Annotated in this window: 115 protein-coding genes and 2 tRNA genes (1 of these 117 cut by a window edge); 68 read left to right on the top strand and 49 right to left on the bottom strand. The window is 58.9% G+C overall.

Annotated features, from left to right (window positions below; all coding sequences use genetic code 11):
• Positions 1-840: 840 nt before the first annotated feature.
• The 3 genes from CAL20_RS09170 to CAL20_RS09180 form a co-directional block, all read right to left on the bottom strand.
• The gene (locus tag CAL20_RS09170) at positions 841-1,797 is read right to left on the bottom strand and encodes a tripartite tricarboxylate transporter substrate binding protein (RefSeq protein WP_094820504.1); all 957 of its coding nucleotides are present in this window, start codon (positions 1,795-1,797) and stop codon (positions 841-843) included.
• A 102-nt stretch (positions 1,798-1,899) separates the two neighbouring features.
• A complete protein-coding gene (locus CAL20_RS09175; protein WP_094820505.1) occupies positions 1,900-2,496 on the bottom strand; it encodes a thiamine pyrophosphate-dependent enzyme in 597 nt (198 codons plus the stop codon).
• Complete coding sequence (locus tag CAL20_RS09180) at positions 2,496-3,032, bottom strand: thiamine pyrophosphate-binding protein (protein ID WP_094820506.1); 537 nt, start codon at positions 3,030-3,032, stop codon at positions 2,496-2,498. Before CAL20_RS09180 ends, CAL20_RS09175 begins: the two co-directional genes overlap by 1 nt.
• Before the next feature lie 113 nt (positions 3,033-3,145).
• Between CAL20_RS09180 and CAL20_RS09185 the strand changes: the two genes are divergently transcribed.
• The 3 genes from CAL20_RS09185 (at position 3,146) to CAL20_RS09195 (ending at position 5,401) form a co-directional block, all read left to right on the top strand.
• Entirely contained in the window at positions 3,146-4,075 is a 930-nt protein-coding gene (locus tag CAL20_RS09185; protein WP_094820507.1) for a LysR family transcriptional regulator, read from the top strand.
• A gap of 160 nt (positions 4,076-4,235) precedes the next feature.
• The gene (locus tag CAL20_RS09190) at positions 4,236-5,138 is read left to right on the top strand and encodes a DnaJ C-terminal domain-containing protein (protein WP_094820508.1); all 903 of its coding nucleotides are present in this window, start codon (positions 4,236-4,238) and stop codon (positions 5,136-5,138) included.
• The gene (locus CAL20_RS09195) at positions 5,135-5,401 is read left to right on the top strand and encodes a chaperone modulator CbpM (RefSeq protein WP_217903908.1); all 267 of its coding nucleotides are present in this window, start codon (positions 5,135-5,137) and stop codon (positions 5,399-5,401) included. Before CAL20_RS09190 ends, CAL20_RS09195 begins: the two co-directional genes overlap by 4 nt.
• Here CAL20_RS09195 and CAL20_RS09200 read toward each other — a convergent pair.
• Positions 5,398-6,168, bottom strand: coding sequence for a ChbG/HpnK family deacetylase (locus tag CAL20_RS09200; RefSeq protein WP_373558287.1), 771 nt, complete (start codon positions 6,166-6,168; stop codon positions 5,398-5,400). The two genes, CAL20_RS09195 and CAL20_RS09200, sit on opposite strands and share 4 nt — an antisense overlap.
• Positions 6,169-6,246: 78 nt before the next feature.
• Here CAL20_RS09200 and CAL20_RS09205 point away from each other — a divergent pair, with 78 nt between their 5' ends.
• Positions 6,247-6,642: a GtrA family protein gene (locus tag CAL20_RS09205; RefSeq protein WP_094820511.1), complete on the top strand. Its 396-nt coding sequence runs from the start codon at positions 6,247-6,249 to the stop codon at positions 6,640-6,642.
• Here CAL20_RS09205 and CAL20_RS09210 read toward each other — a convergent pair.
• From CAL20_RS09210 to CAL20_RS09225, 4 genes are all read right to left on the bottom strand, one after another.
• Entirely contained in the window at positions 6,590-8,185 is a 1,596-nt protein-coding gene (locus tag CAL20_RS09210) for an ArnT family glycosyltransferase (protein ID WP_094820512.1), read from the bottom strand. The two genes, CAL20_RS09205 and CAL20_RS09210, sit on opposite strands and share 53 nt — an antisense overlap.
• Positions 8,182-9,240, bottom strand: a complete 1,059-nt coding sequence (locus tag CAL20_RS09215) for a glycosyltransferase family 2 protein (protein ID WP_094820513.1) — start codon at positions 9,238-9,240, stop codon at positions 8,182-8,184. Before CAL20_RS09215 ends, CAL20_RS09210 begins: the two co-directional genes overlap by 4 nt.
• A 107-nt stretch (positions 9,241-9,347) precedes the next feature.
• Complete coding sequence (locus tag CAL20_RS09220; protein ID WP_094820514.1) at positions 9,348-10,649, bottom strand: sensor histidine kinase; 1,302 nt, start codon at positions 10,647-10,649, stop codon at positions 9,348-9,350.
• A complete protein-coding gene (locus CAL20_RS09225) occupies positions 10,646-11,356 on the bottom strand; it encodes a response regulator transcription factor (RefSeq protein ID WP_094820515.1) in 711 nt (236 codons plus the stop codon). The genes CAL20_RS09220 and CAL20_RS09225 overlap by 4 nt, the downstream gene beginning before the upstream one ends.
• A 278-nt stretch (positions 11,357-11,634) precedes the next feature.
• Between CAL20_RS09225 and alaS the strand changes: the two genes are divergently transcribed.
• The 5 genes from alaS to trmD all read left to right on the top strand — a co-directional run bounded on the left by alaS (position 11,635) and on the right by trmD (position 16,307).
• Positions 11,635-14,256: an alanine--tRNA ligase gene (gene alaS, locus CAL20_RS09230; protein ID WP_094837666.1), complete on the top strand. Its 2,622-nt coding sequence runs from the start codon at positions 11,635-11,637 to the stop codon at positions 14,254-14,256.
• On the top strand, positions 14,243-14,536 hold the full coding sequence (locus CAL20_RS09235; protein WP_094820517.1) for a sulfurtransferase TusA family protein: 294 nt from the start codon (positions 14,243-14,245) through the stop codon (positions 14,534-14,536). Before alaS ends, CAL20_RS09235 begins: the two co-directional genes overlap by 14 nt.
• 73 nt (positions 14,537-14,609) lie before the next feature.
• Positions 14,610-14,870: a 30S ribosomal protein S16 gene (gene rpsP, locus CAL20_RS09240; RefSeq protein WP_094820518.1), complete on the top strand. Its 261-nt coding sequence runs from the start codon at positions 14,610-14,612 to the stop codon at positions 14,868-14,870.
• Between the two features lie 43 nt (positions 14,871-14,913).
• Complete coding sequence (gene rimM, locus CAL20_RS09245; protein WP_094820519.1) at positions 14,914-15,540, top strand: ribosome maturation factor RimM; 627 nt, start codon at positions 14,914-14,916, stop codon at positions 15,538-15,540.
• Positions 15,540-16,307: a tRNA (guanosine(37)-N1)-methyltransferase TrmD gene (gene trmD, locus CAL20_RS09250; protein ID WP_094820520.1), complete on the top strand. Its 768-nt coding sequence runs from the start codon at positions 15,540-15,542 to the stop codon at positions 16,305-16,307. Before rimM ends, trmD begins: the two co-directional genes overlap by 1 nt.
• 1,037 nt (positions 16,308-17,344) lie before the next feature.
• Here the strand turns inward: trmD and CAL20_RS09255 are convergent.
• Complete coding sequence (locus CAL20_RS09255; protein WP_094837667.1) at positions 17,345-20,230, bottom strand: valine--tRNA ligase; 2,886 nt, start codon at positions 20,228-20,230, stop codon at positions 17,345-17,347.
• 154 nt (positions 20,231-20,384) lie between these two features.
• On the opposite strand from CAL20_RS09255, the gene ndk reads away from it, so the two are divergent.
• The 21 genes from ndk to CAL20_RS09360 all read left to right on the top strand — a co-directional run bounded on the left by ndk (position 20,385) and on the right by CAL20_RS09360 (position 43,681).
• Positions 20,385-20,810: a nucleoside-diphosphate kinase gene (gene ndk, locus CAL20_RS09260; RefSeq protein WP_094820522.1), complete on the top strand. Its 426-nt coding sequence runs from the start codon at positions 20,385-20,387 to the stop codon at positions 20,808-20,810.
• 27 nt (positions 20,811-20,837) lie between these two features.
• The gene (rlmN, locus tag CAL20_RS09265; protein WP_094820523.1) at positions 20,838-21,983 is read left to right on the top strand and encodes a 23S rRNA (adenine(2503)-C(2))-methyltransferase RlmN; all 1,146 of its coding nucleotides are present in this window, start codon (positions 20,838-20,840) and stop codon (positions 21,981-21,983) included.
• Positions 21,980-22,492, top strand: a complete 513-nt coding sequence (locus tag CAL20_RS09270; protein ID WP_094820524.1) for a helix-turn-helix domain-containing protein — start codon at positions 21,980-21,982, stop codon at positions 22,490-22,492. The genes rlmN and CAL20_RS09270 overlap by 4 nt, the downstream gene beginning before the upstream one ends.
• Before the next feature lie 12 nt (positions 22,493-22,504).
• Positions 22,505-23,791 carry a flavodoxin-dependent (E)-4-hydroxy-3-methylbut-2-enyl-diphosphate synthase gene (gene ispG / locus CAL20_RS09275; RefSeq protein ID WP_373558288.1) on the top strand — a complete coding sequence of 429 codons (1,287 nt, stop codon included), beginning with the start codon at positions 22,505-22,507 and terminating at the stop codon, positions 23,789-23,791.
• A 59-nt stretch (positions 23,792-23,850) separates the two neighbouring features.
• Positions 23,851-25,131 (top strand): histidine--tRNA ligase, encoded by a 1,281-nt coding sequence (gene hisS / locus CAL20_RS09280; RefSeq protein WP_094820757.1) that lies wholly within the window; start codon positions 23,851-23,853, stop codon positions 25,129-25,131.
• A 7-nt stretch (positions 25,132-25,138) separates the two neighbouring features.
• The gene (locus CAL20_RS09285; RefSeq protein WP_094820526.1) at positions 25,139-25,777 is read left to right on the top strand and encodes a YfgM family protein; all 639 of its coding nucleotides are present in this window, start codon (positions 25,139-25,141) and stop codon (positions 25,775-25,777) included.
• Between the two features lie 4 nt (positions 25,778-25,781).
• Positions 25,782-26,930 (top strand): outer membrane protein assembly factor BamB, encoded by a 1,149-nt coding sequence (gene bamB / locus CAL20_RS09290; protein ID WP_094820527.1) that lies wholly within the window; start codon positions 25,782-25,784, stop codon positions 26,928-26,930.
• A gap of 21 nt (positions 26,931-26,951) precedes the next feature.
• Positions 26,952-28,307 (top strand): ribosome biogenesis GTPase Der, encoded by a 1,356-nt coding sequence (gene der, locus CAL20_RS09295; RefSeq protein ID WP_094820528.1) that lies wholly within the window; start codon positions 26,952-26,954, stop codon positions 28,305-28,307.
• A gap of 2 nt (positions 28,308-28,309) precedes the next feature.
• Positions 28,310-29,380, top strand: a complete 1,071-nt coding sequence (gene hisC / locus CAL20_RS09300; RefSeq protein WP_094820529.1) for a histidinol-phosphate transaminase — start codon at positions 28,310-28,312, stop codon at positions 29,378-29,380.
• A 155-nt stretch (positions 29,381-29,535) separates the two neighbouring features.
• Positions 29,536-29,772, top strand: a complete 237-nt coding sequence (hfq, locus tag CAL20_RS09305) for an RNA chaperone Hfq (protein WP_012248943.1) — start codon at positions 29,536-29,538, stop codon at positions 29,770-29,772.
• A gap of 216 nt (positions 29,773-29,988) precedes the next feature.
• Positions 29,989-31,095, top strand: coding sequence for a GTPase HflX (gene hflX, locus CAL20_RS09310; protein ID WP_094820530.1), 1,107 nt, complete (start codon positions 29,989-29,991; stop codon positions 31,093-31,095).
• The gene (gene hflK, locus CAL20_RS09315; protein ID WP_094837668.1) at positions 31,061-32,371 is read left to right on the top strand and encodes an FtsH protease activity modulator HflK; all 1,311 of its coding nucleotides are present in this window, start codon (positions 31,061-31,063) and stop codon (positions 32,369-32,371) included. Before hflX ends, hflK begins: the two co-directional genes overlap by 35 nt.
• Before the next feature lie 19 nt (positions 32,372-32,390).
• Positions 32,391-33,278, top strand: a complete 888-nt coding sequence (gene hflC / locus CAL20_RS09320; protein WP_094820532.1) for a protease modulator HflC — start codon at positions 32,391-32,393, stop codon at positions 33,276-33,278.
• Positions 33,279-33,492: 214 nt separating this feature from the next.
• A complete protein-coding gene (locus tag CAL20_RS09325; protein WP_094837669.1) occupies positions 33,493-34,650 on the top strand; it encodes an ATP phosphoribosyltransferase regulatory subunit in 1,158 nt (385 codons plus the stop codon).
• A 78-nt stretch (positions 34,651-34,728) separates the two neighbouring features.
• Positions 34,729-36,024 (top strand): adenylosuccinate synthase, encoded by a 1,296-nt coding sequence (locus CAL20_RS09330; RefSeq protein ID WP_094837670.1) that lies wholly within the window; start codon positions 34,729-34,731, stop codon positions 36,022-36,024.
• Positions 36,025-36,167: 143 nt separating this feature from the next.
• The gene (locus tag CAL20_RS09335; protein ID WP_094820535.1) at positions 36,168-36,713 is read left to right on the top strand and encodes a phosphoribosyltransferase; all 546 of its coding nucleotides are present in this window, start codon (positions 36,168-36,170) and stop codon (positions 36,711-36,713) included.
• Positions 36,714-37,034: 321 nt separating this feature from the next.
• Positions 37,035-37,247, top strand: coding sequence for a 30S ribosomal protein S21 (gene rpsU, locus CAL20_RS09340; protein WP_012417992.1), 213 nt, complete (start codon positions 37,035-37,037; stop codon positions 37,245-37,247).
• A gap of 19 nt (positions 37,248-37,266) precedes the next feature.
• Complete coding sequence (gene dnaG, locus CAL20_RS09345) at positions 37,267-39,375, top strand: DNA primase (RefSeq protein ID WP_094820536.1); 2,109 nt, start codon at positions 37,267-37,269, stop codon at positions 39,373-39,375.
• 482 nt (positions 39,376-39,857) lie between these two features.
• A complete protein-coding gene (rpoD, locus tag CAL20_RS09350) occupies positions 39,858-42,116 on the top strand; it encodes an RNA polymerase sigma factor RpoD (RefSeq protein ID WP_094837671.1) in 2,259 nt (752 codons plus the stop codon).
• A 15-nt stretch (positions 42,117-42,131) separates the two neighbouring features.
• Positions 42,132-42,210, top strand: a tRNA-Ile gene (locus CAL20_RS09355).
• A 250-nt stretch (positions 42,211-42,460) separates the two neighbouring features.
• Positions 42,461-43,681 (top strand): CaiB/BaiF CoA transferase family protein, encoded by a 1,221-nt coding sequence (locus tag CAL20_RS09360; protein WP_094820538.1) that lies wholly within the window; start codon positions 42,461-42,463, stop codon positions 43,679-43,681.
• A 10-nt stretch (positions 43,682-43,691) separates the two neighbouring features.
• Here CAL20_RS09360 and gcvA read toward each other — a convergent pair whose 3' ends face one another.
• Entirely contained in the window at positions 43,692-44,594 is a 903-nt protein-coding gene (gene gcvA / locus CAL20_RS09365) for a transcriptional regulator GcvA (protein ID WP_094820539.1), read from the bottom strand.
• 146 nt (positions 44,595-44,740) lie between these two features.
• Here gcvA and CAL20_RS09370 point away from each other — a divergent pair, with 146 nt between their 5' ends.
• The 3 genes from CAL20_RS09370 to CAL20_RS09380 are packed head-to-tail and all read left to right on the top strand — an operon-like array spanning position 44,741 to position 48,568.
• A complete protein-coding gene (locus tag CAL20_RS09370; protein ID WP_094837807.1) occupies positions 44,741-46,405 on the top strand; it encodes an FAD-binding protein in 1,665 nt (554 codons plus the stop codon).
• 21 nt (positions 46,406-46,426) lie between these two features.
• Positions 46,427-47,572 carry an acyl-CoA dehydrogenase family protein gene (locus tag CAL20_RS09375; protein WP_094820541.1) on the top strand — a complete coding sequence of 382 codons (1,146 nt, stop codon included), beginning with the start codon at positions 46,427-46,429 and terminating at the stop codon, positions 47,570-47,572.
• 36 nt (positions 47,573-47,608) lie between these two features.
• Positions 47,609-48,568 carry a Bug family tripartite tricarboxylate transporter substrate binding protein gene (locus tag CAL20_RS09380; RefSeq protein ID WP_094837672.1) on the top strand — a complete coding sequence of 320 codons (960 nt, stop codon included), beginning with the start codon at positions 47,609-47,611 and terminating at the stop codon, positions 48,566-48,568.
• A 122-nt stretch (positions 48,569-48,690) separates the two neighbouring features.
• Here the strand turns inward: CAL20_RS09380 and CAL20_RS09385 are convergent, their stop codons facing one another.
• Positions 48,691-49,590 (bottom strand): LysR family transcriptional regulator, encoded by a 900-nt coding sequence (locus tag CAL20_RS09385; RefSeq protein ID WP_094837673.1) that lies wholly within the window; start codon positions 49,588-49,590, stop codon positions 48,691-48,693.
• 109 nt (positions 49,591-49,699) lie between these two features.
• Positions 49,700-50,491: a helix-turn-helix domain-containing protein gene (locus tag CAL20_RS09390; protein WP_143277054.1), complete on the bottom strand. Its 792-nt coding sequence runs from the start codon at positions 50,489-50,491 to the stop codon at positions 49,700-49,702.
• A gap of 375 nt (positions 50,492-50,866) precedes the next feature.
• On the opposite strand from CAL20_RS09390, the gene CAL20_RS09395 reads away from it, so the two are divergent.
• A complete protein-coding gene (locus CAL20_RS09395; protein ID WP_094837674.1) occupies positions 50,867-52,438 on the top strand; it encodes an EAL domain-containing protein in 1,572 nt (523 codons plus the stop codon).
• A 2-nt stretch (positions 52,439-52,440) separates the two neighbouring features.
• On the opposite strand, the gene CAL20_RS09400 is transcribed toward CAL20_RS09395, so the two are convergent.
• The 4 genes from CAL20_RS09400 to CAL20_RS09415 form a co-directional block, all read right to left on the bottom strand.
• Positions 52,441-53,160, bottom strand: coding sequence for an SDR family NAD(P)-dependent oxidoreductase (locus CAL20_RS09400; protein WP_094837675.1), 720 nt, complete (start codon positions 53,158-53,160; stop codon positions 52,441-52,443).
• Between the two features lie 107 nt (positions 53,161-53,267).
• Positions 53,268-54,026, bottom strand: coding sequence for an SDR family NAD(P)-dependent oxidoreductase (locus CAL20_RS09405; protein ID WP_094837676.1), 759 nt, complete (start codon positions 54,024-54,026; stop codon positions 53,268-53,270).
• On the bottom strand, positions 54,004-54,531 hold the full coding sequence (locus tag CAL20_RS09410) for a 2,4'-dihydroxyacetophenone dioxygenase family protein (RefSeq protein WP_094837677.1): 528 nt from the start codon (positions 54,529-54,531) through the stop codon (positions 54,004-54,006). Before CAL20_RS09410 ends, CAL20_RS09405 begins: the two co-directional genes overlap by 23 nt.
• A 124-nt stretch (positions 54,532-54,655) precedes the next feature.
• The gene (locus CAL20_RS09415) at positions 54,656-55,861 is read right to left on the bottom strand and encodes an MFS transporter (RefSeq protein WP_217903909.1); all 1,206 of its coding nucleotides are present in this window, start codon (positions 55,859-55,861) and stop codon (positions 54,656-54,658) included.
• A gap of 247 nt (positions 55,862-56,108) precedes the next feature.
• Between CAL20_RS09415 and CAL20_RS09420 the strand changes: the two genes are divergently transcribed.
• On the top strand, positions 56,109-56,702 hold the full coding sequence (locus tag CAL20_RS09420) for a BPSL1445 family SYLF domain-containing lipoprotein (protein ID WP_094820549.1): 594 nt from the start codon (positions 56,109-56,111) through the stop codon (positions 56,700-56,702).
• A gap of 300 nt (positions 56,703-57,002) precedes the next feature.
• Positions 57,003-58,283 (top strand): glycosyltransferase, encoded by a 1,281-nt coding sequence (locus CAL20_RS09425; protein WP_094837678.1) that lies wholly within the window; start codon positions 57,003-57,005, stop codon positions 58,281-58,283.
• Positions 58,284-58,331: 48 nt separating this feature from the next.
• Here CAL20_RS09425 and CAL20_RS09430 read toward each other — a convergent pair whose 3' ends face one another.
• Positions 58,332-58,592 carry a hypothetical protein gene (locus tag CAL20_RS09430; RefSeq protein ID WP_256981399.1) on the bottom strand — a complete coding sequence of 87 codons (261 nt, stop codon included), beginning with the start codon at positions 58,590-58,592 and terminating at the stop codon, positions 58,332-58,334.
• A 182-nt stretch (positions 58,593-58,774) separates the two neighbouring features.
• Here CAL20_RS09430 and CAL20_RS09435 point away from each other — a divergent pair, with 182 nt between their 5' ends.
• A complete protein-coding gene (locus tag CAL20_RS09435) occupies positions 58,775-59,020 on the top strand; it encodes a hypothetical protein (RefSeq protein WP_094837680.1) in 246 nt (81 codons plus the stop codon).
• A gap of 168 nt (positions 59,021-59,188) precedes the next feature.
• On the opposite strand, the gene CAL20_RS09440 is transcribed toward CAL20_RS09435, so the two are convergent.
• Complete coding sequence (locus CAL20_RS09440) at positions 59,189-60,649, bottom strand: aminotransferase-like domain-containing protein (protein ID WP_094837808.1); 1,461 nt, start codon at positions 60,647-60,649, stop codon at positions 59,189-59,191.
• A 614-nt stretch (positions 60,650-61,263) separates the two neighbouring features.
• Between CAL20_RS09440 and CAL20_RS09450 the strand changes: the two genes are divergently transcribed.
• From CAL20_RS09450 to CAL20_RS09460, 3 genes are all read left to right on the top strand, one after another.
• Positions 61,264-61,340: transfer RNA gene (locus CAL20_RS09450), tRNA-Met, on the top strand.
• Positions 61,341-61,533: 193 nt separating this feature from the next.
• Positions 61,534-63,543, top strand: a complete 2,010-nt coding sequence (locus tag CAL20_RS09455) for a DUF4139 domain-containing protein (protein WP_094837682.1) — start codon at positions 61,534-61,536, stop codon at positions 63,541-63,543.
• 110 nt (positions 63,544-63,653) lie between these two features.
• On the top strand, positions 63,654-63,995 hold the full coding sequence (locus CAL20_RS09460; RefSeq protein ID WP_094820554.1) for a hypothetical protein: 342 nt from the start codon (positions 63,654-63,656) through the stop codon (positions 63,993-63,995).
• Between the two features lie 80 nt (positions 63,996-64,075).
• On the opposite strand, the gene CAL20_RS09465 is transcribed toward CAL20_RS09460, so the two are convergent.
• The gene (locus CAL20_RS09465; protein ID WP_094820555.1) at positions 64,076-64,435 is read right to left on the bottom strand and encodes a hypothetical protein; all 360 of its coding nucleotides are present in this window, start codon (positions 64,433-64,435) and stop codon (positions 64,076-64,078) included.
• Between the two features lie 176 nt (positions 64,436-64,611).
• Between CAL20_RS09465 and CAL20_RS09470 the strand changes: the two genes are divergently transcribed.
• From CAL20_RS09470 to CAL20_RS09480, 3 genes are all read left to right on the top strand, one after another.
• On the top strand, positions 64,612-64,740 hold the full coding sequence (locus CAL20_RS09470; RefSeq protein WP_094820556.1) for an entericidin A/B family lipoprotein: 129 nt from the start codon (positions 64,612-64,614) through the stop codon (positions 64,738-64,740).
• Between the two features lie 103 nt (positions 64,741-64,843).
• Positions 64,844-65,278: a BPTD_2524 family lipoprotein gene (locus CAL20_RS09475; RefSeq protein ID WP_094837683.1), complete on the top strand. Its 435-nt coding sequence runs from the start codon at positions 64,844-64,846 to the stop codon at positions 65,276-65,278.
• A 92-nt stretch (positions 65,279-65,370) separates the two neighbouring features.
• On the top strand, positions 65,371-66,663 hold the full coding sequence (locus CAL20_RS09480) for an aspartate carbamoyltransferase (protein WP_094820558.1): 1,293 nt from the start codon (positions 65,371-65,373) through the stop codon (positions 66,661-66,663).
• A 178-nt stretch (positions 66,664-66,841) separates the two neighbouring features.
• Here the strand turns inward: CAL20_RS09480 and CAL20_RS09485 are convergent, their stop codons facing one another.
• From CAL20_RS09485 to CAL20_RS09500, 4 genes are all read right to left on the bottom strand, one after another.
• Positions 66,842-67,741, bottom strand: coding sequence for a recombination-associated protein RdgC (locus CAL20_RS09485; protein ID WP_094820760.1), 900 nt, complete (start codon positions 67,739-67,741; stop codon positions 66,842-66,844).
• A gap of 162 nt (positions 67,742-67,903) precedes the next feature.
• On the bottom strand, positions 67,904-68,863 hold the full coding sequence (locus CAL20_RS09490) for a Bug family tripartite tricarboxylate transporter substrate binding protein (RefSeq protein ID WP_094820559.1): 960 nt from the start codon (positions 68,861-68,863) through the stop codon (positions 67,904-67,906).
• Between the two features lie 32 nt (positions 68,864-68,895).
• Positions 68,896-69,663: an alpha/beta fold hydrolase gene (locus CAL20_RS09495; RefSeq protein WP_094820560.1), complete on the bottom strand. Its 768-nt coding sequence runs from the start codon at positions 69,661-69,663 to the stop codon at positions 68,896-68,898.
• Positions 69,660-70,253, bottom strand: coding sequence for an amino acid synthesis family protein (locus CAL20_RS09500; RefSeq protein ID WP_094837809.1), 594 nt, complete (start codon positions 70,251-70,253; stop codon positions 69,660-69,662). Before CAL20_RS09500 ends, CAL20_RS09495 begins: the two co-directional genes overlap by 4 nt.
• Before the next feature lie 113 nt (positions 70,254-70,366).
• Here CAL20_RS09500 and CAL20_RS09505 point away from each other — a divergent pair, with 113 nt between their 5' ends.
• Complete coding sequence (locus CAL20_RS09505; RefSeq protein WP_094820561.1) at positions 70,367-71,272, top strand: LysR substrate-binding domain-containing protein; 906 nt, start codon at positions 70,367-70,369, stop codon at positions 71,270-71,272.
• Positions 71,273-71,410: 138 nt separating this feature from the next.
• Positions 71,411-71,629 (top strand): hypothetical protein, encoded by a 219-nt coding sequence (locus tag CAL20_RS09510; RefSeq protein WP_094820562.1) that lies wholly within the window; start codon positions 71,411-71,413, stop codon positions 71,627-71,629.
• A 439-nt stretch (positions 71,630-72,068) separates the two neighbouring features.
• Here the strand turns inward: CAL20_RS09510 and CAL20_RS09515 are convergent, their stop codons facing one another.
• The 3 genes from CAL20_RS09515 to CAL20_RS09525 form a co-directional block, all read right to left on the bottom strand.
• On the bottom strand, positions 72,069-73,745 hold the full coding sequence (locus CAL20_RS09515) for an MFS transporter (protein ID WP_094820563.1): 1,677 nt from the start codon (positions 73,743-73,745) through the stop codon (positions 72,069-72,071).
• Between the two features lie 211 nt (positions 73,746-73,956).
• Positions 73,957-75,333 carry a sensor histidine kinase gene (locus CAL20_RS09520; RefSeq protein WP_094837810.1) on the bottom strand — a complete coding sequence of 459 codons (1,377 nt, stop codon included), beginning with the start codon at positions 75,331-75,333 and terminating at the stop codon, positions 73,957-73,959.
• A gap of 115 nt (positions 75,334-75,448) precedes the next feature.
• On the bottom strand, positions 75,449-76,141 hold the full coding sequence (locus CAL20_RS09525; RefSeq protein ID WP_094820762.1) for a response regulator transcription factor: 693 nt from the start codon (positions 76,139-76,141) through the stop codon (positions 75,449-75,451).
• Between the two features lie 234 nt (positions 76,142-76,375).
• On the opposite strand from CAL20_RS09525, the gene recA reads away from it, so the two are divergent.
• Positions 76,376-77,443, top strand: coding sequence for a recombinase RecA (recA, locus tag CAL20_RS09530; protein WP_094820564.1), 1,068 nt, complete (start codon positions 76,376-76,378; stop codon positions 77,441-77,443).
• A 74-nt stretch (positions 77,444-77,517) separates the two neighbouring features.
• Entirely contained in the window at positions 77,518-78,132 is a 615-nt protein-coding gene (recX, locus tag CAL20_RS09535) for a recombination regulator RecX (protein WP_094837684.1), read from the top strand.
• An 11-nt stretch (positions 78,133-78,143) separates the two neighbouring features.
• Here recX and CAL20_RS09540 read toward each other — a convergent pair whose 3' ends face one another.
• Positions 78,144-79,064: a LysR family transcriptional regulator gene (locus CAL20_RS09540; RefSeq protein WP_094820566.1), complete on the bottom strand. Its 921-nt coding sequence runs from the start codon at positions 79,062-79,064 to the stop codon at positions 78,144-78,146.
• 197 nt (positions 79,065-79,261) lie between these two features.
• Between CAL20_RS09540 and metE the strand changes: the two genes are divergently transcribed.
• The 13 genes from metE (at position 79,262) to CAL20_RS09605 (ending at position 92,889) form a co-directional block, all read left to right on the top strand.
• Positions 79,262-81,556 (top strand): 5-methyltetrahydropteroyltriglutamate--homocysteine S-methyltransferase, encoded by a 2,295-nt coding sequence (metE, locus tag CAL20_RS09545; RefSeq protein WP_094837685.1) that lies wholly within the window; start codon positions 79,262-79,264, stop codon positions 81,554-81,556.
• Between the two features lie 153 nt (positions 81,557-81,709).
• The gene (locus tag CAL20_RS09550) at positions 81,710-82,312 is read left to right on the top strand and encodes a DUF2889 domain-containing protein (protein WP_094820568.1); all 603 of its coding nucleotides are present in this window, start codon (positions 81,710-81,712) and stop codon (positions 82,310-82,312) included.
• Between the two features lie 10 nt (positions 82,313-82,322).
• The gene (gene sucC, locus CAL20_RS09555; RefSeq protein ID WP_094820569.1) at positions 82,323-83,483 is read left to right on the top strand and encodes an ADP-forming succinate--CoA ligase subunit beta; all 1,161 of its coding nucleotides are present in this window, start codon (positions 82,323-82,325) and stop codon (positions 83,481-83,483) included.
• A gap of 18 nt (positions 83,484-83,501) precedes the next feature.
• Positions 83,502-84,383, top strand: a complete 882-nt coding sequence (gene sucD, locus CAL20_RS09560) for a succinate--CoA ligase subunit alpha (RefSeq protein ID WP_094837686.1) — start codon at positions 83,502-83,504, stop codon at positions 84,381-84,383.
• Positions 84,384-84,660: 277 nt separating this feature from the next.
• Positions 84,661-85,368 carry a TerC family protein gene (locus tag CAL20_RS09565; RefSeq protein ID WP_094820571.1) on the top strand — a complete coding sequence of 236 codons (708 nt, stop codon included), beginning with the start codon at positions 84,661-84,663 and terminating at the stop codon, positions 85,366-85,368.
• 269 nt (positions 85,369-85,637) lie between these two features.
• Complete coding sequence (locus tag CAL20_RS09570) at positions 85,638-86,357, top strand: TerC family protein (RefSeq protein WP_094820764.1); 720 nt, start codon at positions 85,638-85,640, stop codon at positions 86,355-86,357.
• Between the two features lie 111 nt (positions 86,358-86,468).
• Positions 86,469-87,410 (top strand): hydroxymethylbilane synthase, encoded by a 942-nt coding sequence (hemC, locus tag CAL20_RS09575; RefSeq protein WP_094820572.1) that lies wholly within the window; start codon positions 86,469-86,471, stop codon positions 87,408-87,410.
• Between the two features lie 110 nt (positions 87,411-87,520).
• Complete coding sequence (locus tag CAL20_RS09580) at positions 87,521-88,312, top strand: uroporphyrinogen-III synthase (RefSeq protein ID WP_094820573.1); 792 nt, start codon at positions 87,521-87,523, stop codon at positions 88,310-88,312.
• A 37-nt stretch (positions 88,313-88,349) separates the two neighbouring features.
• Positions 88,350-89,546, top strand: coding sequence for a uroporphyrinogen-III C-methyltransferase (locus CAL20_RS09585; RefSeq protein WP_094820765.1), 1,197 nt, complete (start codon positions 88,350-88,352; stop codon positions 89,544-89,546).
• Positions 89,547-89,549: 3 nt separating this feature from the next.
• Complete coding sequence (locus CAL20_RS09590) at positions 89,550-91,166, top strand: heme biosynthesis HemY N-terminal domain-containing protein (RefSeq protein WP_094820574.1); 1,617 nt, start codon at positions 89,550-89,552, stop codon at positions 91,164-91,166.
• A 3-nt stretch (positions 91,167-91,169) separates the two neighbouring features.
• The gene (gene ppa / locus CAL20_RS09595) at positions 91,170-91,700 is read left to right on the top strand and encodes an inorganic diphosphatase (protein WP_094820575.1); all 531 of its coding nucleotides are present in this window, start codon (positions 91,170-91,172) and stop codon (positions 91,698-91,700) included.
• Positions 91,701-91,959: 259 nt separating this feature from the next.
• A complete protein-coding gene (locus tag CAL20_RS09600; RefSeq protein WP_094820766.1) occupies positions 91,960-92,655 on the top strand; it encodes a fumarylacetoacetate hydrolase family protein in 696 nt (231 codons plus the stop codon).
• A gap of 102 nt (positions 92,656-92,757) precedes the next feature.
• Positions 92,758-92,889, top strand: a complete 132-nt coding sequence (locus CAL20_RS09605; RefSeq protein WP_094820576.1) for an entericidin A/B family lipoprotein — start codon at positions 92,758-92,760, stop codon at positions 92,887-92,889.
• A 322-nt stretch (positions 92,890-93,211) separates the two neighbouring features.
• On the opposite strand, the gene CAL20_RS09610 is transcribed toward CAL20_RS09605, so the two are convergent.
• The 14 genes from CAL20_RS09610 to CAL20_RS09685 form a co-directional block, all read right to left on the bottom strand.
• On the bottom strand, positions 93,212-94,168 hold the full coding sequence (locus CAL20_RS09610; protein WP_256981401.1) for a tyrosine-type recombinase/integrase: 957 nt from the start codon (positions 94,166-94,168) through the stop codon (positions 93,212-93,214).
• Positions 94,098-94,337, bottom strand: coding sequence for a DUF4224 domain-containing protein (locus CAL20_RS25850; RefSeq protein ID WP_094837688.1), 240 nt, complete (start codon positions 94,335-94,337; stop codon positions 94,098-94,100). The genes CAL20_RS09610 and CAL20_RS25850 overlap by 71 nt, the downstream gene beginning before the upstream one ends.
• 341 nt (positions 94,338-94,678) lie before the next feature.
• Positions 94,679-95,200 carry a class I SAM-dependent methyltransferase gene (locus CAL20_RS09625; RefSeq protein ID WP_094837690.1) on the bottom strand — a complete coding sequence of 174 codons (522 nt, stop codon included), beginning with the start codon at positions 95,198-95,200 and terminating at the stop codon, positions 94,679-94,681.
• Positions 95,201-95,432: 232 nt separating this feature from the next.
• The gene (locus CAL20_RS09635; RefSeq protein ID WP_094837692.1) at positions 95,433-96,140 is read right to left on the bottom strand and encodes a hypothetical protein; all 708 of its coding nucleotides are present in this window, start codon (positions 96,138-96,140) and stop codon (positions 95,433-95,435) included.
• 112 nt (positions 96,141-96,252) lie between these two features.
• Positions 96,253-96,600 (bottom strand): hypothetical protein, encoded by a 348-nt coding sequence (locus CAL20_RS09640; protein WP_094837693.1) that lies wholly within the window; start codon positions 96,598-96,600, stop codon positions 96,253-96,255.
• Positions 96,601-96,776: 176 nt separating this feature from the next.
• Positions 96,777-97,067, bottom strand: a complete 291-nt coding sequence (locus tag CAL20_RS09650; protein WP_256981402.1) for a hypothetical protein — start codon at positions 97,065-97,067, stop codon at positions 96,777-96,779.
• Positions 97,064-97,216, bottom strand: a complete 153-nt coding sequence (locus tag CAL20_RS25560; RefSeq protein WP_179266638.1) for a hypothetical protein — start codon at positions 97,214-97,216, stop codon at positions 97,064-97,066. Before CAL20_RS25560 ends, CAL20_RS09650 begins: the two co-directional genes overlap by 4 nt.
• Positions 97,217-97,524: 308 nt before the next feature.
• Positions 97,525-98,613 carry an RNA-directed DNA polymerase gene (locus tag CAL20_RS09655; protein WP_094837695.1) on the bottom strand — a complete coding sequence of 363 codons (1,089 nt, stop codon included), beginning with the start codon at positions 98,611-98,613 and terminating at the stop codon, positions 97,525-97,527.
• Positions 98,614-98,870: 257 nt separating this feature from the next.
• Entirely contained in the window at positions 98,871-99,257 is a 387-nt protein-coding gene (locus tag CAL20_RS09660; protein ID WP_094837696.1) for a four helix bundle protein, read from the bottom strand.
• A gap of 36 nt (positions 99,258-99,293) precedes the next feature.
• The gene (locus CAL20_RS09665) at positions 99,294-99,863 is read right to left on the bottom strand and encodes an Lcl domain-containing protein (protein ID WP_094837697.1); all 570 of its coding nucleotides are present in this window, start codon (positions 99,861-99,863) and stop codon (positions 99,294-99,296) included.
• 39 nt (positions 99,864-99,902) lie between these two features.
• Entirely contained in the window at positions 99,903-100,349 is a 447-nt protein-coding gene (locus CAL20_RS09670) for a single-stranded DNA-binding protein (protein ID WP_094837698.1), read from the bottom strand.
• A 2-nt stretch (positions 100,350-100,351) separates the two neighbouring features.
• Positions 100,352-100,987, bottom strand: coding sequence for a lambda exonuclease family protein (locus CAL20_RS09675; protein ID WP_094837699.1), 636 nt, complete (start codon positions 100,985-100,987; stop codon positions 100,352-100,354).
• Complete coding sequence (locus tag CAL20_RS09680; protein ID WP_094837700.1) at positions 100,987-101,736, bottom strand: ERF family protein; 750 nt, start codon at positions 101,734-101,736, stop codon at positions 100,987-100,989. The genes CAL20_RS09675 and CAL20_RS09680 overlap by 1 nt, the downstream gene beginning before the upstream one ends.
• 7 nt (positions 101,737-101,743) lie before the next feature.
• Positions 101,744-102,814 carry a hypothetical protein gene (locus CAL20_RS09685; protein ID WP_094837701.1) on the bottom strand — a complete coding sequence of 357 codons (1,071 nt, stop codon included), beginning with the start codon at positions 102,812-102,814 and terminating at the stop codon, positions 101,744-101,746.
• Between the two features lie 76 nt (positions 102,815-102,890).
• Here CAL20_RS09685 and CAL20_RS25565 point away from each other — a divergent pair, with 76 nt between their 5' ends.
• The gene (locus tag CAL20_RS25565; RefSeq protein ID WP_179266639.1) at positions 102,891-103,253 is read left to right on the top strand and encodes a hypothetical protein; all 363 of its coding nucleotides are present in this window, start codon (positions 102,891-102,893) and stop codon (positions 103,251-103,253) included.
• 492 nt (positions 103,254-103,745) lie between these two features.
• Here CAL20_RS25565 and CAL20_RS09700 read toward each other — a convergent pair whose 3' ends face one another.
• Complete coding sequence (locus CAL20_RS09700) at positions 103,746-104,192, bottom strand: DUF1566 domain-containing protein (RefSeq protein WP_094837704.1); 447 nt, start codon at positions 104,190-104,192, stop codon at positions 103,746-103,748.
• Between the two features lie 295 nt (positions 104,193-104,487).
• A complete protein-coding gene (locus tag CAL20_RS09705) occupies positions 104,488-104,994 on the bottom strand; it encodes an HNH endonuclease (protein ID WP_179266640.1) in 507 nt (168 codons plus the stop codon).
• A 177-nt stretch (positions 104,995-105,171) separates the two neighbouring features.
• Here CAL20_RS09705 and CAL20_RS09710 point away from each other — a divergent pair, with 177 nt between their 5' ends.
• Together CAL20_RS09710 and CAL20_RS25570 are read left to right on the top strand one after the other, a co-directional pair.
• Complete coding sequence (locus tag CAL20_RS09710; protein ID WP_094837706.1) at positions 105,172-105,489, top strand: hypothetical protein; 318 nt, start codon at positions 105,172-105,174, stop codon at positions 105,487-105,489.
• Positions 105,490-105,811: 322 nt separating this feature from the next.
• Positions 105,812-105,970, top strand: coding sequence for a hypothetical protein (locus CAL20_RS25570; RefSeq protein WP_179266641.1), 159 nt, complete (start codon positions 105,812-105,814; stop codon positions 105,968-105,970).
• Positions 105,971-106,011: 41 nt separating this feature from the next.
• On the opposite strand, the gene CAL20_RS09715 is transcribed toward CAL20_RS25570, so the two are convergent.
• The 6 genes from CAL20_RS09715 to CAL20_RS25580 form a co-directional block, all read right to left on the bottom strand.
• Complete coding sequence (locus CAL20_RS09715; RefSeq protein ID WP_094837707.1) at positions 106,012-106,458, bottom strand: hypothetical protein; 447 nt, start codon at positions 106,456-106,458, stop codon at positions 106,012-106,014.
• Positions 106,455-106,769 carry a hypothetical protein gene (locus CAL20_RS09720; RefSeq protein ID WP_094837708.1) on the bottom strand — a complete coding sequence of 105 codons (315 nt, stop codon included), beginning with the start codon at positions 106,767-106,769 and terminating at the stop codon, positions 106,455-106,457. Before CAL20_RS09720 ends, CAL20_RS09715 begins: the two co-directional genes overlap by 4 nt.
• A gap of 21 nt (positions 106,770-106,790) precedes the next feature.
• Entirely contained in the window at positions 106,791-107,192 is a 402-nt protein-coding gene (locus CAL20_RS25855) for a Rap1a/Tai family immunity protein (protein ID WP_094837709.1), read from the bottom strand.
• Between the two features lie 58 nt (positions 107,193-107,250).
• Positions 107,251-108,189, bottom strand: coding sequence for an XRE family transcriptional regulator (locus tag CAL20_RS09730; protein ID WP_143277055.1), 939 nt, complete (start codon positions 108,187-108,189; stop codon positions 107,251-107,253).
• 296 nt (positions 108,190-108,485) lie between these two features.
• Positions 108,486-108,653, bottom strand: coding sequence for a hypothetical protein (locus CAL20_RS25575; RefSeq protein WP_094837711.1), 168 nt, complete (start codon positions 108,651-108,653; stop codon positions 108,486-108,488).
• Entirely contained in the window at positions 108,650-108,802 is a 153-nt protein-coding gene (locus CAL20_RS25580; RefSeq protein WP_179266642.1) for a hypothetical protein, read from the bottom strand. The genes CAL20_RS25575 and CAL20_RS25580 overlap by 4 nt, the downstream gene beginning before the upstream one ends.
• A 67-nt stretch (positions 108,803-108,869) precedes the next feature.
• Between CAL20_RS25580 and CAL20_RS09740 the strand changes: the two genes are divergently transcribed.
• The 5 genes in view from CAL20_RS09740 to CAL20_RS09755 are tightly spaced (at most 32 nt apart) and all read left to right on the top strand, a layout consistent with a single transcriptional unit that may run on beyond the window.
• Complete coding sequence (locus CAL20_RS09740; protein ID WP_094837712.1) at positions 108,870-109,400, top strand: hypothetical protein; 531 nt, start codon at positions 108,870-108,872, stop codon at positions 109,398-109,400.
• Positions 109,400-109,921: a DUF1367 family protein gene (locus CAL20_RS09745; protein WP_094837713.1), complete on the top strand. Its 522-nt coding sequence runs from the start codon at positions 109,400-109,402 to the stop codon at positions 109,919-109,921. The genes CAL20_RS09740 and CAL20_RS09745 overlap by 1 nt, the downstream gene beginning before the upstream one ends.
• 32 nt (positions 109,922-109,953) lie before the next feature.
• Positions 109,954-110,403 (top strand): hypothetical protein, encoded by a 450-nt coding sequence (locus CAL20_RS09750; RefSeq protein WP_094837714.1) that lies wholly within the window; start codon positions 109,954-109,956, stop codon positions 110,401-110,403.
• The gene (locus CAL20_RS25585; RefSeq protein ID WP_179266643.1) at positions 110,400-110,546 is read left to right on the top strand and encodes a hypothetical protein; all 147 of its coding nucleotides are present in this window, start codon (positions 110,400-110,402) and stop codon (positions 110,544-110,546) included. The genes CAL20_RS09750 and CAL20_RS25585 overlap by 4 nt, the downstream gene beginning before the upstream one ends.
• Positions 110,539-111,139 carry the 5' portion of a hypothetical protein gene (locus CAL20_RS09755; protein ID WP_094837715.1) on the top strand. 266 nt of this gene lie beyond the right edge of the window, so 601 of the gene's 867 nt are visible here — the first part of the coding sequence; its start codon is at positions 110,539-110,541; its stop codon lies off the right edge, out of view. Before CAL20_RS25585 ends, CAL20_RS09755 begins: the two co-directional genes overlap by 8 nt.

Raw genomic sequence — 111,139 nt, forward strand, 5'->3', positions numbered from 1 at the left:
CGCCGGACACCGTGTTCGCTCACCTCGTCCGCGCCTTCGCGCTTCCTTCGGTGTCCGCTCCACTCGGCTTTGAGGCGCCCTCACGGCCCGATTGCCTCGGCTCGACTCGCAGTCACTCAAGCTCATCACATCGCTGGCACGGTTGTCTTGCTTGGCGTTTTTCTGCTGCCCTGTTGGCAAAGAGGAAGATCTTGCAGTGCTGCTATTCGCGCGTGCCCTGCACACGCGCGAATAGCGATCAGTCCGGGCATGCGGCGGGGTGGCGTGTTGCCAGTTTGGAAGATCTGCTTGGCCAGAGTTGATGCATGCGACGATGATACGTAGAACGTACGACGACATGTAGACATGAAGCATGTGGCGCATCCAACGATGCGTAGTAGGTCTCTATGTGTCACGACGCCCTAACTCGAGAGATCTTCCGTTTATCTCCGATGCCAAGGCCCTCGCATGCGGATCCCGAACGCTATTCATGGCCGCGCCCGTAGGCGGCCATGAATAGCAGCCCTGCAAGATCTTCTTCCTTGCAGACGCCAGTTCCTACGAAGCCTACGTAGACCAGTCATGCCAGCGACGAGAGAATCAGAGATGCTGCGAGTCGAAGCGGGGCAGTGACCGTGTTGGCGCGCCTCGGAGTCGCGCGAGCGGACGTCGAAGGTAGGCCCGAAGGGGCCGGACGAGACAAGCGACGCGGCAGTCGGACGCGCAGGCGGCCGACCGACTCCGTGAAGCGCCAACACGGTCACTGCCCCGCTTCGACGTCCAACAGAACTCATGTCCCCGTTCCGCCCGAGCCCGTCAAGAACAAACCTATCCAAGACAAACCATCCACATGACAAAGACCTAGTTCGCCTTCCCCATCAACCCCACCAGCGTCTTCATCCGCTGCCCCAGTTGCTGCAGCTCTTGACCCCATTGTTTGCCAGGCAAAAACGCCAACACCGGCGCATCAGCCTTGCCCGCCTCCAGAAATCCCGGATCCTTCATGGTGGCCTCTACGGCATCCTGTACGCGTTGAGCGATGTCATCAGGCAAGCCGAGCGGCCCCGCAATCCCGCGCTCGGACGATATTTTCAGATCGTAGCCTTGCTCGGCCAACGTAGGGACATTGTTGGCAGCGCGTTTGTCGGCCCAGATTGCCACCCCTGTCAGTGGAATGCCCGGTTGTCCGAGCTCCAATACCTCGCCTGTGGTCATCATGACGTAATCGACATGTTTGCCCAGCAGCGCGGTCTTGGCTTCGCCGTTGCCTTTAAACGGAATGGACATGAACTGGAATCCCGCATCCCGTCCTAACTCCAGCATCCCCAGATGCCCTGTTGTACCTTCACCGGAATGTCCGATCGAGAAGGGCGTTTTCTTGGATTGTGCGATGAACTCTTTCAGCGTGACAGGTTTGCCCGCCTCTCGATTGGCCACCAGCATGATCGGATCGTCGACTATGCGGGCGATGAGTCGGATCTGATCCGGGTGATAAGAAGTCTTGCGATACATCGGCTGAAAAATAAAGCCCGGTATATTGACCATGCCCAAGGTGTATCCATCCGGTTTGGCATGTTGAATATAGTTGGCAGAGATCTCGCCGCCTGAGCCCGGCTTGTTGACCACGACGATCCGGGCCGATTCTCCCAGGCGTTTTTCCATAAAACGCGCCAGATTGCGCGCCATGACATCAGTGCCGCCGCCTGGGGCAAAACCCACCACCAGTTCGATGGGTTTATCGTTGGGCCAAGCCGCCATGACCGTCTGTGACAGCATGCCAGCGCTTACCAACAGGATACTGCCGAGCATCTTTCCCATGGATTTGTCTCCGTATATAGGTATATGGGATGAGAGGGCAATGTATTCGCCCGTGTTGTGATACGGGTTATCACCGTCCACGTCGCCGGGCCGGGACAACAATCAGAACGGTTGTAATCCCAGTGCAGCGCGAAACCGATTTTTGATAAACGGTCCATCTCTGGGCGGCAACACACGTGGAGGCTCGTTCGCCTCGATAAACACTTGTACGAACGTGACCTCGTCGCGAGCTTGAACATGGCGGATGACCTCATCGCAGCCCTCCAGGCTGTCGGTAGAGAACGCATCTCTGATACCAAAACCCTTGGCGACGGCGACCAGATCCGTACCGAGGCTGGAATGACTGCGCTGCATGCCGGTTTCGCCGAAATGGCCGTTGTCCAGTACCACGATGGTGAGGTTGCGCGGTTGTTTTGCTGCGATCGTGGCCAGGCTGCCTATGCCCATGAGCTGCTCGCCATCGCCCGTGATGACAACGACTGATTTGTCAGGTTGTGCCAGCGCCAAGCCTAATCCTAAAGGCGCCGCGCCACCCATGGCGCCCCACAGATAATAGTTGCTGTCGCGATCGCCAGCAGCGTAGACGTCGTATGAGGCCGACCCCAGGCCCGTTACCACCAATGCATCGGGAACGCCCGCCAGCACTCGTGCTACGAACTCCCGGCGTTGGACACCCGGTTCTTTTTGAGTCTGATTCATCAGTTGCGCTCCCACTTTTTCCGTCCGATCAGGTTCTGCCCCAACAACACAGCGACTTTATCGCCCGCCCCAAAGGCGGCGTCGAATCCCGCACTGACAATCTCCTCGGCCTCTTCGGGGCGAGAGACACGCAGCACATGTATGCCCATCAATTCCAGCGCAGCCTGTGTGGCTCTGCCCATCGGACCTTGCCAGGGATTGAACTCTGCATATTCGCCGCGCATGGTGACCAGCGTGAAAAACGGAAAATCGGCCGCCTGCAGCAACGAAAACATATTGACGCAGTTACCTACGCCGCTGCTTTGCATCAGCAACACCGCGCGCTGGCCGCCTAGCCAGGCGCCGCTGGCGAGCGCCACGCCTTCCTCTTCGGTCGTCAGCACGATGTCCTGGATATCCGGATCCGCGATGGCGCTGCGTATGACATGGGAATGGCCGGCATCCGGCACGTAGGCGATCTGCCGTACGCCGCCCCTCTTTAATACATTGAAAACGGCTTCCTGCCAGGAAGGCGCCGTAATGGATGGTTGGTTCATTGGGGGAGATCCCTAGAGTTGAACGACGTAGAAATCATAAAATGTGATGGATATGTAAATAAAATAGAAAATTGGCATGATCCAATCACGATTCCTGATCGAGGCATAGCAAGATGGATTTGAAACAACTGCGCGCTTTCCTGACCGTTGTCGAGACCGGCAACGTGACGCGGGCGGCCGACGTCCTCAATCTGGTACAGCCCGCCGTCTCGCGTCAGATCCGTTTGCTCGAGGAGGACATCGGCACACCATTGTTCGAGCGAGAGCGCCGCGGCATGGTCCTGACGGAGGCAGGCGAGGTACTGGTCGGTTATGCGCGCCGGGCATTGCTGGAGCTGGACCGGGCGAGGGTGGAAATCAACGGCGTGGGGCAGGGCATCAGTGGCCTGGTGACGCTGGGGCTTTTGCCTAGCAGTATCGACATGCTCTCCAGTCCGCTGGCATCGGCTGTCGCGGCCGCCTACCCCGGCATACGTGTACGTATCGCCATGGGCTACGCGGGGACGTTACAGCGCTGGCTGGCATCGGGCGAGGTGGATGCGGCCTTGCTATATGGGGTGGAACGGTCGCCCGATATCGAGTCCACGCCACTGATCGAGGAGCCGCTCTGGGTCATCGGGCCGAAGCACAGCGCATTGCGTCCGGACCGCCCGGTCGCGTTGGCGGATCTGGTCGGCCAGCGGCTGGTGTTGCCCAGCGCGCCTCACGGCATACGCACGTTGATGGAGCATGCATGTGCGGTTGCGCACGTGACGCTGGATGTATCGGTCGAAACCAATGCCTTGAGCGTACAACGCAGCCTGGTGTTGGGCGGGCATGGGTGGACGATTCTGCCGCCCATCGCAGTCGCGGAGGACTTGCGCAGAAATCACCTGAGAGGCGCGCCGCTGGCCGAGCCGGACATCACGCGCACGATAGTGTTGGGATTGCCGACTAATCGACCCATTTCCCGTGCGGTTCAATGCACGGTCGATGTACTGATAGACGAGGCCCGCAACGCGGTGGTTTCCGGCGCATGGGTAGAGGGGCGATGGTTAGGGTGACGTGGTTCCCGTGTTCTTCAGGTCAGGACGCATGTACACTTATTCCAGGTAAGGACGGATGAGGTAGTGGCTGCCGGGCATGATTGACGCACGGCAGAAAATTGGAACATCCGACGGCAAGCGTCGTGATAGTGTCAATGGATAGCGCCTGGAGTGAACCTTGACTAACCCCTACGAAGTTCTCGGCGTCGCCTCGACGGCATCGCTTTCCGAGATCAAGCATGCGTATCGCAGGCTGGCAAAGAAATACCACCCTGATCTGAATCCAGGCGATAAACCCGCCGAGGAAAAGTTCAAGGCCATCGCGAGCGCCTACGCGTTGCTGAGCGACGACGAAAAACGCAAGCGTTATGACGCGGGCGAGATCGATGAAAGCGGTCAAGAACGTCCGCAGCATCACTATTACCGCGATTTCGCGTCATCGGATCAAGCTCACCCATATGCAGATGCGTCAGGCTTTGCGGACTTTATGCATGATGATGCCTTTGCCGAGATACTCAGACGCAGCCAGGAAGCGCAGCGCAATCGGCGTGGGCAGGATATGCATTATCGTCTGGAGATTCATTTCGCCGAGTCGATTACGGGTGCGAGCAAACGATTGACCTTGCCCGGTGGCGAAGTGCTGGACGTGACGATTCCGCCGGGTCTCGTGAGCGGGCAGGTGCTGCGTTTGAAAGGTAAAGGTGAGCCCGGTGCCGGTAGAGGCGGCCCAGGGGATGCGCTCATCGAGGTCGAGGTGTTGCCCGATGCGCGCTTTACGCGCAAGGGCGATGATATTTCGCTGGAGTTGCCCGTGTCCCTGTCCGAGGCCGTACTAGGCGGCAGCGTGACCGTGCCTACCGCTACAGGCGAAGTCGTGATGACGGTGCCCAAAGGCTCGAACACCGGGACCACCCTACGCCTGAAGGGCAAGGGCGCGCCCCGCCGTGGTGGCGGATTCGGCGATCAGTTCGTCAAACTGAAAATCGTGTTGCCGAAATCTTCTGATCCGGATCTAGAAAATTTCGTGTCCAATTGGACCCGGGGCAAGGACTTCAACCCGCGGGAGGAAGACAAATCATGAGGATGACCAAACAGGAGTTTCTGATTTCTTGCGAACTGCCTGCGCCGACCTTAGAGCTATATCTCGAGCAGCAATGGATCATTCCGGAGCAGACCTCCACAGGTGTCACGTTTTGCGAAATGGACATCGCACGCGTGCATCTGATTCAAGATCTGAAAGTCAATATCGGCGCCAACGACGAGGGCATCGATATCATTCTGCATCTCATCGATCAGGTGCATGGGCTGCGTTATGCGCTCGCCCAGGTGCAGAAAAAGCCCTAGTGCCACGACGGCCGATCGATGTGTACGCCATTTTGGCGCAACCACTGGCCGAGCTCAGGCCGGGCGAGTACGTGGAATTCCGCGGCACGCTGGGCGGCCAACTTATCCCCGGCTCCGGCCACCGCGGGATGGCACATCAAGAGATCGCCATCTCGCGCGTTGCTCAGCCATTGATGTAGCAATCCGGCGTAGTGGCGCGCGCCACCGTTAAGCCCATATACCCCCAACAAGCGGCGGTTCGTGCGCCAGCCTTCATGCCGCGCAACACGCGCGACCGCGTTAGCGCCCAGGGCGGCGATGACATGCGCTTTGGCGGATTGCTGGATGGGAATGCCTGTTTGCATACCGGGCGCGGTATACCGTAGCCAAGGTCGGCAGTTGCCATACCGCTTTTGCAGCAGTTGAATCAAGCGTGGCAGAACATTGGGCAACTGATGTACATGCTGATGTCCATCAACATAATCCGGCGCGCGACCCAAGACCTGTTCAAAAGCATCAAACTGGCGAGTCAACTGCGCGTCGATCAGCGCATCGTTCAGATGGCCCGCATAGGCACGGGTAATCAGCGCAGGCAGCGGCATGACCGCCAATTGGTGTCGATGCCCAAATGCTTCCGTCAGATTCAGATGCAGGCCGACCTCGACGTTGAGGTCGCGCAACTGTCGTGCGTTGGCAGCGAAGGTGGGCCCTTGCGTGAGACAGCTGATGGCGCTGAGCCGGCCCCATTGCGCGAGTTGAAACATGCCAGCATCAACGCTCGAATTCATGCCAAAATCGTCGCCACACACGATGATATGTTTCCAGCATCGTTCGCCGTAATTTCGACTGTTCTCGTTCAGCCCTTCATGCGTGCCTTGATTAAACAGATTGCCTGGTTTGTCGTCGTGGGCTGTGCCGCGGCCGCTACGCATTGGGCCGTCGCAGTAGCCTGCGTCGAAGGCTTGCATATGCCGCCACTCGCTGCCAATGCGGTGGGCTGGCTGATAGCATTCGTTGTATCGTTCTCGGGTCATTATCGACTTACCTTTCGCCACTTGGCCTCACACTGGATGACAGCCGCGCGGCGATTTTTTCTCATTTCTGCATGCGGATTTCTGTTGAACGAGGCCTCGTATGCCTGGTTGCTGCATGCCACGTCATTGCGTTATGACGTATTACTTGCATTGATCTTGATCGGGTTGGCCGTGCTTACTTTCCTGGCGAGCCGGCTATGGGCGTTTCGCCGCAAAGCCGAGCATTGAAATCGCGATCGATGTCGATCCGCCATACCATGTAGTGACGGTCAGAAAATTTCGGTGCCAGCCCTCGCAAAGCGGGATAATGTTGTGCGTCTTCGGGCTCGCCCCATATCCAGAACCGATTGCCCGGCGCTGCGGTACACAGACGAGACAGAAACGTCTCGGGCGATATCAGCACATGTGCGGCGGTCTGCGGCGCAAACAGTCCAGCGTCATACAGCTCTTTGCGCCAGTTATCCCGCAAGGGTATCTGTGGGTTGGTCCAATCGTCGATCACCCAGGCCGGTTTCATCGAGCCCGTATAGATGCCCAGATCGAACGGATAGGAATGCAACGTTACCAAGGTGTCGCTAGTCTGTATTTCCGCGGCGATCTGGCGGCCTAATGGTTCTGCGCTGCGGCGCGGATTGGCGACGAACACGCCGACCAGCACGACGCACAATAAGACAGAGCCCGCGGCGCATCGGTAGGCCCAGAGACGGGCTTGCCCTGTCATACTGTGGCGGATCGCGCGTTGTATCACTTCAGCCAGGGCGACGGCCAGTGGCGGCAATGCGGGCACGACGTAGCCAATGAGCTTTGAACTGGGAATGGAAAAAAAGCCCAGCACCACGACGATCCAGATGGCCATCAAACTGCGTAATCCAGCGGGATCCGGGCTCTGCCAAAAATCTTTTCGCAGCACACCGCCACCCCACAGTGACCAAGGCAGTATCAGACCGACAGTGACAGGCAGGTAAAACCAGAACGGTTGCGCGTTATTGAATCCCGATTGCGCGAATCGTTCGAAATGCTGGTAAACGAAGAAATAGTGAAAAAAGCCCGGAAATCGCGCCTGCATCATCCAGAACCAGGGGATGGCCACGAGTCCAAACATCAACAGTGCAGGTGGCCACAGCAACACTCGAAAACCATGCCATCGCCGGCTCAGAATCAGCCAAAAGAATATCGTGGCGCCAGGTAGTACCAGTCCGATCAGCCCCTTAGCCAACACCGCCAAACCGGCGAGCGTTGCGGCTGCCAATGACATCAGACGAAACGGACGCTGTGTTTCGGCACGCAACACGCTGTCTGCCGCTGCCAGGACCGCCAACGTAATCAACCCGGCAACCAGCATGTCTGTATTGGCAAACTGCGCGCCGCCGTAAAAGAATGGAGTAGTGGCCAGGATCACGACGGCAATCGTCGCTGTCGCCGCATCGCGATAACGCCGCACAAACGCGTAAAGGCCAGCTAGCGCAGCCCAGGCGGCCAGCCACGACGGCATGCGCGCCGCCCATTCGTTCAACCCGAAAAGCTTGAATCCGATTTCCGTCAGCCAGTAGTAAAGCGGCGGCTTATGGAAATAGGGCATACCATCCAATAATGGCACCGCATGTGAGCCGCTGCGCAGCATTTCCCATGCCACGCCGGCGTAACGCCCTTCATCTGGCAGGGTGAGTACCCGCGCCCACGACAGGCAGGCCAGCCATATGCCCAAGCCCGCAAGCAACCACGCCGCAGGCGGCACCCACAAATGGGGGCCGGCGTTATTGCGGGTGCTCAAGGCTGCACCCGGGCGGAACTGGCGCGCCGGGCGCGTCCGCGGCGCTGACGTACGACAAAGAGCGGGCGGCCTTTGACCTCGTCAAAGATACGAGCCACATACTCTCCGACGACCCCGAGGGAAATCAGATTCACCCCTGCGAAAAACAACAGCGCAGTGACGATGGTCGTCCAGCCCGAGATATGGTTGCCGTTGATCAGATAGTCCAGGACCAGATACCCACCATAGGCAAACGACAGCAGCGCAAAAACACACCCCAGCAAACTGACCATGCGTAATGGCCAGGTCGTAAACGCAGTCAGTCCGGTCAAGGCCAGACGGACCAGACGCCAGGTGTTGTAGCGGCTCGCGCCATTGGCGCGTACGTCGGGCGTATACGGCAGGGCTTCGCTACGGAAACCGACCCAGGCATACAAGCCCTTCATAAAGCGGGTGCGTTCCGGCAGCGCCATCAGGGCCTCGATGACCCGCCGGTCCATGAGCCTAAAATCTCCGGCGTGGGCGGGCACTTGTACGCCATGGGTGCCGCTCATCAGACGATAGAACCATTGGCTGCCTGTGCGTTTGATCCATGATTCGTCATCGCGATGTTCGCGTACGGCATATACCATGTCGGCGCCCGATCTCCAACGCTCGAGCATGGGCCCGATCAGCGCGGTAGGGTGCTGTAGATCTGCATCCAGGCAGATGACGACGTCGCCGTCTGCCGCTTCGAATCCTGCAGACAGCGCTGCCTCTTTGCCGAAATTGCGCGATAGCTGCAGATAGCGCATGCCGTCATGTACCGTCCATTCCGTCATCAGGTCCTCGGTGCCGTCGGTACTGCCATCGTCTATGACAATGATCTCCCATTGTGTGGACAGAGACTTCAGCTCTTGGCGCAATGCCGGCAGCAGCAGGTGCAGGTTGTCGCACTCATTCAGGCAGGGAATGACGCAGCTGATGCGCGCGTCGGAAAATTTGTCGGACCTGGATGAGGTGGTGACCAAGGGCGCCGCGATGGACGGCGTAGGCAAGGCATGGGCTTGCGTGTCTAAACGAAATTCGAGGGCCATACGTGGGTACCCTGGCAGTGCAAGAGCGCCCAGTATGCGTGGCGGCTCGTCGAATTTTCGTTAAATGGAATGCGGAAAACGCAAATGGGACAGTGGGATAGCGATGTTCAACCAAATCTCAGCGTGAAGCTCGTACCCGATTGCGGACCGCCGCGCTGTGATCTGACCTCCAGTTTCCAGCCCTGCATGTCACAGACTCGTTTCGCAATGGCCAGGCCGAGTCCATGCCGCAAACCGCCATGATCCGTAGCTGATGTAGACGCATCGGCCAGTCGCCCGCTGTAATACCGTTCAAATAGAAACGGTAGTTCCGAGGCCTCTATTCCCTTGCCTGTATCGCGCAGCTCGATTGCACCGTCGACCGTCAGCAGCGCCGTCAGGGTGGCGGGCGCTGCATGATCTATGGCGTTACGCACCAGATTACGCAGCACGGTCAATAAAGCGTACTTGTCGAGCATGCGTACCGTTTCGGGCGGAATGTGGTTGCGGAACACGAGATCGCAGGCTTCGGCGATCGCTTCCAGCCCGCGCCATGCATCGTCCATGCAACCATTCAGATCGACGGGCTCGGACGGGCGAGGCTGGTCGCGAGCCATGGAATGCGCGCTTTCCAACGACGCTGCAATATGGTCGACGTTAGCCACAATACGGGTCAGGCGTTCTTTTGGATCGGCGGGCAGTGCGCTATTGAGCAGCATGATTTCGCTATCTGAGCGAATCGCGGCCAGAGGCGTTCGGACTTCGTGGCTGAGGTTGGCAGCAAACTCGCGCTCGCGTGCGATCGAATGATCGACTTGGTTCTGAACGCGATTGAACGCCTCGATGAGACGGCCTGCTTCATCATCGCGAGTGATGGCAAGGTCTGGGGACCCTGGCGCCCAGTCTGATAATCGTGTCGTCAAGTCCAGCAGCGGGCTCACGGCAACACCCGCAATCCGGCGCGATAGTGCATAGGCGGCAATGATGCACAGCACGCCCACGCCCAGCACGATCAAGCCGAACTCACGTACGCGGGCTTCGTGCGCGGTGGCGTCATACAACACGTACAGCCGCCCGCGCGCAGTGTCTTCGACCATGACGTGCCATGTTTCGTCATCGGGTTCCAGTTCATGCAGGCCAGGGGTCAAGTCGCGCAGCGGCGTCGGCATGCTTTGGGGAACATCATTTTGTTGCAGCCATGCGCGAATCGAGCCAGTCAGTTCCGATGACTCCTGAGGAACCGCATAATTCGTATCGGATTCCAGGTGCTGGATAATGCGATTGCCTTCGGAGGTCAGAATCTGCTCAACCAGGCCGTCCTCCATTTGATCGAATGCCAGATAGGCCAGCAGCGCCAGCACGGCGACAAAAATAGAAACCACGCCCGTCAGCGCCCAAATGACGCGCTGGGTTAGGGTGCCGCTTTTCATGAGCCTGCCCCAGGCTCGACCATCCGCCACCCTACGCCGTGTATCGTTTCGATGCCATCAAAGCCTACGTCGGAAAGCGCTCGCCTCAACAAATGCACTTGACTGCGCAAGGCATCGCTCGAGGGTGGGATGTCGTTCCAGAGGATGGCTTCGAGTTCCTCTCTCGATACCACTTGGCCTGGCGTGCGTATCAGGGTTTCGACGATGAGGACCGATTTGGGAGTGAGGTGCAATGCCTGGCCTGAAACGGATACCTCTCTGGTGCGCCCGTCGAATTGCAGCGGGCCGCAGGTTTGCACGGCGTCGACCACTTTGCCTTTGGCACGGTGTATCAGTGCCAGCAGGCGCGCCTGAACCTCGGCCAGCGCAAAAGGCTTGGTCAAATAATCGTCCGCGCCATGGCCGAAACCGGCCAGCTTGTCTTCCAGTGCATCCCGAGCCGTCAGGATCAGCACGGGAATCGCCTTGCGCCATTCGCTGCGCAGAGTGTGCAGAATCTGGTAGCCGTCCTTGCCGGGCAGGCCGATGTCCAGCACGACGGCGTCAAAATGCTGGCTCTGGAGCATTCGCAGTGCGGTCGTACCGTCGTAGGCGACGTCTGGCACAAATCCGCTGAGCTCGAGGAATTGGTACAGATTTCCCGCGATGGTCAGATCGTCTTCGACAATCAGTACTTGGTAGTGCACATTGGCCGAAACGGTTTTCATGTGGGCGGGCGCTGGCGGTGACTCGTGCGGTGACACGTGAGCATCACTGTCAGATGCGGCAGTGACAATTTGATGGATTATTGAGCATGCAGGGGCTGCCGTCGAATTTTCGTTGAATTCGCCAGGGGAAGGGTGATCTCGCATTCATGGCGGCCTCGGGCCTGGGCGCCACGCCGGGAGCGGCCAAGTGCGCCTCGGGCCAGTCAGGGGGCTGCGGTGGCATTGGGCGGACTAGCCTCTATAATTAAAGATTCGCCTTATTTCCGGTTCGTGCACGCATGAAATCCTCAGAGATTCGCCAGAAGTTCCTGCAATTTTTCCAGTCCAAGGGGCACACGATCGTGCCTTCGGCGTCGCTCGTGCCGGGCAATGACCCCACGCTGCTCTTTACCAACTCCGGGATGGTGCAGTTCAAGGACGTCTTTACCGGCAAGGAAACCCGTTCCTATTCGCGCGCGACCTCGTCGCAGCGCAGCGTGCGTGCTGGCGGCAAGCACAACGATCTGGAAAACGTCGGCTACACCGCCCGGCACCACACGTTCTTTGAAATGCTGGGCAATTTCAGCTTTGGCGACTACTTCAAGCGTGATGCGATCCAGTACGCCTGGGAATTGCTGACTACGGTATACAAGCTGCCGGCCGAAAAGCTCTGGGTCACCGTCTACCAAGAAGACGACGAGGCCTACGACATATGGGCCAAAGAGATCGGCGTGCCGACCGAGCGCATCATCCGCATCGGTGACAACAAGGGCGCCCGTTACGCGTCGGACAATTTCTGGCAAATGGCCGATACCGGTCCGTGTGGCCCGTGTTCCGAGATTTTCTACGACCACGGCCCGGAGATCTGGGGCGGCCCTCCGGGCTCACCCGAAGAAGACGGCGACCGTTACATCGAGATCTGGAACCTCGTGTTCATGCAGTTCGAGCGCGACGCTGCCGGCAACATGAACCCGCTGCCCAAGCCGTGTGTCGATACGGGGATGGGCCTGGAGCGTATCGCCGCGGTGTTGCAGCACGTCCATTCCAACTACGAAATCGATTTATTCCGTCACCTGATCCAGGCTGCGGCGCGTGAAACCGGGGTCAGCGACCTCGCAGAGAACTCGCTCAAGGTGATCGCCGATCACATCCGGGCGTGTTCCTTCTTGATCGTCGATGGCGTCATTCCCAGCAACGAGGGCCGCGGCTATGTGCTGCGCCGTATCGTGCGCCGCGCCTTGCGTCACGGTTACAAATTGGGTCAGACCAAGCCGTTCTTCTACAAATTGGTGCCGGATCTGGTCGCCGAAATGGGCGAGGCCTATCCCGAGCTGGCTCAGGCAGACGATCGCGTGGCGCAGGTGCTCAAGCAAGAAGAAGAGCGCTTTGGCGAAACCCTCGAACACGGCATGAAGATCCTGGACGGCGCCTTGGCGGGCGTGCCTGCTGGCGGCCAGTTGGACGGCATGACGCTGTTCACGCTGTACGACACGTACGGCTTCCCGGTGGATTTGACGGCTGACATTTGCCGCGAACGCAATGTCGAAGTCGATATGGCCGGTTTCGAGGCAGCGATGACGCGTCAGCGCGACCAAGCCCGCGCCGCCGGGAAATTCAAAATGGCCGAGGGTCTGAGCTACGAGGGCGCCGAGACCCGTTTCGAGGGCTACGAAAAGCTCGAGCTGGACAACGTGAAAGTCACGGCGCTCTATGTGGACGGCACTCAGGTCGACCGCGTCCAGGCCGGCCAAAAGGCCGTCGTGGTGCTGGACGCCACGCCCTTTTACGCCGAGTCGGGCGGTCAGGTCGGTGATACCGGTCTGCTCGAAGGAGGTGGCGCCCGTTTTGCCGTGGCGGATACGCTCAAGATCCAGGCCGGCGTCTTTGGGCATCATGGCGAACTGGAGTCCGGCGCGTTGGCCGTTGGCGACACGCTCTTGGCTCGTGTGGACGCCGTGCGCCGTGCTCGCACCGTGCGCAACCACTCGGCGACGCACTTGATGCACAAGGCGCTCCGTCAGGTGCTTGGCGGACATGTGCAGCAGCGTGGCTCGCTGGTTGATCCCGATAAGACCCGTTTTGACTTCGCGCACGACGCCCCGATGACCGCCGAGCAAATTGCTCAGGTCGAGGCCATCGTCAATGCCGAGGTGTTGGCCAACGAGCCCACTCAGGCGCAAGTGATGGCGTATGACGATGCCGTCAAAGGTGGCGCGATGGCACTGTTCGGCGAAAAATATGGCGATACGGTGCGTGTGCTGGACATTGGTTTTTCGCGCGAATTGTGCGGCGGCACGCACGTGACTCGTACAGGCGATATTGGCCTGTTCAAGATCGTGGCCGAAGGCGGCGTCGCCGCGGGCGTTCGCCGGGTCGAGGCGATCACGGGCGACAATGCGTTGGTGTGGGTACAGAATCAACAAGCCTTGCTGCTGCGTGCGGCGGGCGTGTTGCGCAGCACGCCGGCGGATCTGCCCGAGCGTATTGCTCAGGTGCAGGATCAGGTCCGCGCGCTGGAAAAAGACCTCGAGCAGGCGCGCGGCAAGCTGGCCGCCAGCGCGGGCAACGATCTGGCTGCCAAGGCCGTCGACATCAAGGGGGCCAAAGTACTGGCCGCTAACGTTGGTGATGTGGACCCCAAAGCCTTGCGCGGAATGGTCGACAACCTCAAGGACCGCCTGAAATCGGCCGTCGTGTTGCTGGCCAGCGCTGGCGCCGATGGGAAAATCAGCGTGGTGGGCGGTGTGACCGCCGATTTGACGGGCCGCGTCAAGGCCGGCGAACTGGTGGGCTTTGTGGCCAGCCAGGTCGGCGGCAAGGGCGGTGGCCGTCCTGATATGGCGATGGGTGGCGGCACCGATGCTCAGGCATTGCCGGCCGCGATCGCCAGTGTGGCAGGGTGGATCGATGAGCGCCTCTGAACTACCGAATGGCGCTGGGACGGCAGGAGCTCCCGCGTCGTCGGAGAATCTGCCTGAGTTCCAGCACGACGTCGACGCCAGCGGGCTGACGTGCCCGCTGCCCATCTTGCGCGCCAAGAAAGCCCTGGCCCAGATGGAGAGCGGGCAGGTGCTGCGCGTCACGACAACAGATCCCAAGGCCGTGCGCGATTTTCAGGCGTTTGCCAAACAAAGCGGCAACGGTCTGGTGGCGCAGCACGAGACTCAGGATTCGGTGTTGCATTATTTGCGGCGCCGTTGAGGGAAGGCTTGCTATAGCCTTCGATTTAATGCTAGAATCTTCCGTTTTTCACAACTAATTCAAGGGATTACCTATGGTGGTGATTCGCATGGCCCGCGGTGGCTCCAAGAAGCGTCCGTTCTACAACCTGGTTGCTACCGATTCGCGCAACCGTCGCGATGGCCGCTTCATCGAGCGCGTGGGTTTTTACAACCCCGTCGCCAGCGAAGGCTCGGAGCAACTGCGCATTGCGCTGGATCGCGTCCAATACTGGACCAACAGCGGTGCACAACTGTCGCCCGCCGTTGAGCGTCTGGTCAAAGACTACTCGGCCAAGGTTTCCGCTGCAGCCTAAGGGCTAGCAGGGAATCTGTGCGTCGTTTTCGGCTGTTGGCCTGATGCCGTCTGATGCCATTACCCCCAACGCAGCGCCTGACGACTTAGTCGAGTTGGGCCGCATTACCGGGGCATATGGCGTCAAGGGTTGGGTCAAGGTACAGCCGCATTCCGCACAGGCTGATGGTTTACGCCGGGCAAAGACCTGGTGGCTGACTCGCCTCGCCCCTGAAACGGCGCGAGGCGTTGTCACGTCTGTACCGACCGCCCATCGGGTGCTGCAGGCTCGGCCTCAGGGCACGGCCGTTGTAGCGCAGCTCGATGGCGTTGCCGATCGTGATCAGGCCGAGGCCATGCGTGGCTACACCGTACAGGTGCCGCGCAGCGAGTTTCCGGCAACCGCCGACGACGAATATTACTGGGTCGATTTGATCGGCTGCGCCTTCTATTCGGATGCGGAGGGCGAGCCCGCTCGCGTCGGTATCGTCGAGGATGTCATGGACAACGGCGCACACGCGATCTTGCGTGTGGTGTTGCAACGCGCGCCTGCGCCTGGCGCAGAGCCCGAGCCCAGGCTCGATCCCAAGGGTCGGCCGATGGAAATGCTGGTGCCTTTTGTTGCTGCGCATATCCTGGCGGTGGACTTGTCCGCGCGCCGTATCGATAGCAACTGGCCCACGGAAATCTGATGCGCTTTGATGTCGTCACGCTATTTCCGGATATGTTCGGAACCGTGCGCGACTTGGGCGTTACCGGCAGGGCGCATTCCCAGGGACTATGGGCGTTACGCGCCTGGAATCCTCGCGACTATACCCATGATGTGCATCGCACTGTCGATGATCGCCCTTATGGAGGTGGTCCGGGCATGGTGATGATGGCGGCCCCGCTAGAGGCCGCTGTTGCTGCTGCGCAATCGGATCGTGCCGAGCAGGGTCTAGGGGTCGCGCCGGTGGTGCTGCTGTCACCGACAGGCCGTCGCTATGATCAGCAGGGCGCTCAGTCGCTGGCTAATGGCGAGGGCGCCATCATGATCTGTGGTCGCTACGAGGGTATTGATCAGCGGTTTATTGATCGCTGTGTTACCGATGAAATCTCGCTCGGCGATTTTGTGCTGTCTGGTGGGGAAATCGCCGCGCTCGCGGTGATTGATGCTGCGGTGCGTCTGGTGCCAGGTGTGTTGAATGACGGTGATTCGGCGCTTCAAGACTCTTTCAATGACACGTTGTCGGGGTTGCTGGATAGCCCGCATTACACGCGGCCTGAAGTGTATGACGGGGAGGCCGTGCCTGCAGAGTTGCTGAGCGGGCATCATGCCAATATTGCGCGGTGGCGGCGGGAGCAGTCTTTGCGATTGACCGCGCAGCGTCGTCCTGATTTGCTTGAGCGGGCGCGGGCTAATGGGTGGCTGACGCGTGCGGATGAGAAGTTTCTGGCGGCGTTGAAGGCTGTGGGGTAGGTGTTTTTATCGAGCGGGTCTTTGATTTTTTGGGGGCTCGTGTTTGTGGTCTTTGCGGAAGTCGGATTTTCTATTGGTCGTCGAGCCGAGGCAATCGGCCCGGCCGAGCTTCACAAAGTCGGTCCGGCGCGCGGGCGCCGGACACCGTGTTCGCTCACCTCGTCCGGCCCGTTCGGGCCTACCTACGGTGTCCGCTCCACTCGACTTTGAGGCGCCCGGCCGGGCCGATTGCCTCGGCTCGACTGGCAGCAACTAGAATTCTCTGCATCGCTGGCACGACTTTCTTGCTTGGCGTTTTTCTGCAGCCGCGTTGGTAGAGAGAAAGATCTTGCGGTGCTGCTTTCGGCGGCCGCCCTGCGCGGCCACCTCAAGCGATCGGTCCGGGCATGCGACGGGGTGGCGTGGTGCTTGGTTGGAAGATCTGCTTGGCCGCGAGTGAGGCTTGCGGCGATGATGCGCAGGGCAGTTTTTCCGGCGGCGTATCTAGCATGCGCGTGCCCGGGATCAGCGTTCCTCGCCGCAGACATGATTTGCGCTCACCATGATGGCATTACAACGAGTGCCATGCGTGGCATTACGTCAATGTGACTGGAGAGATCTTTTGTCCAGCGACGGTGTCACAGCCTGTGCATGCAGATCCCGAACGCGATGACCGGGTGTGCAGGGCACCCGGTCATCGCAGCCCTGCAAGATCTTTCTCTTCACCCAGACTGATGCAGAAAAATGCCAAGCAAGAAAACCGTGCCAGCGATGTGATGAGCTTGAGTTACTGCGAGTCGATGCGGGGCAGTGGCTGCGTGGGGGCGCCTCGTGGTCGAGTGGAGCGGACACCGTAGGGAGCGCGCAGGCGCGGACGAGGTGAGCGAACACGGTGTCCGGCGCGCAGGGCGCCGGACCGACCACGTGAAGCCCCCACGCAGCCACTGCCCCGCATCGACGTTCAAAAGAACTTCTACTCCCTCACATCGCGCAAGCCGATTCAAAGCACAGCCCACGGCTCCATCGAACATCGATAGACAGCGCTATGGGCCCCGCTCTTATCCCAGCTTGACCCGCTGTTCACGCACCTTAGCCAGCGTCTCATTGAACTGCGCCAACCGGCCTTTCTCCTGTTCAACGACCGCCGCCGGCGCACGCTCGACAAAGCTCGCGTTACCCAGCTTGCCATTGGCTTTGGCAACCTCGCCCTCGAGGCGCGCGATTTCCTTGTCCAAACGGGCGCGTTCAGCAACGACGTCGATTTCAACGTGCAGCATCAGACGAGCCGTTCCTACCACTTGCACTGGCGCTCCAGCATCAGGCAGCGTATCAACCACATCGACCTGGCTCAACTTGGCCAGCGCGGCCAGGTACGGTCCATTGCGAGTGAGCGTAGCGGCATCACCTTGAGCTACGAGCGGAACTCGTTGGGCGGGCGACAGATTCATTTCGCCACGCAGAGCGCGTACCGCTTCGACCTGGGCCTTCAGTTCAGCGACATCCGCCTCGGCCGCGGCGTCAATCGCGTCCGGGTTGCTGCGCGGGTAGGGCTGAATGCTGACGCTGTCGGTTGCGCCCTCTGCACGTTTGCCTGCCACTACTGATACTTTCTGCCATAGGGCTTCAGTAATGAACGGGATGATCGGGTGTGCCAGGCGCAGTACTGCCTCAAGCACGCGGATCAAGGTGCGGCGCGTGCCCAGTTGTTGAGCAGGCGTGCCGTTCTGAATCTGCACCTTGGCCAATTCTACGTACCAATCGCAGTATTCATCCCAGACATAGCGATAGAGCGCATTGGCGATGTTGTCGAAACGGTAGTCGGCAAAGCCGCGTTCGACGTCTGCTTCGAGGGTCTGTAATTGGCTGACAATCCAGCGATCGGCAAACGACAGCTCGGCCGTTTGATCACTGCTCAGATCATGGCCCTCTGTGTTCATCAACACAAAGCGCGTCGCGTTCCACAGCTTGTTGCAGAAATTGCGATAGCCCTCGCAGCGCTTGAGATCGAAATTGATGTTGCGGCCCAGCGTGGCATAGGCTGCCATGGTGAATCGCAGAGCGTCGGTGCCGAATGACGGAATGCCATCGGGATACTGGCGGCGCGTTGCTTTCTCGATCGTGCTGGCTTGTTTTGGATTCATCAACCCATAGGTGCGCTTGGCGACCAGGCCGTCCAGATCGATACCGTCGATCAAGTCCACCGGGTCGAGCGTATTGCCCTTGGATTTGCTCATCTTCTGGCCATCGGCGTCACGGATCAGTCCGTGCACGTACACGTGCTTGAACGGAATCTGGCCGGTCATGTGCGTGGTCAGCATGACCATGCGCGCCACCCAGAAGAAGATGATGTCAAAGCCGGTGACAAGCACGCTCGAGGGCAGGTAGCGTTGCAGGTCAGGTGTGTTTTCGGGCCAGCCCAGGGTGGTGAAGGGCACCAGGCCCGACGAGAACCACGTATCCAGAACGTCGGGGTCACGGGTCAGCGGGCCCGTTACGCCAGCTGCGCGAGCTTGTTCCTGTGCGTCGGCTTCCGAATGCGCAACGAAGACCTGGCCATCCTCGGCATACCAGGCCGGAATCTGATGGCCCCACCAGAGCTGACGCGAAATACACCAGTCCTGGATGTTGTTCAGCCACTGGTTGTAAATGGTAGTCCAGTTCTCGGGATAGAACTTGATCTGCCCATTGGCCACGACATCCAGCGCGACTTCGGTGATGCTCTTGCCGGGATTCAGCGTGCCCTCGGGTGCGGGCTTGCTCATCGCCACGAACCACTGGTCGGTCAGCATGGGCTCCAGCACGACACCGGTACGGTCGCCCTTGGGCTGCATCATTTTGTGCGGCTCGACCTTGACCAGGTATTGCTCGGCCTCGAGCTGGGCCACGACGGCTTTACGCGCCTCGTAGCGTTCCAGGCCCTGGAACTGTTTCGGGCCGTTTTCGTTGATATGCGCGTCCAGCGTGAAAATCACAATCAGCGGCAAATTGTGGCGTTGGGCGCAGGCATAGTCGTTGAAATCGTGGGCGCCTGTGATCTTGACGCAGCCGGTGCCGAACTCGGGGTCGACGAAATCGTCCGCGATGATAGGGATATTGCGGTCACACAGGGGCAGCTCGACCATCTTGCCAATCAGGTGTTGGTAGCGGGGATCGTCAGGGTGCACGCACAATGCGCCGTCGGCCAGCATGGTTTCCGGACGAGTGGTGGCGATCGTCATGCCGCGCAATGTGACCGTCTGTCCGTCCTTGTCCACAATGGTTTGCGGACCGTCGACGAACGGATACAGAATGTGCCACATATGGCCGTCGACTTCCTCGGATTGCACTTCGAGGTCGGAAACCGCCGTTAACAGTTTCGGGTCCCAGTTGACCAGGCGCTTGCCGCGATAGATCAGGCCCTGCTTGTACAGGCGGACAAAGGTCTCCACCACGCCCCGCGACATGCGGTCGTCCATGGTGAAATATTCACGGGGCCAGTCGGCGGATGCGCCCAATCGGCGAACCTGGCTGGTGATGGTGTTGCCGGACTGCTCCTTCCATTCCCAGACTTTCTCGATGAATTTTTCCCGGCCCAGGTCGTGGCGCGAGACTTTCTCGGCATCGAGGCGGCGTTCCACCACGATCTGGGTGGCAATACCTGCGTGATCGGTGCCGGGAATAAAGACTGTGTCGTCGCCGCGCATGCGGTGATAGCGCACCAGGCCGTCCATGATGGTCTGGTTGAACGCGTGGCCCATGTGCAGCGTGCCGGTTACATTGGGCGGGGGGAACTGGATGACGTAGGGCTGGTTATCTGTCCCTGTTTTTACGTGTTGGCCTGCCGCGAAATAACCGCGGCGCTCCCATTCGGTGTACCACTGAGCCTCGAGCGCTGCGGGCTCAAAGCTCTTGGGCAGGTCGGCGGTATCGGTGTCAGACGGGATCGGGGCAGCGGCTTCGGTCATTACTGGGTTCCGGCAAAAGACGAGGGCCCGGCCGATTGGTGGCCAAGCAAACCGTTCATTTTAAGATGTATTGCGGTCTTGGCGGCGTGTTAGAATGTCGGGTTACTGTAAACCCTACAGAAGTCCCTGTTTTTATTAGGAATTTGGAGCCTCCATGTCCGTCCAACGTACTCTCTCGATCATCAAGCCCGACGCCGTGGCCAAGAATGTCATCGGTCAGATCGTCGCCCGCTTCGAAAACGCTGGCCTGAAAGTCATCGCCGCACGTCTGCAACAACTGTCGCGTGCCGACGCCGAGCGCTTCTACGCCGTGCACAAAGAACGCCCCTTCTTCAAGGATCTGGTTGACTTCATGGTCTCGGGCCCCGTGTTCGTGCAGGTCCTGGAAGGCGAAGACGCCATCCAGAAAAACCGCGACCTGATGGGCGCGACCGACCCCAAGAAAGCCGAACCCGGCACCATCCGCGCCGATTTCGCTGACAGCATCGACGCCAACGCCGTACACGGTTCCGACGCTCCCGAAACCGCCGCCGTCGAAGTCGCTTTCTTCTTCCCCGAAATCAACATCCACAGCCGTTGATCTGGGTTAGCATTACCTGAGTACGTCATGGAAACCGCCGAACGCGTCAATCTCCTGGGCCTCGATGCCGCCAAACTGTCCGATCTGGTCGGGCAGTGGGGGGGCAAGCCGTTTCGTGCCCGCCAATTGCAGCGTTGGGTGCATCAGCGCGGGGCTGACTCGTTCGACGCCATGACCGATCTGGCTCGCGAATTTCGCGGGCAACTGGCAGAGCACTGCCTGATCCAGGCGCCGCCGGTCAATACCGAGCAGCGCTCCTCGGACGGTACACGCAAGTGGCTGTTCGACGTGGGGCAGGGCAACGCCATCGAAACCGTCTTCATTCCCGAGGACGACCGCGGCACGCTATGCGTGTCCAGTCAGGCAGGCTGTGCGGTCAACTGCCGTTTCTGCTCTACCGGTCACCAGGGCTTCAACCGCAACCTCCAGTCCAGCGAAATCATCGGCCAGTTGTGGTGGGCCAAGCGTATCCTCGAGGCCGACGCCGGTACGGCGCGCCTGGGCGGGGCGCGTGGCGATGACACGCGCGTGATCAGCAACGTGGTCATGATGGGCATGGGCGAGCCTCTGCTCAACTACGATCAGTTGCTGCCTGCGCTGCGCCTGATGCTGGATGACAATGCGTACGGCCTGTCGCGCCGTCGCGTGACCGTGTCCACGTCGGGCGTTGTTCCTATGATGGACCGATTGGCAAAAGATTGCCCGGTCGCTTTGGCCGTATCGTTGCATGCTCCTACGGATGCCTTGCGCGATGAGCTGGTGCCGCTGAACAAAAAATATCCGTTGGCCGAATTGCTGGCTGCGTGCGAACGCTATCTCGCCAGTGCGCCGCGTGATTTCATTACTTTCGAATATTGCATGCTGGATGGTGTCAACGACACCGACCAACATGCCAAGGCGCTCATTCAGGTGGCGCGGCAGGTCCGCTGCAAACTCAACCTGATTCCCTTTAATCCGTTTCCGGCCTCTGGCCTCAAGCGTTCGCCCTCGGCGCGGGTCAAGGTCTTTGCCCAGCGCCTCATGGATGCCGGTATTGTGACGACGGTACGCAAGACGCGTGGCGACGATATCGATGCGGCCTGTGGACAATTGGCTGGCGAGGTTCGCGATCGTACACGTGTCGCCCAGCGTAATGCCGGGCGGACCATACCCATTGCACAGGTGCAGGCATGACGCAGGAGCTCAACGCGGCGGCGCTTTCCAAGGAATCGGCAACTCCGGCCCAGCCAGCGAATGCTGGCACGACGGCTACCGTTGGCCAGGCTCTAAAGGACTTGCGCGTCGCAAAGGGCTGGTCTCTAGAGGACGTGTCGAGCCGCATCAAGTTCGCCCCGCGCCAGATCCAGGCACTGGAGGGCGAGCAGTGGGACAAATTGCCCAAAGGTGTTTCGCTGCGCGGATTGGTTCGCAGCTATGCGCGATTGCTCGATACTGACCCGGCAGCGATCGTCTCTTCAGTGGAAAGCCAGGTCGGCGCATTGAGCTCGCCAGGGTCCGTTCACCGGGTATCGCGTACGATTCCTGTGGCAGTCAGTGGACACAGCGATAGCCGCAGCTCCGTGCCATGGGGATGGCTGTTGGTGATTGTCGTACTGTTGGCAGTGTTGGGCGGCTATGCTTTCTGGCAAGGCTGGCTCCCTGCCGATTGGCTGCCGTCCTGGCTGTCCGGTGCAAAACCGTAATTCAATATACGCATGCAAGAGTTGTCTTTGCCCTGCCAAGATGCCCCGCCTCCAGAAGTCGGCGCAGCCTCACGCCGCCCGACTCGCTCGGTTGCCGTGAAATGGGGCGAACGCGTTGTCCATATCGGGGGCGACGCCCCGGTCGTGGTCCAGTCCATGACCAATACGGATACCGCGGATCCCATTGCAACGGCCATTCAGGTAAAAGAGCTGGCGCTGGCCGGGTCCGAGATGGTGCGTATCACGGTCAACACGCCTGAGGCGGCCCGTGAGGTCATCGCCATCCGCGAGCAGTTGGACCGCATGGGGGTATCGGTGCCGCTGGTGGGGGACTTCCACTACAACGGCCACAAGCTGCTGACCCAGTTCCCCGATTGCGCGCAAGCCCTGTCAAAGTACCGGATCAACCCCGGCAACATGGGCGGCGGCAAGCGTCGTGACGACAACTTTGCGCAGATGATCGAAGTCGCCTGCCGCTACGACAAACCGGTGCGCATCGGCGTCAACTGGGGCAGTCTGGATCACGAGCTGATGGCGCGCAAAATGGACGAAAACAGCCGCCGCACGCAGCCCTGGGAAGCCCAGGCCGTGATGCGCGATGCGCTCGTCGTGTCCGCGATCAGCAACGCCCAGCGCGCCGAGGAGCTCGGCTTGCGCGGCGATGCCATTATCCTGTCATGCAAGGTCAGCCATGTACAGGATTTGATCGCGGTTTATCGCGATCTGTCCGCGCGCTGCGATTACCCGTTGCACTTGGGCCTGACCGAGGCTGGCATGGGCAGCAAGGGCATCGTGGCCTCGACGGCCGCATTGGCGGTCTTGCTGCAACAGGGCATCGGCGACACGATCCGTATTTCTCTGACTCCTGAACCCGGCGGCGATCGTACGCGCGAGGTCGTGGTCGCGCAGGAAATTCTGCAAACCATGAATCTGCGTGCATTCACGCCGATGGTGGTGGCGTGCCCTGGTTGCGGCCGCACCAGCAGCACGTTTTTCCAAGAACTGGCCGACAGCATTCAGTCTTATTTGCGTCGCCAGATGCCGGTGTGGCGCGCCCGTTATCCCGGTGTCGAGAGTATGAACGTCGCCGTGATGGGCTGTGTGGTCAATGGCCCCGGCGAAAGCCGCCATGCGGATATCGGGATCAGTTTGCCCGGTACGGGCGAGGTGCCTGCCGCCCCGGTGTTCATCGACGGCGAACGGACCGTCACCCTCAAGGGTGATCGCATCGCCGAAGAATTCCAGACCATTGTCGAAGACTACGTCGCGCGCCGTTACGGTGCGCAGGCCACTCATTAAAAGAAAGGGCTGAGCCGTCAGGCGGATCGCATGGTGCGATTCGCCGCGGCATGATGAAGATGACGCAAGCGTTCCAGAAAGTCGCCGCTATCCGCGGCATGAATGACGTCCTGCCGGCCGATGGCGCGCGGTGGGAGCAATTCGAAGACATCGTGCGTGGCTGGTTGCGCAGCTATGGCTATCGCAATGTGCGCACGCCTGTGCTCGAGCATACGCGTCTGTTTACGCGCGGCATCGGCGAGGTCACTGACATCGTCGAAAAAGAGATGTACACCTTTACCGATGCGCTGAACGGCGAATCGCTCACCATGCGTCCCGAGATGACCGCTGGCGTGGTGCGCGCCACGATCGAGCACAACCTGCTATACGACCGTCCGCAACGGGTGTACAGCATCGGCCCGGTGTTTCGTCACGAGCGTCCGCAACGCGGCCGTTATCGCCAGTTTCATCAGATCGACGTTGAAGCACTGGGCTTTGCCGGCCCAGATGTCGATGCCGAACTCATCATCATGTTGGCTCGCCTGTGGAAACAACTGGGGCTGACGGACGTGCGCCTGGAGCTCAATTCTCTGGGGCAACCCGCCGAGCGTGCCGCCCATCGCGCCGCATTGATCGCGCACTTGGAACAGCATCGTGACGTGCTCGACGAGGATGGCCTGCGCCGCATGTACAGCAACCCGCTGCGCGTCCTGGATACAAAAAATCCCGCCATGCAGGCGATGGCCGACAGCGCGCCCCGTTTGTTTGACTTCCTGGGCGAGGAATCGCGCGCTCATTTTGACGGCTTGTGCCAATTGCTGGCGGATGCGGGCATTGAATACCGCCTTAATCCTCGCCTGGTGCGCGGCCTCGATTACTACAACTCGACCGTTTTTGAATGGGTTACCGATCGCCTGGGTTCGCAAGGCACTGTGTGCGGCGGCGGCCGCTATGACGGTCTGATCGAATTGCTGGGTGGCAAGCCCGCGCCAGCCGTAGGCTTTGCGATTGGCATGGAACGTCTCCTGGACCTCTGGGAACAAAGCGCGCCAGCGGCTGCCACAACAGAATGTGACGTTTATGTCGTTCACCAAGGCGAACAGGCTCAACGCCTGGCGGCGCGCGTGGGCGAGCAATTGCGCGATGCCGGGTTTTCCGTCATCGTGCATGCCGGATCGGCCAGTTTCAAGTCGCAATTCAAGCGGGCTGATGCCAGTGGTGCTCGAGTTGCGGTTATTCTTGGCACCGACGAAGTCGCCTCGCAGACGGCCAGCGTCAAGTTCCTGCGTGCCGATGCCGCCAACGAGGCGGCTCAGCAGCAGGTCCCGCTGGACCGCTTGGCGGATGTTTTGAAATCCTAGGGTAAGCATGGCATACGATCTCGAAGAACAGGAACAACTCGACGCGCTCAAGGCGTGGTGGGCGCGCTATGGCACGCTAATCATGGCATTGGTGACCATCGCCGTGCTCGCATGGGGCGGCTGGTGGGGCTGGAAGGCCTATCAAAACCATCGCGCCAATCAGGCGATGGGCTACTTCGAAGCCCTCGAAGACGCCGCTCGTCTGGGCAGTACCGATTCTGCGGTGCGCATCAAGGCCGCTATCTCGACCTTGCGCGACGATTACGCAGCCACGGGGTATGCCGCGCGCGGAGCGCTGGTCGCTGCTCAGGCGCTTGCCCAACAAAAGGACCTGGATGGCGCGCGCCAACAGCTCGAATGGCTGGCCTCGCAGTCCAAGCATCCGGCTCTGCAGCCTGTGGCGCGTGAGCGTCTGGCAGGACTGCTGCTGGATCAGAAACAGTACGATGCCGCCTTGGCGCAATTGAACAATCCGCCGGCGGCATTCGCGACGCTTTATGCGGACCGTCGCGGCGATATCCTGGCCGCTCAAGGCAAGCCCGAGGAGGCTCGCAAGGCCTGGCAAACCGCTCTGGATGGGCTGAGCGCTGCCGATCCTCTGCGTCAAGCCGTGCAACTGAAACTGGACGCTCTCAGCGGAGCATGAACGTATGACTATTTTCCGTTTTCACCGAGCAGTGCGTAGTGCTGCGCTTGCCGCGGGCTTGTTGGTTTTGGCCGGTTGTGCCAGTGATGATGCTCGTTACGAGCCCGCGCCATTGACCGAGTATTCAGCGGGGATGTCTGTACGCTCGGTGTGGTCGACGTCTATCGGTAGCGGTTCGGGTCTGGGATTCGTGCCTGCCGTAGTGGGGGATTCGGTCTATGCCGCAACGCCCGACGGATCTGTTGCCAAGGTAGAGCTCTCGAGCGGGAAAATCCTCTGGAAAGCCGACGCGGACACCAAGCTCTCTGCAGGCCCGGGCAGCGATGGATCGACCACGGTCGTGGCCTCGCCGCTGGGCCAGATCATCGCGTTTGATGACACGGGCAAGGTCAAATGGAAGGCTCAGGCCAGCAGCGACGTCGATATCGCGCCGGTGGTGGGATATGGCGCCGTAGTAGTCCGCAGCGGCGACTATCGGATTCAAGCCTACAACATCGAAACAGGCGAGCGCCTCTGGAGCTTGCAACGTCCAGGTCCCGCCTTGGCGCTGCGCAGCACTGCGCAGATGGTCATGGCCGAAGGGCTGGTCATCACCGGCTTGCCTGGCGGCAAGTTGCTGGCCATCAACGTGGGCAGCGGCAACGTTCAATGGGAAGGCACCGTGGCTACGCCGCGCGGATCGAGCGATCTCGAACGTCTGACCGACGTCGTCGGGTCGCCGCGTTTGGCCGGTCCTTTGCTCTGCGCAGTCGCATACCAGGGCCGTATCGTGTGCTTTAACGTCAGCCAGGGCGGCCGCCCCATGTGGGCCAAAGACTTCTCCAGCGCCAGCGGCATGACGGTGGATAGCCAGTTTGCCTATGCGCCGGACCAAAACAGCGTCATGAACGCCTTTGCGCTCGAGAACGGCAACAATGTCTGGAAACAGGCCGCGCTGAAAAACCGCAAGCTGACCGCGCCTGCCGCGTTGGGCGGGGCGGTGGCGGTGGGCGATCTGGATGGTTACGTGCATTTCCTGTCCAGCAGTGACGGCAGCTTGCTGGCGCGGCTGTCGGTCGGGGGCGGCGCCATCCTCTCGCCTGTGCAGTCCACGTCTGCCGGCGTGCTGGTTCAAACCGGCAATGGCAATCTTGTGCTGCTTGGCACCAACTAATTTTTATCTTTTGGCTCAATCGTGTCCTTCAAGCCCGTCGTCGCTCTGGTCGGTCGCCCCAATGTGGGCAAGTCGACCCTCTTTAACCGCCTGACGCGTTCTCGCGCGGCGCTGGTTGCCGATTACTCCGGCTTGACGCGCGATCGCCATTACGGTGAGGGCAGGGTCGGCGACATCCCGTTCATCGTCATTGACACCGGTGGTTTCGAGCCCGTCGCGAAAACCGGCATTCTGCGTGAGATGGCGCGTCAGACGAGCCAAGCCATTGCCGAAGCCGATGTAGTGGTATTCCTCGTCGATGCGCGCGCTGGCGTGAACGCGCATGATCACGAGATTGCTCAACTGCTGCGTAAATCCGGCCAACAACGCGTGGTGCTGGCCGTCAACAAGGCCGAAGGCATGGGCGTTGGTAACGCCACCAGCGAGTTTCACGAGCTGGGGCTGGGCACGCCACATCCCATCTCGGCGGCTCATGGTGACGGGATCGTTGATCTGATCGAATTGGCATTGCGGGATCTGGTCGAGCCTGAGTCCGAAGCTGAACCGGCCGATGGGGAATTGCCCCCCGACCATCGCATCAAGCTCGCCATTGTCGGCCGGCCCAATGTGGGCAAGTCCACCTTGATCAACACGTTGATGGGCGAAGACCGCGTCATCGCGTTTGACATGCCGGGTACGACACGCGACGCGATCGAAATCGACTTCGAGCGAGACGGCCGTAAATACACCTTGATCGATACCGCGGGCTTGCGCCGCCGCGGCAAGGTCTTCGAAGCCGTCGAAAAATTTTCGGTCATCAAGACCCTGCAGGCCATCGAGGCCAGCAATGTGGTGCTCTTGGTATTGGACGCCCAGACCGAGGTGTCAGAGCAAGACGCGCACATTGCCGGGTTTGTGCTGGAAACAGGCCGTGCGGTCGTTGTGGCGATCAACAAGTGGGATGGCCTGGATATCGATCAGCGCGAGCGTATTGAGCGCGAATACAATCGCAAGCTGCGATTCTTGTCCTTCGCGCCGACGCACACTATTTCTGCTCTGAAAGGCCAGGGCATCAAGCCCTTGCTCAAATCCGTGGTGGGCGCACACGCCGCAGCCTTTGCAAAATTATCGACGCCCAAGCTCACGCGTGAGTTGCAGGCCGCTGTGGAGCAACAGCCGCCTCCGCGCAAGGGTATTTTCCGGCCCAAGATGCGCTACGCCCACCAAGGCGGACAAAATCCCCCGCTGGTGGTGATTCACGGCAACGCGCTCGATGCCATTCCGGATTCCTATCGCCGCTATCTGGAAACCCGCTTTCGCGAGGCGTTCAAGCTCGCGGGCACGCCGCTGCGTATCGAATTCAAATCCTCGCACAATCCTTACACGCAGGAAAATTGAGCATGAGTCGCTTTTGGAGTCCCGTCGTCGGCGAACTCAGTCCGTACGTGCCGGGCGAGCAGCCCAAGTTACAGGATCTGGTCAAGCTCAATACCAACGAACATCCGCTGGGGCCTTCACCCAAGGCGCTGCAGGCCATGCAGGCCGCTTGCAACGACAGCCTGAAGCTCTATCCAGACCCAGGTTCGGAACGGCTGCGCCGCGCCGTTGCCGCTCATCATCAAGTGCAGCCGGATCAGGTCTTCGTAGGCAACGGATCCGATGAAATTCTGGCGCACACCTTTCAAGCCCTGCTCAAGCATGACGGCCCGCTGCTGTTTCCAGATATCACGTACAGTTTTTATCCCGTGTATTGCGGCCTGTACCAGATCGCCTATCAGCCCGTACCGTTAAAAGACGATTTCAGCATCGATGTGCAGGACTACTTGCCATCGGCAGGCCGGCAGGCAGGCGGGATCATTTTCCCGAATCCGAACGCCCCGACGGGCCGGGCGCTGCCGCTGTCCGATATCGAGCGTATCGTTGCGGCCAACCCCGATATCGTCGTCGTCATCGACGAGGCTTATGTCGATTTCGGTGCAGAATCCGCTGCAAGCCTTATTTCCCGTTATGAAAACCTGCTGGTCATCCAGACCTTGTCCAAATCCCGTTCGTTGGCGGGGTTGCGGGTTGGGTACGCAGTCGGTAGCCGGGTATTGATCGAGGCGCTCGAGCGGGTCAAAAACAGCTTCAATTCCTATCCGATCGATCGTCTCGCCGAGGCGGGTGCTGTGGCCTCCATCGAGGACACGGACTATTTCGAACACGCGTGCCAATTCGTGATTGCCACGCGCACGGCCCTGGTCAGTCAGTTACAGGCCCTCGGGTTCGAGGTCTTGCCCTCGGCGGCCAATTTCGTATTTGCCCGCCATCCCGGGCACGATGGCGCCGCCTTGGCGGCTGCATTGCGCGAACGCAGTATTATTGTGCGTCACTTCAAACAGGCCCGCATCGATCAGTTTTTACGTATTACCGTTGGAACTGAGTCGCAATGCGCGCGTCTGATAGAAACCCTCAAGGCCATTTTGGCCTGAGGATCGGGGCAAGGCGACTTGCCCCGGCATTAATAAGTCAGACACCTTATGAAAGAATTTGCTCCGCAAGGCAAGTGGCACGGCCCCGGAAAACCTTGTAGAGTACACATTTCGGCGTCTGCCACCACTCAAAACAAACAAATGGAGCCTGGCCAATGAGCAATAAAGGGCAAACTCTGCAAGATCCGTTTTTAAACACGCTGCGCAAAGAACACGTACCTGTGTCGATCTATCTGGTAAACGGTATCAAGCTTCAAGGGCAAATCGAGTCGTTCGACCAATATGTCGTCTTGCTGCGCAATACCGTGACGCAAATGGTGTACAAGCACGCCATTTCCACCGTCGTTCCCGCTCGCGCTGTCAACTTTCAGGTGGATGTTCCCGCTGAATAATCGTCAAGCTCCAGCTGTACCTTTTTTTGCCCGCCGCACGGATCGTGTCGGCGGGCATTTTCGCTGTGGTGGGGAACGTTTTCATGTCGCCCAGCATGTGTCTGCGGGCTATTCCAGCCGCAGGCACAGTGTGCACGCCTGTGTGTCACCCGGTACTATCATTAAAAATGCGCCCATTTGGTGCATCGAACTGCAAGCGCAGCGTGGGGGTAATGTATGCGTGCGCTAATCATCAGCGTTGACCTGGGGAATCCCGATTTCGTCGCGCATGCCGAAGAATTCGCCATGCTCGCGCGTGGTGCGGGCGCCGAGATCGTTGGCACGGTCACGTCCAGGCGCGATCGGCCCGACGCCAAATTTTTTATCGGCTCAGGCAAGGTCCAAGAGGCCGTAGCCATGGCGGGCGCCTTGTTGGCGGACATCGTGCTGTTTGATCAGCCGTTATCTCCGGCACAACAACGTAACCTCGAACGTGAATTCAATTTACGCGTTGTCGACCGAGTCGCGCTTATTCTCGATATTTTTGCGTTGCGCGCCAAAAGCCACGAAGGCAAGCTGCAGGTCGAGTTGGCGCAGTTGCAGCATCTGGTCACGCGCCTGACACGGATGTGGACTCACTTGGAACGTCAGCGCGGCGGTATCGGTATGCGCGGGCCGGGCGAATCACAGCTCGAAATGGACCGCCGCATGATCGGCGCCAAAGTCAAAATGCTGCGAGAGCGGCTCGACCGCGTCGAGCGTCAGCGAGTGACGCAGCGCCGCGCCCGGGCGCGAGGCGGGGCGCTTTCCGTCTCGCTGGTGGGCTATACCAACGCCGGCAAGTCGACGCTCTTCAATGCTCTGACGCGGGCAGGGGCCTACGCCGCCGACCAATTGTTCGCTACGCTAGACACCACCACCCGCCGCATCTGGATCGAGGGCACCGGGTCGGTAGTGTTGTCCGATACGGTCGGATTCATCCGCGATTTGCCGCCGAATTTGATTGCCGCCTTCCGGGCAACGCTGGAGGAAACCATCCACGCTGACGTATTGCTGCATGTTGTCGACGCGGCCAGTCCGCAGCGTGATGAGCAGATCGCCGAGGTCAATAAAGTCCTGACCGAAATCGGCGCGGGATCCATTCCTACCATCATGGTGCACAACAAGATTGACCGGGCCGGTCTTGAGCCGCGGATCGAGCGCGACGCCCGTGGTACGATTGCGCGAGTGTTCGTAAGCGCTACCGAGCGCGCCGGTCTGGAAGCGTTGCGCGGGGCAATTGCGGAGATCGGTCAGATCGTGGGAAACAATGCCTCGAATTACCAAACTATTCAATCTGAATGACCCAGGCTGGGGTCGTGGCAACAACAATGGCTCCGAGCCGCCCAAAAAGCCAAAGGGCAACGGAGACAGTCCGCCAGACCTCGACGAGGTCTGGCGCGACTTCAACAACCGGATCGGGTCTTTGTTCGGCCGCAAGGGCGGCGGTGGCAATCGTCCCGGCGGCGGCCGCGGCGGCATTACGCCGCCTTCGCCACGCGGAGCCAAAGTCGGCCTGGGCGTCGTCGCGGGGGTCGCGGTGTTGCTGTGGTTGGCCAGCGGCTTCTATATCGTCCAAGAAGGCCAGGTCGCGGTTGTAACCCAGTTCGGCAAGTACAAGAGCACGGCCCCGGCGGGGTTCCAATGGCGCTTGCCGTATCCCATCCAGAGCGCCGAGACGGTCAATATTTCCCAACTCCGTACGTTTGAAGTGGGATTCCGCGGCGGTTCGCGCAACAAAGTGTTGCCCGAGGCTCTGATGCTGACCACCGACGAAAATATCGTCGACATGCAGTTCGTGGTGCAGTATCGCCTGCGCGCCGATGGCGCGCCCGATTACCTGTTCAAAATGCGTGACCCGGACGACTCGGTACGTCAGGCCTCCGAGACCGCGATGCGCGAGATCGTGGGCAAAAAGCCCATGGATTTCGTTCTGTACGAAGGCCGTACCGAAGTGGCTGTCGAGGTCCAGAACCTGATGCAGCAGATCCTCGATCGTTACCAGTCCGGTATCCAGATCAGCACCGTGGCCATCCAGAACGTACAGCCGCCCGAGCAGGTTCAGGCTGCGTTTGACGATGCGGTCAAGGCTGGCCAGGACCGCGAGCGTCAAATCAACGAAGGTCAGGCTTATGCCAACCAGGTGATTCCGCTCGCCGGTGGTCAGGCTTCGCGTATGCTCGAGCAGGCCGAGGGTTATCGCGCCAAGGTCATCGGCGATGCGCGAGGTGATGCCGCGCGCTTTACCAGCATTTTGACCGAGTACCAAAAGGCGCCCAAGATCATGCGCGAACGCATGTATCTGGAAACCATGCAGCAGATCTTCTCGCGCGCCAGCAAGGTCATGGTCGATACCAAGAACGGCAACAACATGCTGTATTTGCCCATCGACAAGATCATCCAGCAAACCGCTCGCGATGCGTCCAGCCAACAGCAGCCGACTGCGTTGCCTGGCGCCAGCCAGCCCAGCGTTCCTCAGCCGCCGGCGCGCAGCACCGGCTCAGCAAGTTCGTCCGGCAATCCGGGTAGCAACACTGGCAGCGGCAACAACACGCTGTCTCGCGATCGTCTGACGCGCTAATCCGGAGGAGCCCAAGATCATGCAACGTTTTATGCCTATCCTGGTCGGCCTCGTGTTGGTGCTGGCCGCCTTGTCCTCTTGCGTTTTTGTCGTACGCGAGCGCGATTACGCTTTGGTGTTCTCGCTCGGTGAGGTACGTACTGTCATCAGCGAGCCGGGCCTTTATTTCAAGGCACCTCCGCCGTTCCAGAACGTCGTGACGCTCGACAAGCGCATCTTGACGATCGAGTCCGACGATGCCGAGCGTATCCAGACATCCGAGAAGAAAAACCTGCTCATCGACTCGTACGTGAAATGGCGCATCGCCGATCCGCGTCTGTACTACGTGACGTTCGGTGGTAACGAGCGTGCCGCGCAAGAACGCCTGCAGGCTCAGATTCGCGACGCGCTCAACGCGTCGGTCAACGTCCGTACCGTCAAAGAAGTCGTGTCGGCCGAGCGTGACAAGATCATGAGCGAGATCCTCACGACGGTGGCCAAGCGCGCCGAGCCGCTGGGTGTGCAAATCGTCGATGTGCGGCTGCGCCGTATCGAGTTCGCGCCGGAAATCTCCGAATCCGTCTATCGCCGGATGGAGGCCGAGCGGACCCGTGTCGCCAACGAGTTGCGTTCTATCGGTGCTGCCGAGAGCGAAAAAATCCGCGCCGAGGCGGACCGTCAGCGCGAAGTCATCCTGGCTGAGGCCTATGCCAAGTCCCAGACAGTCATGGGCGAGGGCGATGCCGAGGCCAGCGGCCTGTACGCTGCCGCTTTTGGCAAAGACCCCGACTTCTACACGTTCTACAAGAGTCTAGAGGCCTATCGCCAATCGTTCTCGAAATCTAGCGACCTCCTGGTGGTGGATCCGAGTTCGGAATACTTCCAGTTCATGAAGAGCTCCACGGGCCAGGCCGCACCGGCAAACTGATTCGGCTGCTTTTCGGAAATTACGCGGTAAGCGTAACAGGGCAAAAGGGAAACATGCAGGCTGCCACGGGCGCCTGCACAAACCCTCAAACCATGTACAATACCGCGTAAGCTAGAAACAATCCTCAGGCGGCTGAGTGGGCTTACGCCCTCTCAGCCGCTTTTGTTTTGGGCGTCGTTCACGCATTTCTTCAAGAGTCTTCAGGTAAATACTCATGGGTAACTGGTTGCTGCCCGAAAGCCTTGCCGACGTACTTCCGGCGGAGGCTCGGCGCATCGAGGAACTACGTCGCGAACTGCTCGATCTATACCGTAGCTACGGTTTCGAGCTGGTCGCGCCGCCCCTGGTCGAATACATCGATTCATTGCTCTCCGGTACCGGCAGCGATCTGGATCTGCGCACCTGCAAACTGGTCGATCAGCTGTCTGGCCGCACCCTGGGAGTGCGGGCCGATATGACCCCGCAAGTCACCCGCATCGACGCGCATTTGCTGAATCGCGTGGCTGTGACCCGGCTCTGTTATTGCGGCAATGTCCTGCATGCCCGGCCGGCGGACTTGCTGTCCAGCCGCGAGCTGCTGCAGATAGGCGCCGAAATTTACGGCCATGCCGGCTTTGAAGCGGATCTCGAAATCATCTCGCTTGTCCTGGATACCGTCGCGACGGCAGGTGTTCGCCAGCCCCGTCTGGACCTCTGTCATCCCGGCGTCGTGCGCGCTTTGCTGGAGGCCGACTCGGCAGCCGCAGCGAGCGCTCAGGACATCATCTTGCTGCTGCGCGAAAAAGACATCCCCGGTCTGGCGGATCTGGCGCGGCAGGTGAGCGGCATTCGGGCCGACACCATCGCTGCCTTGCAGCGGCTGGCGGGCCTGTACGGCGGCCCGGAGATCATCGAACAGGCTCGGCGCGATTTGCCTCTGTTGCCTGGCGTGGCGACGGCTCTCGATGCCTTGCAAAACATCATTGACGCCATTCCTGACGTAGCTTTAGGGGTGGATCTGGCTGATATTGGCGGCTATGGCTACCACTCGGGTGTCACCTTTGCGCTGTACGCGGAGGGGTGGCACGATGCATTGGTGAGTGGTGGGCGTTACGACGATGTAAGCCGTGCCTTTGGCCGGGCGCGCCCGGCGACAGGCTTTAGCCTGGACTTGCGCAAACTGGCGCGTGGCTTGCCTCCTGCAGATCGTGCACGGGCTGTGCTCGCGCCTTGGGGGCAGGATTCCGCACTGGTGGCGGCAGTGCGACAGCTACGCCGGTCCGGCGAGATTGTCGTGCAAGTATTACCCGGCCATGAGCAAAGCCAGGACGAATTCATCTGTGACCGTGAGCTGACGTTGCAAGACGGCGCTTGGGTGGTTCGAACGCTGTAAAACTGACTCCCTCTTGTCTGCAAGAGGGCCGCAGGGGGATTTCCGGATTTCCCGAGAAACTCGATATCGATTCGTACAATGAGCAAGAACGTAGTGGTTATTGGCACCCAATGGGGTGACGAAGGCAAAGGCAAAATCGTCGATTGGCTGGCGGAATCCGTCGCAGGCGTGGTGCGCTTCCAAGGCGGTCACAACGCCGGCCATACGCTGTGGATCAACGGCAAGAAAACCATCTTGCGCCTGATCCCTTCGGGCATCATGCATCCCGGGGTAACCTGCTTCATCGGCAACGGCGTAGTGCTGTCGCCCGAGGCGCTGCTGAAGGAAATCGAAGAGCTCGAAGCTGCCGGTCTGGATGTGCGTTCGCGCTTGCAGATCTCCGAAATCTGCCCGCTGATCCTGCCGTACCACATCGCTGTGGACCAGGCGCGCGAAGCCCGCAAAGGCGAAGGCAAGATCGGTACCACCGGCCGTGGCATCGGTCCGGCATACGAGGACAAGATCGCTCGCCGCGCGCTGCGTGTGCAGGATCTCTTCAATCCCGCACTGTTCGACGAAAAACTCGCCGAGCTGCTGGATTACCACAACTTCGTGTTGACCAAATACCTCGGCGCCGAGGCCGTGTCGGCCGAGCAGGTGCGTGATCAAGCCATGGCTTTGGCTCCGGCTATCGCGCCCATGGTGAAGGACGTCTCCAGCAATCTGTACGCCTTGCAGCAAGCCGGCGAGCGTCTGCTGTTCGAGGGCGCACAAGGCGCGCTTCTCGACGTGGATCACGGCACCTATCCGTTCGTGACCAGCAGCAACTGCTTGGCGGGTGCGGCTTCGGCTGGCGCCGGCGTGGGCCCGCAGTCGCTCGACTACGTGCTGGGCATCACCAAGGCCTATACCACTCGCGTGGGTTCCGGTCCGTTCCCGACCGAGCTGGTCGACGAAGTCGGTACGCGTCTGGCCACCATCGGCAAGGAATTCGGCTCGGTGACCGGCCGTCCCCGCCGTTGCGGCTGGTTTGACGGTGCGGCGCTCAAGCGCTCGGTGCGTCTGAACGGCATCAGCGGCCTGTGCATCACCAAGCTCGACGTGCTCGACGGCCTGGAAAAAATCCAGCTGGGCGTCGGCTATCGCGTCAACGGCGAATTCCGCGACGTTCTGCCCTATGGTGCCCATGCTGTGGCCCAGGCCGAAGCCGTCCTCGAGGAACTGCCCGGCTGGACTGAGTCCACCGTCGGTATCACCGAGTTCGACAAGCTGCCGGCCGCCGCGCGTCGCTACCTGGAGCGTGTCTCCGAAGTCTGCGGTGTGCCGATCGACCTCGTGTCCACCGGTCCGGACCGCAACGAAACCATCGTGCTGCGTCACCCCCTCAAGGGCTGATACGCAGACAATAAAGCGCGGCATGCCATTGAGGCATGCCGCGCGAATCCGATTTCAGGTCAGGCGCCAGTCGGGTTATGATTCCAAGCCGCCGTCGGCTATCGTCGATCGCGGCTTTTTTGCATTTCTAGGAGATCTTTTCCATGAGCACGCCTGTCGACGATGATAGCCACGTGTGGGTGACTTGGGAGAAATACAACCGCCTGATCGAACGCCTGACGCTGCAGGTGTATCAGTCTGGTTGGGAGTTCGACCTGATTCTATGCCTGGCGCGCGGCGGCGTACGGGTGGGCGACGTGATGTCGCGTATTTTCGATGTGCCGTTGGGTATCCTGGCGACCAGTAGCTACCGCGAGGCTGCCGGCACCAAGCAAGGCGAGCTGGATATCGCCAAGTTCATCACCATCACGCGTGGCGCTCCGGCGGGGCGGGTGTTGCTGGTGGACGATATGGTGGATACGGGCCTGACGTTCAACCGCGTGCGCGAGCATTTGCAGGAGCAGTTCCCTGCCATCACCGAATTACGCAGCGCGGTGTTGTGGTGGAAGGGGCACTCCAAGGCGATTCCGGACTACTACGTGGACAAGCTGCCCACCAACCCCTGGATTCACCAGCCGTTCGAGGACTACGACAGCTTGCGTCCGCATCAGCTCGAGGCCTGGATCCGCAAGGGCTCGACTTCTGTGTGATATCCCGGCGGGCAGGGCGGTTTCCTGCTGGCCCGGCTCTTCGCCAGGGGAGTGTTGTATTGAGGTTCGGTGTGAGTAGTATCAAAATACTCAAACCGTGCTAGAATCTCGGGTTATCGCTAAACCCCATAGGGGGGTGCCAGGGTGCACGGGCGTGGTTTATTGCAGTTTTTTGCTTAGCGGCTCGCTTGTATAGGGGCGCCGGGCTCAAAAAACGAGCCTGAATAGGGCAGAGACCTATCAACAAACCATGCCAGGCTTGCAGTCAGCGCGCCCTGTGTTTTTAACTTTTTTGTTACCCCAAGCAGGCCTACTACTTTTATGCCTATTGTCCGACTGAAGGAAAACGAACCGTTCGAAGCCGCCCTGCGCCGCTTCAAGCGCACCATCGAAAAGACCGGTTTGCTCACCGAGCTGCGTTCGCGCGAGTTCTACGAGAAACCCACGGCTGAGCGCAAGCGCAAGCACGCCGCCGCGGTCAAGCGCCACTACAAGCGGATTCGTAGCCAGCAACTGCCCCCCCGCATGTATTGATTTTTGATTCCCGAATTTATTGATTCCAGAATCATTTATTCAAGACTTACTCGCCCGGGTCGATGTCGCAGACGTCGTCGGGCGATATGTGCAGTTGCGAAAGGGTGGGGCCAATTTGCTTGGCCTGTGCCCCTTTCATAACGAAAAAAGCCCGTCGTTTACCGTCAGCCCGACCAAACAGTTCTACCATTGTTTCGGTTGCGGCGCGCACGGTACCGCCATCACCTTCCTGATGGAACACACGGGCGCGAGTTTCCCCGAGGCCGTGCGCACGCTCGCCGGCTCGGTGGGAATGACAGTCCCCGAAGAAGACCGCAGTCCGCGCCAGCAAGCCGAATCGGCACGCCGCAAGGCGGAAACCTCACGTCATACCCAGGTTCTTGATGCTGCCCAGGCGCATTATCTGCAGCAGCTGCGCGCGTCGCCCGCCGCTATCCAGTACCTGAAACAACGCGGCCTGACCGGCGAAATCGCCGCGCATTTTGGCTTGGGTTGGTCGGGTACCGACCGCCATGGTTTGTCCAAGGTCTTCGAGCATTACGATGATCCGACACTGGTCGAGGCCGGGCTCGTCATCGAGTCCGAAGACGGCCGCCGCTACGATCGCTTCCGCGAACGGGTGATGTTTCCGATCCGTAATGCACGCGGCAGCCTGATCGGCTTTGGCGGGCGGATTATCGGCAAGGGCGAGCCTAAATACCTGAATTCGCCCGAAACGCCGCTGTTTTCCAAGGGCCAGGAGCTCTATGGCCTCTGGGAGGCGCGTCAGGCTATCCGCAAAGAAGGCCAGGTAATCGTCGTCGAAGGCTACATGGACGTGGTGGGGCTGGCTCAGCAGGGCATCGCCCACGCTGTCGCCACGCTCGGTACAGCGACCACGCCAGATCATGTCAAAAAGCTTCTCCGGGCTAGCGACAAGGTCGTCTTCAGCTTCGATGGTGATGGCGCCGGCCGTCGGGCGGCTTGGCGAGCCTTGCAGGCGTGTTTGCCTGTCTTGCGGGACGATATATCGATCCGTTTTCTGTTTTTGCCCGCCGAACACGACCCGGATTCTTACGTTCGCGAGCTTGGGGCAGAGGCGTTTCGGGCAAGCCTGGGCGAGGCGATGGCGTTGTCGCGCTTCCTGCTCGAGGAACTCGCCTCACGGCACAACCTGAGCGAAGCAGAAGGTCGAGCCAGCTGCCTGCACGAGGCCAAGCCATTGCTGGCGGCCATCCCTGAATGCACCCTGCGCCTGCAAATCGAGCGCGAAATGGCGCGCCAGGTGCAATTGACGCCCGAGGAAATGGCCCAGATCCTCGCCCAGGCGCCCGCACGTCCGTTTGTGCCGCCAGGCGCAGGCAAGCCTGCTGCAGGCAAGCCGCCCAGTTCAGCCGCTGCTGCCTCCTCGCCCGCTGGGGGGCCAGCAACTGCCTCATCCGCGTCCGCAGGCAGCGACGGCTACGATCCCTTTGATGTGCCCCCCCCGGATTTCGACTACGAGCCAGTGGGTTTCGGTTACGACGACCACCCGCCTCCCGATATGGCTTTTGATGCGCCGGCTCCGGATACGGGCTGGCGCGACCGGGGAGGCTCAAAGGGAAACTGGCAGGGCGGCAAGAAAGGCAACTGGCAGGGCGGCAAAAAAGGCGACTGGAAGGGCGGCAAGGGCGACTGGAAAGGCAAGCGCGACGACGGCATCGGCGGTTACGAAGGGCGGCGCACCATGCCGTCCATGGCCAAACGGCTGCTGGCATTGCTGCTGGCGCACCCTGAATTAGTCGACACCATGGGTGACCAGCAGCTTGAAGTCCTGGACAAGGGACCCCATCTAGGATTGGTCAGAGACTTGATCATGCTGGCACAAACCAGCGGTGCGCGCCACGTGGGCGCGCTGTTGCAGGCTGCCGATCCGGATTCCGACTTGGCCACGGTGCTGAAAAGCATGCGTGCGGACCTGCTTGCCCAGGAAGACCTGCCCGAGCCCCAAACCGAATGGGACGACGCGCTGCGGCGCATCGAGTTCGACGCGGCGCGCGCAGAAATGGCCAAATTGGCCGAAACGGGATTGAGCAGCGCAGACGCCCTGCAGCGTTACCAGGAACTGTCCGCGCGACTAACGGTCTTAAAACATAGTGGTATCCGTTAATTACGGTACAATTAAAGGTTTTCCAGCGGTATGTCGTCGTCAGCTGCGACGCTCTATAGGGGCGGGCGTGTTGATTACGTTTATTTTGCCGCCGGAGTTGTTACAATTAAAGGTGGCGAGTACGCAAGTCCGGCCAGGGTTTGGCCAGCGGTGTTGAACGGATGGGGCTGTGTCTATTGCAGCAGCGTGGGGTAGAGATCCCCTCAGACTGCCAGCCTGTCGCAGGCAAGACAGCCCATCACAATGCCCGGAAACCCGACCGGAACGAGTTCGCGATACGAGATGCTCCTGGGCCGATTGGCCAGAGGGGGCTTCTGTGGGGTCCGATGAGCGGCCCGCGTTACAGACAATGTAGCGCACGCGATTTCAGCGCGCTTGCCTGTTTTACCCGCATCGACCGGATTGCGGCGCTTTGGCGCGTGCGGCCGGCCCTTGTGGTGCAATAGCCCCAATCACGGGTTGCGACGACCACGGAAGCGACTATGACCAGAACATCAGGCAAAACCTCCCCTGCAAATGATGCGACCGACACGCCGGTCAAGACGGCCAAGCGTGCTGTCAGCATGGCAGCGGAAAAAGCGCCTGCCAAAGCGGCAGTGAAGGTCTCTAAAACAGCGACGAAAACCGCTGCTAAAAAAGCAGCAAAACCCGCAACCGGAGAGAAAGCGGTCAAGGCAACGCGCACGAAAAAAGCCGAAGACAAGCTGGCTGATCTGATGGGCGGCGGTGCCCGGCCCTCGAGCGGCCGTCGTCCTGGGCGTCCCGCGAAAAACGCGAACAACGACAACGACAGCTTCGACGATCCGATGGACGGCGAAGGCGAGGTCCTGCCCGATCTCAAGCCGCCCAAGCGTGGCGGCAAGCGTGGCAAGGCCGATCCCAAGGATCTGATCGCCCGCGGCCCTGTTTCGCCCGAGGAATACGAAGCCCGCCGCAATCGGCTCAAACAGCTGATCAAGCTGGGCAAGGATCGCGGCTACCTGACTTATGGCGAAATCAACGATCATCTGCCCGATGATCTGGTTGACGCCGAAGCCATCGACGGCATTATCAGCACGTTTAGCGACATGGGGATCGCGGTCTACGATCAGGCCCCCGACGCCGAAACGCTGCTCATGAGCGAAAACGCCCCGGTTGCGTCTAACGACGACGATGTCGAGGACGAAGCCGAAGCCGCGTTGACCACGGTGGACTCCGACTTTGGCCGTACGACGGACCCGGTGCGTATGTATATGCGCGAAATGGGTTCGGTCGAACTGCTGACGCGCGAAGGCGAAATCGAAATCGCCAAACGCATCGAAGACGGCCTGAAGCACATGGTGATGGCGATCTCGGCCTGCCCGACTACCATCAACGAGATCCTCAACCACGTCGCGCGCGTGCGTGACGGGCAAGCGCAGATCGACGAAGTCGTCGACGGCCTGGTCGATCCCGAAGACGGCGAAGAATACGCCGGCGCAGGTGTGACGGCTGAGGAAGATGAGAGCGATGACGGCCCCGCCGGCGGTATGTCGAGCAAGCAGCTCGAAGACCTGCGCGTCAAGGCCTTGGCCAAGTTCGACGAAATCGCCAAGCAGTTCGCCACGATGCGTCAGTCGTACGAACAGGACGGCTACAAGTCCGAGGTGTACGTCAACTCCCAAGAAGCCATCTTGAACGAGATGATGGGCATCCGCTTTACCGCCAAAATGGTGGAAAAGCTGGCCGATACGCTGCGTGCTCAGGTTGAGGAAGTCCGCCAGCTCGAACGTGCCGTGCTGCACACCTGCGTGGATCGCGCAGGCATGCCGCGCAGCCACTTCATCAAAGTATTCCCGGGCCAGGAAACCAACTTGGAATGGGTGTTGACCGAAGTCGCCGCAGGCCATCCGTATTCCGAAACGCTCGAGCGCCAAGTCCCCGCCGTCCAGGAGCTGCAGCAAAAACTGATCGACCTGCAAACGCGCGTCGTGCTGCCGCTCAAGGACCTCAAAGACGTCAACAAGCGCATGGCCACCGGCGAAGCCAAGGCTCGCAAGGCCAAGCGCGAAATGACCGAGGCCAACTTGCGTCTGGTGATCTCGATCGCCAAGAAATACACCAACCGTGGTTTGCAGTTCCTGGATCTGATCCAGGAGGGCAACATCGGCTTGATGAAGGCCGTGGACAAGTTCGAATACCGTCGTGGCTACAAGTTCTCCACGTACGCAACGTGGTGGATCCGTCAGGCCATTACGCGTTCGATCGCCGATCAGGCGCGTACCATCCGTATTCCGGTTCACATGATCGAAACGATCAACAAGATGAACCGCATCAGCCGTCAGATTCTGCAGGAAACGGGTGGCGAGCCCGATCCCGCGACGCTGGCGCAAAAGATGGACATGCCTGAGGACAAGATCCGTAAGATCCTCAAGATCGCCAAAGAACCGATCTCCATGGAAACGCCGATCGGTGACGATGATGATTCGCACCTGGGCGATTTCATCGAGGACACGGCTACGTTGGCGCCTTCCGATGCGGCTTTGCATGGTTCGATGCGCGATGTCGTCAAAGAAGTGTTAGACTCTCTGACCCCGCGTGAAGCCAAAGTTTTGCGTATGCGTTTCGGTATCGAAATGAGCACCGACCAGACTTTGGAAGAAGTGGGCAAGCAATTCGACGTTACGCGTGAGCGCATTAGGCAAATAGAGGCTAAAGCGCTGCGCAAGCTGCGCCACCCCAGTCGAGCCGACAAGCTCAAGAGCTTCCTCGAAGGGCAATAAGCAGTCAGTTTTAATGGCCCTCTAGCTCATGCTTGGTTAGAGCAGCGGACTCATAATCCGTTGGTGCTCGGTTCGACTCCGAGGGGGGCTACCAAGTAAATATGCGGGTTTCCGGTTGATTCGGAAACCCGCATTTTTTATGCATTGCGGATTTTCCCGTACAAGGTTCATTCCGCGTAGATGGGGTTTCGCATCCGTATCGGTCCAGGGCGTTGCTTGGAGCAAAAGTCATGCATATTCCTCATGACTAAGTGAGTACGCATCGTTTTTCAGTTGAGCAGCGCATGCCGATAATTTCTAGGTATCTGAACCACTGTCGGTTTGAGAGTCCTGGAGACACAGTCATGACGCAGCAAGCCCCTGTAAATACAGTCGTTAAACCGCTGACCGGAATACGCATCGTTGATTTCACTCGGGTGTTGGCAGGCCCCTATTGCGCAATGTTGCTCGCTGATCTGGGAGCTGAAGTCGTCAAGATCGAGATCCCCGGCACGGGGGATCCTTTGCGCGTACAAGGGCCGCCATATCATGCAGGCATAGGGGTCACGTTTCTGGCTACAAACCGCAACAAGCGGTCGGTGACAGTAGACATGCAAACGCAAGAAGGTAAGGAGCTGGCTTATCAGTTATGCATGCACGCGGACGTCGTGTTGGAAAATTTCCGGCCTGACGTGATGCCGAGATTAGGCTTGGGTTACGAACGATTGTCCGCGCAGCGGCCTGAGCTGATCTACGCGTCGATATCGGGCCTGGGGGCGGACGGACCGGATCATTTGCAAGGGGCTTTTGATCTGACGATACAGGCGTTGGGGGGGTATATGAGTATCACCGGCGAACGGGACGGTGCGCCAGTGAAGCTGGGCACTTCCGCCTTTGATATCGTAGCCGGCATGAATTGCTATGCAGCCGTGCTTGCCGCGCTGCTCCAGCGCAAGGAAACCGGGCTGGGTCAGAAAGTCGAAACCAGCCTGCTGGAAGGCGAGGTTGCCTTCCTGGCGAATGTGGCGCTGGAATATCAATTGACTGACAAAATCCCCGGGAAATGGGGGTCGGAGCATTCACAGCTGGTGCCGTATAAAGCGTTTCAGGCTAAGGATGGTTGGCTGGTCGTGGCAGCAGGTTATCAGAATCAGTTTGCAGCCTTTCTGGGGGTGCTGGAACGAGAGGATCTGTTGGTAGATAAGCGTTACGCGAGCGAAGCCGACCGAGTCCTGAATAGGGATACGTTATACGCCACACTGGATGATGAGGTCGCAAGACATTCTGTCGAAGGTCTGCTGGGGCGGTTGGAGGCGGCCAGAGTGCCCTGCGCACCGGTCAATGATCTTTCGCAGGTATTCACTCATCGCCAGGTGAGACATCGGCAGATGCTCTGTGAGGTCGAACATCCTGGCTACGGCAAGCTGCCGCAGGTCGGAGCGGCCGCGAAGTTTTCGGCCTTTGATGTTGCTGCGCAGTGGACTGCGCCTCCTACGCTAGGCGAGCACACTAGCGAAGTGCTGGGCGAGTGGTTGGGTCTGGATGATGGCCGTATCGCGGCGCTGCGTGAGGTAGGCGCGATCTGATGAGATCACGCTAGCCAGTCCGCTCGGACGCGGCTTCTTCTAGCAACCACTGACGCAAAAGTTCCAATCTCGTGTCGGAACGTTTGGCCGGTGGATAAACAAGACAGTATGCGTCTTGGCCTTCGAATGGGGACTCGAATGGTATGACGAGCCTGCGGGCTGCTATATCTTCCCTGACGAGCAGCCGTGGCAGCAGCGCGACCCCCAGGCCCGCCACGGCGGCCTGCATGATCATATAAAAGTGCTCAAAGCGGGGGCCGGCCCATGCGTTGACGGTACTGCCGCCCTTGGCGACCAGCCAATCGCTCCACCAATTTGGCCGGTGTATTTGCTGCAGCAGTGTATGCCCAGCAAGATCCGTCGGACGTTTTAGGCGAGGCTGCGAGCTTCGGTAGTCGGGCGAGCACACGAGGACCAAGTCTTCTCCGACAAGGCGATCTGACATTACGCCAGGCCAGTCGCGACGGCCAAAGTAAATCGCGGCATCTATTTTCTCTGCTTCGAAGTCAAAGGGTTTTGCTCGGGTTGCCAGGCTGACGAGCACTTGCGGATGCGCTGCGCTGAAACGGTCCAGCCTGGGAATCAGCCATTTGACGCAAAACGCTGGCGGTGTGGCAAGGGTCAGGATACCTCCGGCGCCACGGTTTGCGAGCAGATTGATCGTCGCGGTTTGCATTTGCTCGAGCGCAGAGCGGATTTCGCCGACATAGGAACGGCCGGCCTGAGTCAACTCCAGCCGCTGTTTGACGCGCTCAAAGAGCAAAACACCGAGATAGTCTTCCATGACCCGTATCTGTCGGCTCACCGCGCTTTGCGTCAGGTTGAGTTCGACTGCCGCTTTGGTGAAGCTGAGATGACGGGCCGCGGCCTCAAAGGTCCGTAGCGCAGCGAGAGAAGGAAGTTGCCAGCCCATGATGCACGTAAGTTATACCAAAAGCTCATGATGTGACAAGCATACATCGCTTGTTATGCCTATATAAAGCGGACCAGAATAAGTCATGTTCAATTTCATCACGACAAAATTGCATGACTACAAAGGCTTTTTACGATCGGCCTGCCATGAGCGATATATGGGGCGTGGCGGCATCTCTCGCCAGCCGAGTCACGGAGATGCGAACGGATGTGTTGGTCCTAGGCGGTGGCATGGCCGCATATCGTGCCGCAGTCGCCGCGCGTAATGAGGGTGTCGAAGTGGTGCTGGCCTATCGCGGGCGCGGCGCTTCACCCTATGTGATTGGCTTTAATGCCCCATTGGGACACAGCGATGACCGGGACAGTCCAGACGTCTATTTCGACGATATGGTGCGTGGTGGTTATGGTCTGAATGACAGGCGGTTGGTGAGGCGGTTGGCGCACGGCGCCGCGGACGCTTATCGCGAATTGCAGGCGTTGGGCGTGCCATTTGCTATGCAAGCAGAAGGAGGGCGTGCATTGCAGCGCCACCTGTCCGGAAACTCCTATGCGCGCTCTGTATACGTGCCTGATGGAACGGGACGTGCGGTCATCGATACCTTGATTAGGCATGCTCGAACGCTAGGGGTAGTCGAGCGAGGGGGTGAGAAGGTCATCGGATTGTTGCATGGAGATGCGGGCGTACAAGGCGCACTGTTATGGAAGCCGCACACCGAGCAGCTGACACTGGTTCGTGCGCGCACCGTGGTCGTCGCAATGGGAGGCCTGGGACAACTCTACGCAGATAGCACGTATCCCGTAGATGTTGCCGGCGATGCCTGTGCGATGGCCTATGAGGCGGGAGCGACGCTGATCGATATGGAGTTCATGCAGTTTGAACCTGTGGTAACGATATGGCCGTCACAATGCCGCGGCATGGAGATGCCAACCGCAATGCTGGGCGACGGGGCACAGCTACGGAACGCGGCGGGTGAACGATTCATGCTCCGGTATAACCCGCCGCATGCCGAGCGCCAGATCGAGAAGGCGCGTATGGCTTTGTATATCCAACAGGAAATCGACGAGGGTCGGGGATTGCCTGAGGGCGGCGTGTGGTTCGATGCCACGTCGTTGGATGCAGCTACACGGGAAAGCTATGTTTCCCACTGTTCGCGATTGCGTGCGGCAGGCGTCGACCCGGCGAACCAGGCTGTGATCGTGGCGCCCGCAGCGCACAGTGCGATGGGCGGCATACTCATCGACGATTGTGGATGGACGGGCATAACGGGTCTCTATGCAGCGGGTGAAGCTTGCGGCGGCGTACACGGCGCGAGCCGTATTGCAGGGAATGGTTGCAGTGACACGCTAGTCTTTGGCGCAGTAGCGGGAAGGCATGCGGCACGCGCTGCGCGAGCGTTGGATCGTACCAATGAAGAGCCGATTAATGCCTCGCTACGAGCATTGAGCCGCTGGTGGGGCGAGCAGCAGGACGATCCTGTCCCGCTGAAGCAACATATTCGACAGACGGTAGCCGGTCATGCCGGAATCTGGCGTTGTGCCACGGGACTGAGTCAAGGTTTAACAACGTTAGAGCAGATCAACGTCAAGCTGCAAAGCATGCGTGCCAGAACCTTGGCTGGCGCGGTGGCGTTGCTGGAGACAGAGCGCATGACCCGCTGCGCCATCATGGTCTTGGCAGCGGCGCTGCAACGTACGGAAAGCCGTGGCGCACATCAGCGTACAGACTTCCCTCAAATCGATACGCGATGGTTGACGCATCTTTCATTCGACCGATATGGGAAATTTTCCCCGCGCGAAATTCCGATTCATTGACATTCATCAGTTGGAGACATTGTGGACTTCGAACCTACAGAAGAACAACGCATGGCGCTTGATGGCTGGCGCCGTTTTGTGGAAAACGAAATTGCACCTGTAGTCTTGCCTTTTCGCGATCATGCATTTTCGCCGGACGTCGCGCATCAGTTGCTGTCGATGATGGCGCCTTATGGTGTGGGATCGGGTTGGGTCCCCGAGGAGGGCGGTGGTACAGGCTATGACTTTCTGACCAGCGGCTTGCTATTCGAGGAGTTGGCACGCGTATCGCCTGATGCAGCCGGGCTTGCATGGGTGGCCGAAGGGGCTGCGCTAAAGCTCTACGCGAATGGCTCCGCCGCATTACGTGACCGTTATCTGCCAGGAATGTTGAGCGGCGAGATCATCGGCTGTTCGGCGATCAGCGAGCCGGGTATTGGGTCCAGCGTGCGAGAAATGCGGACCCGTGCAACGCGAGACGGCAACTATTTCCGTATTTCTGGCGAAAAAATGTGGACCTCTAATGCCTCGGTCGCAGATGTCGCGATCGTCGTGGCATGTACAGGAGAGCAGGAGTTTTCCATGTTTTTGGTTGATCGGCGCGAGCACGGATTCGAAACCAGGGAAATAGAAAAGCTCGGCCTGAATGGTTGGTCCATGGGGCAGATGGTGTTCGATGATGTGGTGGTCCCCGCCGAGAATCTATTGGGAACGTTAGGAGCGGGATTGCGGGAAACCATGAAAGGTTTCGATCGTTCACGTTGTTTCGTGTCCACTCTGGCTCTAGGCATCGCACAAGCATCTTTGGACAACGCAGTGTCTTACGCCGGCGAGCGGACTCAGTTCGGGAAACCTATCGCGGGGCATCAGCTCGTACAGGGATTGCTGGCCGAGATGGTGAGCGAGCTCGATGCATCCCGTTTACTGGTGTATCGGGCGCTGTCAATGATGTCGCAGGGAAAACGCTGCGAAATGGAGGCTGCCATTGCGAAGTCGTTCACCACGGAAGCCGCACAGCGCATTACATCCAAGGCCATACAGGTGCATGGCGCGTTTGGTTTGACGCGTGAGTTCCCCGTCGAGCGCCATTTCCGAAACGCACGCATGCTCACCATCCCTGACGGAACTACTCAGATCAATCAATTGATCATTGGCCGAAAGCTGACCGGCATGGATGCTTTTCACTAGCTACTGATAAATAACGTACTGGAGGAGTCGATAACTATGAAAAAAACTTTGATCATGGGCGCGTTAGGCGTCCTCATGAGTTTCCCTGTCATGGCCGCGTCGTGGCCGACCGAAAAACCCATTCGCATTGTGCATGGCTTTTCTGCGGCAGCAGCGACTCAGATGCTGGCTCAGGACATAGCGGAGCAACTGCATGCGAAGGTCGGTGCGACGGTATATGTGGAGCCACGGCCAGGGGCGGGGGGGAACATCGGCGCCGACGTCGTCGCGAAATCGGCGCCGGATGGCTACACCTTGTATGTCGCCACCTCGGCGACGCAAGCGATCAATCCATTGATCTACAGGAAGCTGCCTTTCGATACGCAAAAGGACTTTGCTCCAATTTCCATATTGGGTGACGTGCCGAATGTGCTGATCGTGAACAAGAATCTGCCGGTCAACACACTCGCCGATTTCGTGGCACTGGCGAAGTCCCAGCCCGGTAAGCTCCATTATGGATCCAGCGGAAACGGGACCTCTATGCATCTCGCTGCAGAGCAGTTCAAGATGGCCGCGGGTGTTGACATTCAGCACGTTCCGTATCGGTCTTCCGGCACTGCCGTCACGGATCTCATGGGAGGGCAGATCGATGCGATGTTCCATCAAGTGCCGGCCGTGATCGGTATGATACAGAGTCAGAATCTGAAGGCGTTGGCGGTGACGACGCGTGAGCGCGTGGAGGCACTGCCAGATGTGCCCACTGTCGGCGAAACTTATCCGGGTTTTGAATCGATGACCTGGTATGGCTTGTTCGCCCCGGCGGGGACGCCGGAGGCGATCGTTCAGCAGGTCAATCAGGTCGTCACGGCAGCCTTAAAAGGCGACCTCGGCAGAAAACTGCTAGCCATTGGCATTACGCCGCGCCCGTCATCTCCGGAGCAAACTGCCGCGGCTGTCTCGAGCGACTCCGCTCATTGGAAGGTGGTGGTGGACCGTGTGGGCGTGCATCTGGATTGAGGCAACGTCCTCCCTATTTGGCGCATTGACCGCGTTGTGCCTTGCGTTCAGGGCCTCGGGAAGAAGGATGCTGTCACACTCGAGGCCTTATTTGTTCCTTTGGAGCGATAGCGCCAACGGCACTAACTATTACATCCCAGGATCGCATCCTTGATCGCAGTCAGCGCATTCCGGATCTTCAGCGAATTCTTCAGCCGTTCCTGCAGCATGATGAATACCGGCACCGATTTTTCGGTCCGGTAGCCTGGAAAGATCCTGACCAGTGTTTTCTCGGCACTTGCAGATAGGCTCATCACGTTAGGCAACAGGCCGACGCCTTGCCCTTCCTTGATCATTTGAAAGATCGCGCCCCAGTGATTGATCGCCATCACTTCATTGATCATGACTTGTGCTTTATCGCCCTGGTCATTGACGAGCGACAGCTTTTCTCCAGAAGAAAAGCCGGGCTGATTGATAAACGGATGTTTTTCGAGGTCCGAGATTTGTTGTATGCCGTTATTTTTTTCGAGGTATTCCTTCGAGCAAAATAACAGGCCATGAATTGTCCCGACGTTAAATGCCATCAACCTTTCATTTTTGGTCGGCCCCACCCGGATCATCAAGTCGACATCGTCGCTCATTGATTCCGACTGCCCGTCGTAGAACCGCAGCTCAACTCGTACGTCGGGGAAAATGCTGCGGATTTTCAGCAAGGCAGACGACATGATGTAGTCGTCGAAACAAATCGGCACAGCGATACACAGCGTACCCGATGGACTGGTGTCGAGCGATTTGATTGCATGCAGACCCGCATCGACGCTTTCGATGGTGTTTATGCTCAGTTCATAGAATTTTTTACCGGCCTCGGTGCACGATAGCGACCGCGCAGTACGGGTCAGGAGCTGAATGCCTAGATGCTCTTCCAACCGAGCCAAACGCTCACTGATGGCCGGTTGGCCCACGTTCAGTTCGCGGGCAGCGCCAGAAAGCGTTCCGCAATCTACCACGCGAATATATATTCGCATCGCAGCCAGCATGTCCATAGATGTACGTCACATTTCTGTGTGAAATAATTGACACTATAACCATCTATCTCAGAGCGTGCTTTAGGACTGCAGGCGTGATTAGGGGGCAACACATGACGCTACATCGTTATTTTTGAATAAGCTCGCCGAAAAACATATACCCCTGTTGTCGTACATTCATCAGCGGCAGCTTGCTCCCATTCAGGATGGCTTTCTTTTTCAGGCGGCTGATTGCGACAGTCAAGGTACGCATGGCGGGATGGCCGGCGGCTGAGGATTCGTCACCGTCGGTTTGGTCAGGATCGAATTGCTCGAGCGATGCCAGATCGATCGGCGTGTCGGGGTTTCGATGCAACTCAATAAAGATCCGGCGCTCGTGCTTGGATAGTTCCAGCTTGTTGCCGGCAGGGGTTTGCAGGATCCAGAAGTCGTGACACAGCGTCCAGGTCTCTCTGGTATTCGAGTCTGGCGCAGCACTGGCGGTGCTACGGATTGGCTTGACGGGCCGCGCCGGTTCAGGCTTCGGGCTTGGTGCGAGTGGGGAGTGCGCGGAGAGCGCAACGGGATGCTTGCGGAAAAACGTATGCAGATTCGCTGCCAGTTCTATGGCGCCAAAGTCACTGTTAAGACAGGCATCGGCGCCTGCGAGTAATGCCTGGCTCTTATGGGTCTCATCATTGAAGGCGCCTATGGCCAAGACAAAATGGTGAGGCGATTCGCCGCGGAATCTGGGCAGCTTCATGAAAAGCGCGTCGTCCGTGACATCGACAATATAGACGCCTAGATGGGGTGTCTGGGCAACGGTCGACGGCAACAACTGGCTGTTCTCCATCTGGATGGACGAGTAGCTAAATTGACCAAGATACTCCTTGGTGCGGTGCGCTAACGAAGCGTCGTCTATAGACAGATATACGGGCATGATATTTTTGCGGCAATCAGGAATGATGCTGACGCTCAGGGGCCCGCGTGCAAGGGCTCTCGGTGCCTGAGCTTGGAAACATTGCGTTCAATCCTACGGAATCGTGAGGCCCAAATAAAGTCATCTGTCCCGATAATAAGTATCGGTTTTGCAAGGTTGATCTCGGGGCTGAAGTTGGATAGGTCACCGTTCATCGCACAAACATCTCTGCCGTGTGATGTAAATCCGTGCAAAGAATCGTCAGGTTGCGCCTGACTTCGACGCCGCTGACCGCGCGCCGCGTGCATGCGGCATCGTAGGGGGAACATCTCGCTATCTCAGCCCGGTCTGTAATGCTATAACAATGGCTCTCTCCGGTGAGAAGGGCTATTTATCATGAGAGTGGCTCGTTCGAGATCGCTCGTTGCATTACTTGTTATTGCCAGTCTTTGTATCCCGATCGTTAGCGCTGTTCTGATCTCCCGGAACCTGGCGCTCCATTCCTATCAGCGTCAATTGACAGACTTGAGCGAGAGCATGCTCTCTCGCACGGAGGCGACACTCGACGAGGCCAAGGCAGCCCTTGAGGCAATAAAGCGCCACGCGAGCATCCCGTGTTCGGAGGGACATATCACCGAGATGCGTCGCCTGGTCGCCAATAATCGGTCTATTGTGGGGATGGGTTACCGCGGTGAGAACGGCCTGCTGAAGTGCAGCGATTACGGCCCGTCGAAAGTCGCCGCACCGCGTAGCGACGCAATATCCTATGTGATGGACAACGGCCTGCATATGATTCCCCGCCTGCAGACGCAGGTGGCGAATAACCAGCCGCGCAGTCTTCTTTACATCGGCAGCAATGAGGTGCTCGTAGACCCTCGAAACTTCACGGACATTGCGAGAACCAAGGACGCGCAGTTGGCTGTGACGCTGGATCAAGTCGGTCTGATTATGGAAAAGAATAATCCAGATCGAGAGCTCGTGCGTCTCGTGCAGAAAAAGCCGGCGTCGGGTTCGCAAGACACGCATGTATATGCGGTCGCCAAAGAAGGACCATGGACCGCCATTGCCATGAGCCCTATCGGCGTGATTGGTCCGGAGTTCAGCAAGCTGCTTTACGTGATGTTGCCGATTGCGATCGTGATATCCGTCCTATTTATCGTTCTGGGACTGGGACTGATCAGAAAGCGCACCTCGATTGAAGGCAGGCTCGCTACAGCAGTCAAAGAGCACGCGTTCACGGTGCATTATCAACCGATAATCGACCTGCGCACCGGTGCGTGTGTCGGGGCAGAGGCGCTGGCGCGATGGCCGCAGCCAAATGGCGAGTACATTGCGCCAGATATCTTTATTCCGCAGGCGGAAAAGAACGCGCTCATCTTTTCGATCACGGATCAGGTCATCGAGACGGTGGTCCGCGATATGGCCGAGACGCTGCTCGCGCAAAAGGATCTACATATTGCCATTAACGTCAGTGCTGCTGACATGTCCTCTGGCCGAGTACTGGGCGTATTGCGGCGGTTGTTGGCCGAGGCGAGCATTCCCAGCGAGCAGGTTTGGCTGGAGGCAACAGAGCGTGGTTTGATGGACATCGAATCGGCACGCCAGTCTATAGAACGAGCCCATACGGCTGGCCATTCAGTTGCGCTGGATGACTTTGGAACGGGATACGCCAGCCTCACCCATCTGGAGGCTCTACCGATTGACATGATAAAAATCGACAGGTCCTTCGTCGCCACGATCGGCAAGGTGACGGCAAAGAGTCCTGTCTTGCCTCATATCATCGACATGGCTAAAACACTGGATCTGCAATGTGTTGCAGAAGGTGTGGAGACTGAGGTTCAACTCGAGTATCTAGTCGGCAAGGGCATCGAATTTGCCCAAGGATGGTATTTCTCGAAACCCTTGCCTGCCGCGCAGTTCATCGAATTCCTGGCGCAATCACGCGCTGATTCGCTGCGTGCCCACTGAGCTCAAACGACCAAATATCCCCCATCAACCGGCATCACCACGCCCGTCATAAATGACGCCGCAGGCGAGCACAGGAATGCCACGCCATTGGCCACATCCTGCGGCGTGCCCCAACGCCCCAGCGGCGTACGAGACAGAATGGGTTGCGCGCGCTGAGGGTCGTCCTGCAGCGCTTGCGTCAGCGCCGTGGCAATCCACCCCGGTGCAATCGCGTTGACGCGAATTCCATCCTTGGCATAGGCAATGGCCAAGGATTTCGTCAGCTGGGCCACGCCACCTTTGCTTGCGGCATAGCCGGGCACCAGACCGCCGCCAAAAAAGCTAAGCATCGACGCCGTATTGACGATGCAGCCTTTGCTGGCTTTGAGCAACTCGCGCGCGCTGGCGCACATGCGCATGGTTCCGCTTAGATTGACGGCTACAACCTGGTCAAACACATCGGGATCCAGCTCCTCGCCGCGTTTGATGATCCCTGCGCAGTTCACGAGCATATCCAGCGCCTCGATCCGAGCGAATACGGCAGCGACTTGATCCGGTTTGGTCACGTCGGCTTCGATGACCTGTACATTGTCATCGAGAGATCCGTCACCGCGGCCCAGGCCAACCGCAATCACCTTTGCGCCCAGCCGTGCCAGCACATTGGCCACGCCCGCACCGATGCCTTGCGTAGCGCCGGTCACCAGCGCCGTTTTCCCTGCATATAAATCATTGGCGAACGTCATATCGCACTCCTTTCTTTTGCTTTGTTGTAGAGCCGGTGGGCCGTCAGATTCTGTTCCCTGACGCGCTCGTGCACCACGACGAACCGCGCGTCATGAGACCACAGCGATCAATACGTGGCTCGGCCTCCAGACAGATCGAACACCGCACCGGTGCTGAACGTGCAGGACGGTGAACACAGCCAGGACACCAGTTCGGCCACTTCCTGGACCTCGCCCAATCGTGCCATCGGGCTCTTGTTGATCATGGTTTGCACATGCTCGGGTGTCATCTGCTCCAATAGCGCAGTACGAATGGCGGCGGGCGCAATCGCATTGACCAGCACGCCGGTCTGCGCGAGCTCTTTGCCCAGTGACTTCGTCAGGGCGAGTACGCCGGCTTTGGACGCGCTGTAGGCCGATGCGTTGGGCGTGCCTTCCTTGCCTGCCAGCGACGCGATGTTGACAATGCGGCCGTAGCCGCTCGTACGCATGGCAGCCGCGACCGATTGGCATACGTGAAACACGCCCACCAGATTCACATTGATGATGCGTTGCCACGCGGCCGGGTCATAATCGATGAGCGGTACGGTTGGGCCGGACAAACCGGCGCTATTGACCAGAATGTCTACTCGGCCAAACTGGGTTTGAACCTTTTGCAGTGCCGCTGCAATGGTATCCGGCCGCGTCACGTCGACTTCGCAAAAGAGCGCGGCGGCATCCGTCCCGCGGCTCAGGTCCCAGTTCACCACCGTGGCGCCAGCATGCTGCAGTTGCGCGGCAATCTCGGCGCCAATGCCGTTGCCGGCGCCGGTGACGATGGCGATTTGTCCACTGAAGTCGTACTGCGCCCTGGATCGCCCGTGATCAGCGGATGAATTGCTTGACATAGTCCGCCCCTAATCCCACGGCCTCGAAATGTCGTTTACACATATCGATCTTGGTGAATACGTCCTCATATCCGTTGCCTTTGCCCCAAGGGTCGGTGTAGTACATCACGCCGTTGACTTGAAAGTAGGTAATCATTTCTTCGCAGTCTTCGGGCACATAGAGGGTGTGGGTCTCGCCTGGGGGCTCGAACACATATGAGCCTTCCTGCGCCCACCAGTCGTGCTCCAGATATTTCCATTTGCCTTTGAGGACGAAGCCATGCACGGCCTGGGGGTGGCGGTGCCGGCTCAACACGCCGGACTTGCGAACCTTCAGCAGATTCATCCAGTAACCCTGGCTGGCGTTCAGACAGAGGGGCCGGAACCAGACGTTCTCCGCCTGCGGGACCCATAGCCGCTCGTCTCTGGGGATAGCGCTTTCCACCACAATCTCGGGTAATGCCTCTACCGGATTAGGGTACTGATAGGGCATCATCGGGTTGGCATCTTTGTTATCAACGGGCATCACACCGCTCCTTGTCCATAATATGAACTATATGATTATAATATGGACATTATAGGGCGAGCGTTTCCAACCCAAAAGCGCCGTTTATAGGTATAAACCCTTGTCTTGAAGAAGGCGAAGCCGATCAGGCAGTCTGCACCAGGGCGACGCGCTTTCTCAGCCACATCGTCAACCCCAGGTTCGTGATGGCCAGCGCAGTCAGGACAAACAGCGTGCCCGTCGCGCCTATATGGGTGATCAGTGCGCCGCATACCAGCGGAGTGAACGCCTGGCACAGGAGCGAGGACCGGGCTAACTTGCCCATCACCGGGGCAAGCATGGTTGATGGCAGCAAGGCCAACGGCAAGGTGCCGCGCACCAGTGCGCGCAGCCCGTTTCCTATGCCGTAGCACACCATGCCGAGTGCTGCCGCGTGGGGGCTGATGAAAATCAATAGTAATCCGCCTGCGACAAAGCCCGCAGAGAGTAATCCCATCCAGATGGGATGCAGGCTTTTGAGGCTGAATGTGATTACACGCATGGCCACCATGCTCGGCCCGATCAGCGCACTGAGCGCGATGGCCGAGGCCAGACTATGTCCGGCGCCTTGCAAGAGCGCAATGATCTGTACGGATACTGCCGTCATCAATATGGCTGCAATGGAAAACACGCTCGATAGCAGCCAATAGGTACCCCGGGAGACGCCGCCTGATGGGGCTGTGGCTTGAACGGTTTTCTTTTGAATGGGTGAGGCAGGATCAGTCTTTATGTCCTGCGGCAGGGCTTTCAAATAAAGCGGAGCCATTACGGCAGCCAGCACGCCGGCGTAAGCCCAACACGTAACGCGCCACCCCAGCGGTTCGACCATCCAGGCCAGCACGGGCCAGACGACGGTCGTCGCAAAGCCCGCAATGAGCGTGATCGCGTTAATGACAGCTCGCGCGCGTTGCCCATACATAATGCCCAGCGTCGTGAACAGCGGGTCATACAGGCCACCGGCCATGCCTACGCCAATCAGCGCCCATCCTATGACGAACACAGCAATATTGGGAGCGAGACCAATTACACATAGCCCGGCCGCAACGATCCAACTCGATCCGATGAGCAGCTTGCGGCCTTGCCGGCGCGCGATATAGACATTCGCCCGTGGCGATAGCAGTGCCGATACCAAGACGCCGACTGTCAGCGAACCATAGATCCATGTCATGGACCATCCGGTATCGCGATGGATGGGCTCGGCCAGCACGGCAAGCAAAAAGAATGAGCCTCCCCAGATCAGGATTTGCGCAATACCGAGCAGCATGCTGTCGAAAAACGGTAATGCTGCTTGTCGCTGCGTATTGAGGCGCACGCGCCACTCCAGGGGTTCGGGAGTAATATGGTATCAGGCAGCTAGGTGCCGATCCCCCGACGGAGATCCGAGATGTCCTGCATGTCGTGCTGCCGCGCACGTAACAGTTCGCTACTCTCCGTCCCAAAGTCGCGCGGTTGCGAATTGCTTTGTTGCGATTGGCAGGGATGTCTTGCAGGCTCACGCAGTTTTGAGTAGGAACAGACGAGTAGAGTGAAAGGTCCCTCAATAACAACTGGAGCGTCTCATGCTTAATACATTCCCGAAGATGCGTCGCGCTGCGATGGCGGCGATGACGGTGGCAGTGGCAGGGCTCGTATTTTCCGGCTGCACCACGACCTCTGATAAAGCGTCGGCCAGTGCCGCCGAACAGAGACAGGAAATCAATAGCGGGGCGAACGCTGCGCTGAGCAAGCTGTACGAGGCATCGCCGCAGTCCAAAGCCTTGGTAGAGCGTGCCAGAGGGGTTCTGGTGTTTCCCTCCGTGTTGAGCGCGAGCTTCATCGTAGGCGCGCAGCATGGCAAGGGAGTGCTGCGGGTGGGCGGCGTGGATTCCGGGTACTACAGCACCACGACAGGCTCGGTAGGATTCCAGGCGGGCGCGCAGTCCAAAGCAGTCATTTTGCTGTTCATGACGGATGAGGCGCTGCAAAAATTCCGCAACAGCAATGGCTGGACGGTGGGGGCGGACGCGACAGTGGCTGTCGCCCATGTGGGGGCGAACGGCAACATTGATACTAATACCGCTCAGCAGCCCATTGTCGGCTTTGTTCTGAACAATGCCGGGCTGATGGCGGGCGTCTCGCTCGAAGGCGCGAAAATTTCCAAATTGGATCTCTGATAGAGCGACGGGGCGTCCGTTCGGGACGCCCATTCGGCAACTCAGCTTTCTTTCTTCTGAGCCGATTTTTTGGTCGGCGCAAAGGCCGCCAGTCTACGGCAAGACCGGCGGCCTTTTTGTGCCGAGCACGCGGTATCACCTAGTGATATTTAGATTTTTTACGTGATAGCATTGTCCGAATACATCAAGGTGTGAGATTTTCTTTAGTGTCATGAAATCGTCCACTTAGGCTCATGTGTATCGGCGCGGCCCGGGAATAGGGCCGTAGACAAAGTAGGCTCACTTTGATGGTGGGTATCCGTGTTCCTGGCTTACGCTCTCTATTTTGCTGCTATAGGCATCAGCATCATTTCCTTGTTGAGCGTAGTCATGCGCTTGATCTCGCTGCGCGAATACAGTCCGACTGGATGTGTGCCGGTGTCAGTGATTTTGCCTCTGACGGGCGAGGCCCGATCTTTCGGGACGCTGCTTGAAGCGCTCAACAAGCAGACCCTGCGACCCGCCTGTTTGCTTGTCACGGTCGAGTCCGAGCAGGATCCTGCCTACGCCCGGGTACGAGCCGAGGCCCATAACGCCAAGTTCCCCATCAAGCTGATCGTTGCGGGCCCAGCCATGCATCAAGCGCAGAAATGCCGCAACCAGCAGGCCGCACTGGATTGCCTGGACCCGGAGATCAAAGTCATTGTATTGATGGATGGCGATATCGTGCCCGACGCAGAATGGTTAGGCGGCTTGGTCTGGCCTGTCGTTTCGGGGCAATACGACATCATTAGCGGCCATCGCTGGCAGCAAGTCGCCAAACACCGCATCGGCGCGCATTTTGTCACGGCCGCTGATCGTGCGATCACCTTGTTGCCGCGTATAGAGCTGGATTGTGCGTGCGTGACATGGGGGGGCAGCATCGCCATGACGACGCTGGTCGCGCAGCGGCTGGATTTGCGGTCTCTATTTGACCGCGTGCTTTCCGATGATTTGGCCTTGGCTTGCCGTGCTGCTGAATTGGGGCTGCGCGTTGGGACGCATAAGTCATTGCTGGTGCCATCGCCGAATCAACAATCGTTTGTCTCCGCGTGGCATTTTGCGCGCCGGCAGTATCAGATGTGCCGCATCTATCGGCCCGCACTGTGGCGTCTGGGGTTGTGTGTGGTCAGCCTGCGCTTGTCCGGCTGGGGGACGGCGATGTGGTTTGCCGTGATGGAGGGTACCGCTATCTGGGTGCTAGCATCGTTGATGACCCTTGGTGGCCTGAAACAATATGGGATCGGCGAAGTGTCCCGGCAGGTGGATATGCCCGACCCATGGTCTGTGCGGTTGGTCCAATTCGTATTGGGCTGTCTGCAGCCGATTGTGGATGTCTTTCACCTGAGCGTCATTGCCGCGGCGCATTGGGCAGGCCGCGTGCGATGGGGGCATGTGACGTATCGCGTATTGGGCCCGGACAATATTCAGGTCGAGGCTCGAGAGCCGTTTGGCGGCAGGCGTCCACTTGAGCGCGACTACGCGACGAATCTCGCTGATTGGGAATTGGCTGAGATCGCTGGCCAGGGCGGAGAGAATCCGCCCGTAGGCGGAGCCTCTTGATCGATGCTTGCAAGATCCAATGGGGACGAATGCATGACCGGGTTTTGTTTACGAACCCGATTTTTGTTCTGACGGTGCGGACGCTGGTAGCGGCTCGCACGTGAAGTCAATAGTCGCTTCTTTGGGCATCAATCCCGTAGCGTGATTGGATGTCACCTTGGGTTGCGTCATGCGCTTGTTCATCGACGCGCAATGGGCCTCGGCTTGCTCACGGGCAATGTGTTTGACCTCGACCCACGTCTGCCATTTCGCTCCGGCGTTATACGTCACCTGGTACGTATCGGGTCCGGTGGGCGTAGTTTTGCTCATGCTGGTGCAGGCAGCGAGCAGCGAAAACGTCAAAACACAAGTGAGCGGGCGAAGCAGCATGGGGATTCCACGAATAAGATCAGTGCTATTACAAAGCACAGAGATGCTCTGTGCAAGTGCGATAGCTATTATCGGCGGGCATGCTAGCATGCCCGCCAAACGTCATTCTTCACGAGGTTTTCATGGATATTCAAGAACAAATCGCAGTTATCGTGCACACGATTTCGCATCAGGGCGGGCGCATCGATGCATTGAACTCGGTCCTGTCATCAATGCTGCATCTGGCCAAATCGTCGCCCGGTCTGCGTGAGGCGATCGAAGCGCAGTTGGAACAGAACTATTCCAGCTTGTTGGCGCGTTCTGAAAATCCGCAATACGTGGCGGGTTTTGAAAGCGTCCGTGACAGCGTGCTGGCTGCCGTCAAATAAGCTCTCCGAGGGCCATTGCTCGACTTACCCACAGCTTCTGTGGACAACCCTTGGGATAGCTTGGGCAAAGAAAGAAAATGTCCTTGTGGAGCAAGGGTTTACCCCAGGCGGTTAAATCCTGACATCAATGAGCAAGAATCGGGCCCGAGGCTGGTCTGCTGGTCGAGACTAGCCCACCTCAGCCACGATATCGCTGAGCGTACGCATGGCCTGGGCCATCTGCGGCGTATAGGGCGAGCCGCAGCTCAGCCGCAAGAAGTGGCTGTAGCGGTCAGAATTGGAAAACATGGTGCCGGGGGCGATGCGTATTCCATGCGCCAAGGCCCGTTCAAAGACTTTGGTGCTGGACCGTTGGCCAGGCATTTCCACCCATAGCAGCATGCTGCCTTCGGGCATGCTCAGACGAGTACCCGGCGGGAAATATCGGGCCACGTCTTCGGCAATGTGCTCGCGTTGGCTCTTCAACTGGCGGCGCAGACGGATCAGATGACGATCATAGGCTTTGGACCCCATGTATTCGGCGACCGCCACCTGGGCCAGGGGCTCATTTGATCGGCTTTGCGCAAATTTCAGCATGGCGACACGCGCGGCCCAGCGGCCGCCCGTCATCCACCCCAAGCGCATGCCGGGTGCCAGGGTCTTATGCATTGAGGCGCAATAAATCACATTGCCGGTGTGATCCCAGGACTTGATCGCTGGCCGCAATTGATTGTCATCGCAGAGCAATCCATAGGTGTCGTCTTCGATGAGGGCAATCTGATGGCGTTCGCACAGCCTCACCAACCGAGCCTTTTCGGTATCCGGCATGACGCATCCCAATGGGTTTTGAAAATTGGGCACAACAACGACGGCGCGCAGGTGCGGATGGGTCTGCAGCGCCAATTCCAGCGCGTCGACCGACAGGCCGTGTTGCGGGCTGGTTGGAATCTCTAGCGCGCGCATGCCCAGGCTTTCCAAAATCTGTAGCAGGCCGAAGTACACCGGCGATTCGACGGCAACGGTATCCCCCGGACGGGCGACCGCCCGCAGCGCCAGGTTGACAGCCTCGATACAGCCGTGGGTCACCACGATATCGTCCGGCCCCAGGTTCATGCCTAATTCCAGGGCGCGGCGCGCCAGGACGGTACGCAGTTCCGGATGGCCGTGGGGCGGCACGTGATCGACCAGCATGGTGGGATGCTGGCGCACGGCGCGAATCATCGCCTGCTTGAGCGCTTCGGCCGGATACTGTTCCGGTGCGGCTGCGGCAAGGGCCAGATTGATGCTGGTCGTGTGCCGTTCGCACTGCGCGATGAATTCCGAGACACGATCATGGATCCCTACGTAGTTGGCGGGGCCAGGCAATACTCCGAGATCAGGTTCGGACGCCGGCAGCATGACCGTGCGATGCTTGGCGCGCACGAAATACCCCGAGCGCGGGCGGGCTTCGATCAGGCCGTCGTCTTCGAGTTGCCGGCAGGCTTGCAGCGCCGTTGACAGGCTGACGCGATGCGTACGGACCAGGTTGCGCACCGATGGCATACGCTCGGCGGGCGCCAACACGCCGTTATCGATGGCCCGGCGATAGTGATCGGCCAGCCGTTGATATAGGGGCTGCTCGTGGGTAGGCTGAACTTGAGGGGAGGTCATAGGCACATCCATCTCAGCATCATGAGCCCGATCGGGCCAAACCGTAATACACAGTTTGCGGGAAAGACGACCATAACAGATCCCCAAAACGCTGTCTGTTACGGCACAGAAAACCAGCCTGTGTGTCTGTTGCGATGAATGCGAGGCGCGTAATCTGACTGGACGGTTCGGGGTTTTTTCTGCCGGGCCGCCCCAAGGCAAAAACGGCCCCTTGGCGGGCAGTAAGCGGGGATACGGCCATTTTCCTCAGGAACGCCATCATGACCAGCAGCAGAGCCTCCGGCACCAGTACATCCAGTTTGACGGAAGAAATCGTCTTGCCCCCCGGCGCGACACAAACAGTGCACGGCATCCAGGGTACGGTGCTGATCTGCCTGACGGGCAGTGTCATCCAGCATCAATCCATTCCGCGTGATGGCGACGCCATGCCGTACATCGCCCAGTCGCCGTTGCGGCAGGGGGAGTCTTATGTGTTCGAAGACACCCGTGCGATCCTGCTCAGGGCCGAGAGTCTGACACATCTGTTATGTATACGGCCACGCCCGGCTTGGCGTGTATGGGTCAAAAGATTGATGCAGCGCATCGAATATTATGCTATGATTACAAACATCAGACGCGGGGTGGAGCAGTCTGGCAGCTCGTCGGGCTCATAACCCGAAGGTCGTAGGTTCAAATCCTGCCCCCGCAACCAAATCTAAAACGCTTCCGTGCGAATTTCGCCGGAAGCGTTTTGTTTTTTCGACTCCGTACACAGTCCGGCCTTAGATCAGATTACGCCGTTTTCCGGACTGGCCCGCCACGCTCGTCGTGCACCGCTGCGAACACCGGGGCGCGCGGCTATAGTACGACCTGAAAATCAGCGCATAGGGCGTGCAGGAGGAGTCATGTTCCATCGTACCGTCGTAAGCTTGTGCATCGCGGCTTTGGCCCCGATGAGTGTCTGGGCGTCAGATAATAATGGCTCGATACGCGAAATCAGACTCTCATCGGGCGGCTTGGCCGAGATAGTCAGGGCCGCCCCTGTGAGTCAGGATGGCACCATTCGTCTGGAGGTGCCGCTTGATCAGGTCGACGATATTTTAAAAAGCTTGGTGCTGAACAGTTCCACGGCTTCGGTATCGGGGTTTTCGTTGACGGGCCCCAGGCCGCTTGAGGAAAGTTTCAAAGGCCTGCCGTTTCCGCCTGAGGCGCTGGCCTCAGTGCCTGCGCTATTGACCGCTTTGCAAGGTGCCGCTGTGACGGTGACGAGTAATGGCAAAACGGTGCAGGGCAAGGTGTTGGGAGTCGAGCCGCGCAAAGGTGCCGATGGCGCCCAGTTTTTTCTGCTGTCCGCGCTGACGTCCGCAGGCGCGGTCGCGACGCTGGAGCTGTCGCAAGACGCATCTGTCGCGGTCGATGACACTGCACTGAGGGACAAGCTCGTCGAAGCCGCCGACGCGATGGCACGTGCCAAGAACGATCGATCGCGCGTGATCAGTATCCATGTGGCCGGCACGTCGAATAACAATGTCGACGTTTCATATGTGATTGCCTCACCCATATGGAAGACCGCATACAAGGTTGTGGCTCGGGACGACGGAAAAGCCCGTTTGCAGGCCTGGACCGTATTGGAGAATGCCAGTGGAGAAGACTGGAAGCATGTCAAAATCGTGCTGAGCTCTGCGGACCCTGTGACGCTCAGGCAGCGTCTGCATCAGTTGTATTGGAAGAATCGATACGAGCTGCCGGTCAATACGGCTTCGACCAACGTGCCCAGGGCGGATACGGGAAACTTGGCCAACCGTGAACAGGCAGCGCGTGCTGCTGAGCCGGCGGCGTCCGCTCGGATGAGAGCGATTCGTCCGGCGCCTGCGGCTCCGATGCTGGAGGCAGCAGCTCCCGCACCTATCGCAATGGCGGACCAATACGGTGGAGCAGTGGCGTCCGCGCAGGACGGCACCGCAACGAGTGAAAGTGATGTTTCGGCCACGTTTGCGTTGCCAGGCACGTACGATCTGGCCAATGGCGACACGTTGTCTGCGCCTATTGTTGACGCTGAAGTGCCGGCCACAATGGTGTCTGTGTATCAGGCGGGCGCATCGTCACCCCATCCCGTGGCTGCATTGATGCTCCAGAACACGACAGGTGTCAGCCTGCCTGGCGGCATCCTCACGATTTATGACGCGCAATCTGGATATGTCGGCGATGCCCAGCTGGTAGGGTTGCCCAACGAGGATACGCGTCTGGTCAGCTTTGCCACAGATCGGAAGGTAAGCATTACCGAGGATCAACAGCCGGCCGATGAAGTCGTTGAGATCAAGGTCGTGGACGGGTTGCTGCGCTTGACGCAAAAGGCGCGCGTCGTGACGCGGTACACCGTTTCTGGCGCCCTGGACGGCGAGCGTGTTGTCGTCATCGAGCATCCAGTTCGGCCGGGGTGGACGTTCTCATCGCCTGCCAGTGACGGCAAAACCGCTACCCACCATCGGTTAAAGGCCACTGTCGCGGCCGGCAAAGAACAGACATTGGAAGCCGTGGACGAGCAGTTGCAGCGCAATGCCTATGCGGTGGTTGATACTGCACCCGACATGTTGTTGGCGTGGTCGGCTTCCAGTCCCGACAAGGCCTTGGCGGCCAAACTGGTCCAGTTGGCCGAGGCACGCAGAAAGCAAATCGATGCACAGGCCGCTCTGCAAGAGTTGGACGAAGCACGGGAGCGTCTGGTGAATGAACAGGAGCGCATTCGGCAGAACCTCGGCGCGGTGCCGGGTAGCAGCGATTTGAGTACGCGTTATCTGAAGCAGCTTGAAAGTAGCGAAAACGAAATCCGCGGGTTGAGCGACAAGCGGGCCGCACTACAGGACGATGTTCACAGTCTCGACGGCAAAGTGCAACAGATTCTCAGAACGTTCTGAGACTGAAGCCTTGTTTGTCTTGGGGTAAATCCCACTGTAGCAGCCGCTTCGGGCATGGGATACCATGCCCAGGCGGGTTATCAGCTATATCTTCTCAGGAGACGTGTCACATGGGTACAGCCAAGTATGATCATCCCGGCTATATCGCAGATATAGGTGCGCAAGGACAATACTATGTGGGTGTTTGGTGCCCGCATGGCTATCCGGCGCATGTGCATATAGGTGACGCTGCCTCGGCCGCGGATTCGGCGGATGCCAGCTTGCGGCTGCGTATTCCCGATGGGGCATTCCAGTCGTTATCTGACGATTTTGAAACGCTATGCCGGCGTGCTATTGGCCAGGCACTGAACACGGGTTTGCTGAAGACTGGGTTAGGGGGCTTTCAAGAGACACGCCTGGCACTGGAAACGGAGCCGTGGCCGGGACCGATGCAGGCAGCGGCCAAGCAGTAGGCGCTCGGTGCCAGATAGGGCTGGCTGGCAGCCTTGTGGTGTTATTGAATCGGTGCGCGGCGGCTGCTGCGCCACTGCGGTTACTGGGCCTGATTGCCCGGCTGGCCCAGCATGGCCACCAAGGCCTGTTTCAGATGCGGCGAAAAGATCGGCACTGTGTGCGATACGCCATCCCGGTCCGTGCCTTCTTTCAAGGTGACCGATTGCCCTTCGAAAATCTCCGGCGCTTTGCGCATCTCGACGTAGCGGGCGAGCAGGGCATCGACCTGCTCCTGTGCGAGGCTTAACGGGGATGCGCCGGCCAGCCGCCGGGCGGTATGGGCCTGCAATACACGATGCAGATCATCGATGAATAATGCCAACGCAGCTGAGCCCTGGGCGGGCTGTTGCCAACCCCAGCCTTGGTCCGAATTGCCGGGCGTAGAAGAAGAATGTCGCATACCGTCATCCTACCTTATGAAAGCTATGGCGTGTATGACACAGTGTGCGCCGTTGGCGCGCCGATTTGTTTGGCGATTTGTTAAAAAACGGTGCATGATTACCGGGCCGGCAGTCTGAGGTCCGGCTCCAGGGTCAGTAGGTCTGGCCCCGATGATAAGTCGTCATAGGAGAACTCATGAAAAATCGCATTTTGCTCGTCGTTCTGCTTGCTGTGTCAGCCATCTCGGCGGGTTGCAATACGATTGCGGGGGCAGGCAAGGACATCGAGAAAGGTGGTGAAAGTATTCAACGCGCCGCTGATTGAGGCGGGCAGCCGCCGCTCACATGTTTCGTGGGCGGCACGCCGCACGACGTGCGGCCCGTGTGATGCATAATGCCACCATTAGTACTATCTAGTGGGAATGACTATGCGCACTTTGGGTCTGGCAGGGTTGAGCATTGCCGTTGTATTGAGCGGTTGCGCCAGCAAAGGTTTATTGTCCGGCGATCCTCCAGGAGCGACAGAAACTTTTCCGGTACAGGCGGATGTGCAGGCGGCGCATCGGCGCGCGGGCGAATATGTGCGTGTGTGCCATAACGAGCGCGCCTATCCCTATGGTGTTGTGTACCAGTCGCATCAAAGTCTGGGGGAAAAGGGCGCACCCAACGAGATCCGGATTTTCAAGCAAACCGAGCCCGCCAAAATTTTGGAAATCATTCGAGCCCAATCAGACGGTCCGAATACGTCGAACGTCACCGTTATGGTCCTGGGCGAGGGACAATGGGATCAAGCCGAGATCGAGGCAGCCAAGACTTCGATCCAGAGCGCGACGCCGGTATGCCGTCCCTTGGACAACAAGTAACGCGCTTCGAATCACGATAGAAAATCGCTTGCGACGCACGAAATCCTGGGTTTAATATACGCATTGCGTACATTAGCAACCCAGGGGCCGCCATGTCCATTTCCCAGCAAGCCTTTCTACGCGACGCCATGCGTCGCCTCAATCTGACTCGCGATGTTTTCGCCACCCGTATCGGTGTGAAACGGCGTGCCCTAGACACGTGGCTCCTGCCGGAAGGATCGCAGGAGTTTCGTGCGATGCCCGAGGTGGTCGAGCGTTTTGTCAGCGAAATCGTGCAAAACGGTGCTTTGCTCGAAAAATATACGCAAAGCGCACAGGTGGGCCCACTGCGCGAACGAATCGCGGTGAACGGCAAGCACCAATTGCTGTCTGTGGATCAATTTACTCGCGAATCGGTCGAGGACCTGTTCCGCGTGGCGGATTTGATGCAGCCTATTGCCCGTCGGCAAAAAGTGTCTCGCGTTCTGGAAGGCGCGGTGCTGGGTAATCTGTTTTTTGAGGCCAGTACGCGGACGCGCGTGAGTTTTGGTGCGGCATTCTGCCGCTTGGGCGGTTCGGTGTGCGATACCACCGGGTTTACCTTTTCCTCGATGGCCAAGGGCGAGTCGATTTACGACACCAGCCGTGTCATGAGCGGCTATGTTGACGCCATGGTGATCCGTCATCCCGATAAAGGGTCCGTCGCCGAGTTTGCACAGGCCACGAATATTCCCGTGGTCAACGGCGGCGACGGTCCGGGTGAGCATCCCAGCCAGGCGCTGTTGGACCTGTATACGATACTGACCGAGTTTTCGCGCCTGGGTAAGCTGCTCGATGGTGCTCATATCGCCATGGTCGGCGATCTGAAATACGGGCGTACGGTGCATTCGCTGATCAAGCTATTGGCCTTGTACAAGGGTATCAAGTTCACCTTGATTTCTCCTCCGGGCCTGGAAATGCCGGATTACATCATCGAACAGGCCAGCCGTAACGACAATGTGATCGAGCAGAAAAGCAGCCTGGCAGAAGGTTTGACGGGGGCGGATGTGATTTATGCGACGCGCGTGCAGAAGGAGCGTTTCGCCAACGAGGAAAGCGAAGGCTACACGCCCGAGTTTCAGATCAGCCGCGCGACCATCGACGCGCATTGCGGACCCGACACGATTGTCATGCACCCGCTGCCGCGCGACAGCCGGCCTGGCGCCAACGATCTGAGCACGGATCTGAATGACGATCCGCGTCTGGCGATTTTCCGTCAAACGGATAACGGTATTCCGATCCGGATGGCGATTTTCGCGGTGCTGCTAGGGGTGGAAGGTCTGGTGCAGCATTCGATGCGTGACGTGACGTGGAAACATCCGTCGCATATCGGTCCGGACGATTCGATTTTCCACGGGCTGGATTGATTGCCCTGGCAGGCGGTCATGTCTGGCCGCCTGACGTGGTCGTCGAGGCTGCTTTTTTACCGTCGGGGCGCCCCACGGTAAATCCCACGTTGGGGGTAGCAAGCAGGAAGGCGTCGCGATGAACGCAATGCAATACCCCAAAGGCTGGATTGAACCCCCAGCCGTTGGGGTATTTTTTTTAAATACGCTTTTCGCCGCCGAGGGCTTCGGTCAGGTCGGCCAGCAATTTGGCCAGTTCGCCCGTCATCAGTGCCATGTCGGAATCGAACTTCTCATCGTCATTTTGCATGACAGTGTCGTTGCCTTCCTTGAGAACGTCCAGCGGCGCGACACGCTTTACGTCGAGGGCTTCGGTCAGCACGAAGGACACGCGGTCGGCCCAAGTCAAGGCCAAGCGGGTGCATTGTTTGCCTGACTGAATGTGGCGGCGCACGTCGTCGACGTCAATGGAGTGCTTGACGTAGCGAATGGCGGCGCGGCTTTCGCCCGAGGCGCGCAATTCAGTGTCCTGGTCGATGCTGAAATTGCTAGGGGCCTCGTCAGCGGCCAGCCAGCCGGTCATGGCGGCGGCGGGCGATTGCGCGACGTACAGATTTTCCAGCGGCAGCGGGTCGATGGTCTTGACCAGCAGGCCGATGACTTCATCGGCCTTGGCCGAGGCGGCGGCGTCAATTACCAGCCAGTGATTGACCGGATCGATCCAGACGCGCGTGTCGCGATAGACGCTGAAGGCCTTGGGCAAGAGCTCGTCGGTGACGCGCTCTTTGATTTCCTTCATTTGCTTGCGGCCGGGCTTGTAGCCCTGTTGCTCTTCGATTTCCTGAGCGCGGGCGCGAGCGACCTGGTTGACGACCGTGGTTGGCAGCAGTTTTTTCTCGGCACGCAGGCTGAGCAAAATCTGCTGATTGACGGTGTGCGACAGCGCAGCATTTTCGCGGGGAGAAATCCAGCCCACGCTCTGCATTTCGAGATTGTTGCCGGATTGATAAGCATGCCGAGCCAAGCTTTCTTCAAGCTGTTCGCCGGTCAGCGTCCACGGTGCGGATAGTCGGTAGATCTTGAGATTCTTGAACCACATGGCGTCGGGCAAAAGGGTTGATTCTATACGACCCTTGCCCGACTCGCCGGCAGGTCAGTGCTTTTCTTGTGTATCTCGAGGCGACATCGGGCGGGCTCTGGACGCTGGGTTCCTCCAGGTGCCGGCCGTGTAACGTCCGGTTAATGGGGCTGCGTTTTATGGCTAGAGATCGACTTTGACTTTGCCTGATTTCACCAGGGCCGCGACCTCGCGAATTTCCGACAACAAGGCCGTTTGCAATGCCTCGGGCGTGCCTCCTGTGGGCGTGAAGCCTTGTTCGCCCAGTTTGCGTCGGACGTCTTCCGTTTGCAGTGCGCGGTTTACGCCCTGATTCAGCGCGGCGATGATTTCCGCCGGTGTCCCTGCGGCGCAATACGTGCCGAACTGGATTTGTGCGGCAAATCCCTGATAGCCGCTTTCCGCGACTGTGGGGATGTCCGGATATTTGGTTAGGCGTTCTGCACTGGTGACGGCCAGCACGCGCAGCCGGCCGCTTTTCAGGTAGGGCTCGACAGCGGCGACGGTCGCCACGACCACCTGGATCTGTCCGCCCAACAAGTCCGTCATCATGGGGCCGGTGCCTCGGTAGGGCACGTGCAGCATGTCGATGCCGCAGGCGGCCTGCATGAGCTCGGTGGCGATATGTTGGGGCGTGGCGTTGCCAGGTGTGCCAAAGGTCAGATCCTGAGGGTGTGCCTTGGCTTGCTCGACCAGCTCTTTCAAGGTCTTGGCCGGCACGTCGGCGTTCACGGCAACCATGTACGGCGAGCGCGCGATCGGACATACCGGCGCCAATTGTTTGAGCACTTCTTCAGGCGGCCTGGCGTAGTAGCGCACAGAGGGGACCAGGCCTGCAAATAGCAAGATACTGCCGTCTTTGGCACCGTTGGCGGTGTAGTCCGCGCCCAGCATGCCACTGGCTCCGGGCTTGTTTTCGACGATGACGGAGCGGTTCAGTGCGGGCTCTAGCGAGGCGGCGATCACGCGCCCGAGTACGTCGGTGCCGCCGCCTGGCGGAAATGGGACGACGACGCGCAACGGCGCTTCGCGCGTCCAGGCGGGTTGAACAAGTCCTGCGGCGCCTAGGGCGGCAGCGTATTTGAGTAGGGTTCTGCGATTCATGATGTGTCTCCTCCCCGAGGCGGGAATAGTGCTTATGCAGAGGCTCGCGAGAAAAAGCCGCACAACGCTTGAGCCACGATAGCGGGGGCTTCCACGGGCAACATGTGGCGCTGTCCTGCCACGATCTGCAATTGCGACTGCGGCAGGTCGGTGGCCAGGGCTGTGCTCATGCGTGGCGTGGACCCCACGTCATCGCTGCCTGTCATGACCAGCACCGGACAACGGATCGCGTGTGTATCGATCAGACGATCGCCTGTGGCGAACATCCGATACGCATGCAGAAAACTTGCGCGATCGTTGGCGAGCAAGCGCCGTCCGATTTCCTGGACGCGAGCTTCGTGGGTTTGCCGGTACGCAGGGGTGAACCAGCGCGCTAGAGAGATTTCTGTCGAGGCTTGTGCATCCTGAGTCGCAGACGCATCGAGCCGCGCGCGGACGGCGGCGGCTTCGGCCTCGGTACGTTGATAGACGGTACTCAGCAGTGCCAGCCGCTTGACGCGTGCGGGCCTGGTCGCGGCGTAATGGCCTGCAATCAGGCCTCCCATGGAATAGCCCAACAAATGAACGTCATTCCAGCCGGCGTGGTCCAGGACCTGGTCCAGTTGTTTGGCGAAATCCTCTGGTGTGACTGCAGCTCGTAGTGGCGCTGCCTGTCCGTGACCGAGGAGGTCGTAACGCAAGACCTCGAAATCCGGTTCCAGGCAGGGGGCGAGGTCATTCCACAAGTGATGATCCAGGCCCACGCCATGCAACAGCACCAGGGGTTCGCCTTCGCCTGATCGGCGCTGCGCAGCGTTCATTTTGCTTGCGCCTCTTGTTCCAGTTCTTTCAAGTCGGAATAGCGATTGCCGATGCGGTGATGCGGACGGCCGGCGGTGGCCGCGCCCAAGGCAATCACGATTTCATCGGGGGCCGGCGCGTCGTAGATGCAGGTCTGTACGGTCAGATAGTGCGAACGTAAGCCTTCGTCTTGTTTATGCATCATCGGAATCGAAATCACGCAACCGGGGCCGCCGCGCGTGTTCGTGAAGCTCAGGTAGCTGGTGCCTTCTACCGCGTTGCGATACGCGTTGCCAAAACGCAGGGTATGGATCAGGGCTGAGGCGTGCTCGACTTCGCCCGAGGTGCCGACGACAGCGGCTTTACCGTAGGCCTCGATGGCATCGGACGACCCTGCATGACGCAGGATTTCGCCGACCAGTAATTCGCCCAATGGCGGTGCGGCGGCAAGGATTTCCGGACGCAGATTTTCCTGGAACGGCTTGTCGGCCCACGGGTTACGGATCACGGCGGCGGCCACGATCATCACTAGCGGCTTTTCGGCGGCTTTGCCCCCCTCGATCAGGGTCTTTTCTACGTAGCTGACGACTTTGCGAATTTGCACAGACATGCTGGGCTCCCAGTTGAACGATGCATGCATTGTTGGGGGTGCAGCCCAGTTTTAGCAATCTAAAATAATTCATGTTAATTTCGGAAAATCCGAAATTAGCCGGATGGCATCCGATGTCTGCTCCATTAAAAATTCAGCATTTGCGTCAGTTCGTATTGGCGGCCGATCTTGGCAGTTTCAGGGATGCGGCACACGGCACTTTTCGTTCACAAGCAGCCGTTTCGGCAGCCATGCAAGACTTGGAACAGCAGATTGGCGCGCCGTTGTTCGAGCCTGGCAAACGTGCGCGCTTGACGCCATTGGGACAGACGTTGCTGCCGTCGTTTCGAGAGTTGCTGGCTACGCATGACCGTGTCCAGGACGGGGCGAGGCTCTATGCGATGGGATACCAGGGGCCGGTGTCTTTAGCGGTGATGCCTTCGTTGGCAGATGAGTGGCTGCCGCGATTGGTGGCGCGTTATGCGCAGCGCCATCCTGACGTGCGAATCCGTGCGGTGGATGAGTCTTCTCCCAATGTGCATCGTCTGGTGCTGTCGGGGGATGTCCAAGTGGGGGTGGCAGGCCAGTTGCCGCGTACGGAGGAGTTGGCGTTCAGCCCTGTTGCGCGCGATAGTTTTGGTCTGGTTTGCCGCAAGACGCATCCCTTGGCACGGCGCCGCAGTGTTCCGTGGTCTGCGTTGGCCGGCGAGCGCTTGATTGCGAATGCGACGTTTGCCACGCTAAAAGGCCGCCAACTCGGCGCTGGCGTGGATGATCCGGCGATGGATATTTCGAATCGCGCCTCGTTGTTGGCCAGTGTCGCGGGAGGGCTCGGAGTGACCGCATTGCCCGTCTTGGCTCGACCGCCGGCGAGTACGGGCCTGGCGTTTGTGCCCTTGGTCGAGCCTGTTGTCGAGCGTATCGTCGGTGTGTTGACGCGTCGGGATGAGACGCTTTTGCCGTCGGTAGCTGCGATGCATGCTTTGGCGTTGCGTTCGTTAGCGCAGTTCACGCGGCGCAAAGGGGCTACTTTGTATTAGTGAGCGGACGTTGCGTCGCACAATGGATCGGTAACGATTCTGACTGGTAGCGTAGTGCGACGCGTTCTGTCACTGACAGACGCCGGACCTTCTGGTATCGTCCGCCGCATCGTCATTGATGAATAAAGGATGATAACGATGAAACTGGCGACGCTTGTGGGTGCGGTGCTGATCGCATTGGGTGCGGCGGCATTGGTGTACAAGGGATTCGACTACACCAGCGAAGAAACCGTGTTGCAGATCGGTTCGGTCAAGGCGACGGCGGAAACGGAAAAATCGGTATCGATTCCGACGTGGGCCGGTGTAGCTGCGATCGTGGTGGGTGTGCTGGTGATCGGCTTCGGCCGCCGCCGTTGAAGGCAAAAAAGACCCCCACGCTGCGCCTTTGGCTTGCGGCCCCCCGAGGGGGCGTTTTTTGCCTTGGGACGGCCCGGCGGCAAAAAAAGGCCCGGCTTAAAAAAGCCGGGCCTGGCAGGGTCACACAATGCTACGCCGTTAAAGGCTCGCGGGGGGCGTAGCATCGGTGTCAGAGAACTGGCCCTGCAATCGTCGGACTGGGGATCAAACGTCCGGCAATGTAGGGCAAGGCCGTGTTCTGAGGTTCCAGTCTAATCGCGGCGGTCTGACATCGTCCTGAATCTCAGTCTTATAAAAAATCTCGTCGCGGCTGTTGCGGGTTGACGCCTCTGACAGCAGCGTTCTGAGCTATTGGGACTGACCAAAAAAAAGCTCCCGAAGGAGCTTGGAAGAGCCAGACAGGCGCAGCAGTCCTGCCTGGCGGGGGAAAAAAGCGGTATCAGTCGTTGATGTCCACGTCTTTGGTCTCGCGGACAAACAAGGTTCCGATGACCAGCGTCATGACGGCGATGATGATCGGATACCACAAGCCGTCGTAGATGTTGCCTGTCGCAGCCACGATCGCGAACGCCACCGGGGGCAAGAAGCCGCCGAACCAGCCATTGCCGATGTGATACGGCAAGCTCATTGAGGTGTAGCGGATGCGGGTGGGGAACATTTCGACCAGCATGGCGGCGATCGGTCCGTACACCATGGTCACGTAGATCACCAGAATGGTCAGCAGGACTACCACCATGACTTTGTTCATTTGTGCCGGATCCGCCTTGGCAGGATAGCCGTGGCTGCGGATCGCGTTGGTCAATGCGGTTTTCAGCTCGGCTGACTTGGCCTTGAACTCATCGGCCGACATGTCCTTGCCTTCGAAGGAAGGAAACTCGTCATTGCCGATTTTGACCTTGGCTACGGTGCCGGCGGGGGCTGCCTGGTTGGCGTAGTTCACCGAGTTACTCGCCAAGAACGACTTGACCACATCGCATGAACTCGTGAATGACGAGGTACCCACCGGATTGAATTGGAACGAGCAGGTCGCCGGATCCGCAATCACGGTGACCGGCGCCGACGCCTGGGCTTTTTCAAGCGCGGGGTTGGCGAAGTGGGTCAATCCCTGAAAGATCGGGAAATAGGTCACCGCGGCGATCAAGCAGCCCGCCATGATGATGGGTTTGCGGCCGATGCGATCGGACAGCGAGCCAAAGAGCAGGAAGAACGGCGTGCCGATCAACAGGGCCAGCGCGATCAGGATGTTGGCGGTGTTGGCGTCGACTTGCAGCGTCTTGGTCAAGAAGAACAAGGCGTAGAACTGGCCGGTGTACCACACCACGGCTTGACCCGCAGTCAGCCCCAGCAGTGCGATGAGCACGACTTTCAGGTTTTTCCATTGGCCGAAAGACTCGGTCAGAGGAGCTTTGGAGCCGCGGCCTTCTTCTTTCATGCGTTTGAAGGTCGGCGATTCGTTGAGCTGCATCCGGATCCACACCGAGATGCCCAGCAGCACCACGGAGATCAGGAACGGAATGCGCCAGCCCCAGGCTTTGAAGGATTCTTCGTCCATCAGGCCGCGCACGCCCATGATGACGAGCAGGGACAGGAACAGGCCCAGTGTGGCCGTGGTCTGGATCCAGGCGGTGTAGGCGCCGCGACGGCCTTGCGGCGCGTGTTCGGCCACGTAGGTGGCTGCGCCGCCGTATTCGCCGCCCAACGCCAAGCCTTGCAACAGCCGCAGCACGATCAGAATCGCGGGGGCGGTAATGCCAATGCTGGCATAGCTGGGCAGCACGCCCACGAGGAACGTGGACAGGCCCATGATGACGATGGTGACCAGAAAGGTGTATTTACGGCCGACGAGGTCGCCCAGACGGCCAAAGACCAGGGCACCAAAGGGCCGTACCGCAAAGCCTGCCGCAAAAGCCAGCAGCGCGAAGATGAACGCGGCTGTGGGATTTACACCCGAGAAGAAGTGTCCCGCAATGATGGCCGCAAGCGAGCCATACAGATAAAAGTCGTACCACTCGAATACCGTGCCTAGCGACGACGCGAAGATCACGCGCCGTTCGTCTTTGGTCATCGGGCGCGGGCCCGCGGATGGGCCTGGGCTGGCCATCGATGCTGTGCTCATGATGTCTCCTCGTTTTGGACCGGTGGTGATCCACCGTGCCGGCTCGTTTCCGGTATGTTCCGGTATTTGGGCTAGTAGAAAGGTAGAAAACGAGACTGACGGGGTTCTGACGGGATGCTTACTTGAATCTTAATTTTGAAACTAAATGTATTTTTTTTAGGCTTTTCCCCGGAATTTTGGCCGGGTCCAAGGCATTCCGTCAGGGATATCCCTAGATGGGGAATTGAAGATTTTCTCGGCGCCCGTGTAAGGGAAACAACACTCGAATGCAGGCGCCGGGCAGGTCCGAGTGCGCGGTGCCTTCGAGGATTTCCACTTGCGCATGATGTTTCTGGGAAATTTCGCGTACGATGGCCAGTCCCAGCCCGCTGCCCTCGGCCCGGGTTCCCAGTACGCGATAAAACCGGTCGAAGACGCGTTCGCGTTCTTCGACGGGGATGCCGGGGCCGGAGTCTTCGACTTCCAGGATGGCATGAGAAGCAGTGTTGCGGACACGGACGGTGATATGCCCCCCCGACGGGGTATAGCGCAGCGCGTTGTCCACCAGATTGTTGAGCAACTCGGCCAGCAGGATATCGTTGCCAGCAATCATGAGCGGCATATCCGTGCCTTCAAAACCTAAATCGGTGTTCAGGGAGAGCGCTTGATGCACCCATTGCAAGGTGTGCTCATGCGCAATGGCGTTCAGGTCGGTAGGCGTCAGCTCGACCGAATGTGGATTTTCGGCACGCGCCAGTAATAGCAGCTGATTCACGAGACGCGTAGCGCGTTCGGAGCCCATAATCAGTTGACGCAGACTCGCTTGCATTTCGTCAGGACTGGCGTCACGCAGCGCCAATTCGGCCTGCGTGCGCAAGCCCGCCAATGGCGTTTTCAATTGATGTGCGGCATCTGCAACAAAGCGTCGTTGCGCCTGCACGTTGGACGACAAGCGATCCAGCAACTCGTTCATGGCGCTAACCAGCGGCGCAATTTCCGACGGCGCGGCGCCTTCGTCGATAGGCGATAGATCGTCCGGACGGCGAGCCCTCAGGCGTTGCTGCAGGGCGTTCAGCGGGGCGACACCTCGTGAGAGCCCGAACCACACCAGCAACACCGCGATGGGCAGCACGATGAATTGCGGAATGATGACGCCTTTGATGATGTCATTGGTCAGTTCGGTCCGCTTTTCCATCGTCTCGGCGACCACGAGCAGCACGGGCCGAGTTTGCGGGATGTGCAAATCGACCCAGGTATAGGCCAGTCGTACGCCGAACCCGCGCAACGTGTCCTCGGCATACAGCACGGTACCTGGTTGCGGTGGACCGAGATCGGGAGGCAAGGGCAGGCCTTTATCTCCGCCCAGCACCTCGCCGTGACTACCTTGGACCAGCCAGAACACGCTGTCGGTTTCGCCCGGATGCAGCACATCGCGGACGGAGTCGTTGATGTTCAGAACAGCACGTCCGTCTTGCACATGCACATGGCGCGACAGAATGTGCAGGTTTTGCGCCAGCACCCGATCGTAAGGGACGTTGGCGATATTCTGCGCCACCACATAGGTGATGGCCACGCTCATTGGCCACAGCAGGAACAACGGCGCCAGCATCCAGTCGAGGATTTCTCCCAACAGCGATCGCTGAGGGGGCGCAAAGCTGGGGCCTTTCGCCCCGCCGCGCATGGCGTCCAGGGCTTCTTGGTTCAGCGACTCGCGCGCGGCCGGCTCAGTGGGTGAGGTGGCTGGCGGCACCTTGGTCCCGTTCAAGGCAATACCCCAGGCCGCGTACCGTGATGATTTTGACTCCGCTGGGCTCGAGTTTCTTGCGCAATCGATGCACATAGACCTCGATGGCGTTGGTGCTGACCTCTTCGCCCCATTCGCAGAGGTGGTCGACGAGCTGGGTCTTGCTGACCATGCGGCCACTGCGGGTCAGCAGGATTTCCAGCAGGCTGACCTCGCGTGCGGACAGATCCAGTGTCTGGTCATCGACCAGCGCGACACGTCCGGTCTGGTCAAACACCAGGCGGCCATGGCGCAATAACGTCGCTCCGCCGCCTGCGCCGCGCCGTGTCAGGGCACGCACGCGGGCTTCCAGCTCGGACAGGGCAAAGGGTTTGGCCATGTAATCGTCGGCACCCAGATCCAGGCCTTTGACGCGTTGTTCGACGCTATCTGCCGCCGTCAGGATCAGGACAGGCATCGCAGAGTTGCGCGCACGCAACCTGCGCAGGACTTCCAGCCCGGTGAGCTGGGGCAGTCCCAGGTCTAAAATGAGCAGGTCAAACGGCTGGGCAGCGAGAGCAGAGTCGGCGGCGGCGCCGTCACTGACGGCGTCAACGGCGTAACCATTGTGGCGCAATGAGCGGGACAGGCCATCGGCCAGGATGCTGTCGTCTTCGGCGATAAGGATGCGCATGCAGTGAAAGCGGGACAAAGAGCCGTTAAGGGCGCACGACATCAGGACGATATCGCGCGCAGGCATTCTGGCACAGCATCGGCTGATTTGCCCATCCAGGGAATCCCTGGAAAAATTTGGCACACTGGATTTATATACAGTACAATCGAATGCAATAATCGCCGCTTCGACGTGCAGCGCTTTGCCGCGCGTTAAACCTCACAGCGTCAACATCATTTATCCACGGGAAACCACATGGACGACAAAACCAGCAAAGCAGCCGCCTCGGAAAAGGCCAAGGCGCTGGCCGCCGCGCTTTCGCAAATCGAAAAGCAATTTGGCAAAGGCTCGATCATGCGTTACGGCGATAACGAAGTCGAACATGACATCCAGGTCGTGTCGACGGGTTCGCTGGGGCTTGATATCGCACTGGGCGTGGGTGGCTTGCCGCGTGGGCGCGTGATCGAGATCTACGGTCCTGAGTCGTCGGGCAAAACCACGCTCACGCTGCAGGTCATTGCAGAAATGCAAAAAATCGGCGGCACCTGCGCGTTCGTCGATGCGGAACACGCACTCGACGTGCAATACGCCTCCAAGCTGGGCGTCAATCTCACCGATCTGCTGATTTCGCAGCCCGATACCGGCGAGCAGGCCCTGGAAATCACAGACGCCCTGGTGCGTTCGGGCTCGGTGGATCTGATCGTGATCGACTCGGTCGCCGCGTTGGTGCCCAAGGCCGAAATCGAAGGCGAAATGGGCGATTCGCTGCCCGGTCTGCAGGCTCGCCTGATGAGCCAGGCATTGCGCAAACTGACGGCTACCATCAAGCGCACCAATTGCATGGTCATCTTCATCAACCAGATCCGGATGAAGATCGGCGTCATGTTCGGCAACCCCGAAACGACTACCGGCGGCAATGCCCTCAAGTTCTATTCCTCTGTGCGTCTGGACATCCGCCGCATTGGCTCCATCAAAAAGGCCGAAGAAGTCGTCGGTAACGAAACGCGCGTCAAGGTCGTCAAAAACAAGGTCTCGCCTCCATTCAAGCAGGCCGAGTTCGACATCATGTATGGCGCCGGCATCTCACGCGAGGGTGAAATCATCGACCTGGGCGTGCAAGCAGGTGTGGTCGACAAATCGGGCGCATGGTATAGCTACAACGGCACCCGCATTGGTCAGGGCAAGGACAATGTCCGCGAATACCTGAAAGAGCATCCCGAGCTTGCCATCGAGATCGAAAACAAGGTGCGTGAAAACCAAGGCATCGTCAGCCGTGCAGCGACGTTCCCGGCTAGCGAGGCCGAGACTACCGACGCAGAATGATTCGTCAGCGGGGGTCTTCGTGGCCACGTCGCGGCTCGTCTTCACGCGAGCCTGACGACGGGGGATTCGAGACGATGAACACCTCTGGCGCGGGCAGGGGCGGCGAAAATCGCCGAGCGCTGTCTGCACCGGAGGACGATTTCGAAACCCAAGGCAAACCTCCGGCTCGGGACGATGATTTCGAGACGCGAGGCAAACATGAGCCCCGGGATGATGATGCCCAGACCTTGGGCAAACCCAAACCGCATGGGCCCAGCCTGAAGGCTCGCGCGGTCGGTTATCTGTCGCGCCGCGAATACGCACGCAACGAATTGGCGCGCAAGCTCCAGCCTTATGCCGAGGATGCTTCCGACATTGAGCCGGTGCTCGACGCACTGGAAAAAGAAGGCTGGCTATCTACCGAGCGATTTGCGCAGAGCCTCGTACATCGTCGTGCCGGCCGGCAGGGTACGGCACGCATTGTGCAGGAATTGCGCCAGCACGGTGTCGCCGAGGACCAAGTCGCGCAGTTGCGCGACGACCTGCGCGCGACCGAATATCAGCGTGCGGTTGAGGTGTGGCGCAAGCGTTTCTCTGCGAAACCCGTTGATCGTAGCGAGTACGCCAAACAGGCCCGCTTTCTCGCGGGCCGAGGCTTTGCTCATGATGTGATCCGTCGCCTGTTGGGTGACGAGCGGGACGATGATTAATCAAAAGCGGTTCAATTTTTCGCCGACCGTATACCGTCCAGGGTTTTAAAGCACGTCTCTCGTGCAATAGCCAGGAAATCATTAATGTAAGGCGCATCGATATCCTCGGTGCGCACGGCGGCATACAACGTACGCCACACGCCTTGTGGCCCCAGGTGGCACAGCCGCAGCCAGCCTTGATGCAGATATTCTGTCAGAGCCCAATTGGGCAACGCAGTCACGCCGCGATTGCTGGCGACGAGTTGCACAATGATGGGTGTCAGCTCTGCCTTGCGTACCGCGGCCGGCTCCACGTCGGCGGGATCCAGAAACGTCGTAAAAACATCCAGCCGTTGCCGGTCCACGGGATAGGTGATCAGGATTTGATCGGCCAATTGTTCGGGCGCGATGTGCTTGCTGGCTGCCAAAGGATGCGATTCAGAGACGGCCAGTACCAGCTCGTATTTGAATAAGGGCAGGTATTCCACCGCTTCGAGTTGCTGCGGATCTGACGTAATCACCAGATCCAGATCTCCCCGTACCAGAGCCGGCAATGGGGCAAACGAAAACGCGGCCGACAGATCCAACGCGACATCTGGCCACTGGCCTCGAAAAGCATCCATGCTTGGCATGAGCCATTGAAAACATGAGTGGCAATCTATCGCCAGATGCAGCCGTCCGGTGCGGCCCGCCGCCAACCGTTGCAGCTCGCGCTCAGTAGCTCGGATTTGCGGCAAGACTTCATCGGCCAGCGCCAACACCCGCAGTCCGGCCGTAGTGAGGCGGGCAGGGCGGGTACGGCGATTTAGCAGCGGGGTGCCCAAGCGGGTTTCGAGGTCTCGCAATTGATGAGACAGCGCCGACTGCGTCAGATGCAGACGATCGGCGGCCTCTTGCAGACTGCCTCCGTCGCGGATTGCCGAGAGAGTTTCTAAATGACGGATTTCGAGCATGGATCAGTCGTATACAGAGCGGGTAGATGACAAATATGAGCGCAGTGGAGCCGTGCGCCAACCAAGCATGAATTGTGCTCAACTTGTTAGTATGAAAAATTTTCAATAAATGTATGTTGAAATTGATTTTGACGCAAATTAAGTTAAGCGCAGAATAGCATCCGAATTGAACGAAATTTGTTGAATCGGATATCTATATGACCATAATTCATAATTTGGGTTTTCCCCGTATCGGCGCCCAGCGCGAACTCAAGCGCGCGGTCGAGGCCTACTGGGCAGGCAAACAAACCGCAAGGGAGCTCGAGCAAACCGGCCGCGAACTGCGTGCGGCGCACTGGCAGCGCCAGGCGTCCACGGGTGTTCAATTCGTGCCGGTAGGCGATTTCGCCTGGTATGACCATGTCCTGGAGTGGACCACGCTGCTGGGCGCGGTGCCGGCGCGTTTTGGTCAAGCCGATGACCAGCCTGTGGCGCTGGACACCCTGTTTCGCATGGGCCGCGGCCGGGCGCCGTCGGGCACCCCGACCGCCGCTTGCGAAATGACCAAGTGGTTCGACACCAACTATCACTACATCGTGCCGGAGCTCGTACCGGGCCAGACGTTTCGCATCGCACGCGAATACCTTTTTGAGCAGGTCAAAGAAGCCCAAGCCCTGGGCTATCAAGTCAAGCCCGTCATTCCGGGCCCCTTGACCTGGCTGTGGCTGGGCAAAGGCGATGCGTTTGCCGACGGAGCCGGGGATGCAGCCAAGCTGCAACTGCTGGATGCTCTCCTGCCGGTCTATACCGAGGTACTGGCGCGCTTGGCTCAGCAGGGCGTGCAATGGGTACAAGTCGACGAGCCGATTCTGGTGTTGGATCTGCCGCAAGCCTGGCGTGATGCGTACCGCAAGGTGTACGAGACTTTGTCGCAGGCGCCGGTCAAGCTGCTGCTGGCCACTTATTTTGGCGGCCTGCAGGACAACCAGGACACCGCTTTGGCCTTGCCAGTAGCCGGCTTGCACATCGATCTGGTGCGCGCGCCCGACCAGTTGCCGCGCATCGCTGCCGCCTTGCGTCCGGACCAGGTGCTGTCTGCCGGCGTGATCGACGGCCGCAATATCTGGCGCACGGATTTGGATGCTGCACTGAGCGCTTTGGCACCCGTTCGCCAACAATTGGGCGACCGCCTGTGGCTGGCTCCGTCGTGCTCCTTGCTGCACGTGCCGGTGGACTTGGCGAATGAAACGGATCTTGATGCCGAACTGAAGAGCTGGCTGTCCTTTGCCGCGCAAAAACTCGAAGAGCTGAGCGTGCTCGGCCGGGCACTGGATAACGCCGAGGCCTCCGATGTCAGTGCGGCTTTGGCAAGTCAGCGCGCCGCGCTAAAGGCACGCACCGAATCGCCCCGTATTCACAACCCCGCTGTGATTCGCCGCATGGCAGACGCAGCCAAGGTCACCCGTGACCGTGTGCCGTTTGCAGACCGTATTGCGCAGCAACAGCAATTGCTGAAACTGCCCGCGTTCCCGACGACTACCATTGGTTCGTTCCCGCAGACGGCCGAAATCCGCGCGCTGCGTCGCGACTGGAAATCCGGTGCGTTGAGTGATGCCGCCTATGAGGCCGCGATCCGTAAGGAAATCGAGGCGGTTATCCGTTTCCAGGAAAAAATTGGCCTGGACGTGCTGGTGCATGGCGAGCCCGAGCGCAACGACATGGTCGAGTACTTCGGCGAACTGCTGGCCGGTTTTGCCTTTACGCGTAACGGCTGGGTGCAGAGCTACGGTTCGCGCTGCGTCAAACCGCCGATCATTTTCGGCGACGTTGCTCGTCCCGCTCCGATGACCGTCGGCTGGTCCTCGTACGCGCAGTCGCTGACCGACAAACCTGTCAAAGGCATGTTGACCGGTCCTGTGACGATTCTGCAATGGTCATTCGTGCGCGACGACCAACCGCGTGAGCAGACCTGCCGCCAATTGGCATTGGCGCTGCGGGACGAAGTGGTCGATCTCGAGGCGGCTGGCGTGCGGGTCATACAGATTGACGAGCCCGCCATTCGCGAGGGGCTGCCCTTGCGTCGCGGCGATTGGCAAGCCTATCTGGATTGGGCGGTGGATTGCTTCCGGTTGTCGACCGCCGGCGTGGCAGCGGATACGCAGATTCACACTCATATGTGCTATTCCGAGTTCAATGACATCATCGAGTCCATCGCGGCGATGGATGCCGACGTCATCACGATTGAAACCTCGCGTTCGAACATGGAATTGCTGAAGGCCTTCGAGGATTTCCGTTACCCGAACGATATCGGCCCGGGTGTGTACGATATTCACTCGCCCAACGTGCCGGACGTGGACTGGATGGTCGGCCTGATGCGCAAGGCAGCGGCACGTCTGCCGAGCGAACGCCTCTGGGTCAATCCTGATTGCGGCCTGAAGACCCGTGCATGGCCGGAAACCGAGGCCGCGCTGGTGGGGATGGTCGAGGCGGCACGCGCGCTGCGTGCGGCCTGATCCGTCCCGTTTTAAACCCGGGAGGCCGGTAACACGGCCTTTACTGGGCGCGTAGCGGGCAGGGGCAGGGGAAGCGGCGTTTCCTCGAGCCCTGCGTTATACTTCCCTGGATTTGCTGCTTTGCGTCAAAGACTTTGAAGTGCAGGCCCCTTAATGCCCTTGCCACCGCCGACAGTTCCTCGCCATCCTTTGCACACGCGTTCCATACGCGTGGAGTCCTACGGGCGCGAGGATGGTCTGTGGGATATCGAAGCCGAGCTCATTGACTTCAAGTCCTATGATTTCCCCAAGAGCAATGGGGAATTTTTCAAAGCAGGCCGCCATATTCACCACATGCATCTGCGCATCACCATCGATGAGGCGTTTACCATTGTGGCAGCTCAGGCGGCTTATGACGCGGCGCCCTACGAACAGCACTGCATGAACATCGACGCCGCCTATGCGGACTTGGTGGGCATGAACCTGCTCAAAGGGTTTCGGCGCCAGGTCAAGGAACGCTTTGGTCGGACGGCAGGCTGTACGCACATGACCGAGCTGTCTCAGGTGCTGCCCACTGCGGCGGTGCAAACCATGGCCAACCGGCGGCGCCAGAACAGCAATCCGGACATACGCCCATTTCAGCTGGATGGCTGTCATGCCTTGCGCACTGACGGCCCGGTGGTGCTTGAGCATTATCCCAAGTGGTACACCGGGGATAGCGCTGAGGCGTCGGCGGGCGCAAATTCCGATTCCCCCTCTTTTTCTCATTCGTCCTGACAGGTAACACATGAAAATCCACGAGTATCAAGGCAAGGAACTGCTAAAGCAATTTGGCGTGCCTGTGCCGCGCGGGATCCCCGCATTTTCCGTCGACGAGGCTGTGGCTGCCGCTGAAAAGCTGGGCGGGCCGGTTTGGGTCGTCAAGGCGCAGATCCATGCTGGCGGCCGTGGCAAGGGCGGTGGCGTGAAGCTCGCCCGTTCGATTGATGACGTGCGCAAGCTGGCTGGCGAAATCCTGGGCATGCAACTGGTCACGCACCAGACGGGCCCGGAAGGCCAAAAGGTCAACCGCCTGTACATCGAAGACGGCGCCGACATTCAAAAGGAATACTACGTCTCGCTGGTCACTGACCGTGCCACGCAGAAAATTGCCATCATCGCTTCCAGCGAAGGCGGCATGGACATCGAGGAAGTCGCCCACTCGACGCCCGAAAAAATCATCACCGAATACATCGATCCGCAAACCGGCCTGTCGGCTGAGCAAGCCAAGAAAGTCGCTGAATCCATCGGCCTGACCGGCGGTTCGGCTGACCAAGCCGCCGACGTGTTCCAAAAGCTCTACAAGTGCTACATGGACACCGACGCCTCGCTGGTCGAAATCAACCCCCTGAACTGCGACAGCAAGGGCAACATCATCGCCCTGGACGCCAAGTTCAACTTCGACTCGAACGCCTTGTTCCGTCATCCGGAAATCGTCGCCTACCGCGACCTGGACGAAGAAGATCCCGCTGAAATCGAAGCCAGCAAATTCGATCTGGCCTACATTCAGCTCGACGGCAACATCGGCTGCCTGGTCAACGGCGCCGGTCTGGCCATGGCGACCATGGACACCATCAAGCTGTTTGGCGGCGAGCCGGCCAACTTCCTGGACGTCGGTGGCGGCGCGACCGCTGAAAAGGTCACCGAAGCCTTCAAGATCATGCTCAAGAACAAGAGCGTGCAGGCCATTCTGGTCAACATCTTCGGCGGCATCATGCGTTGCGACGTCATCGCCGAAGGCGTGATCGCTGCTTGCAAGGCCGTCAACCTCAACGTACCGCTGGTCGTCCGCATGAAGGGCACCAACGAAGAACTGGGCAAGAAAATGCTGGCCGACTCGGGGCTGCCCATCATCAGCGCCGACACCATGGCCGAAGCGGCCACCCGCGTCGTAGCCGCCGTCAAATAAATTGCCAAGGATTCACAAATGTCGATTCTGATCAACAAGGACACCAAAGTCATCACCCAGGGCATCACGGGCAAGACGGGCCAGTTCCACACCCGTATGTGCCGTGAATATGCCAATGGCAAAGCCGCCTTCGTGGCCGGCGTCAACCCCAAGCGTGCCGGCGAGGACTTCGAAGGCGTGCCCATTTTCGGTAGCGTCCAGGACGCCAAGAAAGAAACCGGCGCAACGGTTTCGGTCATCTATGTGCCGCCCGCCGGCGCTGCTGCCGCCATCTGGGAAGCCGTCGAAGCCGAACTGGATCTGGTCATCTGCATTACCGAAGGCATCCCCGTTCGCGACATGCTGGAAGTCAAAAACCGCATGAAGGCCAAGAACAGCAAGACCTTGCTGTTGGGCCCGAACTGCCCCGGCCTGATCACCCCCGATGAAATCAAGATCGGCATTATGCCCGGCCACATTCACCGTAAGGGCCGCATCGGCATCGTCAGCCGCTCCGGCACCCTGACGTACGAAGCCGTGGCTCAAGTGACCGAACTGGGCCTGGGCCAATCCAGCGCCGTCGGTATCGGTGGTGACCCCATCAACGGCCTGAAGCACGTCGACGTGCTCAAGCTCTTCAACGACGATCCCGACACCGACGCCGTCATCATGATCGGTGAAATCGGCGGTCCGGACGAAGTCAACGCCGCACAATGGGCGAAAGACAACATGAAGAAACCCGTGGTCGGCTTCATCGCCGGCGTCACGGCGCCTCCGGGAAAACGCATGGGCCACGCCGGTGCGTTGATCTCGGGCGGTGCAGACACTGCCGACGCCAAACTCGAAGTCATGGAAGCATGCGGTATCCGTACCACGCGCAACCCCTCCGAGATGGGCAAGCTGCTGAAGTCGGTGCTGTAACAGCCTGAGGCTTCTCGCATGTAAAAAGCCCGCCTCGTTTGGCGGGCTTTTCGCTGCTGAGCGCGGCCTGACCCAGGCCGCTGTTGTATCGCCTGTTTTGCAAAATATAATGACGAGCCGGTATTACGCGTACACCCTATAACACTCGTCAGGCGCCACGAGCGCTCGACACCCGGCAATGGCCACTCGCAAGCTCGCAACTACCAAGATGGCCACACCTGTACGCACTAAACAAAAGTATTAACTCACACCTAGGGGATCGCTAGGAAAGAGAGGAATGGAACTTACATCAGCAGCATTTTGGATTGCCCTGCTACAGATTATTTGGGTCAACATCCTGTTATCTGGCGATAACGCCGTCGTCATTGCGCTTGCCGCGCGCTCGCTGCCTGCAGAGCAGCAAAAAAAGGCGATCACGATTGGTTCAGCGGCAGCGATCATCATGCGTATCGTGTTGACGCTGGTTGCAGCCAAACTCCTGATGCTGCCATGGCTCAAGCTCATCGGCGCATTGTTGTTGGTCTACATCGGTGTCACGCTGTTGCTGCCTGAGGGCGACGAGGACGGCGATGGCAAGCAGCACGGCACTCTGCTGTCGGCGATTCGCACCATCATGATTGCGGATTTGGTAATGAGCCTGGATAACGTCGTCGCGGTCGCTGCCGCAGCGATGGGCGATACCACCCTCCTGGTCGTGGGCTTGGCCATCAGCATCCCGCTGGTTATTTTTGGTAGCACCTTGTTGTTGAAGGTGATTGAGCGCTTCCCATTGATCGTCTGGGTCGGCGCCGCATTGCTCGGCTTTATCGCGGGCGAACTGTTGGTGGGAGACCCCGCCTTGCACGATTCCGTGATCAGTATTGATAGCGCCCTGGGCGTCACTGAACACCAGTTGGCGTTGATCTCGGGGGCTGTAGGTGCGGTCGTCGTTTTGGCGATTGGGAAAATTTTACTTTCTCGGCGCCAGGTACTGACACAAAGCTGAACTACAATACGCGTTTTGGCACGACGACTGCCGCGTTTTGACGCGGCAGTTTTTTGCCACCGGGCCGCTTCAAGGCAAATGCCCTTTTTGGGGCAGGCAAGCCGAAGGCGCGGCGTGGAGGCTTTTTTCCCGCCAAGTCATCATAGGCAACAGGTCCTCAGTATAGGGACCAAGCCGCAGGCGCATCGGGGAAGGTGTCGACGTGGGGCTGGCAGCTTCTGATTCATGAGCAGTTGCCATCCAAATTGTCATTCCGAGGGGGATCGCAAGTGTTAGAGTTTCTACAAACAATAAGCTGGGCTGCAGTATTCCAAATCATTCTTATCGACATCCTGCTGGGTGGCGATAATGCAGTCGTGATTGCGCTGGCTTGCCGCAATCTGGCGCCCAAACAGCGCATGCAGGGTATTTTGTGGGGTACGGCTGGTGCAATCATCCTGCGCGTCGTGCTCATCGCATTCGCCCTGACGCTGCTGGCCATCCCCTTCCTGAAGGTCGTGGGCGGTCTGCTGCTGGTCTGGATCGGTGTCAAGCTCCTCATCCCCGAGGACGACGGACACGACAACATCAAGGGCAGCACCTCTATTGCTGCCGCCGTCAAGACCATCATCGTGGCTGACTTTGTCATGAGCCTCGATAACGTCATCGCCATTGCCGGCGCCGCACAAAACGCCCACGAGGGTCACCAGATCGGTCTGGTCGTGTTCGGCCTGATCGTCAGCGTACCCATCATCATCTGGGGCAGCACCCTGGTGCTCAAGCTGATCGACCGCTATCCGCTGGTGGTGACGCTCGGCGCGGCATTGCTGGGCTGGATCGCAGGCGGCATGGTAGTTACCGACGTTGTTGTCGAAAATCAATTCGGCCCGCAACCCACTACGGTTAAAATTGCTGCGGAAGTCATCGGCGCATTGATTGTTGTGGTCTTGGGGCGGTGGCTTGCCAGTCGTAAAACTGCCTCCAAGGAATCTACTCATGAGTCTGCGTAAAAGCGACAACCCCGAATCCGGCCTGAGCCTGCTGCAAGGTCTGGCAATACTGGCCATCATCGGGGTGATCGCCACGGTGATCTTTTCCAGCCTGGGCAACTAAATCCGCCCGTGTCTGCACCGCAACGCCTCGTTATCGCGACCCGCGCCAGCCGGCTTGCCCTGTGGCAAGCCGAGCATGTGCGCGATCGGTTGCGTACTCTCTATCCCGACTGTTCCGTCGAACTGCTCACGCTGACGACGCGGGGCGATCAGATACTGGATCGCACCTTGTCCAAGGTCGGCGGCAAAGGGCTTTTTGTCAAAGAACTCGAAACGGCCCTGCTCGATGGGCGGGCCGATTTGGCGGTTCATTCACTCAAAGACGTCCCGGTCGACTTGCAGGCGCCATTCGAACTGTGCGCTGTGCTCGAACGAGCCGACCCTCGGGATGCTTTCGTGTCCAATGACTATGCGACCTTGGCCGACCTGCCGGCCGGGGCCGTCGTCGGCACGTCCAGCCTGCGGCGAGAGTCGCAGATCCGGCAGCGCTATCCTCATCTGCAGGTCAAACCGCTGCGCGGCAATCTGGATACCCGCCTGGGCAAACTCGATCAGGGCGATTACGCCGCGATCGTGCTGGCTGCGGCCGGTCTGCAACGTTTGGATCTAGGCCACCGCATCCGCAGTCTGCTGGATCCGGCCGACAGCCTGCCTGCCGCCGGGCAGGGCGCGCTAGGCATCGAAATCCGCGACGATCGTGCTGACCTGCGCGCTTGGCTGTCGCCGTTGGTATGTAGGCGAACCACGGCTTGCGTATTGGCCGAGCGTGCCGTGTCCCGGACGCTGGGCGGTTCCTGTCAAGTCCCGCTGGCGGCATATGCCGTGCTCGATGGCGACAATGTCGTGCTTCGGGCATTGGTGGCCTCTCCTGATGGCAAACAAGTGATTCAGTCCGAACATACCGGGCCAGTGGCGCAGGCCGAGCAGATCGGCGAAGCCGCGGCGCAAGCCTTACTCTCCAAGGGCGCGGCCGCCATCCTGGCTGCCTTGCAAGACACGTCTGCCGACTGAGGCTGGCTTATGCCAGTATGTTGTGAGGTACGTCCGGATTCAAGGCCGAACTTGGCAGCCGCATATGGCGGCTGGAGTCCGCCTTTTCCGGGATACATACAGGGGTGTCCATGTCGCATATCGCCATTCTGACTCGCCCTGCCGGCCGTAACGACGCGTTGGCGCAGGCGCTCGGCGCTGCCGGTTGGCAGACGCTGGATCTCCCTGCGCTGGAGCTTCGCCCCTTGCCGGTTGCCGCCACAGATTTGCCTTTGCCGCAAGACTTTGATTTAGTCATCTTTGTCAGCGGCCATGCAGCACGGACGTATTTGAACCAACTGCGGGATCTGGCGGGGCAGACCGACTGGCCCGCTGCCGTGCCTGCCGCAACGGTGGGCCCGACGAGTGCGCGGGCGTTGCGCGAAACGCCAGGTTTTTGCGCCAATACAACAGTATTCTGTCCGCCTCCCGCCGCGTCCACCCATGATTCTGAAGCCCTCTGGCAGGTATTGCGCGCGCAAGACAGCCTGCCAAGCAGGGTGCTATTGGTACGCGGCACTCAGGGCCGGGATTGGCTGGCCGATCAATTAGAGGCCGCGGGGGCGCAGGTGCGGCGGCATGCTGCCTACCAACGCCAGCCAGCGCACTGGCCGCCGTCTGCCGTCGAGCACCTGCGAAAATGGGCGCAAAAGAGGGAAAAAGCGACGTGGCTGCTGACTAGTGGCGAAGGACTCACCGCCGTCCAAACTCATATCCATGAGGCCGGTCTCGCCGATTGGTGGCAAGCCTCCGACTTTATCGTGACCCATCCCACACTGGCGCGGCGGCTGCAGCAAGGCCTCGCTGGCAAGGTCACGGACGCAATGGTAAAAATCTGCTTGCCGGCCGATGATGCGATCCTCGCGGCCTTTGTTGCGGCTTGAATCGAAGTTTTGGCATTTCACCGAATACAATCGCGTCATGACAGACCAGACTCCTGACACTGCACCTGCCGTCAATGCGGCAGCTCCGGGCGCAGCTTCGCCCGCCAAACCGGCATCCGCCCCGGTTAAAAAGTCGTCCCGTGGGGCAGGCTTAATGGGCGCGGCGCTGATCGTTGTGCTCCTGGTGGCCGTTGGCCTCGGGTGGGCGCTATGGCTACAGCGCAAGCAAGCCGACGCGGCCGGTCGCGAGATAGCGACTCGCCTGGCCACACTCGAAGACGCCGTCGCGCAAAGCCGCAAAGACGCGCGCGAAGCCCTCACCCTCATTCAAGGGCAGAGCGGCCAGGTGCGCAGCCTGGAAGCGCAAGCGCAAGAAGCCAAGACCCGCTACAACGACCTGCAGCAAGCCTGGGAAACCTTCAGCGGCGGTGCGACGGACGAGATCCTCGCCAATGACGTGGAGCGCCTCTTGGTGCTGGCGAATCAGCAACTGCGTCTGGCCGGTAACGTCAACAACGCCATCGTCGCGCTGGAAACCGCCCAGACGCGCCTGGCACAGGCGGCTCGCCCGCTTTTTGCAGGTCTTCAACAAAGCATCAACGGCGATATCGATCGCCTCAGGGCCGTTGCGACCGTCGATATCCCGGCGCAGACCGCGCGTATCGATCGTCTGGCGGGTCTGATTTCCAAGGCTCCTTTGCTGGTTCCGGATGCAGCGGCACCTGGCGCCTCGAGCGATGCGCAGCCAAAGCCAGCGACGGCTCCGGTCCAGTCTCAGGCCGACGACCCTCGCCATCAATTGCCGGCGGATGCTGCGTGGTGGCAGCGTTGGCGTGCCGAAATCGCTTCCTGGCCCGGCAGGGCTGGCAGCACACTGGCGCACGAGCTGGGTGATTTGATCAGCGTGCAGCGTGTCGACCAACCGGCAGCATTGCTGTTGTCCGCCGAACAAGCCGAGCAGGTGCGCGGCGCCTTGCGTCAACGCCTGATGACGGCGCAACTGGCTATGCTGATGCGTCAACCCGAAGTCTGGAAAAACGAACTCGCCAATGTCGAGAACGTGCTCAGCATTTACTACGACGGTCGTGCGGTGGATACCCAGTCGGCGTTGCGTTTGACGCGCGAACTGCAGAATATCGATATCGCGGTTCGCTTGCCGGATGTCGGTGACAGTCTGGCCAGCGTAGCGGCCTTGCGCGCTGCCGGGTTCGATTCGCCAGCCAAACAGGACTAACGTATGCGTACTTGGTTCTGGACTCTGCTGCTTCTCATCGTCGCTGTCGCGTTGGCGGTGGTGCTGCGCTCTCATACGGGCAACGTTATTTTCCTGGTGTCGCCATGGCGCATTGAACTGTCGCTGACCTTGTTCGTGCTGTTGGTGGTGGGCTTTTTCATCGCGCTGTACGTAGGTTTGCGTCTGCTGGCCTGGTTGTTGGCCATCCCGGACCGTATGCGTGTCTGGCGCGGTCAACGCGCCCAGGCGCGTGATCACGTCTTGCTCGAACGTGGCTGGACAGAGCTCCTGGAAGGGCGCTTTTCTCATGCCGAGAAAAACCTGACCAAGCTCTTGGGACAGACTCGCGTCGAGAGCCGCCGAGTGTTGGCAGCGCTCTCGGCGGCGCGCGCCGCACATGGCCTGGGCGAATTCGCTCGCCGGGACCAGTTGCTGGAATCCGCACGGGAGCACGCCTCGGGCAATACCGGTTTGCAAGAAGCCATCGCCACCGTTGCGGCAGATCAGCTGCTGGACCAAGGCCGTGCGCAAGACGCCTTGGCAGTGTTGACGCCGCTGCAGGATGGCGGCGCCCGCCATCTGCATACGATGCGCCTGTTATTGCGTGCCGAGGCAGCGTTGAACCATCACGACCGCGTCTTTACGCTGGCACGCGGGCTCGTGCGCCGCAACGCGCTGTCCAAGACCGAGGCCGAAGGTCTGATCGATCGATCGGGTGCCGCGCGCCTGCGCGCCGCTGCCGCCTCCGGTACGGAAGCCTGGCGCAGCGTCTGGAAAGACCTCAAAAACGAAGAACGTGTCCTGCCGGAAATTGCCCTCGCTGGCGCTACGGCATTCGAGGCTGCGGGTGAGCCTGCAGAGGCGGCTCGCATTCTGGAGGCAGCTGTTCCGCTCCACTTCACCTCGTCCTTGGTTGATGCTTATGCGCGTTGCGAGTCCGACCAAGTGCCTCGCCGTCTGGCCAAAGCCGAAGCTTGGCTGCAAAAGCGCCCGACCAATGCAGATCTGTTGAGCGCCTTGGGGATGCTGTGCCTGAATGGCCAGTTGTGGGGGCAGGCAGAGCGTTATTTGCAACGCAGTTTGGCGCTGCGCAACGATGCGCGTACCCATGCATTGCTGGGCAGCCTGTATGACCGTTTGGATCGTCCCGCGGACGCTGTGCGCCATTGGCGCTTGGCGACTGTCGCGACCATGGCATTGCCCGTACTGGCTGGCGACCCGGCTCTGCCGGCAGCCGATACGGACGCCGACCCTCTGCATCTGGATGCAGAGGGCGAGTACTCCGCCTATCCGCCGGAAGCAACCGTCGCCGCAGCGCCAACTGCGTCCCAGTTCGAAGACGCACCCCTGTCGGCCCCTGCCGACTATGTGCTGGATCCCGATGCTCGCGTCCTCGAACGCGAGGCGTCAAATGCGCTGGAGCCGGACCCTCCGGCGGTCGCGCCTGCCCGGTCCAACATCGATATCGAGGACTACTTCGACAGCGCACCCATACCCGTGCCTGAATACGATGTATCGGAGCCCACATACGTCACCCCGCCATCCACGTCGCCTGACCAAGGCAAATCAGACAAGCGGGATGACGGAAAATCTCTTCCACTTTCAGATAAACAAGGTTGAACCATGAGTCTCGATCGCGTCTCTCCCGGCAAAAATCTGCCGGAAGACTTTAACGTCATCATCGAAATCCCCATGAACGCCGACCCCGTCAAATACGAGGTCGACAAAGACAGCGGCGCCGTATTCGTGGATCGCTTCATGCTGACCGCCATGCACTATCCGTGCAACTACGGCTATATCCCTCAGACCCTGTCCGAGGATGGCGACCCCGCCGACGTGCTGGTGTTGACCCCGTTCCCGATTCAGGTCGGCGCTGTGGTGCGCTGCCGTGCATTGGGCGTACTGGAAATGGACGATGAGAGCGGTGGCGATGCCAAACTGTTGGCCGTGCCCGTCGACAAGCTCTATCCTCCCTACCGCAACATCAAGTCGTACGAAGACCTGCCAGCCGAGGACATTGGCCGTATCCAGCATTTCTTTGAACATTACAAAGACCTGGAAAAAGGCAAATGGGTCAAGGTCAAGGGCTGGAAAGGCGTAGACGCCGCTCGCGAGGAAATCGTGCGCAGCGCTGAGCGCTACAACAAGGGCTGATCGTTCCCTGAACTGATGTCCCTGCGGGCCGCGATGCAGACAATGCGTCGCGGCCCGATGTTTTTGCGGCAGCAATTGCCGTCAGCGGCCCTACAGTAAAAAAGGGATAAACTCGCGCATTGGTTTTCGTTTTTCTTACCCCCGCGCCGGCCCGAGGTAACAGGCGTCCACCAGAGCAGGGTGCTGCAGACCGAGGGCATGGCGCGGAGGTGTTTCTTTGCTGGCGATGCCGGCACGCATTCAAGAAGGTCAAGAGAACATGGACTACGTATTCCCTCCGTCGCCGCCCGTTGCCGTGCCTGTTGCCGGCAGCAGTGCGTTGGTTCCGGTGCGCCGCATCTATTGTGTCGGCCGTAACTACGCCGAGCATGCCAAGGAAATGGGCTTCACCGGTCGCGAAGACCCGTTCTTTTTCAGCAAGCCCAACGACGCCATCCTGTCGATCGCCGACGGCGAAACCGGCGCGACGCCTTATCCGCCCAAGACCAGCAACCTGCATTATGAAATGGAGCTGGTCGTTGTGCTGGGCAAAGGCGGCAAGGATATCCCTGTTGACCAAGCCGGCGAGTGCGTGTGGGGCTACGCGCTGGGCCTGGATATGACCCGCCGCGATCTGCAAGGCGAGGCCAAAAAGCAAGGACGTCCTTGGGAGGTCGGCAAAGCCTACGACCTGTCCGCGCCGATCGGTCCCGTCCATCCGCGTAGCGTCGTCGGTACCCTCGAAAAGGGCGCTATCTGGCTCGACGTCAACGGCGAGCGCAAGCAGTCCAGCGACATTTCGCAAATGATCTGGAACATTCCCGAGAGCATTGCCTATCTGTCGAGCTTGTTCGAACTGAAAGCGGGCGATTTGATCTTCACTGGTACCCCCGAAGGCGTGGGCGCCGTGGTGCAGGGTGATGAGCTCGTGGGCGGCGTCGAAGGCCTGGGCGAATTGCGCGTGCGCATCGCCTGATTGTCTTTTTTTACGACCAGAGGCCGAAGGCTGAGTCTCTCCATGTAGGGTGACTCAGTGCTAACTCGTATGCCTCGTGTATTTTTAATCCGGAGTTTCATCATGCGCGGACGAGTCATGCTGACGGCGCTGATCGTATTTGGCGTCGTACTGCAAGGCTGCAACACCATGGCAGGCATGGGCAAAGATATGTCCGCTGCCGGGCAAGCCATCAGCACGGCTGCAGAAAAATAAAGCTTCACGCTTGTTGCGACAGCGGCCCCTTCGGGGGCCGTTGTCGTTGTCGGAATGGACATCGGTAGCGTGTTCTATGGCTGATGTCAGGCGCTGTGAGCATTTTGCCCACCTCGGTATCTACGAATAGCCGGGATCTCTGCGAGGTTTCACACTACGGCCTCTGTTGATTGAAGAGAGGTCGGGCATGATCCAGCGTATTTCCCGCCAGCGTGGCCAGGGGATGACCGAGTACATTGCATGCCCGGAAAGCCGCATGTTTATTGGGGTTTGCTGTCTATGTCTTTAGACTGTCTAATACTCGATGTCCAAAACTGGATGGTTATCCAGACTTTTTGCGAGGTCCTGTCACCAACTTTGGTGATCGATCGCGCAGATAAATCGCGGTCGTCCTGCGGTCGGTATGTCCAAGTAGAGCCTGCGGGTCTATGCCTTGCCGCTCGGCTTCTGTCCCGGCCATGGCACGAATATCGTGCAACGTGACATTCTCTATTCCGGCACGTCTGGCCGCGTCTTTGAATGACCTCCAGACGTTGGAATGCTCTCTGAGCTTTCCGCCTCGGCCGGCAAGCAAATATGTCATGTTGACGACTGGGCCGGTGTTGTCTTCCGCTCGCTTTACGGCCTCGCGCAGCTCGGGACTCCAGACTACAACTAATTGCTTGCCAGTTTTCTGTTGCTTGAAATAGATTCCTTCCTCACCTAAGTGACTGCGCTCAATGGAAAGGACATCGCCAATGCGCTGGCCGGTGAGATAACACAAATCCAACACGCACTGAAGCCATGGAGCGCATTGTCTGTAAATCGCCAGATACTCAGCTGCGGAGATGAGGCGATTCCTTGGGCGTTGTTTAAAGCGCTTGACGCTCAAAGTAGGATTTGACTCCACCAACTGGCGGTCCAGCGCCCATTGAAAGGTGAGGCGTAGCACAGTGAGCATCCGGTTGGCAGCAACCGGCTTGTCCTTAAATCCATCGAGCATCTGGACAATGTCACCATGTCGCACTTGATCAACCCTGAAGTCGGCAAAGACCTCCTTGAGTAAACGGGCGCTGTGTCGATATTGCTTCGCTGTAGACTCTTTGATTTCGGCCACCAAAGAGGGTAGCGCCTTGTCGATCAGGGCTGGCATTCCGTCCTGGGGGCTGGCCATAGTCCTGGCATACTCAAGGAGCGCTGAATGTAAGTCAGCCCCAAGGCGTTGCCATTTACCGCGCTTGACCAGATAGTAAGCGCCGTGCTTCAGGTATACGCAGGGCGGGAGTTCTCGATTTTTCATTCTTGGTCGCATAGCCTAACGCAACCTCCATTGCTGCCCGCAACACCAAAGGCGTGCCGTCGGGCCGAATCTTAAACGGAATGCCAAGCTGGCGAAGAATTTCAACCTGGCTTGATTTACGGCTTTTCCCTGTTATCTCAACAAGGTCCTCAGGCGAGAGGATTAGCATATCGCCTCCAAAACAAAGCCCGCGCTAGGCGGGCATCCAAGCGCGGCGTGTCGTTTCCAGCAGCCGCTCGATTACATCGGTGGTCATTCTTTCCATAACATCCAGCCGGTAAGCAGGCCGGCAAAAAAGGCGGCGAGTATTGGGAGGTCCATCATGCGTCTCGCAGGTTCTGATGCTGCGTACCCATGGCGCCAGTTTGCTGATTCAGCCAACCCCGCGTCCATGCGGACTTTGCCCATTCGGGCCAGCGTTGACGGCTTATACGTCCGGCCGTAATTGGCAGCCCACGCGAATATGCCGATCTGCCCCATGCTTCGTACAGACGTTTTCCTGCGAGTGGCTTAGCCATTCTTCGCCTCCCCATCGTTCGCTGTGGCGGGTTTCATAAAGGTCACCCAGTGCGTGCGGTTCAGCCGCCCGACGCGATGTCCAAATAGTGGCTTGTGGGGCGTGCAGGCCAGAATGTCCGCCAGGGGAATCTGGGTCTCGTTCCACTTGAAGATCAATACGCCAAGGGGGCGCAGCACGCGAAAGCATTCGGCAAAGCCCTGACGCATGTCGTCTTGCCACTCGGCGCCTAGCTTGCCGTATTTGGCAGCCATCCAGCTGCGCGGGCCGGCTCTCACCAGGTGAGGGGGATCGAACGCCACGAGGGCGAACGCCTCATCCTGGAACGGCAAACTGCGGAAGTCGAACTGCGCGTCAGGATGTATGCGTACTACGCGCTGTCCATCCTGGCGGTGGGTACGGTCGGTAACGGCAATGGTTTCGTCTCGCAGGTCGCCAAACAGGCACCGTTGGTCTTTTGGGTCGAACCACATCATGCGTCCGCCGCAGCAGGGGTCAAGAACGGGTGTATCCATCACCCCTCCTTTCCCTGCTGGGCTAGGGCAGCACGAACTCGCTTGAGTGTTTCGAGGCACACCTCATCAAACCCGTCGCCTTGCTCTACGTCCGCAATCACGCCGTCTAGTTCATGGGCTAAGTTGTCGCAGTCGCTCGGCTCCGCGCTCGCGGCAGGCTGGGCGTTTCTCGGGCATACACAACCAACCCCGAATCCGGGCGTCCCCAAGCATTTCTCACAGTGCCACATGCTCATTTGCTTTCCCCTTTCGTAGCGGCCAGGGCGGCGAGGAGCCGTTCTCCCGCAGCAATGACGCCATCCCGTTTTTTCGCCGATGTCGTGCTAATGCGCACTGTAGTGTCGGCAATGGTCGCGTTATAAAACGTCTTGGCGGCTTCGCGCAGTTCACCCACATCCCCGCCGCGCTGCTGGCGGTCGGCAAGTACTGCGGCACGGGCGTAGTCTTGCATTTGATCGCCGGTAAAAAGGTATCGAGGGTATTTACGAATAACCACTCCGCGGAACTCGGGTTCGGGTAGCGGAGGCAGCGCCACATCCCCCGCACCCTTTGCGGGAGCCGTGGTGTAAGTGTCTGATTTTCCAGCAATACCGTTTTCCCGGTTTTGGTCATACTCGACGGCAGGGGCGGGCTTCAGTCGTTCTTTCAAGCGCTCGATGGCATCCGCTTGTGCAATGGCATAATCGCCAGGAGCGCCTACTAGATTTAGCGCCATGTCCAGATCATCATCGCCCGTCGTGTATTGCTCAGCCTCGGCGCTGGCCTGGGGCGCGGCGTAGCGGGATAGCAACTCGCGGGCAAACGAAAAAAGGTTCTGGCCCAACTCCGTGTAGTACCGAGATCCCCAATGCTCATCGGATTTGTTAAATCCATGAGAAAGTGCAAGGGCCTCGATTGCAGCATCGCTCGGCTCACCCGCCCCGCGCAGCTTGGATAGCACGGCGGACTCGACGGTGCGGGCGAACCGGATCTTTTCGTCCTCGGTTATGGTGGCGCGGCAATCCAGTGCCAGGATCTCGCCAGTAGTCAGTGCGGATTGCTTGTGTCAGTGGTCATTCCTTCTCTCCTTGGGGAGGGGCGGGCGGATTGAGAGCGGCGTCCACAAGCTTCCAAACAGACGCTACGTCGTCATCACTCATAAATGGGCCGCGTAGGCTGTCAATCGCTCGGATGATTGCGCGCAGGCGGTCGATCTCGTCCTGAAGTATGGACACCTGCGCGCCAGCCACCGAAACAGTCTCAGATCGCAGCGCATCGAACTTGTCTTGCACGTCGTTAGATCGGCGGTTGTCGGCCCAGCTTTCACTATCAGCCAAGCGCCAATAATCCTGACCAAGCAGATATGCGCGTTTGAAGGCCTTGTCCAACCGCTCCCTCAGCTTTTGTGTGTCAACGGTCATGGTCTTTCTCCTGGCGGGCCTTACAGCAGCGGCCAAAGGGCATTCGATCAGCGGGACAAGTGCATGTCTCCATGTACTCACGCGCAGCATCGAGCTGTTTCTGCCAAGCGGCTGTCGATTGCCATGTGCTGATGAATGCGTTATCCAGGGCGCTCACCAGTTCGGCTAGTAGGTGCTCAGCTTCGGTCATTACTGTTCTCCTGGCGGGCTCGGAGCATGGCGTCTGCTATGGTGTAAGCAGCCTTCGCGGTTATTTCTTCGTAACCATCCAAGCCGTTAAGACACGAGGCGTTAGCAGTGGACAGCATCCCTTGCATCGCCTTGGCTGCGAAGTAATCGCGCAGGGACATGCCAGACAGCAAACGACGTATTTCCTCAACGGTTTTGGGCTGGAATGTCTGGTAGTCCCAGTCGGCAACTGGGAAGGCAGGTCCGCCATCTTCCATAGGCTTCGTTGTGGTGGTCATGCCCATTCCCCAAAAATAGCCCGCACAATCTCATACAGGCCAAGGCCAATACCAAATATCGCCAGTAGGGCGGCAAGGATTACGCAGCCGAGTAGGGGATCGAACTCGGGCATCTCAAATAGAAAGAAATCGTCGTCGTCTGGCTTCATGGTGAAATTCCGGTTCGGGTGGAGTACGATTGCAGTTCACTTGAGGAGGCCTTATGCCGCTCTGCCAAGGTTGTGAACAACTTTTGGGTGCGTCAAAATCAGAGTCGCCGCACGCCGATCTGCGGCTGATTGACAAGCGTCCCTATAAGCCGATGGGGCCAGATCCCTCGAGGGGTTATATGGAGCGCTACTCGTGTAATTCCTGCGAGACTGTATGGATGCGCGACCGAGATGAAAAAGATGCGGATGCTGGGTGGATGGTCGTTAGCAAGTTGCCGTGATGTGGTGTCGTTGAGTTGGCTATAGAACTATTGCCGGTACGCCTTGGTGAGATCGCTACTAACGCAGTGCCTGCGCTTCCTGGCAGCATTGGCAATGCGTGATCTGTCATGATGGCCGTTCACGTGGCCCATCATTCCTAAGTAACTATTGATGGTTTCGAGTGTGCTGCCCTGCGGCAGCGATTCGATTCGCCTCAGCCCGGCCCGCACCGTCCGGCGCCGCACTTCGATTCTCCAGGGCTTGATCACATATCCCGCGAAATCAACCCCGCGATTCACCGGTTGAAGCACCGTCTTTCTGGGATTGAGAGCCAGCCCAAGCCGTGGCAGGAAGTCGTTAATGCTGTGCAAAGCTTCATTGAGGAATTGCGGCGATTCATGCAGCAACACCATGTCGTCAACATACCTAACGTAGTGACGGGCCTTTATGGTGTGCTTGATGTGCTGGTCAAGGCCGTCCAGCAGAACATTGGCGAAGAACTGACTAGAAAGATTACCGATCGGTAGGCCGTGATGCGGCGAGACCTGCATCAGGCGCTTATGCGGCGGAACCAAGCGGAGCAGTGATTTCTCGCCGCGTATCTCGACGTTCTCGCGCGGATCATGAAAGAGCACCAGAGCGCAGAGATTGCGCCACCAGCGCTCAGGTATCCTTTTGGCCAACTTCGGCCACAGGATTCGCTTGTCGATACTGACAAAGAAGTTGGCCAAGTCGCATTTCAGGTAATGAGCGGGGCTCGACCAATTCTGCGTGACGCTTCGGACTTTGGCCTCCAGTCGCTTGCCGCCGTACAGAGTGCCGCGACCTGGGATGCAGGCGCATGAATCAGCAATGAAGCTCGCCAAGAACCTGGCACCGATCTTGTTGTATAGCAGGTGATGCACTACGCGATCCCTGAAATCCGCTGCCCAGACCTCTCTGGGCTTTGGGCGGGTGATAACAAAGCAGATAGAGCGTCCCGGGCGATATGTGCCGTCCTGCAGCTCCTCATGAAGTTGCATTAGGTTTCGCTCGAGGTCCATCTCAAAGAGCAACGCGCTCGCTGTGTTGCGTTTTAGCCGGCGGCAGTCGTAATAAGCCTGCACCAGCTCCGCGAACGAATGGCAAGAATCCATAAAAACTCCGAGGACGATTTGCGGACGGGGCGAACTCGGAACTCGTTGTTGCGGTTCCAGTTGTTGACGTTGCCGTTCTCGAAATTGACTGCCCAGGCGTTGTTCGAGCCGTAGGGCGTTCTATCACGCTATCCACGTCACCCCGCCGAAGGCATGCCGATCAGCGGGGAAACTGCGCCAGACCTATCCGACCGTAGTCGGCGGTTTCTGTGATGCGCCTATCGGTGGCCTTGTGGGCCAGCGGCGTGACCAGATCATCAAGCGCGTTGGCCTGACCGCCGTGACGGTAAGGCGACAAGCGCATTCTCGGAGTGTTTGAGCCAACCAGTTGCTTGGCGGCCGATGCTGTCGGTTAGCTCGATCGCTTTGCCGTATTGCCCACGGGAGATAAGGTGCAGATCCGAGGCCAGTCGCAGCGACAGATTTGCCGCCTCTACCCCCTCGCGCAAGACGCGAATCAATGGAGCGCGGTCTGCTGCTGAGTTGGCCCGGTAGACCTGCATTACCAAGTCAAAGCACTGTTTACGCAGATTGGCCCCAAAGTCTGCCTTGTAGTTCCTAGGCATGTTTGCCACGAGTTTCGTGACCAGCAGGCTTAAGTCATAGGTCGTCTTGAAAATTCGGGTATCTGTGTGCAAGGCCATGGCTTTGGCGGGCTCCGCCCGTAAGGGGTTAATGGATCAAGCGATGAATCTGCGGACGGGGCGAACTCGGAACTCGTTGGTGCGGGTCCAGTAGTTGACGTGGCCGCTCTCGAAACGGACTGCCCAGGCGTTGAGCGAGCCGTAGGGCGTCGAGGTCCAATAGACCTCCTTCTGGAACAAGTGAGGCAGGTTCGCTGCGATAATCTGAAGTTCGCGCTTGGCGGGCAGGTAGAAATCCGCGTGGACACCGACTTCATAGCTTTTGGCAGCACGCGCGGCGGGATGGCGATCAAGTCGTAGCAAGGCGTCTGTGTTGGTCAGACCGTCCCAGCTACTGCCATCAATCTTGCCCTCGTCGGGGCTCCATTGAAACTTGCCCGCCAAATCATCCTCTGACAGAACGAGGCCATAAACGGCACCGTCATCGCCGAGAATTTCTCCGGCAAAGATGCCGCCCTGATCCGGGAGGTATTCACCGATCTTTGGCCGAGTGGGCAACGCGACTTTGCTGGACTCGCTCAGTCGAGCAATCAGCTTTTCAGCCACAGTGGTGGTGGGCAGGGCAATACTAGCCCCTCCGCCCAAGTCAAACTGGATGGTTGTCATGGTGTTCCTTTGGAGTATTGCCGCGGTTGCGGCGCGGAATTAGAACGGGCAGTCGTCGGCCATTTCTGCCAAACTGGTGGCAGGTCGGGGCGATTGCGTAGCTGGCGTGCCAGCTTGCTGGGGAGTCGCTTGAGGCGCCTGTTGCTGCGCGGGCTGGCTACTTTGTTGCGGTCGAGCGGCAAACTCGATCACATTGACCCGACCGACAATCTTGCTACCGCTGCGCCCGTCACGGGTCTGGTAATCCTCCTGGTGCACATCGTCGAGAACGACATAGACCAGAGTGCCTTTCAGAAGGTGCGGAGCAATCGCCTCTGCCCGCTGCCCCCAGAGTGAAGCATCTACCCATTGAGTGGGCTTATTACCATCACCGTCCTTCTTCCCGTAGTTGAACGCCAGGGATATGTTTGCTACCGCATCGCTCTGCGGGGTGTACCGCACTTCAACATCTCGTCCGATTCGTGCGATTCCAGTCAATTGCGCCATGGTTATGCGGCCTCCTTAAGTGCGTCACGAAGCGCATTCTGGTGTCTGGTCACCATGCGCTCGAACTCCATCAAATCTGCTTCGAGTGCTTCAATCTGATCGTCATCCCGATTGATGCGGATGATCTTCATGCATTGCAGGTCATGAACCCATAGCACCAGATCAACCCACTTGCGTCCAAGCAACCACATGGCACCGTTGCACTGATCGACGTAGCTCGACACATCACCGCCGACGAAAGCCGTAAACAGCGTGTCGCTACTGACCATCGTCTTGATCTCGATGATTCCATCATCGCCCACTAGCCCGTCAACACTGACGCCGAACAACCGATCGGCCGTCGTAATGAACCCGGCCTCGTCGACGATATGGCCGGTCTTGCGCTCGTAGACCACCCGGGCGTATGGCTCCTGCTCCGTACCCAATCGCATCGCGCTGTTGGCGAATACCTGCAGGGGTTCGCCGCCTTCACGCTCGCGGGCCACGTCCATCGCGTAGTCCAGGCATTTCTTCGACGGACTACCGTTCTTGAGTCGGTCCCGGCAATCTTTGAAGCGGCTGCCGGTAATGACGCCTCGGCGTGCTGCGAGCCATTCCGGCGTGCCCTGGGCATCGTGGTGAATAATCAGACCGTCCATTATTGGTTCTCCAATAGCATTTTCTTCTTATCCGTTACCGCCTTTTTGAAGGCGTTGTAATCGGCCAGATTGTTGGTGGCGTAAATGGCATTTCCACCTTCTTGCCAGATGGATTCCAGAGCCTCAGTGGAGTCCGCTGACGCTACAGCGCTAATCCACTCGTCACGAAGGTCCGTGTTTGATGCTCCGCGGCCGTCGTTGTCGTCGCCTTTCTCTGAGACGCCGGTAATCGCCTTGAGCGTGTGGCGCTGTAGATAGGTAACGGTCGACGCGATTGCCTGGATATTGTTTTTGTTGCCGCTTTGATCGGGAGACGCTTCCAGGGTAACGGTGTCGCTATGTCCCTGTCGGTGCTTCAGGATGCACGTAACCCGCACGAGGCCGCCGACCTGCTCCGTCTTCCAGTTCCAGGCAAAGCCGTGTTTGGATAGGGCGGGGCCGACAGCCTCAACCACATCCGACAATTCCGCGTGCTTGTAGTTGGTGCGACCTTTCTGGCTGGTGAAGTCGACTTCGCGCCGCTTGATGACTTCAACCGCCTCAGATTTGAATGACGCCAGCGCATCGTTGAATGCTTTCTCCGCCTCTCGCTGTTCCCAGCGCTCTTGCAGATCCATCATTTTCTCGACTTGGTCGAGGGTTGCCCCTTGCTGCATGGCGGCGAGCATCATGCCCATAGGAGAATTTGCGGGAACGGCCGTTTCCACCGCAACCTCATGGCGCGGCGCTTCTATTACTTCAGTGGTCATGGTTGCCTCAATAATTGATCTTGATCGCAGGGATAAGCCCGCTGGCAATCAAGATGATTGCTTTTTTGCCGCATTCTTCGGTCATGCCGTTGGCAACGAAAGCTTCTAGCGCGGCACGGTTGATAGTGGCTCGGTGCTGCTTGTCTGCCTCGCGGCGTTTCGCCTCGGCTTCCTCTGCTGCCTTGGCGTCAGCCTGCCGTTTAATCTCGGCCAGGCGAGCAGCCTCAGCGGCGTCCGCAGCGCGTTTCTCCGCTGCCAGCCTCTCGGCCTCGGCCCGGGCTTCGGCCTGCTTTTGACGCTCAACCGCCTCAGCCGCTTCATGTTCTGCGCGCTCCTGAGCAGCTTTGGCATCTGCTTCACGCTTTGCGGCAGCATCGCGCTCGGCCTGGGCTTTCGCTTCTGCCTCGCGGGTTGCGCGTTCAGCTGCTTCGCGGGCGATGCGCTCTTGCTCGTCCTTTTTGCGGCGTTCCTCTGCTTCGGCGCGTAGGCGGGCGAGTTCGGCCTGCTCCGCTTCGTACTGCTGGCGGGCGGCTAGGGCGGCGCGAAGGGCTGTTAGGGCCTTGTCTTTGGCGCGGTGCGCCTCGGCTTCGAACTCTTCCCAGGATTCATCGATCACCACCGCATCAACTGCCGCTAGCATGTCTTTCAGTGCGCTGGCCTCGAGCTGATGACTGGCGTTGGCTGCGTACTGGTTCAGATGCATCACGTTTTGGTTGTGGCGGGCCAATCGAGATTCTTCGGCTTTCTCCCATTCATCCAAAGGGGCTCGCACAGCAGATTGAATGGCCTCAAGGCCTTCTTTCAGGTAGCGCCCGCCAGCGTCAACCTTTTTCGGCAGTTCCTTGAGATCTGCCGACACTGCAGCGCGGAGCTTTTCCATTGCAGCCTTGCTCCGCGCCACCTTGTATGCATCGCTGGCGCAGGCCTCGCGATCCTTGCGCTTGCTCATGTCGTACACGGTGCCGGTGACTTTCTCGCGTACCTTGTCGAGGATTTCATCTAATTTGCTGGTGTCAGTGAATACCTGCAACGCCGTTTCTTTCGGCGGCAACTCAATCAGTTCGGTGACTTCGCTCATCGTTTTATCTCCAATCGAGCGCGCTCATCTGCTTGCTGCATGTTTCCGTACATATAGACGCCCAGCATCAGCACGCATGCCACAACTGCAGCGTGCAGCAGCAGGTCAGTTTTCATTTTTGGGGTTCCTTGTGATCTGCCGTGAGGGCAGACAAGCGAAGGTGACGGTGTTGGCCCTGAATATCTCCAGGCGAGACTCGCAAGCGGCCTGGCTGCCAAATCGCTCGATTACCATCGCGGGCGGGCGGCTGTCGCCAGGCGGAATAAAAGCCATCAACACCCAAACTATGGCGGCGCTCATCGCTTATGGTCTCCGCGAGCAAGGCGCTCAATCTCATTGCGATATCGGGCGCGGAACCGAATACCTCGCTCGCTGGCTGGATCCAGAATTGCCATTGCAAGATCGGACTCATCGCGGGCGTCACGCACGCACTGATTGAACGCATGTTCTGCGTAGACGCTTCCAGGTACGTCGAATGCGCTTTGCCCAAATTTGATTGCATGAGCCACGGCCGCACAAATGGCAGTCGCGCTGATCTCCGGATCTCGCCGGCCGATTGGCATATCCATAGCAACTCCAGGGGATGGAATAGCGCTCCTGCATCAGCCGCCCGTAGTCCTATGCGCATTCGGGCGTGGATGCGGCTGATGGGGTGGCGCTAAAGAGGGAGGCCTACTCGCTACCGCTTGGGACTTCCATCGGCTCTCGCTGGTTGACTAGTACTCATGCGCGATGGTTGCCCAGCATCTGCTTTCGGCTTACTAGGGAGGATCTCCACCGCCCGCACGTGTTGGATGGTTGAGAGTGATGGAGCCCTCTGTGCTGGGCCCTGCCTCCGGGTTGAGGCCGGAGTTGGAACAGTGACCATGAGGGTTAGAACAAGGCCCAGCACAGAAGACGCCCCGCAAGCGAGGCAAAAGGGATAAAGGGATTAATTGATGATGCGGACGGGGCGAACTCGGAACTCGTTGGTGCGGTCCCAGAGGTCGACGCGGCCGTACTCGAAAGAGACTGCCCAGGCGTAGAGCGAGCCGTAGGGCGTCGAGGTCCAAACATCACTGAGTTCTTCATCGACACCCAATGCAGCAAAGGCAAGCATCAATTCGCGCTGAGACGGTAGGAAGAAATCCGAGTGACCATCAGCCGTGTAGTCCGCTGCAGCCTGAGCTGCAGGGTGGTCGCCGCGCTCCAGCAGCTTGCGAGTGTTTTCGGCGCCATCCGAATCAGAGTAACCCTCCAAATCCTCGCCGTATCCGCCAAATTCAAACTCGCCATCAACCGCATTGGCGGCAATAACCAGATGCTTGCCAGCAGCGTTCTGGCCGATATAAATACCGCCTTGCCCTTCTACATACTGACCAATGATTAGGTCTTTCATGTGCGTATCTCCAGGTTCTTGAAAATGCCGGAACCCGGAAAGGGTTGGCATTCAGAAGAATCTGGAGCAGGGCACGCCTGACTACTCCCGTTCGTCGCGGCTCCAGGTCGTGCACTGCCCATCAATCCGATGCCGTTCTATAGCCACGCCTTGCGGCCAGGCGGCATCTGGATAGCCGTCGATCTTTTCTCAGGGGTAACGGGTTGAGCCCTGGGCCTAGCCACGCATACGCGCCATTGGCCTGTTCTATCTCTTGGCTGGTTGTAAAAGAGCGGGTAAATCTGGGTACTGCTTGCTAGATCTCGTGTTGGACTAGGGGCAGAAAATTTCGCCTGCCATATGGCCCATGAAGCTCTAGGCTTTGAACGTCGTATCGGTAGGCGGCCTCGACATCGCTGTCGAATCCTCCAATGACCCGCCGTTTTCCCTGCACAGTGATCCTCGCGAAGAACTTCCCTCGACGAGCGTCCCTGTAAACACCCTTGAAACGTCCGCCGTTATCAGACCGACGAACGCGGTTCATGGCGTTCTGGCTGACCGAAGCTGCCCTCAGATTCGCGATGCGGTTGTCGCTCGCGTCTCCGTTGACGTGATCAATCAAGTCTGGCAACCATCCATGGACATAGAGAAACGCGATGCGATGAGCCCGCAAATCTCTGCCTTCCAACTTGATGCAATACCGACCAAACCGATCTTTTCTTCGGCCTACTTCCTTACCTCTAGATCCATCTCGCAGGCGCCGAAAGAACTTTCCGGTCTCAGACTCATAAATCAGCGCTTTAACCAATTCTTCCTGCGTCACGACACTTCTCCATTCACTCCGCGCCCTACTTGCTGACCTGAGGTCCAGGCGTTCTTTGCTGCGTTGAATGAATAATAGCAAAACTTTGCTAGTCGAGTCAAGCAAAACTTTGCTAGGTGCAGGGGGGAGGCGGAATCAAAGTACGATTCAGCATTGATTCGTTACGAGGAAGAAAAAATGCGACGCCTTATCTGGGCAGCCATGGCGCTCCTAATTTCGTCGGTCGCCTTTGCGGCGGGTCCGACAGACATCAATGAGATCAAGCGCCAACGCATGGCGGAAGAGTTTGTGGCAGCCAATCTAAAAGACCCGAAATCGGCAGAGTTTCGGAATCAGAATGGATTCTGCGGAGAGGTGAATTCGAAGAATTCTTTTGGGGGGTATACGGGCTTTCAGCGATTCATTGCCGCAAGCCGTGAAATGGTTGTCTTTGAACGGGATAAAAACCTAGAACGAGGCGCGTTTGACGAGGCTTGGAATCAATTTTGCCGTTGACCAATAGCCCAAAAGAAAGCCGCCCCGAAGGGCGGCTGAAAGGTTAGATGTGTAGCTGGTAGGCCAGGATTGTCGTGCCGATAGCGATCAATATCGTAGCGAGACTGTTCATGGCGATCTCCAAGTGACTTTGCCGGGCCACGCCGGCGCGCACGAGGCCCAGAATAAGACCCAGTGCATAAGTGTCACAACCATTTGACGCTATATTGCCTGCCATGGCTGGGGGCGCGTCAGGCCAAAAGAAATCCGCTCTATGCCACTGCGCTTCCCCCAAACGGCAGTGACATAGAATGAAGCCTCAGAGCAGTATTAGGAGGCTCGCATGATTTCTGGAAATTTTCCCCGTATTGTCGCTGTCGCTGTGCTGATCGTCGGCCTGACAGGATGCGCGCGTACCAACGAGGCCGGACAGACAGAGGGGAGTGTGGAGATGTACGGCACCATTGATGTTGGAGTTGGTAGCACCCGCACGACCGACTAGACAAAAGAAAACCGCCCGGGGAGGGCGATTGAGAAGCAAAGCTATTGAGCTGGCGGTGATGGGGCAGTTGTCTGAGTAGCAGGGGGAGGCGCCTGCATCTGTGCGACAGGAGGCCCTAACCGTTGAATGCCAAAATAGATAGCGCCCACCACCGCAATTATGCTAACAATCCACTTGTAAATGTCGGTGTGAGCCTTCTCTACGGAGGCTCGAATGCTGCCAATATCCAGCTTAGCGTCGATGCTTGCCACCGTCGCTTTAATCGAGCCCACATCGGATTTAAGGGTGCTCACATCACCTTTTAGGGCGTCAACGTCCCGCTCGATGCGGCCTAGTCGGCCGTCGATGTCGTTAACGCGTTTCTCAAGGTGCGCTAGTCGGTCCATGCCCCCATTATCGCCTCCACCACCGCCATGTTCAACATTCGAGCTATCTTCCTCCAGCTCGGAACGCTGCCATTGCTCAAAATTTGGCCTTGTCACGCTCATTCTTTCGCGTCCTTCTCTGGCTCTGTGACGGCAGATAGCAGCGCGGTGGCCAAGCGCCGTGACGGAAACGCAAGGGTGCTCACGTCTTGTTTGAGACCGTTCCCATTAAAGGTTCGTTCAATATTGCTAGCGTTGCTTGAAAGGCGAACAGCTAGCTCGTCCTTGTCGATCAGCTTTTTGTCGTGCAGGTACAGCAGGACCTCAAGGAGTGCCATCTCTGTTCCATCCAGCAGATCCGCAAGGATGTTTGCTGGCGTCCTTCCTGCTGACTGAGCTATCTCAAATAGCTTATTTTTGGGGTTATCAACCATCGGCTTCTCGGTGGTGTGGGGTTATCGACAGGGATAGGCACGTGCGAGCGCTTCTACGAACAAGCTCTCGCCAGGCTCATGACGCCGCTCCGGATTCTGGGTCAGGTACTTGACGAATATGGCTTGCGTCTGCCCATTTGTGACCCCTGCTGGCAAACAATAGAACTGAGCCAACTTGTCATATGAGAGATTCTTACTCTTCGTTATGTTCCCGGCGGTTAGCCACGTGACCATGGACCCATAAACAAATCCGCGGTGCAGTCCCATGACGAATCCCAGACAAACTGCAGAGTCAAGACTTCCAGTTGGCGCCTCACACTTCTGTAGCCAATAATTCCCCGTGCCCTCCACAAGATCGGCGGAGGCTGCCGTTGGTAACATTGGTACGAACGTTAGCGCAAGAACAAGAAATGTTTTTCTCATTTCGTCACATCCACCTCAAAATTTGCCACAACGTCGGTCCACAACAAGTCGCTGTAGGTCAGGCCTCTATTCCTCCTTGGTCCAGCCTACCACCAGCCCACACGACCCGCCCCAATATCCTGACCGACACACCTTCAGCCTCTAGAGGGATATCCCGATACCGCCTATTGGCAGACTTGGCCACCCACTTGCCGGTCAACTTATCCTTATCGATGATCTTGACAATCATCTTCCCGTCATAGTTGATTGCGTAGATCGTCTTGGGTACGAGGTCGCGAATGGTCAGGCTGTCGTCCGGAACGACCAGAAGCGCCCAGCCGTCTTTGATGTCGCCTTCCATGCTGTCGCCCTTGGCGTAGACGACGCGGCCGCGCCCTTTGTCGGCCCCTACTGAGCGCAGGAACGACTGACGGAACTGGATCGCGCCAGTCACGAGCTCGCTCTCTGCCTCGATGCCGTCGCCTGCCGCCAGGCGGACATCGGCCAGCTCCAACACTTTTTCGAACTTCTCGTTGGCGGCCACCGGCTCGCCTGCAGTGACGTTGGTCGCAATGCTCCGGTCCAGTCCGAATTGAACCAGGCCCTCGCGTTCCATTTGCTTGGTCGTTACGCCGCCGGGCTCCCATGGAGCGTCCGGCATCCCTGCAATCCGCATGGGGAATTCGTCTGCGCCCGAGTCGAGGTCCGTGATGCTGCTACGCTTCGGCGGCGAAGGGCGCCCGGGATGGGCAGCGCCGGCGCCGAGATCGGGAGTCAGTATTTGACCGACAGTTACCCCTAGCGCCGTCGCCAGCGCCTCAATCTCGGTGAGCTTGGCCGAAGGGAGTTTCCCAGTTTTGCTGGGCTGCCTGCGCTCTGGGGAAAGATACAGGCTAATAGTCGTCTGGGCTATGCCCGATCTTTGTGCAAGCACGGTCTGCACCACGCCCTGCTTCTTCATGAGGGCGTGGAGATTGGCGGCCAAAATGTCGTTGGCTGATTGACGTGCTTTGCTCATGCGCGAAGTGTGCAATGTATTGCTAGCAAAGTGTTGCTTGAATGAATAGCAAAGTTTTGCTATTGTGGGCGCATGAGCGCAAACCTAACCGAACAGATCAGGGCATCCCTAGTTGCAAGGCGTGGCCTGTGGCGCGAAGTCGCCGACAAATCCGGAGTCAGCTACTCGTGGATTTCCAAATTTATGAACGGACACATTCCAAATCCTGGGATGCGAACGCTTACGCGCCTGAAGGACGGGATCCGCGGCGTTCGCCCGACCGCAAGGGATACGGCGCAGCGAGAGGCGGCATGATGTCAATGCAGCGTAACCCCCTGGCAAGCACCCTCGGTCTCGTACTTGCGGCGATCCTCCTCATCGCACAGGCGACGAAAAAGCTCCATCACTGTCTCCTGGTTGGGCGCCTCGAAGGCGCGCAGCGCCAAATCTTGAGCTGCCGTCAGCAGCTTCTCGGTTTCCGTCATTCCTTTTCCTTATCTGTTTCCGTTGGCTCCTCGTCAGCGGGATGTTGTTTTTCGTCCTCAGCTTTCTCTGGAATCGGGAAGAGCTGAGTAGCAGTGACCTGCGCGATCAATACGCGCCGGGTCTGATGTTTGGTGTCTTTGTTGTCCATGGCTTGCATCTTAGGTGCGCCGCAACAAGGGCGAAAGATTGAAAGAAGCGTGATTTCAAGGTGACGCATGACCTGCCGATACACAAACACTGACTGGCTGGACGTTCTCTATAACTGCGTGCGCAAGACGTCGGGCGGGGTAGTGGATGCAGCTCGATTTTTGACGGATCGCCGAGGCAAATCAATTCACCCGGAAAGCCTGCGATCGAAACTGAAGCGCTCAGAAGGCGACGCGATCAGTGTCGAGATGGCGGGGCTGCTCTCTGAGTGGATGGAAGAAAAAGCGGGCGGCGCCGAATACGCACACGACTGGTTCCTTGCGTTCGCGGCTGAACATGGTCTGGCGGTGGACGCTGTGCCGCCGGCGCCTCCGGGTGGTTGGAAATGCGAACTCTCCGCTCTACAGGCTAAAGCCATGCAGATTGGGGCCCTGTCTGGCTCCGTGCTTGGTGTAGCCGCTGATTCAGTCGCGGATGGAGAGATTGATCAAGCCGAAGCCGATCACATGATTGAGGCGCTGCGCGACCTTCGCACGATGGGTCACCGCATGGAGCGGAACATCTTGCGCGCCGTTCGTAAGCAAGGCGAGGGGCAGTGATGGCCGACATAACACTTGTGCGTCAACAGTCAGGCGAAATCCCCGAGCCTGATCGAGAGGCTGCACTCCGCGTCATTTTCGGTTATGTGGACGGTTTAGGTGAGCGCGGAAAGAAGCAATGGCGTCGGCTGTGGAATCAGGTTCTACGGCTTGAGCCCGGTGAGATGCTCGACATCCACACTCACAAGGAGCGTCTAGGTTGGTTTCATCGCAAGCATATGGCACTGGAATCTCGGGTATTCGAGGCCCAGGAGCGTTTCGAAGAGTTTGAGGCCTTTCGTTCGTGGATGAAGGTCGGCGCCGGCTTTGTCGATTGGTATCCCGGCCCAAAGGGCGGCGTGATTCCCGTTCCTCGTTCGATTAGCTACGCCAAACTCGAGCAACAAGACATGGAGGCATTCCACGAGGATGCCGTAGCGTTCTTGCGGGAGCCGCACGCCATCAAGACGCTGTGGCCGCATTTGGTGCCAGCTCGCGGCGCTGAAATGTTGGAGTGCGTTCTTCAGGAGTTTGGCGAATGAGCTGGAATTCATCCCTTCAGCGCAAAACTCCAATGAAGCGCACCAAATCGGACCGCGCCCAAGGATTGGGCCATAAGGTTGCTGCTGCCCTCAATTTCCTTCGCCCACTCGAGCGCAAGCCGGAGAGCGTATTCCGCAGCCGCCAACACCGTATGAATGTCGCGGCGCTGAATTGTGTCTGCTGCGGCCGTTCGAAACGTTCCCAGGCTGCCCATTTGAATTTGCTGGCTGCTGGCAAAGGCCTGGGCTTGAAAGCCTCCGATGCGCTGCTGGTTCCGCTTTGCTGTGACGAGCTAGGGCGTCGCGGGTGCCACCACCAATTAGACCAGGGCGCTGCGTACGACAAAGCCACATCAGCCGCCTATCAAATCCAGTGGCTCCAAGAAACCCGCGACCAATTGCGCGCGCGTCGGCAATGGCCAGAAGAGGCCGAGTCTGACATGCAGCGCTTGCTCGGCGCGTACCTGCGGAGGCAGGAATGACGAATCAAGAGAAAGCCTACCAGGACGCGATGAAAGAGGCGCGCAAGTTGTCCACATTGAAGCGGCGTAGCGCCATGGCGCCGCATGTACATGCCTGGGCCGCGGCTCTGAAGCGCATGCTTTCGGGAGCAGGACATGCGTGAGTACGCCAAAGTCGCTCCACAGTTTTGGACGGGAAAGACGGGCCGAGCGCTTAAGGCAGCTGGGCCGGAGGCGGTGATCGTCGGCCTCTATCTGATGACTTGCCAGCATGCCAATATGCTCGGGCTTTACTACCTCAGCAAAGCGTATATCGCCGTAGATACTGGGCTCGGCATAGAAGGGGCTTCCAAGGGGCTTGAAAGGGCCTGCGAAGCAGGGTTTTGCGATTACGACGAAGAGTCTGAGGTGGTTTGGGTCCGTGAAATGGCTACATATCAGATAGCCGATCGCCTAGAGCCCAAGGACAACCGCTGCAAGGGCATTCAGCGCGAGTATGAGTCGCTCCCCGAGAACGCTTTCCTGGGGCCGTTCTTTGACCGATACGGTGAAGCCTTTCATATGTCCAACCGGAGGGGTGCAAACGGCGACCAGACAAGCCCCTCTGAAGCCCCTCTTAAGCCCCTTCGAAGCCAAGAGCAAGAGCAGGAGCAAGAACAAGAGCAGGAAAACATTACCAACCCTATCGGGTTGGTTGCCGTCAGCAAAGCCGACGTCGCCCCTGCCTGCCCGCATCAGGAAATCATCGCGCTCTACC

The organism is Bordetella genomosp. 4 (assembly GCF_002261185.1).
Lineage (GTDB): Bacteria > Pseudomonadota > Gammaproteobacteria > Burkholderiales > Burkholderiaceae_B > Bordetella_A.

What these genes read in the sequence shown, in the direction of transcription:
- CAL20_RS09170 (WP_094820504.1), bottom strand. Translation starts at nt 1,797, where the DNA reads ATGGGAAAGATGCTCGGCAGTATCCTGTTGGTAAGCGCTGGCATGCTG.
- CAL20_RS09175 (WP_094820505.1), bottom strand. Translation starts at nt 2,496, where the DNA reads ATGAATCAGACTCAAAAAGAACCGGGTGTCCAACGCCGGGAGTTCGTA.
- CAL20_RS09180 (WP_094820506.1), bottom strand. Translation starts at nt 3,032, where the DNA reads ATGAACCAACCATCCATTACGGCGCCTTCCTGGCAGGAAGCCGTTTTC.
- CAL20_RS09185 (WP_094820507.1), top strand. Translation starts at nt 3,146, where the DNA reads ATGGATTTGAAACAACTGCGCGCTTTCCTGACCGTTGTCGAGACCGGC.
- CAL20_RS09195 (WP_217903908.1), top strand. Translation starts at nt 5,135, where the DNA reads ATGAGGATGACCAAACAGGAGTTTCTGATTTCTTGCGAACTGCCTGCG.
- CAL20_RS09200 (WP_373558287.1), bottom strand. Translation starts at nt 6,168, where the DNA reads ATGAATTCGAGCGTTGATGCTGGCATGTTTCAACTCGCGCAATGGGGC.
- CAL20_RS09205 (WP_094820511.1), top strand. Translation starts at nt 6,247, where the DNA reads ATGCGTGCCTTGATTAAACAGATTGCCTGGTTTGTCGTCGTGGGCTGT.
- CAL20_RS09215 (WP_094820513.1), bottom strand. Translation starts at nt 9,240, where the DNA reads ATGGCCCTCGAATTTCGTTTAGACACGCAAGCCCATGCCTTGCCTACG.
- CAL20_RS09220 (WP_094820514.1), bottom strand. Translation starts at nt 10,649, where the DNA reads ATGAAAAGCGGCACCCTAACCCAGCGCGTCATTTGGGCGCTGACGGGC.
- CAL20_RS09225 (WP_094820515.1), bottom strand. Translation starts at nt 11,356, where the DNA reads ATGAAAACCGTTTCGGCCAATGTGCACTACCAAGTACTGATTGTCGAA.
- alaS (WP_094837666.1), top strand. Translation starts at nt 11,635, where the DNA reads ATGAAATCCTCAGAGATTCGCCAGAAGTTCCTGCAATTTTTCCAGTCC.
- CAL20_RS09235 (WP_094820517.1), top strand. Translation starts at nt 14,243, where the DNA reads ATGAGCGCCTCTGAACTACCGAATGGCGCTGGGACGGCAGGAGCTCCC.
- rpsP (WP_094820518.1), top strand. Translation starts at nt 14,610, where the DNA reads ATGGTGGTGATTCGCATGGCCCGCGGTGGCTCCAAGAAGCGTCCGTTC.
- rimM (WP_094820519.1), top strand. Translation starts at nt 14,914, where the DNA reads ATGCCGTCTGATGCCATTACCCCCAACGCAGCGCCTGACGACTTAGTC.
- trmD (WP_094820520.1), top strand. Translation starts at nt 15,540, where the DNA reads ATGCGCTTTGATGTCGTCACGCTATTTCCGGATATGTTCGGAACCGTG.
- CAL20_RS09255 (WP_094837667.1), bottom strand. Translation starts at nt 20,230, where the DNA reads ATGACCGAAGCCGCTGCCCCGATCCCGTCTGACACCGATACCGCCGAC.
- ndk (WP_094820522.1), top strand. Translation starts at nt 20,385, where the DNA reads ATGTCCGTCCAACGTACTCTCTCGATCATCAAGCCCGACGCCGTGGCC.
- rlmN (WP_094820523.1), top strand. Translation starts at nt 20,838, where the DNA reads ATGGAAACCGCCGAACGCGTCAATCTCCTGGGCCTCGATGCCGCCAAA.
- CAL20_RS09270 (WP_094820524.1), top strand. Translation starts at nt 21,980, where the DNA reads ATGACGCAGGAGCTCAACGCGGCGGCGCTTTCCAAGGAATCGGCAACT.
- ispG (WP_373558288.1), top strand. Translation starts at nt 22,505, where the DNA reads ATGCAAGAGTTGTCTTTGCCCTGCCAAGATGCCCCGCCTCCAGAAGTC.
- hisS (WP_094820757.1), top strand. Translation starts at nt 23,851, where the DNA reads ATGACGCAAGCGTTCCAGAAAGTCGCCGCTATCCGCGGCATGAATGAC.
- CAL20_RS09285 (WP_094820526.1), top strand. Translation starts at nt 25,139, where the DNA reads ATGGCATACGATCTCGAAGAACAGGAACAACTCGACGCGCTCAAGGCG.
- bamB (WP_094820527.1), top strand. Translation starts at nt 25,782, where the DNA reads ATGACTATTTTCCGTTTTCACCGAGCAGTGCGTAGTGCTGCGCTTGCC.
- hisC (WP_094820529.1), top strand. Translation starts at nt 28,310, where the DNA reads ATGAGTCGCTTTTGGAGTCCCGTCGTCGGCGAACTCAGTCCGTACGTG.
- hfq (WP_012248943.1), top strand. Translation starts at nt 29,536, where the DNA reads ATGAGCAATAAAGGGCAAACTCTGCAAGATCCGTTTTTAAACACGCTG.
- hflX (WP_094820530.1), top strand. Translation starts at nt 29,989, where the DNA reads ATGCGTGCGCTAATCATCAGCGTTGACCTGGGGAATCCCGATTTCGTC.
- hflK (WP_094837668.1), top strand. Translation starts at nt 31,061, where the DNA reads ATGCCTCGAATTACCAAACTATTCAATCTGAATGACCCAGGCTGGGGT.
- hflC (WP_094820532.1), top strand. Translation starts at nt 32,391, where the DNA reads ATGCAACGTTTTATGCCTATCCTGGTCGGCCTCGTGTTGGTGCTGGCC.
- CAL20_RS09325 (WP_094837669.1), top strand. Translation starts at nt 33,493, where the DNA reads ATGGGTAACTGGTTGCTGCCCGAAAGCCTTGCCGACGTACTTCCGGCG.
- CAL20_RS09330 (WP_094837670.1), top strand. Translation starts at nt 34,729, where the DNA reads ATGAGCAAGAACGTAGTGGTTATTGGCACCCAATGGGGTGACGAAGGC.
- CAL20_RS09335 (WP_094820535.1), top strand. Translation starts at nt 36,168, where the DNA reads ATGAGCACGCCTGTCGACGATGATAGCCACGTGTGGGTGACTTGGGAG.
- rpsU (WP_012417992.1), top strand. Translation starts at nt 37,035, where the DNA reads ATGCCTATTGTCCGACTGAAGGAAAACGAACCGTTCGAAGCCGCCCTG.
- rpoD (WP_094837671.1), top strand. Translation starts at nt 39,858, where the DNA reads ATGACCAGAACATCAGGCAAAACCTCCCCTGCAAATGATGCGACCGAC.
- CAL20_RS09360 (WP_094820538.1), top strand. Translation starts at nt 42,461, where the DNA reads ATGACGCAGCAAGCCCCTGTAAATACAGTCGTTAAACCGCTGACCGGA.
- gcvA (WP_094820539.1), bottom strand. Translation starts at nt 44,594, where the DNA reads ATGGGCTGGCAACTTCCTTCTCTCGCTGCGCTACGGACCTTTGAGGCC.
- CAL20_RS09370 (WP_094837807.1), top strand. Translation starts at nt 44,741, where the DNA reads ATGAGCGATATATGGGGCGTGGCGGCATCTCTCGCCAGCCGAGTCACG.
- CAL20_RS09380 (WP_094837672.1), top strand. Translation starts at nt 47,609, where the DNA reads ATGAAAAAAACTTTGATCATGGGCGCGTTAGGCGTCCTCATGAGTTTC.
- CAL20_RS09385 (WP_094837673.1), bottom strand. Translation starts at nt 49,590, where the DNA reads ATGGACATGCTGGCTGCGATGCGAATATATATTCGCGTGGTAGATTGC.
- CAL20_RS09390 (WP_143277054.1), bottom strand. Translation starts at nt 50,491, where the DNA reads ATGCCCGTATATCTGTCTATAGACGACGCTTCGTTAGCGCACCGCACC.
- CAL20_RS09395 (WP_094837674.1), top strand. Translation starts at nt 50,867, where the DNA reads ATGAGAGTGGCTCGTTCGAGATCGCTCGTTGCATTACTTGTTATTGCC.
- CAL20_RS09400 (WP_094837675.1), bottom strand. Translation starts at nt 53,160, where the DNA reads ATGACGTTCGCCAATGATTTATATGCAGGGAAAACGGCGCTGGTGACC.
- CAL20_RS09405 (WP_094837676.1), bottom strand. Translation starts at nt 54,026, where the DNA reads ATGTCAAGCAATTCATCCGCTGATCACGGGCGATCCAGGGCGCAGTAC.
- CAL20_RS09410 (WP_094837677.1), bottom strand. Translation starts at nt 54,531, where the DNA reads ATGCCCGTTGATAACAAAGATGCCAACCCGATGATGCCCTATCAGTAC.
- CAL20_RS09420 (WP_094820549.1), top strand. Translation starts at nt 56,109, where the DNA reads ATGCTTAATACATTCCCGAAGATGCGTCGCGCTGCGATGGCGGCGATG.
- CAL20_RS09430 (WP_256981399.1), bottom strand. Translation starts at nt 58,592, where the DNA reads ATGAGCAAAACTACGCCCACCGGACCCGATACGTACCAGGTGACGTAT.
- CAL20_RS09435 (WP_094837680.1), top strand. Translation starts at nt 58,775, where the DNA reads ATGGATATTCAAGAACAAATCGCAGTTATCGTGCACACGATTTCGCAT.
- CAL20_RS09440 (WP_094837808.1), bottom strand. Translation starts at nt 60,649, where the DNA reads ATGACCTCCCCTCAAGTTCAGCCTACCCACGAGCAGCCCCTATATCAA.
- CAL20_RS09455 (WP_094837682.1), top strand. Translation starts at nt 61,534, where the DNA reads ATGTTCCATCGTACCGTCGTAAGCTTGTGCATCGCGGCTTTGGCCCCG.
- CAL20_RS09460 (WP_094820554.1), top strand. Translation starts at nt 63,654, where the DNA reads ATGGGTACAGCCAAGTATGATCATCCCGGCTATATCGCAGATATAGGT.
- CAL20_RS09465 (WP_094820555.1), bottom strand. Translation starts at nt 64,435, where the DNA reads ATGCGACATTCTTCTTCTACGCCCGGCAATTCGGACCAAGGCTGGGGT.
- CAL20_RS09470 (WP_094820556.1), top strand. Translation starts at nt 64,612, where the DNA reads ATGAAAAATCGCATTTTGCTCGTCGTTCTGCTTGCTGTGTCAGCCATC.
- CAL20_RS09475 (WP_094837683.1), top strand. Translation starts at nt 64,844, where the DNA reads ATGCGCACTTTGGGTCTGGCAGGGTTGAGCATTGCCGTTGTATTGAGC.
- CAL20_RS09480 (WP_094820558.1), top strand. Translation starts at nt 65,371, where the DNA reads ATGTCCATTTCCCAGCAAGCCTTTCTACGCGACGCCATGCGTCGCCTC.
- CAL20_RS09485 (WP_094820760.1), bottom strand. Translation starts at nt 67,741, where the DNA reads ATGTGGTTCAAGAATCTCAAGATCTACCGACTATCCGCACCGTGGACG.
- CAL20_RS09490 (WP_094820559.1), bottom strand. Translation starts at nt 68,863, where the DNA reads ATGAATCGCAGAACCCTACTCAAATACGCTGCCGCCCTAGGCGCCGCA.
- CAL20_RS09495 (WP_094820560.1), bottom strand. Translation starts at nt 69,663, where the DNA reads ATGAACGCTGCGCAGCGCCGATCAGGCGAAGGCGAACCCCTGGTGCTG.
- CAL20_RS09500 (WP_094837809.1), bottom strand. Translation starts at nt 70,253, where the DNA reads ATGTCTGTGCAAATTCGCAAAGTCGTCAGCTACGTAGAAAAGACCCTG.
- CAL20_RS09505 (WP_094820561.1), top strand. Translation starts at nt 70,367, where the DNA reads ATGTCTGCTCCATTAAAAATTCAGCATTTGCGTCAGTTCGTATTGGCG.
- CAL20_RS09510 (WP_094820562.1), top strand. Translation starts at nt 71,411, where the DNA reads ATGAAACTGGCGACGCTTGTGGGTGCGGTGCTGATCGCATTGGGTGCG.
- CAL20_RS09515 (WP_094820563.1), bottom strand. Translation starts at nt 73,745, where the DNA reads ATGAGCACAGCATCGATGGCCAGCCCAGGCCCATCCGCGGGCCCGCGC.
- CAL20_RS09520 (WP_094837810.1), bottom strand. Translation starts at nt 75,333, where the DNA reads ATGCTGGCGCCGTTGTTCCTGCTGTGGCCAATGAGCGTGGCCATCACC.
- CAL20_RS09525 (WP_094820762.1), bottom strand. Translation starts at nt 76,141, where the DNA reads ATGCGCATCCTTATCGCCGAAGACGACAGCATCCTGGCCGATGGCCTG.
- recA (WP_094820564.1), top strand. Translation starts at nt 76,376, where the DNA reads ATGGACGACAAAACCAGCAAAGCAGCCGCCTCGGAAAAGGCCAAGGCG.
- recX (WP_094837684.1), top strand. Translation starts at nt 77,518, where the DNA reads ATGAACACCTCTGGCGCGGGCAGGGGCGGCGAAAATCGCCGAGCGCTG.
- CAL20_RS09540 (WP_094820566.1), bottom strand. Translation starts at nt 79,064, where the DNA reads ATGCTCGAAATCCGTCATTTAGAAACTCTCTCGGCAATCCGCGACGGA.
- metE (WP_094837685.1), top strand. Translation starts at nt 79,262, where the DNA reads ATGACCATAATTCATAATTTGGGTTTTCCCCGTATCGGCGCCCAGCGC.
- CAL20_RS09550 (WP_094820568.1), top strand. Translation starts at nt 81,710, where the DNA reads ATGCCCTTGCCACCGCCGACAGTTCCTCGCCATCCTTTGCACACGCGT.
- sucC (WP_094820569.1), top strand. Translation starts at nt 82,323, where the DNA reads ATGAAAATCCACGAGTATCAAGGCAAGGAACTGCTAAAGCAATTTGGC.
- sucD (WP_094837686.1), top strand. Translation starts at nt 83,502, where the DNA reads ATGTCGATTCTGATCAACAAGGACACCAAAGTCATCACCCAGGGCATC.
- CAL20_RS09565 (WP_094820571.1), top strand. Translation starts at nt 84,661, where the DNA reads ATGGAACTTACATCAGCAGCATTTTGGATTGCCCTGCTACAGATTATT.
- CAL20_RS09580 (WP_094820573.1), top strand. Translation starts at nt 87,521, where the DNA reads ATGTCGCATATCGCCATTCTGACTCGCCCTGCCGGCCGTAACGACGCG.
- CAL20_RS09585 (WP_094820765.1), top strand. Translation starts at nt 88,350, where the DNA reads ATGACAGACCAGACTCCTGACACTGCACCTGCCGTCAATGCGGCAGCT.
- CAL20_RS09590 (WP_094820574.1), top strand. Translation starts at nt 89,550, where the DNA reads ATGCGTACTTGGTTCTGGACTCTGCTGCTTCTCATCGTCGCTGTCGCG.
- ppa (WP_094820575.1), top strand. Translation starts at nt 91,170, where the DNA reads ATGAGTCTCGATCGCGTCTCTCCCGGCAAAAATCTGCCGGAAGACTTT.
- CAL20_RS09600 (WP_094820766.1), top strand. Translation starts at nt 91,960, where the DNA reads ATGGACTACGTATTCCCTCCGTCGCCGCCCGTTGCCGTGCCTGTTGCC.
- CAL20_RS09605 (WP_094820576.1), top strand. Translation starts at nt 92,758, where the DNA reads ATGCGCGGACGAGTCATGCTGACGGCGCTGATCGTATTTGGCGTCGTA.
- CAL20_RS09610 (WP_256981401.1), bottom strand. Translation starts at nt 94,168, where the DNA reads ATGAAAAATCGAGAACTCCCGCCCTGCGTATACCTGAAGCACGGCGCT.
- CAL20_RS25850 (WP_094837688.1), bottom strand. Translation starts at nt 94,337, where the DNA reads ATGCTAATCCTCTCGCCTGAGGACCTTGTTGAGATAACAGGGAAAAGC.
- CAL20_RS09625 (WP_094837690.1), bottom strand. Translation starts at nt 95,200, where the DNA reads ATGGATACACCCGTTCTTGACCCCTGCTGCGGCGGACGCATGATGTGG.
- CAL20_RS09640 (WP_094837693.1), bottom strand. Translation starts at nt 96,600, where the DNA reads ATGACCGTTGACACACAAAAGCTGAGGGAGCGGTTGGACAAGGCCTTC.
- CAL20_RS09650 (WP_256981402.1), bottom strand. Translation starts at nt 97,067, where the DNA reads ATGACCACCACAACGAAGCCTATGGAAGATGGCGGACCTGCCTTCCCA.
- CAL20_RS25560 (WP_179266638.1), bottom strand. Translation starts at nt 97,216, where the DNA reads ATGAAGCCAGACGACGACGATTTCTTTCTATTTGAGATGCCCGAGTTC.
- CAL20_RS09655 (WP_094837695.1), bottom strand. Translation starts at nt 98,613, where the DNA reads ATGGATTCTTGCCATTCGTTCGCGGAGCTGGTGCAGGCTTATTACGAC.
- CAL20_RS09660 (WP_094837696.1), bottom strand. Translation starts at nt 99,257, where the DNA reads ATGGCCTTGCACACAGATACCCGAATTTTCAAGACGACCTATGACTTA.
- CAL20_RS09665 (WP_094837697.1), bottom strand. Translation starts at nt 99,863, where the DNA reads ATGACAACCATCCAGTTTGACTTGGGCGGAGGGGCTAGTATTGCCCTG.
- CAL20_RS09670 (WP_094837698.1), bottom strand. Translation starts at nt 100,349, where the DNA reads ATGGCGCAATTGACTGGAATCGCACGAATCGGACGAGATGTTGAAGTG.
- CAL20_RS09675 (WP_094837699.1), bottom strand. Translation starts at nt 100,987, where the DNA reads ATGGACGGTCTGATTATTCACCACGATGCCCAGGGCACGCCGGAATGG.
- CAL20_RS09680 (WP_094837700.1), bottom strand. Translation starts at nt 101,736, where the DNA reads ATGACCACTGAAGTAATAGAAGCGCCGCGCCATGAGGTTGCGGTGGAA.
- CAL20_RS09685 (WP_094837701.1), bottom strand. Translation starts at nt 102,814, where the DNA reads ATGAGCGAAGTCACCGAACTGATTGAGTTGCCGCCGAAAGAAACGGCG.
- CAL20_RS25565 (WP_179266639.1), top strand. Translation starts at nt 102,891, where the DNA reads ATGCCACAACTGCAGCGTGCAGCAGCAGGTCAGTTTTCATTTTTGGGG.
- CAL20_RS09700 (WP_094837704.1), bottom strand. Translation starts at nt 104,192, where the DNA reads ATGAAAGACCTAATCATTGGTCAGTATGTAGAAGGGCAAGGCGGTATT.
- CAL20_RS09710 (WP_094837706.1), top strand. Translation starts at nt 105,172, where the DNA reads ATGCGACGCCTTATCTGGGCAGCCATGGCGCTCCTAATTTCGTCGGTC.
- CAL20_RS25570 (WP_179266641.1), top strand. Translation starts at nt 105,812, where the DNA reads ATGATTTCTGGAAATTTTCCCCGTATTGTCGCTGTCGCTGTGCTGATC.
- CAL20_RS09715 (WP_094837707.1), bottom strand. Translation starts at nt 106,458, where the DNA reads ATGAGCGTGACAAGGCCAAATTTTGAGCAATGGCAGCGTTCCGAGCTG.
- CAL20_RS09720 (WP_094837708.1), bottom strand. Translation starts at nt 106,769, where the DNA reads ATGGTTGATAACCCCAAAAATAAGCTATTTGAGATAGCTCAGTCAGCA.
- CAL20_RS25855 (WP_094837709.1), bottom strand. Translation starts at nt 107,192, where the DNA reads ATGAGAAAAACATTTCTTGTTCTTGCGCTAACGTTCGTACCAATGTTA.
- CAL20_RS09730 (WP_143277055.1), bottom strand. Translation starts at nt 108,189, where the DNA reads ATGAGCAAAGCACGTCAATCAGCCAACGACATTTTGGCCGCCAATCTC.
- CAL20_RS25575 (WP_094837711.1), bottom strand. Translation starts at nt 108,653, where the DNA reads ATGACGGAAACCGAGAAGCTGCTGACGGCAGCTCAAGATTTGGCGCTG.
- CAL20_RS25580 (WP_179266642.1), bottom strand. Translation starts at nt 108,802, where the DNA reads ATGGACAACAAAGACACCAAACATCAGACCCGGCGCGTATTGATCGCG.
- CAL20_RS09740 (WP_094837712.1), top strand. Translation starts at nt 108,870, where the DNA reads ATGACCTGCCGATACACAAACACTGACTGGCTGGACGTTCTCTATAAC.
- CAL20_RS09745 (WP_094837713.1), top strand. Translation starts at nt 109,400, where the DNA reads ATGGCCGACATAACACTTGTGCGTCAACAGTCAGGCGAAATCCCCGAG.
- CAL20_RS09750 (WP_094837714.1), top strand. Translation starts at nt 109,954, where the DNA reads ATGAAGCGCACCAAATCGGACCGCGCCCAAGGATTGGGCCATAAGGTT.
- CAL20_RS25585 (WP_179266643.1), top strand. Translation starts at nt 110,400, where the DNA reads ATGACGAATCAAGAGAAAGCCTACCAGGACGCGATGAAAGAGGCGCGC.